The sequence below is a fragment of the Flavobacterium sp. ASV13 genome (genome assembly GCF_000745775.1).
Classification (GTDB): domain Bacteria; phylum Bacteroidota; class Bacteroidia; order Flavobacteriales; family Flavobacteriaceae; genus Flavobacterium.
Map to the genome: position 1 here is coordinate 1 of NZ_JQJY01000008.1, position 115,343 is coordinate 115,343.

The following is a 115,343-nucleotide window of genomic DNA, read 5'->3' on the forward strand; positions in this document are numbered from 1 at the left end:
GAGTCAGTCACAGTCACGATGTAAGTTCCCTCAACAAGATTTGATGCAGTAGCTCCAGTCTGAACAGGAATGGTATTCCAAGAATAAGAGTATCCCGCTGTTCCGCCTGTAGCCGAAGCCGTTGCAGAACCAGTCGCGTCGCCTTTGCAGCTTACATCTGTTTTAGAATCTATTGCGGCAACCAAAGTATTAGAAGGCTCGCCGATTGTTACTGTTTCAGTATCGGTACATCCTTTTGAATCGGTCACTGTCACGATATAAGTTCCGGCAACAAGATTTGTTGCAGTAGCTCCAGTCTGTACAGGAACAGTATTCCAAGAATAAGAATATCCTGCTGTTCCGCCAGTAGCCGAAGCTGTTGCAGAACCAGTAGCATCGCCTTTACAGCTTACATCTGTTTTAGAATCTATTGCAGCAAGTAAAGTATTTGAAGGCTCTCCGATTGTAACTGTTTCGGTATCGGTACATCCATTTTGGTCTGTTACTGTTACAATGTATGTTCCAACTTTAAGTCCGTTTGCAGTTGCTCCAGTTTGCACAGGAACCGTATTCCAAGAGTAAGAGTAGCTTGCTGTTCCACCAGTAGCCGAAGCTGTTGCAGAACCAGTAGAGTCACCTTTACAGCTTACATCAGTTTTGGAATCGATTGCGGCATCCAAAGTATTTGATGGCTCGCCGATTGTAACTGTTTCGGTATCGGTACATCCATTTTGATCGGTTACTGTTACGATGTATGTTCCAGCTTTAAGTCCGCTTGCAGTAGCTCCAGTTTGAACAGGGACAGTATTCCAAGAATAGGAATAAGTTCCTGTTCCTCCGGTTGCAGATGCAGTAGCCGAACCGGTAGAATCTCCTTTGCATTTTACATCTACTTTGGTATTTACAGCAGCAACTAAAACAGCGTTTGGCTGTCCAATTGTTACAGTATCAGTTTTACTCGAACAGGAATCCGTTACAGTCACGGTATAAGTTCCGGCTGGCAAATTAGATACTGATGGAGTTGTTCCAACTACATTGTTAGCGGCATTTTTCCAAGAATAAGTAACAGTTCCAACGGAGTTTGTTACGGTTCCAGCTGTAACGCTTCCTGTACTTGCGCCATAACAAAGAACATCTGTTTTAGACGATGCGGCAATTGCTAAAGCTCCAGCAGGTTGCGTTATTTGAATAGTTAAAATGCCTGTAGCACAATTATTGCTATCTGTTGCGCTAACTTTGTATGTTCCAGCACTTAAACCAGAAATATCTCTTGTTGTAGCAAAATCAACATCATTTTTTGTCCATTTGTAAGTGTATGGACCTTGTCCTCCTGTTGGAGTATTAAGAGTGATAGCTCCATTGTTTCCTCCATAACATGTTACATTTGTTTGTGAAGCAATTGTAATAATTGGACAAGGAACATCTGTCATAGGTGAAACTATGTCTTGCGTTGCATTAGCACAAAGGGCGTTTTGAAAGAAAAGTTTCGACGAACTCACTTGCTGGCTTCCACATGTATTTGGTTTTGGAGTCAATCGATATTTTAAAGTGATTGTCTCAACATTTAAGAAATCAATATTCCAGGCAATTTCTTGTCCGGTAATTGTTGTAGTTCCTTTGGTTACTGTAACTGATCCAATTGTAAAATTAGCACCTACAGTCTCTTTTTCAAAAGGAGTTCCTGTTATTCCTTTAGCAACCCAAGATAACTGAGTAAAAATTTGATTGTAAATTCCAGTTAAGTTGGCTGCGTTTTCTGTAAAAAATGAACCTCCAGACTGAACTGTATTCAGTACATTTTCAGCGTTTGTTTGGTCACTTCCACTAATGGCACCAAATAATCCAACAGAAAAGATTTGATTGTTATAAGTAGTGCTTGAAACAGTAACAGTTTTTATATTATTTGCAGCAGTTGTAATGGCTGGCAGACAAGATCCGCTACAGCCATTTCCGCTAGTTCCTGTTACGTTTGGAACTCCATCGGTCAATAAAACCACACTCCTTGCAGTAGCACAGTCATAAGTTGCACCATCTAACACTGTTTTGGCTTTTACAAGCCCGTCCTGAATATTGGTGTTTCCATTTGCGGTAAGCCCGTTTATTATAGTTATTAATCCGTTTTTACCGCTTGCAAGTGTTAATCCCTGTCTAATAGTGGCAGTAGTGCTATAAGTTACAATAGCAACTCTATTTTTGCCTAATGGGTCGTTAACCGGATCAAACATTTTATTGATGAAATCAATAGCAGCATCCTGAGCATATGCTAAAGGTTTTGGATTGTTTCCATCACCCATACTTCCGGATACGTCAATAACTAAAACAACTTCTAAAGGTCTTACAACCGGATTTGAACCCTGAATTTTTAATTCAACATCCAGCGCTCCACAAACTCCAGGCGCAACAGTAACAGTTTTCGTTGGTGTTATTGTTTGTGCAAAACCTATGGCAGATGATAATAAGAAAAACAGCATACAAAACGTTATGCGAGCTTTTTTTATTAAATGGATAAAGTGTAATGTTTTTTTCATTTTATAGGAATTTAAATTGAAAAACAACTAAATATTTTGCTGTGAATATTTAATTTTCAGAAGGATTATTTACGATCGTATGTACAACAGTGTTTACTGTGTAATTAGCGCAGTTTGTTGATGTAGCATTGATTTGCATGCAGTTCCATTTGTTGTAGGCCGTGCCCTGTGGCACTGTTAAATGAACTGAAAAAGTAGCTGTTTGATTGGCTGAAAGCGAGATAGAAGTGATTGGAATATTGCTATTATCCAAAAAACTTCCAGTCAAATTTACGTTTTGAGACGAACTGCTTCCATCATTATTCGAGCAGCTGGAGTTTATGTTTAAAACGCTTAAGTTATAAACATCATCTGAATTTCCTGTATTGGATAAAACCAGTGTAAAATAAGCACCGTCCTTGCCTGCATTACTGTAGATCCTGTCTTTTTCAACTCCCAGAGTTGCTCTACACGAACCAGATTGCGCAAATGAAACGGTTGTAATCAAACAAAGCAGTAATGAAAAAATACTTTTATCGAAGATGTTTTTTCTGAACGAAAAAATAGACTTACAATTTGCTACAAATTTCACTGCTTTTTCAAGAGTAGATTTACTTTTCATAACTTAAGATTTAGTTTTGTGGTATTTATGAAATTTTAACAGAATCAAAATTATATTAGAGTTTTTGTAATTAAATTTTTTTGTCTGTAACTAACCTAAAAACTCGTTTAACTACCTTTTTTTGCCAAAAAATCGATCAAAAAAAATCATTTTTTGACCGATATTAACAAATTTAAATTGTTCTTTTTCTTCCTTTTTTAATCAAAAAACCAACTTTTGAATCTTTGTAAATGGTTAATAATCAATTATTTAGTTAAAATTTTACAAATTTGTAAAATATCGATGAAGTGATAGTTTTAATAGATGAAGTACACTTTTTTGTTAAAACAAATCCCTCGGTTTTTTGGATTGTTAAAGTTTTAAAGATTTCGCATTCTTGTTAAAATTTTCTTAGAATGTTAACAGAAATAAAAAATAGAGGAGGATTAAAAATTCTTTTGTAAATTAGAACTTAGAAAGTAGTTTTCTGAATCAATGCATTTATTATTAAATACTCTTTTTATGAAAAACTTAATTTTAATACGACATGCAAAATCTAGCTGGGAAGCACCTTTAAAAGATTTTGACAGACCTTTAATGAAAAGAGGGATTTTAGATGCTCACGAAGTATCTTCTAATATTTCAAAATATCTCCCGAAAACCTATATAATATGGAGCAGTACTGCTGCACGTGCTTCAGAAACTGCTCTTATTTTTGCTCAAAATATTTCTTACCCCATAGAAAGTATCGTTTTCAAAGATGAACTTTATACTTTTGATGATAAACAGCTCGAAAAAGTTATCAAATCGTGTGATAATAGTTTAGAAAGCGTTATTCTTTTTGGACATAACGAGGCTATTACAAATTTTGTTAATAAATTTGGGGATGTTTTTATCGAAAACGTTCCGACTTCAGGTTTTGTATCCCTGCAATTCGATTCTGATAGCTGGGATGCTCTCAATAAAGGCAAGACACATAAAACAATTTTCCCCAAAGATTTAAAATAAATAAAGTGTACGAACAGAAATATATCGATCGAGAAAAAAGTTGGTTAGCGTTTAATGCAAGGGTGCTTCAGGAAGCTGCAGATAATACAGTTCCTCTTTTAGACAGACTGCGTTTTGTTGGAATTTTTTCAAACAATTTAGATGAATTTTTCAGAGTTCGATATGCTGCAATTCGGAGATTGAGCCTTTCAGGTATTTCTGGCGAAAAATATTTAGGCGGAATTTCTGCCCATCAATTAATTAAGGATATTACCGAAATCGTAATTCAGCAACAATCTGAAAGTTTGCGTATTCTTGGAAATATTGAAGCAGAGCTGGAAGCCGAAAATATCTTTATCATTAACGAAACTCAGATTACCCAAAAACAGGAATGTTTCTTAAAAGACTTTTTTACACAAAAATTAAGTCCGGAGTTGGTAACTATTATTTTGAATGATCTGGCAGTTTTTCCAGTTTTAAAAGATACTTTAGGATACTTGGCAGTTCGATTGGAATTGAAAAATGATGAAGTTCGATATGCTTTAATTGAAATTCCAAAAAATATAAACCGATTCGTTGTACTTCCTTCAGAAGACGATAAACAATATGTAATTTTAATTGATGATGTAATTCGTTACAAACTAAAAAGCATCTTCAATATTTTTGATTATAAAAGTGTTTCGGCACATATGATCAAAATCACGCGTGATGCACAGTTAGATATAGACAGCGACTTAAGTAAAAGTATGTTGGAAAAAATATCGACTTCTGTAAAAGACCGCCGAATTGGTGAGCCTGTTCGTTTTATTTATGACAATTTAATTGAAGAAGATACGCTGCAATTCTTTTTAGAAAAAATGAAAATTGTAGAAACTGACAGTATAATTCCTGGTGGAAGATATCACAACCGTCGTGATTATATGGGATTTCCAAATCTGGGACGTTATGATTTATTGTACAAACCAAATGAACCTTTACCGGTTCCAGGTCTAAGCCTCGATGGAAGTATTCTGGAAAAAATCAACAAAAAAGATTATTTGGTACACGCTCCTTATCAATCTTTTTCTTATTTGACTAAATTTTTACGCGAAGCAGCTTTAGATCCAAAGGTTACAAGTATTAAAATTACGTTATATCGTTTAGCAAAGAATTCACAGATTATCAGTTCTTTAATTAATGCGGCGAAAAATGGTAAAAAAGTAACGGTACAAATTGAGCTTCAGGCCCGTTTTGACGAAGCAAGTAATATTTCGTACGCAGAACAAATGCAAACGGAAGGAATTGATCTTATTTTTGGAATTAAAGGCTTGAAAGTGCACAGTAAAATATGTGTAATTGAAAGAATTGAAGATGGGAAAACACGCCGTTACGGATTTATTTCAACTGGAAACTTTAATGAATCAACAGCAAAAATTTATACTGATGTTACACTTTTTACCTGTCATCAGGGAATTTTAAAAGACACATCAAAAATATTTGAATTCTTCGATATCAATTATAGAGTTCACAGATACAAACATTTAATTGTATCTCCTCATTATACAAGAAGCAAGTTCATTAAATTAATCGATCGTGAAATTTTGCACGCTCTTGCTGGTAGAAAAACACATATTAAATTAAAAATGAACAGTTTGTCTGATTTTAAAATGATCGATAAACTTTACGAAGCAAGTAATGCGGGCGTAAAAATTCAGCTTCAGGTAAGAGGAATTTGTTCTCTTATTCCCGGAATTCCAGGAATGAGCGAAAATATAGAAGCAATAAGTATTGTAGATAACTACTTAGAGCATTCGCGAGTTTATATTTTTGGAAACGCAGGTTTAACTGAAGTTTATATTTCATCTGCCGATTTTATGACTAGAAATCTTGATGGAAGAGTAGAAGTAACCTGTCCAATTTATGATCTTGAAATTAAAAAAGAACTGATTGATAATTTTAATATTGCATGGAAAGGAAATGTTAAAGTAAGATATCATTCATATAAATTAGATAACAAATACAAGCCTCGAAATCATCATGCCCCATTTAGAGCGCAATTTGAAACCTATAAATATTACCAAAACAAAATTGAGATAGCTGAAACAGTTCCTCAAAAAATAGATTAATTAAAACCAATTTTTCAAATCATAAGTGAGCATGATTAATATTAGAAAATTTGCAGCAATAGATATCGGTTCAAACGCCATGAGGCTTCTGATATCGAATGTTGTAGAACAAGAAGGCAAAGAACCACAATTTAATAAAAGTTCGCTTGTTCGTGTGCCAATTCGTTTGGGACAAGATGCCTTTACTGTTGGAGAAATATCACAAGAAAATACAGATCGAATGGTGGATGCCATGAAAGCATTCAATCTTTTGATGAAAGTTCATAAAGTAGAGCGCTATATGGCGTTTGCTACTTCGGCAATGCGTGAGGCGTACAATGCCAAAGAAGTTGTGGCCTTGATTAAAAAGAAAGCCGATATTAAAATAGAAATTATTGACGGTAAAAAAGAAGCTGCCATAATTGCTTCGACAGATTTGCATCATTTATTAAAAACAGATGAAACCTATTTATTTGTAGATGTTGGAGGTGGAAGTACCGAGTTTACATTGTTTTCTGACGGAAAAATGATTAATTCAAGATCATTTAAAGCCGGAACAGTACGTTTATTAAATAATATGGTATGCGATGTAGTTTGGGATGAAATTGAAAAATGGATTAAAACCAATACTGCCGATTATGATGAAGTTACTTTAATCGGATCAGGAGGAAACATCAATAAATTGTTTAAAATGTCTGGAAAGCAACAGGAAAAGCCGCTTTCATACATTTATATTAATTCGCAATATGCTTTCTTGAATTCATTAACGTATGAACAAAGAATTGCCGAATTAGGTTTGAATTCCGACCGTGCCGATGTTATCATACATGCAACGCGTATTTATTTGAACGCAATGAAATGGAGCGGAGCACGCCAGATTTATGTGCCAAAAATTGGACTTTCAGACGGAATTGTAAAAGCAATGTATTACGGCAAAATTTAATTTTATATTTTCAATAAATGAACAAAACCAGACTTGAAGCCTTTAGTGATGGCGTTTTAGCTATTATCATAACTATCATGATTTTAGAAATCAAAGTTCCGGCGGGACATGAATTTGCCGATTTAAAACCGCTTATTCCCAAGTTTTTAAGTTATGTTTTGAGTTTTATTTATGTTGGAATTTATTGGAATAATCACCATTATTTACTTCATGGTTTATCAAAAGTAAACGGAAAAGTACTTTGGAGTAATCTGCATTTATTGTTTTGGCTTTCATTGATTCCGGTTTCAACGGGCTGGATGGGTGAACATAATTTTGCAAAAGCATCAATGGCTTTGTATGGTATTATTTTATTGCTATGTGCAATTGCTTATGTTATTTTGCAATATGTAATTATGTGCAATGAAGGCGAAGATTCTCCTTTGCGAAAAGCGCTTGGTAAAGATTTAAAAGGAAAAGCTTCAGCAGTTTTATACATCGTCGGAATTATTTCTTCGTTTTACAATGTATGGATTTCTGGCGCTGCATATTTTATTGTAGCTATGTCATGGCTTATTCCGGATAAAAGAATCGAAAGAGTTTTTGATTCTAATGATTAATATATGAGATCCGTTTTTCAGTCCATTCAAAACTTTTCTCCAGAAGAATTAAATCTTTTAGATGATTTAATAACTTTTCGAACTTTGAAGAAAGGTGAACTTTTGTTGACTGAGAATCAGGTTTGTAATGAGATTGTTTTTATCAAAAAAGGTATTCTGAGATCTTTTTTTGTAAATCATAAAGGTGACGAAATCACAAATTGTTTTGCTTTCGAAAATGAATTTATGGCTTCTTTTGCCAGTTTCATTACCGAAGAAAAAGCCGAAGAAAACATTCAGGCTCTTGCCGAAACCGAATTGCAGATTTTAGATAGAAAAGCTTTAGAAAAACTGTATATGTCAGGTTTTAATTGGCAGGAAACGGGAAGAAAGTTAACCGAAATTGAATTTGTAAATCTTCATAAAAGAATGGTTTCTTTTCAGAAATTATCTGGAGCACAACGTTACGAAGAACTATATCAGAATCATCAAAAATATTTGCAGCTAATTCCATTGCAATATTTAGCTTCTTATTTAGGAATTACTCCAAGACATTTAAGCCGAATCAGAAAAGCGATTTTGAGTCTTTAATTTTAGAGGGAAAGTTCTCTCGCTGATCTCGCAGATTTTGGAGATTTATTTTTGAAAATCTGTAAAATAATTTTAAGATTTTCAAAATCCCCTTAATCTGCCAAATCTGCGAGAGAATAATTAAGCAGTTTTCAGGACATTTGTCTATTGAAAGAAAATCTGTAAAAAGTATTTTTGAGAAAACTTTGATATGAAAAAAATACTAATTATAAACGGACATCCTAATTCAGCAAGTTTCAACTTCGGAATTGCTGAATCTTATAAAAACGGCGCAATTGCTTCTGGAACTCAAGTTGAAACAATTACAATTGCCGATTTAAAATTTAATCCGAATTTGCAGTTTGGTTATCAAAAACGAACTGAATTAGAACCAGATTTAATTGAATCCTGGGAGAAAATCCAAAGAGCCGATCATTTAGTTTGGATTCACCCTGTTTGGTGGGGCGGGCTTCCGGCAATCACAAAAGGTTTTATTGATCGTTTATTTTTACCTGGGATGGCTTTTCAATACAGAGAGAATTCGGTTTGGTGGGATAAACTTCTTAAAGGAAAAACAGCTCATATCATAACAACTTTAGATCAGCCAGGCTGGTATTATCGATTGTTTTTTGGAAGACCAAGTGTGAATCAATTAAAAAAATCAACTTTGGAATTTTGCGGAATAAAACCAGTAAAAGTGAGTTATATCGGAATTATAAAAACGGCCGATGAAATTCAAAGAAAAAAATGGCTTGAGAAAGTGTATAATTTCGGATTTCAGAATAAATAAATTCTCGGAACCAAAAATTAATCCTTTAAATCCAGTCCAAATGTTGAGCGTAAAAGTTCAAGATTTGGATTGATTTCTAAAAGGCGATTATATCGATCCTGATTATTATAAGTTCTTTTGGTTTCGGCTTGTTCATTTACAATTACCTCAATTGTAATATCATGATTGTGCAAATGTCCTTTTAAATGTCCAAGTAATCCATTCATCTGACTTTCAAATTCCAGTTTAGAACCTTCATTTGGTAATTCATAAGTGATTCTTGTTCCGTTTAAAACAGGATCGCTGATCAATAAGATAGATTCCATGATTTTTAGACCTTTCTGACCTAAACGCTCCGCATATTTATTCCAATGCAAAAGCATATCCGTTTCGTTAAATTCCTCGGTAGGCAATACAGAAGAAGGTTTAACATAAGATTTACTGCTTTGTTCCAATTCTTTTTTCTTGCGGATACTGGCAAGAGAAAAAGCGGAAACTTTTGGAGTATTGCTGGATTCTGTTTCTGGAGTTTGAGAAGTCTGAACTTTCGGAGTTTCAGAAATAGTTGTGTTTTTTGGACTTTCAACTTCAGTTGGAGCAGTTGTATTTTCTGATTTTATATTTTCGGAAACAGTCTGACTTTCAGCTTTCGATTTTGAGGTTTGAACTTCAACAATCGAAAAGCTTCCATTTTTATAATAAGTAGGCGGAATTATGAATTGCTCAGCTTTTTTTTTTCTCCATCAAAATTGATAGAGGCTAATTGCATTAAGCATAATTCAACTAAAAGTCGCTGATTCTGACTCAATTTATATTTTAAATCGCAGTCATTTGCAATGTCGATTCCTTTTAATAAAAAGTCCTGAGAGCATTTCTGCGCTTGAACGCCATACATTTGTTGTGCCTGTTCTCCAACTTCTAATAACGCAATAGTTGCAGGAGTTTTGCTTACTAATAAATCTCTAAAATGAGATGCTAAACCAGCAATAAAATGATGTCCGTCAAAACCTTTTGAAAGAATGTCGTTGTAGGCAATCAACAAATCTGGAATTTTGTTTTCCAGAATCAAGTCTGTGATTGAAATATAGGTTTCGTAATCTAAAACGTTTAGGTTTTCAGTTACAGCCTGACGCGTTAAATTAGTTCCGCAATACGAAACTACACGGTCAAAAATAGACAAAGCATCACGCATTGCACCATCTGCTTTTTGAGCAATAATGTGCAGTGCATCATCTTCAAAATTGATTCCCTGACTTGCAGCAACATCAGCCAAATGTTCTTTAGCATCTTTTACTGTAATTCTTTTGAAATCAAATATCTGGCAACGAGATAAAATCGTCGGGATGATTTTGTGTTTTTCTGTTGTTGCTAAAATAAAAATAGCGTGTTTTGGCGGTTCTTCCAATGTTTTCAGAAAAGCATTAAAAGCAGCCGAAGACAACATATGAACCTCGTCAATAATATACACTTTGTATTGTCCGGTTTGTGGCGGGATTCGAACTTGATCAATCAGGTTACGAATATCATCAACGGAGTTGTTTGAAGCAGCATCTAACTCAAAAACATTAAATGCAAAATCTTCATTTGGATCGTCATATCCAGGCTGATTTATCTTTCTGGCCAAAATACGTGCACAAGTAGTTTTTCCAACTCCACGTGGTCCGGTGAACAAAAGGGCAGAAGCAAGGTGATTGCTGTCAATCGCATTCAACAACGTGTTTGTAATGGCTTTTTGCCCCACAACATCCTTAAAGGTCTGTGGGCGATATTTACGTGCCGATACTACAAATTGTTCCATATTCTTTTTTATTCGATAGCAAATATAGTCTGAAAATTACCAAATCACAAATCTGAAATTAATAAATCTTTGAGTCATTTGTGAGTGGTTTGAATTTGAGAAAGTAAGATGTTTTAATTTAATTTTATAAATAGGATTTTCATATTTTTACTACAAGTTTAACCTTAATAAGACCTAAAATGAAACTATTTTTATTGACTTTATTATTCGTTACAACATTTATTTCAAAAGCGCAGAATGTAGCACAAGTAAATCCTGTTTATCAGTTGCGTATTTATGAAATTTTTGAAAACAACAAAAATCATTTTCATGAGCGTTTTCGAGATCACGCGATGCGAATCATGAAAAAATACAATTTTAAAATTACTTCTATTTACGAATCAAAATCAGACAAGAAGACCGAGTTTGTTTATTTTCTGGAATGGCCAGACGAAAAAACAATGAAACAAGCATGGGAAGGTTTTAAAGCTGATAAAGAATGGATCGAAATTAAAAAAGAATTTACTAAAAAATACGGTGATGTTGTGGGGAATATTGAAGATCGGGTTTTGACTAAACTTGATTATTCTCCGAATTAAAACGAAGCTGACAATATCAATATGATGAATTCTAAACTCATTTACATGAAAAAATATCTAACACTAATTACAATACTATTTTATTCTTTTAAAATTCACGCACAAACTAAACAAGATACTTTAGATATTAAACGCGTTGCTTTAGCTTATATCGAAGCGCAACATAATCCGAATCCTAAACTTATGGAAAGCGCACTGCATCCAAGAATGGTGAAAAGATCTGTTTTCAGAAATAAAGTCGCTCAAAAAGATTATATCTCAGAATTCTTCGCTGAAAATATGGTTATTCTGGCAGAAACTTATAATGTGAAAGGCGATAAATTCCCGAAGAACCCAAGAAAAGAAATCAAGTTATTAGATGTTTCTGCTAAAACAGCATCGGTTAAATTATTTGCTGATGCATGGATTGATTATATGCACATTGTGAAGGAAAATGGCGAATGGAAAATTATTAATGTGCTTTGGCAATATAATGACGTGACACAGCATGAATAGATAATTTTTATCTTTTATAGAGAAAAGCAAAAAGAGAAAATTAATAAAAAAAGAAATGAAAAATCCAATAATAACTGTCGACGAAACCCAAGGACATAAATTAAAAATTGCCGGAGGAAGTTACCGTATTGTCATTTCAGGAAAAGAAACGAATGGCGAATATGCTGTAATCGAAATGTCGGTTCCGCTTGGCGCTGGACCAAACCCGCACGCACATGCTGATTTTACAGAAACTTTTTTTGTGTTGGAAGGCGAGGTTACTTTTAAATCGGAATTAGGGATTTATGTTGCGAAGAAAAATGCTTTTGTTAATATTCCGAAAGGTGGAATTGTACATGGTTTTAAAAATATGGGAAACGAACCGGCTAAATTATTATGTACAGTTACTCCCGCTGGTTTAGATGATTTGTTTGAAGAAATTGCCAGTTATATGGAAACCAATTCTTCGGATTCTGAAATTGAAAAGAAAGAAAAAATAAACTCCATTTTTGTGAAATACGGACAAGAAATGTTTCCGCCGGATTATTTGGATTAATGTTTTTTAGTTTTCAGTCTCAGATTAAAAAACTGAGACTGAAAACTAAATTAAAAATTACCTTCCCCTAATGCTTAAATCAAATAAAAACTTTGCTGTTTCCTGATCTGAATCGGCTGAAAAGCCAGCAACATACACTCCTTTTTTGCCTGTAGTCGATTTAATTCCGTATACAACTGCCTCATCGCCCGGGTCTGATTCACCCTCGTATCGATACACATGAACAATTTCAAATTTCTCAGGATTCTTTTTAATCATGTCAGCATTTCGATTAAAATCGCACGTAAATCCTTTCTCATTCAATTGATCTAAAGCCTTTGAAACAGTTGCGTAATGATACATTCTTTTCATGATAACTGAATTTAAAAATTATGGAATTTTAAAGATAACTATTTTAAAATTAAAAAGTTATGATATAATTCATAAAATGGAAAATTTAAAATCATTATTCTTCACTTATAAAGTGTTACTTTTGCACCGCAGACCGCCTTATCGTCGTTCCGTCCCGATAGCTATCGGGATCGGGAGGGAGGAAAGTCCGGACACCATAGAGAAGCATAGCGGGTAACACCCGTCGGTCCCGATAGCTATCGGGATTAGGACAAGTGCAGCAGAAAGTATGTACAGGTAATGCTGTAGTGAAACCAGGTAAACTCTATGCGGTGAAATACCAAGTATATCAGCATTTAAGGGCTTCTCGTCCGTTGTTGAAGGGTAGGTAGCTTGAGTCGCGCAGTAATGTTCGATCTAGATAAATGATAAGGTATTGTTTCGTTGTAAAGCGAGACAAGAACAGAATCCGGCTTATAGGTCTGCTTTTTTTATATATTTGTGAAACTATCTAACTAATTTTCATGAATATTTCTACCCCAAATACTTCTTCAAAAAATAAAAAAAGTCTTTTTAAGACTATAATAACCAACCTTACTTTCTGGGTTTTGATTGCGATTATTGCAGGAATTTTGCTCGGACATTTTTCGCCTGAAAATGGAATTAAAATGGAAAAAGTTGGAAAAGGATTTATTGATCTTATCAAACTTTTTATTGGACCAATTATTTTCCTGACGATTGTTTTAGGAATTTCCGGAATGGGAAATTTAAAGAAAGTCGGCCGAATTGGCGTAAAAGCTTTAGGCTATTTTGAAGTCGTTTCGACTGTTGCTTTAGCAATTGGAGTTGCAGTGGCATATTTGTTTAAGCCGGGAAAAATTGATAAATCGGGATTGCAAATTGGCGATGCAAGTCAATATACAAATAGTTCAGCAGAACATTTTTCATGGTTGCAGTTTTTCTTTTCCAATTTCACTTTACAGGTTTTAGTCGCTGCAATTGTCTGCGGAATCGCCTTAAAATTTTATAAAAAAAGAGAACAAACAGTTTTAGTTTTAGAACGAATTTCGAATGTTGTTTTTACAGGTTTGAAATATGTGATGTATCTGGCTCCAATTGGTGCTTTTGGAGGAATGGCTTATACGATTGGGAAATTTGGTTTGGCAACTTTGATTCCGCTTGGAAAATTGATGCTTTGCGTTTATCTGACAATGGCCCTGTTTGTCTTTTTGGTTTTAGGAAGTATTCTCAGATATTATAAAATAAGTATTCTTTCCATTTTAAAATATATAAAAGAAGAGCTTTTATTGGTTCTCGGAACTTCATCTTCTGAAGCAGCTTTGCCGAGTATTATGGTAAAATTGGAAAAAATGGGCTGTAGTAAATCGGTTGTGGGATTGGTGATTCCAACAGGTTATTCTTTTAATCTTGACGGAACTTCAATTTACCTTTCGATGTCGGTGATATTTTTGGCGCAGCTGTATGATGTACATTTGAGTTTTTTCGAAATCTTGACCGTAATAGGAATTTTGATGATTACATCAAAAGGCGCTGCCGGTGTAACCGGAAGCGGATTTATAGTTCTAGCGTCGACATTGACTGCACTTCATAAAATTCCTGTTGAAGGTTTGGCTTTTTTATTAGGCGTAGATAAATTTATGAGTGAAGCCAGAGCTATTACAAACTTAATTGGAAATACAGTTGCAACAATCATCATTTCAAAAACAGAAAGAGATTTTACAGAACTAAATTTGAGTACTGTTTCTGAGGAATAATTTTTTGATAAAGTTACAAAGAGACAAAGTTGCAAAGTCGCAAAGGTTTAAATTCTTTGCCGCTAAGTCACTTTATCCCTTTGCACCTTAAACTTACGATTCGTCTTTTGTAGTTCGAACCAAGCTGATTCCAGACATAAAAAATACGATTCCTAAAATTCCATAAATAATTAAAGATTTTACATCTCTGGTTTCTCCGCTAGTGCCGGCAAAAATTACGGCAGTATAAATAAGTCCTATAATTCCGAGAACAGTAAGTAGTCCACCGAATAATCTTTTTAGGTTCATGATTATTAGTTTTAAAGTTATATAACAAATTTATCCTTGTATTTGTTAAATGTTGTTATACAATTACTTACATAAATTATATGATTTCAAGGATGAAAATTGTAAGAAATATTTTTAATTTTAATAGCTTCATATTGATTAAATAGTATTTTTACGCCCACTAATCGATAAACCAAAATATGAAGAAAATTTACTTTTTGATGTTGCTTTTTGCTGCATCTTACGTTCATGCGCAAGATGATACACCCGTTTCAGTTGCGAAAAATCAATTTAAAATCAATGTAATACTATTGCCGGGTTTTGTATATGAGCATGGCTTTTCTGAAAAAACCACTTTATATTCTGAAGCAAGTTTAGTAACGGGTTATCGCCATAATGGCTGGTACGATGAATCTACTTGGTATTTTACACCAAGAATTACAGAACAATTACGTCATTATTATAATTTAGAAAAAAGAGCAACCAAAGGAAAAAGAACCGCATATAATTCGGGAAATTTTATTGCTTTGAATGCTCATTATGATTTTCAGTCAATTTCAACAAATAAATGGTTTGATGAAGAAGTTCCTTCTTTTACAATTGGCCCAGTTTGGGGAATCCAGCGTACTTATAAAGGAAAATTTAATATTGATTTACATATTGGAGCTGGAGTAAATATCGACCAATATGATACTGAATTTACACCAATTGCAAACTTTAGTTTAGGCTGGGTAATCGGAAAATAATTTTAAGCATAAAACAGAAAAACCTTGACGAATCAAGGTTTTTCTATTTTAAATTCCAATCCAATATTTCGAACACTTTCAATTTTGATTTTTGGATCAGAATTAAAATATTTTCTTAGTCGGCTGATGAAAACATCCATGCTTCGTCCCGAAAAATAGTCGTCTTTTTTCCAGACCGACATTAAAATTTGGTCTCTTTTTAATAACTGATTATGGTTTAGATATAGGTATTCTATAAGAGAAGCTTCTTTCTCTGTGAGCTGTTGAACGTGATTTTTATTATTGAGTGTTAAACGTTCGTTATCAAAAATATAAGAACCGATTTCAATGATATTATTTCCTTCCAGGCTTCTTTTTTGCTCAATTCTCTTTAATATATTCTGCAAACGTAAAACTAGTTCGTCGACCTCAAAAGGTTTTGCGATATAATCATCAGCTCCAAGTTTTAATCCAATGATTTTGTCTTCTTTTAATTTTCTCGCAGTTAGAAAAATAAACGGAATTTCAGGATTGATAGCCACTATTTTTTCAGCCAATGAAAATCCGTCCAGCTTGGGCATCATTACATCAAGAACGCAAATATCAAAAGTTTGGTTTTTAAAATAGTCTAAAGCTATTTCGCCATTTTCTGCCCAGATTACTTCAAACTGATGCAATTCTAAATATTGTTTTAAAATCGCAGCAAAATCAAAATCGTCTTCGGCCAAAAGTAATCTTTTCAAAATAAGGTAATTAAACTTTTAATAAAATAGTAAACTGAGCTCCTTTTCCTAAATCGCTAATCACACTAACAGTTCCCTGATGCGCTTTTACGATTTGATCGACATAATAAAGTCCTAAACCTAAACCTTTTGTGTTGTGAAGGTTTCCTTGTTCTACACGATAAAATTTCTCAAAAAGCAGTGATTGTTTGTTTTTGGAAATGCCAATTCCGTCATCTTCAAAAATAATGGATAATTGTTTTTCAACTATTCTCGTTTTAACGGTAATGGTTTTAGAACCATATTTTACAGCGTTTTCCAGAACATTTAGAAATGCAGTTGTTAAATGAAATTTATCTAAAATTAAAACGGTTTTCTGTGTTTGAAAATCTGTTTTAAGATTGATTTTCGGAAATGCAATTTTAAAATCGTTTACAATCGAAAGCAGAAAATCTTCAGTTTCAATTTTTTCTTTTTTCAGTTCAATCTCATTTTCTGCCAATGAATTTGCCATAACCTGATCAATCAGATTCTGAAGTCGATTGTTTTGACGCGAAATTGTATTGACAATCGAATTGAAATTTTCGTCGTTATCACGAATGCTTTTTTGTTCTAAAATCTTTGTAGAAATTCCTAAAGTTGCCAATGGCGTTTTGAGTTCATGCGTAATATTATTGATAAAATCAGTTTTGACATCGCTGACTTTTTTCTGCTTAATCAAAGCTTTAATCGCAATCACAAAAAGGGTGATAATCGTAGCAATCGAAAACAAAGACAAAATCAAAACAAAAGTCATTCGTCTTAAAATAATCATTTCCCAATCAATTACAGAAACGTACATCGAATCTTCAGTCAGCAATTGATAATTCTGATTTTCAAAGCTTCCGTTTGTGGTTCCAACATAACTTCGAACCAAAAAAGCATGATTCAGTGAAGCCAGATTTCCGTATAATTTATTTTCAATAAAAGGTTTTTCAGAGAAAATTGTATCGGCTTTTTTGGTGTTTTTGTAGAGAATAAATTTGTTGAGAACAATCGCAAAATCAATTTTAAAATTGGGCAAATCCCGTTCAAACTTTCGCTGAATTTTTTGGGTTAAAGCATCTTTATATTCATTTTCTAAAATTCCGGTTTTAACAGTTGATTTGCTGTTTTTTCCAAGAATATAATTTTCAGATAAACTTTTGTAAAGCGCTTCTTTTTTAGAAACCAATACCGAATCAATATCACTGTAATTATTAGTGATTTGAGCAATTTCATTCTTAATCTGAGTATGAAATTGCGCCACTTTGTAGTCGTAAGTGGTTTTTACCAAATAACATTGCACCGTCGTCAAAACAATAAATGCTACGACAGAAAACGCTATTAATAAATTGATTCTTTGTTTCATTTTTTATTTGAAATTATGGGCCACTGATTTTACGGATTGAACTGGTTTGCACAGATTAAATTTTAATGGACTCTTTAAAAAAAATAAATTCGCATGAACCAGTTCAATCCGTGTCATCTGTGTGCCAATTTTCTCCGCTCAAAAATAATGCTTTTATAAAACAAAAAAGCCATTAACCGCGCATTAACCTACAATTAACCTTCAGAACATTTTTTTAGAACCACTTTTGCACTTTCTCAAATCAAAATAATCTAAAAATTATCTTTATATGCCTCTAAAAATTCTCCTCCTAATTTTACTTTTTTTGTTTTCATTTTTAGCTAATGCCCAAAATGAATCTCCAAAAGACTCAATTTCAAATTATTTGAAAGAAGTCGTCATCAGTAGAAACAAAAAAACGTTTACCAATTCAAACGGAAATATAAAAGTTGATGTTGCGAATTCAATTTACAATTCAATTCCAAATCCGGTTGATTTGCTTACAAAATTGCCAGCGGTACAAGTGAGTTCAGATCGCGAAAAAATTACGGTTGTCGGTAAAGGAAGTCCGCTGATTTATATTGACAATCAAAAAGTGACAATGAATGATTTGAATGTTTTGGCTGTCGCCGATATCAAAACAATTGAAATCATTCAAAATCCATCTTCAAAATATGAAGCCGAAGGCCGCGCCGTAATTTTAATTACCAGAAAATTTAGCAAAAAAGATAGTTTTAGAACTGAAGTTTCTGAAACGGCTTCTTTTAAAAAGAACTTCAATAACTACTTAGGATTTAATTCCAGCTTCAAAAAAAACAAAATAGAATGGAAAACTAATTTTAATTACAACCGATTGAATCCGTGGGAGAATCACAGTATTGATTATCAGATTCCAGCTGCCGAAATTGCTTCTATATATGATGTAACTGCGAGTACAAAAAGGAAACAATTTGTTTTTGGAGGCGGTTTCTTTTTCAAGATAAACGATGAAGATTATTTTTCGTTTAATATAAGCAGCAAACTGCAAAGTGATTCTTTTCCGATTAATACAATCACGAATAATAAAAATAAAGATGAAGTAAATAATGTTGTAACGTATAGTGATAATGACGGACAAAAGAATTTTGTAAACTCATTTTTGAATTATTCTAAGAAGATAAAATCTATTGATACGCAAGTTTTTACGGGATTACAGTTTTCTAATTTCGATCAGAAATCCTGGAGCCAGGTTCAGGATAATTTTAATGATACACAATTTGATTTGACACAAATTCGCGATCAGAAATTTAAAGTAAATGTTTTTTCAGGAAGAATTGATTTGGAGAAAAAAATCAAAAACGAAATGAAATTAGAAGCTGGCGGGTTATTTTCGTCGGCAAACTCAAAGTCAGATATTGCTATTTTTTATAATCAAACAAATACAAATGAAATCAGTAATTATGATTTTGAAGAACAAAATCTGGCTGGCTATACACAGCTTTCCGGAAAAATAAAAAAAGTCAATTTCTCAATTGGAATCAGAGTAGAAAATACAAATGTAAACGGCAAATTTAAAACCGATTTGTTGCCTTTGATTGATAAAAACTACACCAACTTTTTTCCGAAAGCACAGTTTACTTATGCAATTGATAGTACAAAAAGCATTAACGTAAATTACGCAAAAAGCATTTCGAGACCTAATTATTCTTCGTTAAGCCAAGGCGCAACATACATTAATCCGTATTTTTTGTATTCAAGGAATGTTTTTCTGGATCCAACTATTATTGATGAAATTTCGACGTCTTTTCAATATCATGATAAATCGGTAAAACTGAGTTATTATCAAAATAAAAATCCGGTTTACAATAGTTTCTTTTTTGATAATGAACAAAATATCATGACTTTTAAAGATGTAAATTTTGATAAAGAATGGGGATTAAACCTTGATTTTGAAGTGCCTTTTACATATAAATTTTGGACAATGAATAACTCCGTGATTTTTATTCTGGAGAAAATTGAAGATGCATCGGCGGTATTTTTATCTTCAAAACCTTATTTGTATTTCTATTCTAATAATGAATTCAAACTTCCAAAAGATTATAATATAATGATAGGTTGGTGGGGCGCTACAACGCAATACAAAGGTGTTTTTGAACGAAATCCTCGATTTGTTTTTGATATGGCGCTGTCAAAAAAGTTTTTTAAAAACTGGAATTGTACTTTGAGTTGGAATAATGTTTTTAAAAATGTAATTGAAAAAGAAGAATTTACGATTAACAATATTAGTTCAAAAGCAAGATATGTAGTTGATGCTCATGAAGTTTCGATTGCAATTAAATATTCCTTCGGAAAAATAAAAGAAAGCCAATTCAAAGAAAAAAATATTGATGAAAACGAAAATAGAGTCCGATAAAAACTAAAAATATTTTTAAGCTTATTCTTACTGATTTTGAAAAAAAGTGACGTTCTTTAGATCGTAATTAAAAGAATGGAAATCTAATAAAGAATATGAAAAAAAGAATATTGACTGTTTTGTTTTTATTGAGTTTTGTTTTTGCTAACGCTCAGATTGTTAAGCCTTTTGTTGGTGCTGGAATTTATCTACATTCTGATTTTGAAAATTCAGGTTTTTTAAGTTTAAGATCTGGAGCTGAATTTAATGTGAGTAAATACATAAAACCTGAAATTGAAATTAGCGGTTTGCTAGGAAGTCTGGAATCTAGCAGTAAGCTTGATGCTAATAATGTTATGATTGCTGAAATTACAAGGTCGGTATCTGCGGTTAATTTTAGTTTTTGTCCAAAGATTATTTTAGGAAATGAATTGGTTTCTTATTTTGAAATTCTTCCAAAATATTCCATTTCGACTATTGAAGCGCATAAAAATTCTTATAATTATACGAATGGCAATTTTACCTCCAGCAAAATGGAAATTGCAAAAGAATGGAGTCAGTCTTTTGGAATTGGAATTGGCTATACTTTTAGTTTTTCTGATGAATATTCAGATTCAATGAGTCTTATTTTAGATCTGCAGAATGTCGATCTCGGAAAACCATTAAATAAATTAAGTCCGAATGCTAGTCGGGTAGATACAAAATGGACGATTGGTTTTGGTATTAACTATTATATTAATTTGAAGAAGAAGAAGAAAGTTTAAAAGCTGAAATAAAACAAAAATCCCTTGAAATTTCAAGGGATTTTTTATGATTTAAAAAGAAGAAAATTATCCTTCGTCTTCTTCTGTAATTTTTATTGGAGAATCTCCCGGAAGTTCTTCATCATCGTCAGTTGAGTTTAATTCGAAGAAACTGAAAAAAGAACCGCCATAACTTTTCTGAAAAGAAAAATTACTCAAATGATCAAGCTTTGTATATTTTGAATGCTCAATAATCATCATTCCGTCCTCATGAAGCAAATCTCTTTCAAAAACAGTTAGTACAATTTTTTCAAAAGTCGCCTGATCGAGTCCGTAAGGAGGATCGGCAAAAACAATATCATAAGAAGTTTTGCAGCTTTCCAAAAATTTGAAAACATCGCTTTTTGTTGCCGCAATATCAAAATCATATTCTGACGAAACCTGTTTGATGAATTTTACACATCCAAAATCACCATCTACAGAGGTAATTGGTGCGCTTCCGCGTGAAGCGAATTCATAACTGATATTTCCAGTTCCTGAAAATAGATCTAAAACCTTTAAGCTGTCAAAACTGAAATGATTGTTCAAAACATTGAATAATGCTTCTTTGCTCATATCAGTTGTTGGTCTTACAGGAAGGTTTTTTGGTGGAGAAATTCGACGCCCTTTGTGTTTTCCTGAAATAATTCTCATGATTGGAATAAGATATAATGTTTTTGATTTTCTTTTAAAGAGAAGCTGTTTTTTTGCTGTAACGTGCTTACATCCAGAAAGGATATATTACGAATGTATTTATACGCAATGGCATAAAACGGATCGTTTTGGTCTATCGTGCCTAATAATTCGAGAGGAAAAATCTCGGGATTTAAATTCGATTGTTCGGCAGTAAATAGTAGGTAATATAGAAAATCTTCAGGGGTTTGATATTCAAATGAATTGAAAAAAAGAAGTTTCTGGTTTTGAACCACTATAACTTCAAAATGGCCAGGATTAAAATTGACCACCATTTTCTTTTCGTCGTTGTTTCTTGAATTGTCCAGAATTTTTTCGACCAAAATACTATTGGCATGTTTGTAATCAAATGATCCAACATTATCAATCAAAAAATTATTGATATTCACATACGGAATATACACCGAATTCATGTGATAATTTGAAATTTGATCAAACGTAAAAAAATCGGTTTCAAAAACTTTTGTAGTGTATTGCAGATAACTTCCAAGATATTCCTCATCAAACAAAGGTTCTGGAACAAAAGTCGAAAGATTATTGTTGTGAATCACCATTACTTCGTCGTAAATGTCTTTTAATTCAGAATTATTTTTGAAAGCCTCGCTAAACAGATCTTCAATTTTACCGGTTTTGCCTGACGTATCAAACTTTATTTCTTTATAGGTTGTAATGACATTATTTAAAGTGTCAAAACAACAAAATGAAAATCCAGTCAGAGAAACCTGAATAGAAAGTTTTTTGTAATTTTTGGAAGTAATGTTAATATTTTGTAATGACATATCTGATTTACAAATCGTTACTTGTTTTTGAATCAAGAAAGAATTTAAGCGACCACAAACTTACAAATAAAATAAATAACAATGTCAATTTCAATTTTAATGAAAATGACTAAATAAAATGCAATTTCAAAAATTAATGTTACAATAAAGTTAGCAAAGTATTATTATTGTGTTTATTATGAGGTATTTAGTGATGTCAGTGGATTCTAAGTTTCAGACCTTGTTTTTACATTTTGATATTGATATTGAATTTTTCGATTTGCTATTTAGATTGTAATTGCCATTAAAAAAGACGAACTTTGTATTCCAATTTTACCCTATGAATTCAACATTGTTTTACAGCGTTTTACAAAAAAGATTCCCTTTTGCACCCACATACAAACAAGATGTTTTTTTTCAGAAAATCGCAATTTTTTTAACTGAACCTAAAAACGATACGATTTTTGTACTGAAAGGATATGCCGGAACCGGAAAAACAACGGTGATTTCAACGATTGTAAACAATCTTGGAGAAATCAATAAAAAATTTGTTTTGCTTGCGCCAACAGGACGTGCAGCAAAAGTGATTTCGAATTACTCCAATACAGCAGCATTTACGATTCATAAAAAAATATATTTTCCTAAAAAATCATCGGGCGGCGGAGTAGCTTTTACAAAACAAGTCAATAAACATAAAAACACCATTTTTATAGTTGATGAGGCTTCGATGATTTCAGACAGCACGCTTGACAGTGGATCGCTTCTGGATGATTTAATCAATTATGTATATTCCGGAAGCAATTGCAAAATGATTCTTTTGGGAGATACAGCGCAGCTTCCTCCGGTGAATTTAGATATTTCTCCGGCGCTTGATATTCAGACATTAGGCGTTCATTATGATAAAGAAATTGAACATATTGAGTTAGACGAAGTTATGCGTCAGGAAGAAAATTCGGGGATTTTATTTAATGCGACAGAACTGCGTGAATTGCTGAAAGAAAGCTTTATTACAGAGTTTAAATTCAATGTAAAAAAGTTCAAAGATATTGTTCGATTGACAGATGGATACGACATTCAGGATGCTATAAATTCGGCTTACAGCAATTATAGTATTGAAGACACGGCTTTTATTGTTCGGTCAAATAAAAGAGCAAATCAGTATAATGAACAAATCAGAAGCCGAATTTTATTTAAGGAAAGTGAACTTTCGGTTGGCGATTTTTTAATGGTTGTCAAAAACAATTATTTCTGGCTGAAAGAAACCGATGAAGCAGGATTTATTGCCAATGGTGATATTATTGAAGTTTTGGAAATGTTCGGAATCAGAGAATTATACGGATTTACTTTTGCCAAAGTAAAAATCAGAATGGTCGATTATCCGGACCAAAAGCCTTTTGAAACAGTTTTGATTTTAGATACCATAAAAAGCGAATCTCCGTCGTTAACATATGAAGAATCAAATCGTTTGTACGAAGAAGTAATGAAAGATTACGAAGACGAACCAACGAAATACAAGAGATTTCAAAAAGTAAAAGAAAATGAATATTTCAATGGTCTTCAGGTAAAATTCTCCTACGCAATCACGTGTCACAAATCGCAGGGAGGGCAATGGAATACGGTTTTTATCGAACAGCCATACTTGCCGGATGGTATTGATAGAGATTACATTAGATGGCTTTATACGGCTATGACGCGTGCTAAAAATAAATTATATTTGATAGGATTTAAAGACGAGAGTTTTGAGGAATAGTTTTTTTGATAGCCACGAATTCACGAATTAATTCAAATACTTTGCGTATAGATTTTAAAAAAATAAATTCGTGAATTCGTGGCGGAAAATTTTACTGTTTTAAATACGAAAAAATGACAACACTAAACGACTTACATTCGATTTCTTCAACGTTTTCGAATACAGATAAAATGCCGGTTCTGTTTTTAGGACATGGAAGCCCAATGAATGCTATTGAAGAAAATCAGTTTGTTACTGGTTTTCGTGAATTGGCTAAAACTTTGCCACAGCCAAATGCTATTTTATGTGTTTCGGCGCACTGGTTTACAAAAGGGACAAAAGTAACTTCTATGGAAATGCCAAGAACGATTCATGATTTTGGAGGTTTTCCGCAGGCACTTTTTGATGTACAATATCCTGCAAAAGGAAGTCCGGAGTTAGCAGTTGAAACCAAAAAAATCTTAGATCCAGTTCAGGTCGAATTAGACGAACATTGGGGCTTGGATCATGGTGCGTGGAGCGTAATTAAACATTTATATCCAAATGCAGATGTTCCGGTGATTCAGTTGAGTATTGATTACACGAAATCGGGTCAATATCATTTTGAATTGGCGCAGAAATTACAAGCCTTGCGTTACAAAGGCGTTTTGATAATTGGAAGCGGGAATATTGTGCATAATCTACGTTTGGTCGATTTCAGAAATTTCGACAAAGACAATTACGGTTACGATTGGGCAATTGAAGCCAGAGAAACTGTAAATAATTATTTATTAGATGGGAATTTTCAGCCTTTGATTGATTTCGAAAAAATGAATAAAGCCGTTCAATTGGCGATTCCGACTCCAGATCATTATTTACCGTTATTATATACTTTAGGTTTAAAAGATAAAACTGATGAACTGGAACTTTTCAATGATAAACTTTTGGCAGGTTCGTTGAGTATGACTTCGGTAAAAATGATTTGATTTTTGTTGGAATAATAATAAAATTATTTTTATGAGTGAAACAAGCCAATATATTTATGCCCCTAAAATTGACATAAAGACTTTATGGGAAATGAGTGCTCATGATTTTAATTCATGGAGAAAAATTCATGACTATCCTAGAATTATTAATTTTTTTAAATTGAGGTTACCAAAATTTGAAGAATGGATGAAAGAGCAATCTGTTTCTGACGAAATGTTGGTTGAATTTTCTCCTTCCAAATTAATGCAAGACATTGATAAAGTATATATTTATACAGTATGTAAGAATGATTTTTGCAAAAATGTAATAGTAGAAAATAATTTTTTTATTGGAGATTTATGGCATCATCAATTCATAATAAAAGATAAAAATGAAATTATACCATACCAGACTTGGTATTTTTCTCAACCAGATAGTCATGCTATTTTGCCTTTTCAAAATTGTACTCGTTATGGAGATAAAATATTTTTAATGAATGAATTAGAGCTTTTAGACTTGGGGAAGATATGTTTAGATAGTAATATAAAGCAAAACTTTACAATTAATGACGGAGTGAAAAGCCGTACTTTAAATTTAGATTTTGTGAATTTATGCGGTTTGAAAATAGATAATTTTAATCATGCTCATAATTTTAGAATTTGGTTCTCTTATGCTGAAAATATTTCTATAAATGGAGATCTACATTTTATTGACGCTTATAAAAGCTCTTTTTATAATATGGTAAGTCCCAAAAAATCTAATTTAAAACTTTCAAATGGATCATTTCAAAGATGGTCAATGCGAAACTGTGGTTTTGATTTTACTGCAACTAATTCAAACATTATCGCTTGGAGATATGAAGGAATTGACTTGTATGGAACTTTGAGTAATTCAGATATGTCGGATTGTGAATTTACTGTTTCTAAAATTAAATTTAAGCATTATTATGTTGAGGCGAAAGAATTACATGCAACTGTAAAAAGACTTTACTCGCAAATTGGTAAAAGGAAGGACGCTAGTAAGCACTTCTATTTAGAAAAACAATATGAAAGAAAATCATTTTTTTTTGCTAAAGATAATTTTAGGGAAGAATATAATCGATATAAAAAGAATATCTTTTTAGTTTTAGTATTTTATAAAAAATATTTTATTAAGTATACGAAATCTATTTTTTTAAATTTTTTATGGGGATACGGAGAGAGGCCTATTAGGGTATTTAGAATTTCTCTTTTGTCAATGCTAATATGTGCCTTGTTATATTATTTTCTACCAATTTCTGCGATTAAAACCAAAGGTAATTTGGTTAATTCTATTTATTATAGTATTGTTACTTTTACGACCTTGGGTTATGGTGATATTAATCAAACGCATTGGTTTTTAAAAATAGTATCAGCATTAGAGGCTTTATTAGGCATGTCCTTTTGGGGTATTTTAATAGCAGGATTTACTAATAATTCAAAAGATTATTAAAATAGAAAATTGATGGAATATACTTTGTGAGTCTCTATATGATTTTTTGCGCGAAGAATTACGCGGAGATTTGCTAAGATTATTTTTGCTTTTTCAAATTATAAGCATAAAGATAGCAATCTGCACTTCCGTAAAAAATAACATTATTGCTGATGAATGGAGAAGAAAGAATTGAGCCTAATTGATAAAATTCATCCATTACTTTTAGGTTTTCGGCATAAACAGATAAATCAGCTTGTTTGGAAGTGTATGTAAAATCAAGATGATTGTTATTGAGAATTTCTGAAGCATATTTTTTTCTGTTTTCAGTACTTACAAAAGCAGATTCTTTTCCGTTAGAAAGTAAGTTTAAAGCGAAAAAATTACCACTAAAATCACCAAAGTAAATTGTGTTTCCTGATATTGCAGGCGAAGAATAAATATATCCGTTTCCTTTAAAACGGCATTTTTCCTGACCTGTTTTTGAATCAAGTGCTAATAAAGCATAGGTGTCAGAAGTTCCAACGTAAAGTGTGTTATCCTGAACAACAGCCGAACTCAAAATCCAGGAATTCTCGGCATTGTATTTCCAAACTAATTTTCCGGTTTCTGCATCAAGCGCAAACAAAAAAGGATCTCTGGCGCCAAAATAAACCAATCCATTTGCAACAACAGCGGAAGCCTGAATGCCTTTAAATCCAGTTTTGACTTCAGTTGAAAAATGCCATTTCTCTTTTCCGGTTTTGCAATCTAAAGCATAGAAATTTCCATCCCAACCTCCAAAATACAAATTCTCTTTTTCAATAACAGGAGTACTGTGAATAGGTTCATTTGTTTTGAAAGTCCATTTTAAAGTGCCTTTTTTTGAGTCCACAGCGTACATATTTCCATCACTGCTTCCAAAAATGACTAAAGCTGTATTTTTATCATTGTAAATAACAGGCGATGACAAATAAAAATCCCATAAATCGTTCATCAACATGTCGCTTGGTTTCATTCCCCACATTCCGATTTCTTGGTACCAATGTTCGCCTTTAGTTTGAAATTTCCATATTTCTTTTCCGGTTGTTGCATTTACGGCATAATAATACCCGTCAAAACTTCCAAAATAAACAATATCATTATCGATGCTAGCCGAACTGTGAACTGCGCCATTGGTTTTGAATTTCCATTTGATGTTTCCTGATTTTTCATTGATGCAGTATAGAAAACCGTCTTCACTTCCTATATAAACTGCTCCGTTTTTAACAATTGGAGAGGAAAAGATTTTCCCTTCTGTTTTAAATTTCCATTTTAAATCAGCCAATGGTCGATAACCTTTTCCATCAAAAATTCGATTTGTAAATGCATTGATGGTTTTATTCTGAGAAAAAGCATTGGAAGTAAAAATTAAAAAGAAATAGAGCAGGATAGAAGTAAAGGTTTTTTTCATGTTTTTTACATAAAAATAAAAATATTCTAATGAATTAAATAGCAATGCTTTAATGAAAATGTTATAAAAATATTTTAGGAAGGTCTTTGTGAATAGCATATTTGTTTTTATATGGAAATAGCGAAAGAACACCTCAAAGTTTTCTAATCATTTTCCATTGATGTAATAATGGTCTAAAAGTTATAATCTGTACAATTTGTTTAAAAAATAAATTTGGTGAGATAGTAAAATGTTTTATCTAAATTTGTTTATTTTTACATAAGTAATTGTTTGTCAGTTGATTATTTAGTTTGTGTCTTCTTTTTAAGTAGTTTTTTAAATGCCTTTTGTGATTAACTGGTGATAATTTAAAAAAGGATAGAAGGTGTTTACAAATTAAGTAAAAGTGCGGCATCAGCACTATAATCACTGATAAAATTAAGATGAATCCAAACAAAGCATTATGGGAAAAAGGCGATTTTACGCGCATTGCAGAATCTATGAGAGAAAGCGGTGCGGAATTGGTTGCCAAAATTGGAATTAAAGAAAATAGTAACGTTTTAGATCTCGGCTGTGGCGATGGTACTACCGCAATACCTTCGGCAAAATTAGGAGCCAATGTTTTAGGTGTTGATATAGCAAGAAATTTAGTTGAAGCTGGCAATCTTCGGGCAAAAAAGGAAGGATTGGATAATATTGTATTTAAAGAAGGTGACGCAACCGATTTGAATGAATTGAAAAATCAATCTTACGATGTTACGATGAGCATTTTTGGAGCAATGTTCGCTCCAAAACCTTTTGATGTTGCTAAAGAAATGGTTCGTGTCACAAAACCTGGTGGTAAAATTATTATGGGTAATTGGATACCGGGAGATCCAACGTTGGTTGCACAAATCTTGAAGATTAGTTCTGAATTTACACCACCGCCTCCTGAAGGTTTTGTAAGCCCTATGCTTTGGGGTATTGAGGATAACGTAGTTGAAAGATTTACGAATGCGGGTGTTCCTAAAGAAAATATTTCTTTTGAGAGAGATACCTTTACATTTAAAGCAGCATTTCCACCTTCGGAGTGGCTAGATCGATTGAAAAATTACTATGGTCCAACTATGAATGCTTTTGAAGCTGCAGAACAAAATGGGAAAACTTCGGATTTGTATGCTAAACTTGAAGGATTAGTTAATAGCCAAAACCAAAGTAATGACGAAAATTCTACATTAATTCCCGCAACTTATCTTCATGTTACAGTTTTGGTTTAATATTCTTGAGCATGATTTTCATCCTTCGCAGAAATAGAAAAACAGAAAATTTAAAAGTAATTTTTGCATATTTGCAAACACTTAAAACCAGTGAAAATTAAATTACTAAATTTTGAGTTTTTTAAACTCAGTAAAATATAAGAATGAAAATAATAGCGGTAATTCCAGCCAGATATGCATCAACACGATTTCCAGCAAAACTAATGCAGGATTTGGGAGGCAAAACAGTAATTCTAAGAACCTACGAAGCTTCAGTAGCAACTAATTTATTTGATGATGTTTTTGTTGTTACCGATTCAGATTTAATCTTTGATGAAATTGTTTCCAATGACGGAAAAGCAATTATGAGCATTAAAGAACATGAATCCGGAAGCGACAGAATTGCTGAAGCAATTGCAGATCTTGATGTCGATATTGTGGTAAATGTGCAGGGAGATGAACCTTTTACAGAAGCAGAACCTTTAGCGCAAGTTTTATCAGTTTTTAAAAATGATCCTGATAAAAAGGTTGATTTAGCTTCCTTGATGCGTGAAATTACAAATGAAGACGAAATCAATAATCCTAATAATGTGAAAGTGGTCGTAGATCAATCACAGTTTGCGCTTTATTTTTCAAGATCTGTAATTCCATATCCTAGAGAGAAAAATGTTGGTGTAAGATATTTTCAGCACATCGGAATTTATGCTTTTAGAAAACAGGCTTTATTAGATTTTTATAGACTTCCGATGAAATCTTTAGAAGCTTCTGAGAAATTGGAACAACTTCGTTATTTAGAATTCGGAAAACGTATTAAAATGGTTGAGACAACTCATGTAGGAATTGGGATTGATACGGCTGAGGATTTAGAGAAGGCTAGAATGATGTTGAGGGATATTTAATTAATGTGAATAAAATTATCCATAATCTTGTCATTCCGAGGAACGAGGAATCTCCACGAGTAGCTCGACAAAGATTGGTGATTAACTGTACGGAGTTTCTTGTGGAGATTCCTCGTTCCTCGGAATGACAAACGTTAGGGTTACTTGGTTTATAAAACAAAAAAAGCTCCAAAATTATTGGAGCTTTTTTATTTATCTAAAACATTCTAAAATCTTAGTACAAACTAGGAAATTTAGAAGGATTAACTTCATTCATCATGCTATATACTTTCTCGAAAATATCTTCTGCAGAAGGTTTAGAGAAATAATCGCCGTCAGTTCCGTATGCTGGTCTGTGGGCTTTTGCAGCAAGAGTTTGTGGTTTGCTGTCAAGATATTTGTAAGCATCTTGTTCTTCTAAAATTTGTTGTAAAATGAATGCTGAAGCTCCTCCAGGAACATCTTCATCAATTACTAAAAGACGATTTGTTTTTGCAATACTTTTTACAATATCCTTATTGACATCAAAAGGAAGTAAAGATTGGATATCAATAACTTCACAATCAATTCCTAGATCTAATAATTCGTTTGCAGCTTGCTGAACCAGTCTTAAAGTTGAGCCATAAGAAACCAAAGTAATATCTGAACCTTCTTTCATGGTTTCAATTACTCCAATTGGCGTTTTGAATTCACCAAAATTCAAAGGCGCTTTTTCTTTTAAACGGTAACCGTTTAGACATTCAATTACTAAAGCCGGTTCGTCGCACTCTAAAAGTGTGTTGTAAAAACCTGCAGCTTGTGTCATGTCTCTCGGAACCAAAACATGAATACCGCGAATCGCATTGATAATCATTCCCATAGGAGAACCTGAATGCCAGATACCTTCTAAACGGTGTCCGCGCGTTCTGATGATTAATGGTGCTTTTTGTTTTCCGACAGTTCTGTATTGTAATGTAGCCAAATCATCACTCATGATTTGGATAGCATATAATAAATAATCTAAATATTGAATTTCAGCAATTGGACGTAAACCTCTCAAAGCCATTCCGATTCCTTGTCCAATAATCGTAGCTTCACGAATTCCGACATCGGCAACACGAAGTTCGCCGTATTTTTCCTGCATGCCTTCTAAACCTTGGTTTACGTCGCCAATGTTTCCAACATCCTCACCAAAAATTAAAGTTTCTGGATATTTGGCAAACAAAGCGTCAAAGTTGTCACGCAATAACATTCTTCCGTCAATATCAGCTTTCGTATTTTCACCATATTCAGGAAGTACTTTCTGAACAGAAAAAACATTTTTATCTGATTCAGAATGTAAATTACTGCTGAATTTTTCCTGAGTTTCATTCAAAAATCTAGTAATCCATTCTCTTAGAATTACTTTGCTATTTGGAACTTCAATAAAACGAAGAATCTTTCTCGCATAAACCAGCAATTCTTTTTTTAGAGGTGCTTTAATCGCACTTAATTCCGAAATATATTTTCTGATTCTGTCTTTGTGGTTGATACTTGCTTCAGCAATTTGTTCTAACAAAGCCAAAAGATTCTTTTGTTCCTCAATAATTGGATTAATGAAGGAATTCCAAGCTTCTTTTTTAGCTTCAAGAACTTCTTTTTTCAATTGAAAATCAATCACCTCAAGCTCTTCTGGAGATGCTATATTAATCGCAATCATCCATAAACGCATTTGGCGAATACAGTCAAAATCTCTTTCCCAAGCCAGTCTTTCTCCATTTTTATAACGTTCGTGTGAACCAGAAGTAGAGTGACCTTGAGGTTGTGTCAATTCATTTACGTGAATTAAAACAGGAATATGTTCTTCGCGAGCAATTTGTCCAGCTCTTTCATATGTTGAAACCAGTTCAGCATAATCCCAACCTTTCACTCTAAAAATATCATAACCTTTAGAATCTTCGTCACGCTGATATCCTTTAAGAATTTCAGAGATATTTTCTTTTGTAGTTTGATGTCTGGCGTGAACCGAAATTCCGTATTCATCATCCCAAACACTCATTACCATCGGGACTTGTAAAACTCCGGCAGCATTTATAGTTTCAAAAAATAATCCTTCAGATGTACTTGCGTTACCAATAGTTCCCCATGCAACTTCATTTCCGTTTACAGTAAATTTATCTTTGATGGTGATTCCGTCAACATTTCTGTAAATTTTTGAAGCTTGTGCTAATCCCAATAATCTTGGCATTTGTCCGGCTGTTGGCGATATATCTGAACTTGAATTTTTTTGTTTTGTTAAGTCTTTCCACGAACCGTCTTCGTTTAAACTGTGCGTTACAAAGTGTCCGCCCATTTGTCTTCCGGCAGACATTGGATCAAAATCCAAATCGGTGTGACCGTATAAACCAGCGAAAAATTGTTTTGGAGTCAATTCGCCAATCGCCATCATAAAAGTCTGATCGCGGTAGTATCCTGAACGAAAATCACCGTTTTTGAAAGCTTTTGCCATTGCAAGCTGCGGTACTTCTTTTCCGTCTCCAAATATTCCAAATTTGGCTTTTCCTGTTAATACTTCTTTACGACCTAAAAGACTACATTCACGGCTAGTTACGGCAATTCTGTAGTCGTTCAATACCTCAGTTTTGAAATCTTCAAATGTCAAAGTAGTATTGCTTTTTTCTTTTATCATAATCTTTAATGGTCATGTTTAGACTGCGAAATTACTTAAAAACAATCAATAATCATAATTCTTTAAAATAAATATAATTTAATTATTTGTATTTAAAATCAAAAAACTACGTATTTTATTTATGTAATTTTTAGTAAAAATTCAATTTATGTAATAATAATTCAACTTTTTGTTTAAAATTTATTCGATTAGAACCATTTTCTAGTGAAAAGATTGAGTAATGTTTTTGGAGAAAAAGTGATGACAAATCGTATTTTTTCGTTGTAATTGCTTTGTGCAATTTCCCATCCATTATTTGAATAAACCGGAAAATAGAGTTCAAAATAATCTGGAACCAAATTTAAACGAATACCACTGTCGTAGGCAAAGAACGCTGTTTGATGTTTATTTTTCAGGAAACCAACATCTCCATAAACTTCGACCCAGTTCCAAATAGCATAACTGGCATTCATAGTTGTCATCCACTGATTTGCATATGCTGGCTCTAACTGCGACTTAAATCCACCTTCTGCAATTACATATTGCTGACTGAAAAATCCCGTAGATTCTGATCTTCCAAAAAGATTGTAATCAAATAAATAATCCGTTGGTCTGTCTAAACCAAAACTGAAATAATCTGAATTTGTTGTGTTATAAAGGAACATTCCAGCGTATAATCGCAAATTTAATTTATGATTGTTTTCAAATAAGCGTCGGTATTCGACTTCGCCTGAAAGTTTACCAAAATCGCCAGAAAACTGAATATCATTCATATAACTGAAATGATTAACCAATTCTGTTTTTATGTTCGAATATCTCGCATTAAAAATAGAATAGTTTGGTTTTGAATTATCAGTAATATATTGACTTGCTTCGCGATTCACAATTACCTGGCGAAACATAATCAGCTGTTTTCTATTGTCTCTAAAGTTTTCTTCACGAATGCGCAACTGCACCATTGGGTTTAATCTAAAATAAGCTGCATCTGGCGCATAATGAAAGTAATTTTGGCTGATAGAATATCTAACATTAAAAAGTGTACTGTTTCTGTAATATTGATTCCACGAAAATGCAGAAGAACCTGATATTGTCCCGGCTTTGATAGAATAGGCAGGATTTATGTCGAAATTAAATGGTTTGTCTAGTATTGTTTTATTGTGAAAACGAATTCCCGGCGTAATTCCATCATAATAATTATAGGTTAAAGTTGGGATGTATAAAATTTGATTGTAATATGGATCTTCTAAATCTTTAGCAAAATTAAATTTGATAGGACGATTGGTAATCGCAATGCTTTTTAAGGATTTCCAGTTATTGCGCTGATTGTATTCTGGAACTTCGTTGTCGTAATTTATTACTAATTTGTCGGCATTTTTTCGATCAAAATGATAAACAGAATCATTGTTTGTTGGTTCAATCCATTCCTTGAAAGCTACTTCGTTTCTCTTCATTCCATAAACCGGAATTGGTGCATAAACTCCTGTAACGCTTTTTATTGAAAACTGAACGCTGTCTTTTGTTCTCGAAACATCCGTAAATTTATAGTCAATTATATCACGTGATTCTATAATAGTTCTAAAAAACCACTCAATATTTTTATTGCTTTTTTTGTTTAGTATTGCTTCTAAATCATATCGATTCGTTTGTTGTGATTTATTCAGCGTATAAAATTCCTGAACACTTTCAGGAACAATATTATGGTTTAGATAATCATCTAAATAACTCAAACTTAAACCAGCGCGATATTTACTTGCAATTTGCTCGTTGAATTTAATAAGAGTATTTTTTGGATCACCAAGAGGCTGATCTAAATTTTTTCGAGCCATCAGCATATAATAATAACTGTATTGCTCGTTGAAAGTCAGATTGGTAATGTTATAACTTTTAAAGAGTTTCATGTCCGAAAGCCTTCCCAGCATTTTCTGATCTAAATGGTTTTCTTCCATATATTTCATCATCGCATAAATCTGAATTCCGTCATAAACCCAATTATCTTGCCTTGGATCCAAGCGAAGACTGTTTTTGAGATAATTGTTCAGATAGGTTTTCAGAAACGTAATTTCAAATATAAATTCATCTGAAAACGGACTAATAAAGGAAGGAAGCTGATTCAATCCATAAAACGGATTTCGATCATAATCTGCCTGTGAAACAGTGATTTTTGAATGTGGATATTTTCCAATAAACGCATTTGCAAAAGAAGCCACTCTGTTAATGACTATCGCTCTTTGAATTTCGTTCAGTTTTTTTGTTTTTAAATCCGAAACTACTTCTAAACCGCCAGTTGTATAACTTCTGAAGCTATTTTGTTTTTCAATAATAACATTAAAATCGGTTCTGTTAGTACCTGAAAAAAAATAATTCGTGAACGATGGATTTGATTGGTCTTTTGAAACCGAATCCAAATCGGTGCTAATAAAATAATTAGTAGGAAGTTTTATTTCAAGCTGATAATCCACAACAGAATTGGCAATATCATCAAGATTGAAATTGTTGTTTTTTGTAAAACGATGATTTTCAAATCGGGCAGGAGTTAAAAACCAGTTCTTTAAGTTCATGCTGCCATCTTGATCAAAACCATAATGGGTGAATTTTGCACTCGGTATTTTTGCAATGTAAGTCAAATGCAAATCCATTTTTTCACCCGGACGCAGCTTTCGGTTTAGTTTTATAACAATAAAATCAGGATTTTTATCTGTTCTTTCCCATTCGAGCGCCATATTATCAGAATCAGTAAGATTCAAAATAGTTGTATTTCCTCTTTCTTCAGGTTTTGCCACATGAAAACCCCTGTAAAATTCATCTGAAAATCGTCTCGCAAGCGGTGTATTTTTATCCGAAAACGCATTGTTCCAATCATTCAGAACAATCGAAATCAATGAATCGTTTGAAGTATTGTAATACGTAATATCCTGTCTGACATTAAGCGTTTTAAGGTCGAGATTAACCGCCACTTCCATCTTAGATTGATGTTGTGCATATTGTTTTATCGAACTCAATAAAACAAAAAACAGGATTATAATTTTATAAAATGATTTCAAATAGTGGCGTAAAAAATTATTGATATATCTTAAGTTACGAGTATAAAGATGTTTCGGTTTTTTGTAAAAATAGCATAAAAAAAGCTGTTTTAAAAAACAGCTCTTAAAATTTAATCATATTATAAGTAAATGAAGTTTAGATTACTAAAAATCAACTAAATAGCTTGTATGACTTATGTCGTGAAAAATTAGAAATTCGGACTCAAATCGTATTTCTTGTAGAATTTATCTAAAACATCAACAACTTCATCTTCAGTGTCAACAATCTTAAATAAGTTCAAATCTTCAGGGCTTACGGTGTGCATTTTTTCAACCAAAACCGTTTTTACCCAATCAATTAATCCTGACCAAAATTCAACTCCAACAAGTATAATTGGGAACTTTCCAATTTTCTTTGTCTGAATCAAAGTAATAGCTTCAAACATTTCATCCAAAGTTCCAAAACCTCCAGGCATAACCACAAATCCTTGTGAATATTTAACGAACATAACTTTTCTCACAAAGAAATAATCGAAATTCAAGTTTTTATCGTGGTCAATATAAGGATTGAAATGCTGTTCAAAAGGCAGTTCGATGTTTAAACCAACTGATGTTCCTCCTCCTAAATGCGCACCTTTATTTCCGGCTTCCATAATTCCCGGGCCTCCTCCCGTAATTACACCGTAACCAGCTTTACTGATTTTAAAAGCAATTTTTTCAGCCAATTGATAGTATTTTTCATCCGGTTTTGTTCTCGCCGATCCAAAAATCGAAACACAAGGACCAATACGTCCCATGCTTTCATAACCATTCACAAATTCGGACATGATTTTAAAAATCGCCCAGCTGTCATTGGTTCTTATTTCATTCCAAGTTTTTTGTTTTAAACTATCTTGGATTACTTTATCTTCATCATTATCAAAATCTTCTAATCTCATTTTAGGTATTTTATAATTTATATTTTTATTTATGCCGATTCTTTTAGCTGTAATCCCAAGCGCAGTTGAAGGAGAAGGAGCTGATCCTGCTGTCCGCTATATCTTTTCCTGGCTAAAGAAGCCAGAAAAAGGATGTCGCTTCCATCAGGGCTAGGGCAATCGGTTTCAATTGAACAATTGGTTTAATCGAAACATTTTTATTTAAAGCTCAAATTTTTGAAAAAAGGCGGATGCTAAATTAACACTTTTTATTAGAATTGTTACAAAAAGAGAAGTTTAAAATCTGAATGCCGTCTTGTAAAATAAGGATTTTTTATTTTTTGATTCATTATCAGATAATTAAAAATACATTAATTTTAAAAGTGGCAGCACTTAAAAGTTAAAGTTAAGAGAATTTGCTAATTGTTGTTTTCAATTCAAATTCTCAATTGTTAGCGTTCTGTAAGCGTCGCAATACGTATTTTTTGGAACATTATTTCTGGTTCCCGGAACAAGAACTTGGTCAAATGATGCAATCAAGCGATCAATTTCGTTTTTAATAACACTGTTTGGAGCGATCGAATTTACATGAACAATTTTTCCTTTTGAATCAATTGTGAAACGAGGCCTAAAAATAATTTCTCCGCGAAGTTCTTGCTTGTTGATTGTCTTTAGAGAAATATTCCGCAAAATATACTCGTATAATCTTTCATAAAGACAGTTGTTTATTTGCCAGTTTGTTTGAAGATTTTCACAATCTTTTACAGTTGGAAGCTGGTCGACTACAGCATATGTGCTGGCTTTTATTATGGTGTTTTTGTTTTCCTTTGCAAACAGTTGAACGCTTATTTTTCCATGTTTATCGGCTTCTGTGAGAGCAAGTTTTTCCAGCGGATATTTCTTGAAAATCTCAACAACTTTTCGGTCTAAATCTTTGTCTCCTGTATAAATTTTAAAGCCTGAGGCTTTGCCAGTTTTGCTTATTTCAAAAGTCAACCGAATAGTGTAATTGTATTCACTGCGTGAAATATCTTTATACAAATAGGACCATTTAACTTCGGAGAAGTCAATTTTTTTAAGAAGTTTTTTTTCAAGATATATTTTAAAAAAGTTTGCCAGATCACTATTTTCACTTGGTTTCGCTAAAGTCTGAAAAGTGTCGTTTTCGTTTTGATATTCCGCATCACTTTCTTCTCTAGTAAAATAAGGATTGTCAGATTGTGATTCTAAAACATTTTTAACCCGTTCACGAACAGCTTTATTTAGGCTGTCTTTCTTTGTCTGTGAGTAATTGCTAAATGAAAATGTTACTATTGCAACGAATAATAAAGCTGACTTCATTGTTTGATTTTTAATACTAAAATATAAAATTATTAGTATTAAAATTTAACAATGAAAAGAATCTTTGTCAAAGTTTTAAACTTTGACAAAGATGTATTTATGCTAACTCTTTCTTCAAAAACTTAGCTGTATAACTCTTTTTATTATTCGCCACTTCTTCCGGAGTTCCTTTGGCAACTAATTGTCCGCCACCTTTTCCGCCTTCAGGGCCAATATCAATAATATAATCAGCAAGTTTGATAACATCCATATTATGTTCGATAACAAGAATTGTATTTCCTTTATCAACCAATTTATTGATAACGTCCATTAAAACGCGAATATCCTCAAAATGTAATCCCGTTGTTGGTTCATCAAGAATGTAAAATGTGTTTCCGGTATCTTTTTTGGATAATTCTCCTGCCAATTTAATACGTTGAGCTTCACCCCCAGAAAGTGTTGTACTTTGCTGACCAAGCGTGATGTATCCTAAACCAACATCCTGAATTGTTTTTACTTTTCTGTAAATCTTAGGAATGTTTTCAAAGAAAGGAACTGCTTCATCCACTGTCATGTCCAAAACATCCGAAATAGATTTTCCTTTGTATCTGATTTCCAAAGTTTCTCTGTTGAAACGTTTACCCTGACAGGTTTCGCATTCTACATAAACATCTGGCAAAAAGTTCATCTCAATAGTTCTTACACCAGAACCTTCACAAGTTTCGCAACGTCCGCCTTTTACGTTGAAACTGAAACGCCCTGCTTTGTAACCTCGAATCATACTTTCAGAAGTCATGGTAAACAGATTTCTGATTTCAGTGAAAACTTCTGTATAAGTCGCTGGGTTTGAACGAGGAGTTCTTCCAATCGGACTTTGGTCGATATCAATTACTTTGTCAATATGTTCTAAACCTTCAATTTTTTTATAAGGCTGTGGTTTTTTTACGCCATTAAAATAATACGCATTCAGAATCGGATACAGCGTTTCATTAATCAATGTAGATTTTCCGCTTCCCGAAACTCCTGTTACACAAGTTAATTGTCCCAAAGGTATTTCGATCGAAATATTTTTTAGATTATTTCCTGTAGCTCCGGTTAGTTTTAAAAATTTTCCGTTTCCTTCGCGACGCTTTTTCGGAATTTCGAGTTTCATTTTACCATTCAAATATTGAGCGGTAATAGTGTTTGATTTTAAAGTTTCTGCCGGAGTTCCAATGCTAATAATTTCACCACCATATTTTCCTGCTTTTGGTCCAATATCAATTACATAATCGGCAGTTTCGATCATGTCTTTATCGTGTTCAACAACAATTACAGAGTTTCCAATATCGCGTAATTGTTCTAAAGACTTAATCAATTTTTCGTTATCTCTTTGGTGCAAACCAATACTTGGTTCATCCAAAATATATAAAACCCCAACCAATTGAGAACCAATTTGTGTTGCCAGACGAATACGTTGCGCTTCTCCACCAGAAAGTGATTTTGAACTTCGGCTTAAAGCCAAATAATTCAAACCTACATTCATCAGGAAGTTCAAACGGTCTTTGATTTCTTTTACAACTTCAGAAGCAATTAAAAGTTGTTTATCAGTTAAATGACTATTTAGATCCAAAAACCAGGCTGTTAAATCTGAAATATCCATATCACACAATTCGGTGATATTTTTTTCATTAACTCTAAAAAATAAAGCTTCTTTTTTAAGACGAGAACCTTCACAAACCGGACAATCAATTTCGTCCATGAAATCTTTTGCCCAACGTTTTATACTGGTTGTAGCGCTTTCATCGTATTGATTTTTGATGAAATTAGAAATTCCTTCAAAATCAATTTTATATTCTCTGGTTACTCCAAGATCTTTTGAATTGATAGCAAATTTGTCTTTTCCGCCATATAAAATCATGGTCATGGCTTCTTCTGGAATTTTCTCAATCGGATCCGTAATTTTAAATCCGAATTTTTCTCCAATGGTTTCTAATTGCTTGAAAATCCAGGAAGATTTATATTCGCCAAGAGGAGCAAAACCGCCACTTTTTATAGATAATTTAGGATTCGGAATGATCTTTTTTACGTTGATTTCGTGTACAGTTCCCAATCCGTTACAATGCGGACATGCACCTTTTGGTGAGTTGAAAGAAAATAAATTCGGTTCCGGATTTTGATATGAAATACCTGTTGTAGGGCACATTAAATTCCTACTGAAATAACGCACTTCATTCGAATCCTGATCTAAAATCATTAAAACATTTTCACCATGATGCATCGCTGTATTGATGCTTTCCGATAATCTTTTTTGATTATCTGGATTGTCTTCAATAACCATTCTGTCTACAACAATTTCGATATCATGTGTTTTGTAACGGTCTAATTTCATTCCTGATATCAAATCCTGAACTTCTCCGTTTACACGAACTTTTAGAAATCCTTGTTTGGTGATTTGTTGGAATAATTCAGCATAATGCCCTTTTCTGGCTTTAATAACTGGAGCCAGAATATTAATTCGTTTCCCGTTATAATCCTGAATAATCAAATCTTTAATTTGTTCATCAGAATAAGAAACCATTTTTTCGCCGGTGTTGTAGCTATAAGCGTCAGCACCACGTGCAAATAAAAGTCTAAGGAAATCGTAAATCTCAGTAATTGTTCCAACCGTAGAACGCGGACTCTTACTTGTCGTTTTTTGTTCAATTGCAATTACAGGAGAAAGCCCGTCGATTTTATCTACATCCGGACGCTCTAAACCTCCAAGGAATTGTCTGGCGTATGCCGAAAAAGTTTCAACATAACGGCGTTGCCCTTCAGCATAAATCGTATCAAATGCCAAAGAAGATTTCCCCGAACCAGATAAACCAGTAATTACAACCAGTTTTTCACGCGGAATAGATATATCGATATTTTTAAGATTATGAACTCTTGCACCAAGAACTTCAATAGTATTGTCTTTATCTAGCATAATTTTGAGCAAAACGCAAAGTTACCACTTTGATTTGTTCTTTTTGTGCTCGATAGCAAAAGTTTATGTTACAAATAGTAACAAAATAAGTATCTCGATTAAAGTCTTTTGATCATTTATTCAATCGTCATCGATCGCAGTTTCATTCTGTAAGCTTCAAGTGCAATTGATTTTGAAATGATACCATAATACTTTTCATTTCGAAGCACAGGCAGAAAAGCCGATTTTGAATTTTCGAACTTTGTCATTACGATTTCCATGCTGTCATAAGATGAGATAGTTGCAGCAGGAGTTTTCATAACATCTTTAATCATCGTATATTTTACGCGATAAGCATTAAAAATGATTTCTCGGATGTCATTAAAATGTACAATTCCGACCAAATCTTTTTCGTTGTTGACAACCGGAAATACGACTTGATTCGAATGTGAAATTAGATCAACAAGTTTGCTTAAATTTTCGTCAGGATGAACGGTAAGATAGTCACATTGAATAATAGTGTCAATATCTAAAGTTGATAAAATATTCGAATCTTTGTTGCTGGTAAAAGCATGGCCTTTTTTTGCCAGATTTTTTACGTCAAGCGAATATTTCTCAAAACGTTTAGAAATCGCAAAACTGATTGATGAAACAATCATAAGCGGAATCATAAGTCCGTAACCTCCTGTAATTTCTGCAATAAGGAATATTGCTGTCAGAGGTGCGTGAAATAATCCGCTCAAAATTCCAGCCATTCCAACCATAGTAAAATTACTGATTGGCAAATGCGATAAACCGGTTAAGCTTATCAGTTTTGAGAAAAAATAACCCAAATAAGAACCAAGAAAAAGAGAAGGAGCAAAATTTCCTCCGTTACCACCGCTTCCAATTGTAAGCCCGGAAGCAAATACTTTTACCATCATGGTACATCCCACAAACAATAGTAAAACCCATTGATTGTTTCTAAATTCAGCAAACAAAGTGTTGTCTAACAATTGTCCAGGATCACTTTCAGATAAGGTTTTAATGCTTTCATATCCTTCACCAAATAAAGTTGGAAAAACGAAAATCAGCAAAGCTAAAAGCGATGAGCCTATCAAAGCTTTTTTATAAGGATCAATCTGCATTTTACTAAAATAATGCTCGACGCGCTGAAAATTTCTTGAATAATATATAGCAACCAAACCAGTTAAAATTCCCAATATCACATAAAAAGGAATGTTATGATAATTAAAAGTTTCTTGTTTTTTGAATGATAATAAAATAGTTTCATCTAAAACAATTGCAGAAACCAAAGCGCCTGTTGCCGCAGAAATCATAATTGGGGTAAAGGCAGAAATACTCACATCGACTAATAAAACTTCGATTGCGAAAAGAACTCCCGCAATTGGAGCGTTAAAAGCAGCAGCAATTCCGGCAGCAACACCGCATCCAATTAATAAAGTCCGGTCTTTGTAAGCTAATTTATAATTTTGGGCATAATTTGATCCAAAAGCCGCTCCTGTAATTACAATTGGACTTTCTAATCCAGCAGAACCTCCTAAACCAACAGTCAAAGAGCTTGTAACAATCTGCGCATACATTTGTTTTTTCGGAATTATACTCGCTTTTTTGGCAACTGCATATAAAATCTGTGAAGTTCCTTTTTGGATTGTTCCGTTTAAAACCTTTTTAATAACAAGAACAGTCAATAAAATTCCAATTATGGGAAGAATACTATTGATGAAGCTTAATTTTAAAGTCCCGTTAATATAAGTTGCAAACGAAAAAACGCTATGCGCAAAAGTTTTCAAAACAATTACAGCAAAAGCGCATGAAATACCGACTAACACACTCGATAAAAAAATAAATTGCTTTGGCGTCAACAAGGATTGAGCTAATGCAATAATGCTTTCTAGTTTTCGAAAAAGTCGTTTTATCATAATTTTATTACAAAGTTACCAGGGGATACAAATTTAGCTCTAAACATTCAATTTTGTATAATTTTTTGATGTAAATCTTTTTGTTTAAAATCCTGCGGCTTTGTCATCACCACGAAAATCGGCACCTCCTTCAAGAGTGTTGTCTGGCAAAACCAAAATCGCATCCACTTTACCAATTACAGGCGTCGTTTTTTCGTTGATCAGATATCCTTTTGCTTTTAAACTTTCTAATGTTTTGTCACTAAAAGTATTAGGCTCGAAAGTAATTAAATCAGGAAGCCATTGATGATGAAAGCGTGGTGCATTTACAGCTTCCTGCATGCTCAAATTATATTCGTAAACATTTAAAATCGTTTGCAATACAGAGGTAATAATGGTTGATCCGCCTGGTGAACCTACAACCATATAAAGTTTTCCATTTTTTTCTACAATGGTTGGTGTCATGGAACTCAGCATTCTTTTTTGTGGCGCAATACTGTTGGCTTCGTTTCCAACTAATCCAAACATATTTGGAGATCCTGGTTTTGCACTAAAATCGTCCATTTCATTATTTAGGAAAAAGCCCAGTTCATCACAATAATATTTTGAACCAAATCCGTCGTTGATTGTGGTTGTGGCTGCAACAGCATTCCCAAATTGATCTACAATCGAGTAATGCGTTGTTTCTGTGCTTTCGCTATACGTGATTTTTCCTTCTTTAATATCCGATGATAAAGTGGCTTTTTCGGAATTGAAATTTGACATTCGTTCTTTCAGATAACTGTCTGATAAAAGTCCGTTTATTGGAATTTTTACAAAATCAGGATCGCCTAAAAATTGGCTTCTGTCAGCATATGCTCTTCTTTCAGCTTCTACAATAACTTGTATAGACTTCTCAGAATTATGCCCCATTTTTGAAAGATAAAACGGTGAAACCATTTTAAGGATTTGTGCCAGACAGATTCCGCCGCTGCTTGGTGGAGCCATCGAAGTTATTTTTAAATCTTTATAGTCAAACTGAAGTGGTTTTCTCCACTTTGCTTCATAAAGCGCCAAATCTTTCATTGTGATTATACCGCCTTTTTTCTTCAAATAATCAACTAAAATTTGTGCTGTTTTGCCTTTATAAAATTCATCTTTTCCATTTTTTAGAATTCGTTTTAAGGTATTGGCAAGTGCAGGGTACTTTATGGTGTCTTTTTCTTTGAAATTTCCAGCCATAAGTGTATTTGGTCCATTGGCTTTTACAATGGCGTCATGGTAGGATTCAAGTTGTTTTTGTTGTTTTAATGTTACAACAACTCCTTTTTCGGCAAGGGCAATTACAGGTTTCAAAATTTCCGACATCGGCAACGAACCTAATTTTTTATGAACGGCAAAAACGCCTGCGATTGTTCCCGGAACTCCAATTGCCAAAGCTGTTTCGGTACTTTTTCCTTTTATAACATTTCCATCTTTATCCAAAAACATATTTTTTGAGGCAGCGAGCGGTGCTTTTTCGCGGTAATCAAGACTTCCAACTTCGCCGTTTGCTTTTCTGTAAACCATAAATCCGCCTCCGCCAAGATTTCCTGCATAGGGATACGCAACAGCCAATGCTAATTCTGTAGCAGCCATTGCATCAAACGCATTGCCGCCTTTTTTCATTATTTCAACACCAATTTTTGAGGCTTCTTCGCGAGCCGAAACAACCATTGCTTTTGAAGCTGTTAAACCTGTTGGATGAACAGCTTCCTGTGCAAAACTGTATAACGATATAAAAAAGAATAAAAACGAAATTTTTTTCATAACTGAAACTATAATCTATCGGTTTGAATTTATAAGGAGATTAATTTTTGATTGGCATGCAAACGAAGATCTTCAAAAAACAGCGTGAATTCCTCTTCAAATTCGGCATAAAACTCTTTTAGTTCTTCGCTGGCATATTGCATTTTTGACATGTTTTTCGATCGTCGGTCCATTTGTGTTAGAATTTGATGAATTCCTTCCACTGTTCTATAACTTAGGAGCCAGTTTCTTTCGATCATATAAGGCATTAAACCTTGTGTTTTTTCAGTTAAAATTGAATAATTTTCGTCTAATGATTTATAAAAACGATTTATAAAGCTTTCCAGATTTTCATCTGAATATTTTGTCCAGTTTTTGGCTAAAAAATGATCATATACAATATCCACAATTACTCCTGCGTAATGATGGTATTTTTCATGTAAACGCTTGGTGCTTTGTCTAAAAATATCGTGAGAATCCGTATAAGTGTCAATAAATCTATGCAAAAGAATTCCTTTTTGAACATCTTTTGGGAAATGTTCAAATTGTTTTCCGCGAATGCCATCGGCCATAAAATTACCAATTTTGATCAAATCATTATCGCCTGAAAGATAGATGTGGGCAAGGAAATTCATTTTTTTAAGATACTAAGGTTCTAAGATACTAAGATACTAAGTTTTTTAGCAAATGTGTTTTTTAAGATGCTAAGTTTCGAAGATACTAAGGAACTATGTTATTTTAGTAAATGTATGAAAAGTTTTTAATATCGATTTATTGAAGTGTTTTGCAATTTCTAAACTTGATAATTATTTAAAATCACGGCAACTTAGCAACTTAGTATCTTAGAACCTTAGCATCTTTTTTTAAAATCTTAGCAGCTTAGTATCTTAGAACCTTAGTAACTTTTTTATATTTGTAATAAAATAACCTTAACTCAAAAAAATGACTTTAATAAAATCGATATCCGGAATTCGTGGAACGATAGGAGGAAAAGTTGGTGACAACCTGACTCCTGTTGATGCGGTGAAATTTGCATCGGCGTACGGAACATTTCTAAAAAATAATACTTCAAAAGAAAAATTAACCGTTGTAATTGGTCGCGATGCCAGAATTTCAGGGCCAATGATTCACAATCTTGTTGTGAATACTTTAATAGGTTTAGGAATTGACGTTATTGATCTTGGACTTTCGACAACACCAACTGTAGAGGTTGCTGTTCCTTTAGAAAAAGCTGATGGCGGAATTATTTTGACAGCATCTCATAATCCAAAACAATGGAATGCCTTAAAATTATTGAATGAAAAAGGGGAGTTTTTAAGCGGTGCTGATGGCGCAAAAATTCTTGAAATTGCCGAAGCTGAAGCTTTTGATTTTTCTGACGTTGACAGTTTGGGAGAAATTACAGTTAACGACGCTTATATGGATATTCATATTGATGAAGTTCTAAATCTTCCATTAGTTGATGCTGAAGCTGTAAAAGCAGCTAAATTTAAAGTGGTAGTTGACGGTGTAAATTCATCAGGAGGAATTGTTATTCCGAAACTTTTGGAACAAATGGGTGTTGAAGTTGTAAAATTATATTGCGAACCAAACGGACATTTTCCACACAATCCTGAGCCATTAAAAGAACATTTGACTGATATTTCAGAATTGGTAGTTAAAGAAAAAGCGCATCTTGGAATTGTAGTTGATCCAGATGTTGATCGTTTGGCTTTCATCAGCGAAGACGGTGAAATGTTTGGTGAAGAATATACGCTTGTTGCTTGCGCAGATTATGTTTTGAGCAAAACTCCAGGAAATACAGTTTCGAATATGTCATCTTCACGTGCTTTAAGAGATGTTACTAAATCTTATAATGGAGGTTATGAAGCAAGTGCAGTAGGAGAGGTGAATGTTGTGGAATTGATGAAAAAAAATAATGCAATTATTGGCGGAGAAGGAAACGGCGGTATTATTTATCCTGAATTGCATTACGGAAGAGACAGTTTAGTTGGAGTTGCTTTGTTTTTAACGCATTTAGCAAACAAAAAAATATCAGTTTCTGCATTGAGAGCTTCTTATCCTGAATATTATATGAGCAAAAATAAAATTGAATTGACACCACAAATTGATGTTGACGCAATTTTAGCTGCAATGACAGACAAATACAAAAACGAAGATATTTCGACAATTGATGGTGTAAAAATTGATTTTGCTGTAGAATGGGTTCATTTAAGAAAATCGAACACAGAACCGATCATTCGTATTTATACAGAATCGTCTTCACAAGAAGAAGCTGATAAATTAGCACTTAGAATTATTGATGAAATTAAAGTAATCGCAGGATTATAAATTTTTCATTTAAATACAAAAGCCTCTTTTGAAATTTCAAAAGAGGCTTTTCTTTTTGGTTAGATATATTTAGTTTTTGATAATTTTAATTGATTTTTGGATTTTTCCGTAAGAAGCATTTACGATATAAACTCCAGCAGCAAGTTTTTCGCCAATTTTAATATCTTGATTCGTGAAATAATCTTTAGATTCGAAACAAACTTTTCCACTCATATCAACGATTTTCAAAATTATAGATTCAGTTTCAGAAGATTTAATATGAAGTGTGGATTGATTTTTAACCGGATTTGGATAAATCGTAAAAGAGTCTTTTTCAGCAATTGGATCATTTACTCCTAGATTTCCGGCAGTAACATCAATATAATTAAAATTCATGTCGTTTGATTTGAATTTAATTTTCAGATAAACTTCTCCTTTAGGAAGTGTAACACCACTCACGATTTTATCTGTATAAGTTTGATAACCTCCAGTTGCAGGAAAGGTTTCATCTGTTTTTACAACTACATTGTTTACCAGAATATCGAATTTTCCGTTTATAGCGGGTGCGGCTACTCTAAAATTTAGATTGTACGTTCCAGCATCAGCTACATTCAATAAAAATTCATTCCAGTCTCCTTCATTTATAAAACATACATTTTGTCCTGTATCAGAATCTGTTGTGGCTTGTAAACCAGTTCCTTTTCTGCGGTAATGTTTGTTTGCGGTAATTTTTCCCGGAATATTCATTTTTTTAGAAGTATAACTTTCGTTTATGTAAGCTGTTCCAATTGGTTTTAAAACGCCACTTGTTGGGCTTAACAATTGCCCTTCTTGCATATCAGTCCAATCCGCCGGAACTCGACCTGTAAACCAAGAATATCTGTAAATGTCCGGGTCATTTTCAAAACTACTTACAATAGTTTTCATGAAACTGATTTTATCGGCTTCACTTTGAATAACTCGGTTTGCAAATTCAGTTACCCAAACTGGGCGATTGTATTTTTTAAGGTTTCCGGTAACTCCAATAACCGAACCTGCTGTATTATCATAAGTATGAAAAGCAATATAATCGACTTTGCAAGTTGGACATAAAAGAAAAAATTGGTCGTGCCATGCAACCGGATCACTGAATCCTCCATAATTGTTTGGTCCATTGTATGCAGGAGATGCGCTGACGATTTCTAAGTTTTTTGCGGCAGCCACTTTTTCTACATTTGCCCACGCATTAACAGCTTCTTGTGGTGTTAATCTCGCGCCGTCGTTAAAATTAGGTTCATTAAAAGCCAATAAATATTTTGCTCCGGGTTTAATATTGTCAATAAAAGTCTGTACTTCGTTATCATTTAATTTTCCCCAGGCCATAGGAACATACTCAACACCAATAGAAGCGTAATTAGCATTGGTATCATTTTCAGGGATTCTTCCCCAGTTGTACCACCATGAAACTCCGGGTTTTAGAGCCATTAAATCGGCAACGCTGTTTTGTCCGTAGGCAATACCTCGTTTTGGACTTTGAGCAAAAACGGGTTTCGAAAAACAAATTATTAAAAATGTGAAAAGTAATTTTTTGATCATGGGTATTAATTTTGCAATGGTTTTTGGATAGTTTTTAGTCAGCTTCAAATTTATATTGTTTGTCTAAATTTGCTTCTGTTTTAATTCAACAAAAATCATTACAAAAACACATCAAAAATTTATTTGAGGGCTTTAAAACATCGTTTTTTATTGTTGTGTACTTTCATAAATAAAAAAGTCCAAAAAGTATTTCTTCTTTTTGGACTCTGTTTTTTATAAAATTAGGAATCAACACGATGTTTCCATCTTTTGTGTGTCCATAAATAATATTCTGGTTTTGCAAGAATTTGTTTTTCTACCTCTTTCAAATACATTTCTGTAATTTCAAAATCGGGAAAATCTTTTGGATTATCAGCAATAGGAATAAATGTAGCTTCATAATAACCTCTTCCTGTTTTTTTTACGTTGGCAAAAATAACGCTTAGATTGTATTTTTTTGCCAGCATTTCTGCTCCTGTATGTACAGGAACTTCTACTCCCATAAATTCCATCGAGTGGAAAATTCGATCTAATTTAGGAGATTGATCACTTGCTAAACCGTACATGCTCAAAGTTCCGTCACGCTGATTTTGTGCCATTGTTGGGATTGCTTTTCGGGTTTCGATCATTTCGGTTTTGTATTTAGAGCGAATTTTTCGAACTAATTTATCAAAATAGGGATTAGCTAGTTTTTTATAAACAGCAACACCCTGAAAACCAATTTTTGGATTGATTGTCATAAGCCATTCGTAACTTGCATAATGAGAAGCAACCAGAATCACGCTTTTTCCTTTTTTAGCATAATCCAATACCAAGTCAAGATTCGTTACTTTGAATCTTCTTTCCATTTCTTCTGGAGAAATACTCATGGTTTTGATCATTTCTAAAAACATATCACACATATGGCTGTAGAATTTTTTCTCAATAACTTTTCTTTCAGCATCACTTAAATGTGGCAAAGCCAAAGCCAAATTCTCACGAACTACTTTTCGGCGATAGCCAATAACATGATAAACCAGAAAATAAACGAAATCTGAAAACCTGTAAAATAACCAAAATGGAAGTATAGAGATAAGCCAAAGTAAAGGATAGGCTAAAATATAGACTAGAAATTGCATGTAATTTTTTTTTACAAATATAAAGTAAAAATGAATAGATGCCGATATTTTGGTTAGTGGCGGACTTATGTTTAAGAATGACTATATTTACCATTCACAATAAATATTTTTTATGAATGCTATTTTGATTGGAATTATAGTTGCCAATGTTCTTTTTAGTTATAAAGGTTTTAACGATTATGCTTTTTTCAGAAAATATGAATTTCATGTTGGAAGTATTCGTTCAGGAGAGCAGATAAGAATGCTTTCTTCGGGATTTTTACATGTTGATTTTATGCACTTGGCTTTTAATATGTTTACACTTTGGTGTTTTGCGCCTGTTGTTTCAAACTTGCTGAGTGATTTTTCTTTTGTTTTGATTTATTTTGGAAGTTTGATTTTTGGAAATCTGCTTACCATGCTTTTTCATAAAAACGATTATAGTTATCGTGCAGTTGGTGCTTCTGGCGCTGTGACAGGAGTTTTGTATTCGGCTATTTTATTGCAGCCCGATATGACATTAGGAATTTATGGCATAATTCCGATTCCGGCATATTTGTTCGGAATTTTATATTTATTGTATTCAATTTATGGAATGAAAGCCAAAAATGACAATATTGGGCATACAGCACACTTTGGAGGTGCTATAGGCGGGTATTTAATTACTTTGATCAAAGATCCTTCTTTAATTGTTGATCATACTTTAATGACAATTCTATTGGCAATTCCGATTATTATACTTTTTGGGATGGCTAAATTAGGAAAATTGTAAGGCTGGCATAACTTTTGAAATGTCCTTATCAATAATTTAAAATATAACAAAAATGAAAAAACTAGTATTATTTTTAACAATCATGTTTATGACTATGTCTTACGGCCAAGAAACCAAACAAATACCTCTTATTAACGTTAATGGGGAAGGAAAAGTAAAAGTAGCACCTGATCAGGTTTGTATTTCGGCTACGGTTGAAACAAAAGGGAATAATGCTAAAGACGTCAAAAAGCAAAATGACGAAAAAATGGACGCTGTTTTAAAATTCATTAAAAAGATGAATATCCCAACAGCTGATTTCAAAACAAAGCAAGTTGCTTTGAACCCGCAGTATGATTACGAAAAGAAAAAAACGAGTTATAATGCGACACAAACTGTTGAAATCATCGTAAAAGATTTATCTAAATATGATGAATTGATGGAAGGTTTGGTTCAGCAGGGAATTAACCGAATTGACAGAGTAACTTTTGAATCTTCTAAAGAAGCTCAATTACAAGCTGAAGCTAGAAAATTGGCAATGAAAGATGCTAAAGCAAAAGCAGACGATTATGTTTCTGTTTTAGGTCAAAAAGTTGGAAAAGCTTTTGTTATTTCTGATAATTCTCAAGTTTATCATCCACAGCCAATGTATGCTGCTATGAGAATGAAAGAATCAGCAGATTCTATGGGAGCTTCTAATGAAACTTTAGCAATCGGTGAAATTGAAATTACAGCGAATGTAAGCGTAAGTTTTATTTTGGACTAAAAAAATAGAATTCCAAATATTTAAAAATCCAAATTCCAATTCAAATTGGGATTTGGATTTTTTTTGTTTAAAACTATAATAGGAACTTTAAACAAATAAGGTTTGTGTAAAAACGTGATAGGAATTCCCAAAAATGCTTAAACACTTTTGATGAAAAATTAATCGGGTTGAATACTAATTTGAATCGATTAAAAAGAAAGCAGCAATATCATATTGCTGCTTTTTTATTTAGATGGAGTTCTGGATTTGGATTTCATAATGGATTCTTAATTATTTATGTGTTCTGTAATTTTTCCAGATATTTTTTATAAGAACGTCATTTTTTAGCTACAAAACATGGGTAAAATGTATACGTGAGACATTATTATACCCAAAAACGGATTTTATTGCTCCCTCTGAAAACCATTAATTAATCAAATTTGTCCCAGTAAAATCATTAATCGGTTTTGACCGAAGCTCAGAAGATTTTAGAAAACTAACTAATTAATTAACCAACAAATTACAAACCAAAAATGACAAATTTTACTAGGATTAAAAAAAGTCCTAATGGTGGATCAGGATTTAATTTGAAAAAGAAGATGATGATGTTTTGCGTCTTATTTTCTTTGTCACAAGTTCATGGCTACGCTATTAGTTCTAAAAGTACAATGGAGTCTCACGATGTTGTTCCACAAAAAAGCATTAAGGGACTAGTAGTAGATGAAAGCGGCATGCCGATGCCGGGAGTTTCAGTTTTAGAAAAAGGAAGTAAAAATAGTACTTCAACCGATTTTGATGGAAAATTTACTTTAAAGGTAGATAACGACAATGCAGTAATCGTTGTGTCTTATTTAGGCTATGTAACTGCAGAGGTTAGCGTAAAAGGCGAAGCTTCAATTACTGTAAAATTGAAAAAAGCGACTACCTCATTAGAGGAGGTTGTTGTAGTAGGTTACGGTAAAATGAAGAAAAAGGATTTAACTGGAGCAATTGTTCAGGTAACGCCTGATAAATTGGCGAACCAAAATCCACAAACAGTTCAGGATATCTTAAGAGGTACTCCGGGTGTACGAGTAGGTTATGATCCTTCAGCAAAAGGAGGAGGAAGCATACAAGTTCGTGGTCAGACTTCAGTTTATACAGGAGGTAGTCATAATTCACCGCTTATTATTTTAGACGGAATGCAGTTTTATGGTGAGTTATCAGAAATAAATCCTGATGATATTCAGCAACTTGATATTTTAAAAGATGCTTCGGCAGCATCAGTATATGGATCGAGAGCAGCAGCAGGGGTTATTCTTATTTCAACTAAAAAAGGAAAAACAGGTAAGCCTATTGTTAGTTTTACTACAAACACAACAATTAGCAATAAAAGCGCCTATCGTGGTGTGTATTCTCCAGAAGGATACTTAAAATATCGTGAAGACTGGGAAACTGCCCAAACTTACGGTGTTAATCCAACAACTAAGCAATACGAAGCGTGGATTGCGGGAACAGTTGCTAACGGTAAACCGGGATATTTTTCGAATCCAAATGATTTAGCGAAATGGGGTATTACTGAAGCGCAATGGTTAGCGTATCAACCGGCTACTCAAACAGCAGGAAAAAGCAGTAAAGAAGTATGGGGAACACGTTTAGGATTGAATTTTGATCCTTCGTTAATGGCTAATTTCTTAGCTGATAAAACGCATGACTGGAGCGACAGCTCTTTTAGAACAGGGATTAATCATGATAATAATTTGAGTATTTCGGGAGCAGGAGATAAGGTTAACTATTACATGTCGTTTGGTTATTTAACTTCAGAAGGAGCTATTGTTGGAAATGATTATAAATCAGCTCGTTCTAATATGAAAGTTGATGCTAAAATTACAGATTGGCTTGACTTTGGAGCAAATATTAATTTTCAGGATCGATCAGATGGAGACATAACTCCTTCGTTAGGTACAAATGCTGGAGATAACAATATGATGAGAACCAGCCCATTCGGAACTTTTATAGATGCAAATGGAAACTATGAGAGACAGCCAATGGGGAAAAATGTTTCTGGACAGAATTATAACTATTACTACGAACGTCAATATATTGACAAGGAAACAGGATTTACAACATTGAATGCTATTTTCAATACAAAAGTAACGTTGCCGTTAGGAATTACTTACTCATTTAATATTGCTCCTCGTTATCAGTTTTATCATGATCGTTATTTCAGATCAACACAAAATCCAAACTGGCCGGCAGCTACGACTGGTGTAAATAGAAATAATTCTACAAGATTTGAGTATAACTTGAATAATACAATCACGTGGGATTATACAATTGCTGAAAAACATCACTTCATTGCAACTTTTGTCCAGGAAGCTGAAGAACGCCGCTTATGGTCAGACGGAATGGATGCTTATAATATTCAACCATCAGATGCATTAGGTTTTCACAATGTTAGTACAGCAACTATGGCAAATAGTGCACTTAGATCAAACGATACACATGAAACAGCAGATGGTTTGATGGCAAGACTTTTCTATTCATTCGATAATCGTTATATGTTGACAGCGACTGTTCGTCGTGATGGATATTCAGCATTTGGAGCTTCAAATCCTTATGCAGTTTTCCCTTCTTTTGGAGTGGCTTGGAATTTTAAAAATGAAAACTGGTTCAAATGGGATGCGATGAGCACAGGTAAATTACGTTTGTCTTGGGGTAAAAACGGAAACAGATCGCTTGCAGATCCTTACATTTCTCTTGCAAACTTAGTAAATACTGGAACAATGGGATATTTAGATCCTTCAGGAAAAGCGCTTGAGTTGAAATATTTAGCACTTGACCGTATGGCCAATCCAAATTTGGAGTGGGAAAAAACAACATCAACAAATATTGGTCTTGACTTAGGTTTCTTACACGATCGTATTACGGCTACTTTAGATCTTTACAAAGCATCTACTCATGACATGATTATGAGTCAATCATTACCTGGTTTCACTGGATTCTCATCAATTGCAACTAATCTTGGAGAGGTTCAAAATAAAGGTTTTGAGTTTAGTATTAATACACTTAATATGAAAACACCAAACTTTGAATGGCGTACTACATTTGGTATCTCATATAACGAAAATAAAATTATCTCATTGTATGGCAATATGGTAGATATTAAAGATGCCAGTGGTAATGTTATTGGAAAAAAAGAGGGTGATGATTCAGCTAATGGATGGTTTATAGGAAGACCTATTTCTCAAATCTGGGATTATAAAGTAACTGGAATTTGGCAAAAAGATGAGTGGAAAGAAGCTCAAAGATACGGACAGCGTCCTGGAGATCCAAAAGTTGAAAACAGCAATACATCAGATGACGTAGATGCAGTAGATGCAGATGGTGTTGCTTACAAAAAAGCGGTTTATAATGAAAAAGATAAACAGTTTCTAGGGAATTCAAATCCTCCAGTACAGTGGACGTTGCGTAATGATTTTAAAATTTACAAAAACTGGGATTTAGGAATCAGCATGTATTCATATAATGGTGGGAAATCACTTAGTTCAATTTATATGAACACTTTCAACGATGCCAGTTTGTATAAATTCAATTTTAATCCATATGTAAACCCTTATTGGACACTTGATAACCCAACTAATGAATGGGCTCGTCTTGACGCTAAAGGACCTGCTGGAACTCCAGTTGCACCAGGAAAATTATATGACCGTAGTTTTATTCGTCTAGACAACATTTCTATAGCTTATACGCTTCCTAGAGATCTTTTAGATCGCGCGCATATTAAAAATATAAAAATTTACGCTTCAGTTCAAAACGTAGCAACATGGTCTGCTTCTAAAGAATGGAAATATTTTGGAGATCCAGAAACAGGAGGATTGGCTACAAGACAATTTAATTTAGGTTTTAATTTCCAACTTTAAAAATTATTCAACAATGAAAAAATATATAAAAAATAAAATAACAAGACTAGTGCCTTTTGCTTTATTGGCAGTATTGGCCAGTTCTTGTTCGAAAGATTTTTTGGAATCTGACCCGCTTTCGTTTTACGAACCAGAAACTACATTTTCTACAGAAGCTGGTTTGCAGGCAACTTTAGCACTATGTGATAAACAGTTGCGCAATAATTATATTCATTACGGTTTTTCTGGTGTGAGTGTGCCTATTGGTACAGAATATCTTTTCTCAGACATGGCGCAATATGGTAAAACAGATACAGGAAGTAACATTGCTGATTATGCTGCTACGATCGTTCCAACTGGAGATTTTAGAAGAGACCCAAGTGGTGAATCACTTTATCTTGGATTCCTTTGGACTGAAGCTTATACAGGTATCAAAAATGCTAACACAGTATTAACTTATATTGGTAATGTAAAAAGTTTATCGGAAGAGGTTAAAAATAAATATATCGGTCAGGCATATTTTCACAGAGCATACCGTTATCTTAATTTAGTGTATGAATTTGGTGACATACCATTGATTACTAAAATCTTGTCGGTTCCTAAACAGAGTTATTATTCTACAAAAAAAGAAGCGATCATTGAAATGATTACGGCTGATATGGAGAAAGCTGTACAATGGGTACCAGAGCAATCAAAAATAGGATATGTAGGTATGGTTAGTAAAGGTGCTTGTCGTCAATTGCTAATTAAGTGTTATTTGGCATCTGGAAGATTTGCTGATGCTGAAGCACAAGCTAATCTTTTGATTAATGGATCAGGTTATTCTTTGGTACAAAATTCTTTAGGTATTTTTGATCCGGGAGGAAATCCCACTGCATGGCCTATTACAAGGAATGTAATTTGGGATTTACACAGACCAGAGAACAAAGTGATTTCTGCTAATACTGAAGCGATATTAGTTGCACCAAACGGAGGAGCACAGTCATTTTTAGCATTTGCTTCAATGAGAATTTTTGGACCAAACTGGAATGATGCTAACTTAATTACTCCTGATGGTAAAACTGCAGCACCTCGTTTTCCTTTAACTGATAAAACGAATTACAATGCAAAATACGATTACCAAAGAGCAATAGGGCGTGGTATCGGGACTATAAGTGGATCTTATTATTCGCAGCATCCTATGTGGGTTGTAAATGGTGTTGAGGATAAGGTGGATCTTAGACATAACAGTACTGTTGGTAACTGGGTAAACATGGAAGACCTTAAATACGCTCCAGGAGCGGGGGGAAGTGCTACATGGGCTGGACAAAATTTCAGAATGAAAGATGCAGCTGGTAAATTGCTAGCAACAGATTCCATTCGCGATTGGTTTGATTTTCCTCATTATAAAATCTTTTATCATGATGTTGTAGCCGAGGCTAATCCAGCAGCAAATGATTTTCAAGGAGCTACTGCAGGAGCAAGTGCACATATGTACATTTATCGTTTAGCTGAAACTTATTTGTTACGTGCTGAAGCTCGTTTTTATCAAGGCAATGCGACTGGAGCAGCTCAGGATGTTAATGTTGTAAGAGCGAGAGCAAAAGCAACACAAATGTATACTACTGTAACTATTGGTGATATTTGTGCAGAAAGAGGAAGAGAGCTTTACATGGAAGAATGGAGAAATGTGGAGTTAAAACGTATTTCGCACTGTTTAGCTATGAGTGGAAAACCTGATGAGTGGGGTAATACCTATAATAAAGCAACTTGGGATAAACAATCTGGTAAAGATGCATCTGGAGGAAGCTACTGGTGGCAACGTATTGTTCATTACACACTTTACAATAAATATCCAAATGGTATTTCGCTTAAGCCAGGTGTAAAGTTTTATACTATGGATAAACGTAATAATTACTGGCCAATTCCTTATAGACTTGCTATAGAGCCTAACATCAAAGGTCAGCTAAGTCAAAATTATGGTTATGATGGCTACAATGAAGCTGTTAAAGTATGGGATAAATGGCAGGATGCTGTTGATGACGAAAGTAAAATTTAATTTTTTTTTCTCAAAGTAAAATTTGAGATATAAAATGAAAAAATAGCTTGAAGCCCCCAAATAAAGCTAAAACAAGAAACGAGTTAATTTATATAGTTAACTCGTTTTTTTGTCTTTATTTTAGAATGTATTGTCCCGCTTTAACTCAAAGAACAATTTTAAAAAGTCAGTTATGAGGCCGACATATATCTAATAAATTTTGATAAATGAAATAATAGATTTTGTCACTTTGAACGTAATTCAAAACTTAAAGATTAAACTAAAACTATTAAAATATATATATAACCGCCAATAAACCAATTTAAACAATGCTCAAAAATCTTCATTTTATCTCCTTTTTTTTCATGTTTTTAGCCATAAACTCGGCAAAAGCACATACAAATTCTTGTCAGCAAGACAATGAAATTGTTTTTATATTCAAAAAAAATGATCACGTTCCAACCACAAAGTATCGTACTATCAGCGGAACTATTAACCCAATTTATATTTCAGAACAAGGGGATTTTAAACGTTCGGAATTGATTATTAATAATAAATCAAAAACCGATACAATCAGTAGATCAGTCAAAGGAGATTTAATTTGTATGACTTATATTTATGATTCTCCCAAAACGTATTATTACTTGTTTCAAAAAGGAGATACTATAATTTTTGATTATGAAAATGGTGTGCCGAAAGCAACGATATTTGGTCGTAAAACTAAAGAGTTTGACTGCAATTTTGAAGTTTCTTTCAAAATTCAAAAACCACTGGATGATTTTGAGTTTTTTGATCAAAACAAAAGAATGCGGAATGAATTGGAAAGCAAAAAACATAAGACAGAAATACATGATTATACAGTAAAAATACATGCTACTCTCGACTCTTTGTTTGCTAAAGATTTAATTTCTAAAAATGTCATGAAATTGTATAAAGAGCATACAAAATATTACGAGATTAATGTAAACAAAGAACTGCTTTCTAAAATTTCTGCCGATGATTTAAAACAGGATGATTTATTGTATATGAGAGGTTATCAGTTTTTTTTAGACAATTATATTACCAAAAAAATAAAAGAAACAAATACAAAATCACAACCAGATAATCCTAAAATAGCATTTGATTATGTTTTGAAGAGCAAAGTTTTTTCTGTCATAGTAAAAGATTATTTATTGTACACAACTTTGTGTCGAATTATAGAATCATCATCAAATGTAGATTCAGAAATGTATTTTGAAAAATTCAAGCAAGAAGTGCATAATAAAGAAATGTGCAATGAAATTTTTGAGAAATATGCTTTCGATCTTTCTAAAATGAAAGAAGAAAAGAAGATTACTTATTTCCTCAATTCAGCTAAACAAAAATTCACACTGGATGAAATTCTTTCAAAAAATAAAAACAAAGTAATTTATGTTGATTTTTGGGCAAGTTGGTGCGGACCCTGCAGAGTTTCTATTCCGGCATTCAATAATTTAAAAAAAATGTATAAGGATAAAGAAGTTGTTTTTGTCAATATTTCCATCGACAAAGATTTATCAGCTTGGAAAATGGCTTCTGATAAAGAAAAATTATTTTCAAGCAGCAGTAATCTATTTGCTGTCAATTATCCGAATGCGGAGTTTTATCAAGATCTGCAGTTGAAAACAATTCCTAGATATTTACTTTACAATAAAAAAGGAGAATTAATTAACAACACAGCACCACATCCTGAAAGTAAAGAAATTGAAATAGAATTAGATAAATTATTACAAGAATAAAGATATGTAAAGTATTATAAAGGATCGTTTTATCCAGCTCAATATGCTATTAAATAATTAAAAACTCTTAAAAATACCAAAGCCTTACTAATTCAACAGTAAGGCTTTGGTAATTAACAAAAATTAAGAAAGGAGAAGTTAGTAGCCACCACCACCACCACCTCCACCAGCAGGGCTTCCAGCTGGATTAGCAGTAACGAGCTGTCCTCTTATTTCGCCTCCTGAAAAAGCTTCAGAATGTAGATTGACATAATAATTATTAGCCATAAGATCGGTTTCTTGAGCTGCAGTCAAAGCAGTACTAGTATAACTAATAGGTGATGCCAAACTAGAGAACGGAAATATTACAGGGCCATTAGTACCTGCGGCGCCCATATGTATATGCCCCATAGTTGGCGTTAAACCGGAATACGTCACAGTAACCGTAAAGATTTTTGTGGTTTTATTATAACTCAAAGTTGCTGTTCCTGTTGCTGTTGAAGCGTTTGCAGGAACTTCACTTGCACCACTCAAAATCGCATTGAATGTTACAATAATAGGCGACGGATTAGAATTGTCATCATTACTAGAGCAAGATACTCCAATAAATAGCAACAATAAGAGCGCCGAAAAATTAAATAGAGATTTCATAATTTTATAATTTTAGAGTTTAAAAAAGATTATTTTCCATCGAGAATAAGGTTCAGGGCAATATTTACATCTTCCGAAACTTTGCTTTTTACAACACTTGGTATTTTAATATTATAATCTTGGGCTTTTACTGTAAAATTGTTGGAGAGATATAATTTTCCATCTTTCAAGGCCAAACTAACTTTAGTTTTAATCTTCTTTGTAACGCCATGTATAGTCAGATCACCTTCGGCATCATATTTTTTTGAAGTGCTTAATTTAGAAGCATCAAAATCTATGATTTTTCCTTTAAATGTGGCTTTTGGATAAACGGAAGATTCCATATAATTTTCATTAAAATGTTCTTCCATAAGCGGAATTTCAAATTTGAAAGCTTTTACCAGAGCCAGTACAGCAAATTCACCAGTAGATTTATCAAGAATTGCTGAAACCGAATTGTTTACCGCTGCAACAGGCTCAAAAGAAGGTGCAGAAGCTTCAAATTTTATTTGTCCGGTTCGGGTTATTGTTTTTTGGGAGAAAATGGTGTTTCCCACAAAAAATAATAGAATTAAAAATGCTGTTTTTTTCATCGTTTTAATTTATTCTTTTACAAATCCGTTTGCAGCCCAAAGTTTTATCATGTCAATATCTGTTTGAGGTAAACTTCCTCCTAATGGCATTCGTGCTCCGCAGGATTGAGATTCTATTCTGCAGATTAAATTGGCATTGGTACAGGCATTTTTGACTCCATCATATGTTTCCAGATTTGGATATTGCGATGTTCCGGAATGACAGCTGATACAGTTATGTTCCATAATATGCTCTATGTTTGCTGTATAAGTTGGATTGCCGGTAGGCGGAGCTAATTCGCTATAGGTGTTAGATTCACAGGAGACAATGAAAACGCTGGATAATAGGGTCAGGCAAATTTTTATTTTTTTCATAGAATTTCGTATTAATTTTTAAAAAACCCTGTAGAGATTAAATCCGAAGTAAATACCTCCGCCATTCCATTTTCCTGTAGCATTAGAAAATGCATAAACGTCGTTCATAGTCTGGCAATTTGAGAATACCATTTGAAAAATGTGCCCACCGGTATCGATATCTAATCCTACTGAAAGCAAGTTGTGATATACCTCGCTTTCGGGAGCATTAATTCGCGGTGCATATTCAAGATTCATGCTTAATCTTTTTGTGAATTTATATCTTCCGCCAAGTCCAACCGCAAATTGATCTTTTCTTTCCGTAGTTTCATCGTACAGATTTTTATGAATATAAATCGGGTTTATTTCAAGTGAAATCTTATCTGAAAATTGTCTTGAAACCAACAATTGTGTAGTATAGGCCAAACGATTATTAAATTGTAAATTCGGATATTGATCTGTACTTAAATTAGTATTGATATCCATCGTATTATAGCCCACAATAGTCACCGGAAATCCATCAACTTCCTGAGTTTTCAGTCTGTATTTTAATGTCAGTTCATAAATTTTATTATTAGTTTGTCTTGAAGCTCCAACAGAAAACCAGTTTGTTACACCGTAAATTGCTCCCAATTTGGTATACGCATCATCTAATCCAAAGAAATTCTCAAACCCTTCAGTCAAATCACCAAAACGATGAGAAATCAATACATACCATTCTCCTTTGGCGGTTAATTTTGTCGATTGCATGTTACAAATCTGCAGTCCTTTGAAACCTAAAGTTTCTGTCTGTTTTTCTTTTGATTTTATAGTATCCAATTCCTTTAACAAATCATCTTGTGCCGATACGTGGCAAATGATTGAAAGAAAAAATGCTACGGATAAAAATAATTTTACCTTCATTTAATTAGTTTTTGATTATAAAACATTGATCTAGTTTTACTTCGCCCATCAAATCATCATATCCGACAATTCTCCCTTTTACAGTCACTATTTGGTCTTTTTTAATGGATAAATCCTGATCTTTAAAACTGCAGATAATAGTGCCGTCCAGAATTACTTCTTTTCCATTCAGAGCTGTTATTTTTCCTTTTATGGCAACGGCATTTTCAAGATATTTTTTGTTTGCAGCTTCTAAATCTGAAATAAATTCGGCTGTAATGGCAGCGGAACTAACTGTGAAATCTGTTTTTTCAGTTGCTAAATTTCGAGCTCCGCTATGCATTAAATAGTTATAAGAGAAAAAAATGATTAGGACAATTGCGAATAGTATTGAAATAATTATTTTGGTTTTTTTATTCATTTCTTTTTTCAATTTGTTGATATTCAGAAAACATTATTATGGACTTATTTTGATTTCATCCTTAATAATGTTTTCTTCTATTTTATCAGTTTAAATAGCAAGCGGTATATCTTTTACCGGAACTGGCCAAATTCCAGGACTTGGAAAACTAATTCCTTTGTTAGCGCCTCTTACCCCAGCATCTTGTCCGAAGTAATACAAAGGCCATCCATTATAAGTCAATTGCACTTTTCCAAAAACGGTTATCGAACTGAATTTAGATTTATCAAGAACAGACGGAACAACAATTTTATCTGTTTCATAAATTGGCCATACCGCATTATTTGAAAAATCTTCTTTTGTGAAATTGTTTTTCTTGAAATTGTCATTTTTGAATGTGTACAATGTCAATCCTTTAGCATCAGTAAAATAGGTAGTTGTACCAACTCCAACAGTATAATCTGATTTGTAATTTTTGGTATCATGTCCTACAAGTTGACTTCTCACAATCATGATAGAATAATCTGGTTTTGCAATAAACCAAGTACCATCAACTCCGTCTCCTGAAGTTTTTCCAGCAGCTTCGGGAGTATTGACACCTGCGCCACCATATCCATCTCCGGCAGACATTGGTGCATAATAATACAAAGGCCAGCCTTTATAAGTCAATTGTTTTTTGCCAGAAGTAGTAGTAATCGAAGCAAAATCAGCTAATGTTAATCCGGTTCCTAATTTGTCGGCAGTTAAATTATCAACATTAAAAACAGGCCAAAAAGCTTCACATCCACCAGTACATGAAGATTGTCCGTTTGCATCTGTTGCGAAAAAATATAAAGATCTTCCACTTTTATCTGTAAGGTAAGAGCCTAAAGTAGCGCTTGTAGCAAGGTTTACTTCTGTTTTTGTAACAGGAACTTCAGGAGGAGTGGGAGTAGTGTCACCACCATTGTCGCTGCTGCAGCTTATAAAAATTGATGTGATTGCAAGGGTTATTGCGGCGAATTTAAATAGTCTTAATTTCATAATACTTTGGATTTAAGTTATGTTAAATTGAAATGGACTTTACAGACTAGTAAAGTATTTTGGTTTAATGATTTTGTATCAAGATTTTCACTTGATTTTAATGGACATTCTATTCGATAATTTTAGTATTACGAACTGTCCAGAGGAAATAATTTCAGATTTTTTAAGGGGTTCATTTTTTACTATTTTGATAAAATTCAATAGTAAAACAGTCTTGCGATAGAATACCCTACCTTAAGAATTGATATTTTGAAAAAAAAAGTAAAAAAAGTCTAAGATTTTTTTAAAACCTTGTAGGATTAAGATTAAAATGAAACTCTAAAACTCACATTTGGAGTTCGTTGCAGTGAAAATGTCTCCACTTCTTCAATAGAATTTGTTAGTGAACTTATTCTGTAATATTCGCTGATTTCATTTTTTCGATTAAGGATATTTAAAATAGAAACGCCTAATTTGTACTGAATCCCATTTACAGTTTCCCACTTGTAAGTCGAAGAAAAATTGACTTGTGCAAAAGTGTGCAAATTGGTATTATTAGGTTTATTGTATACCAATGTAGGGTTTGAAAGATCAATTTGAGAATTGTCTGGAGAAGTTTTTGGTCGGCCCGAAGTCCATTTTGTTCCTAAAGCAATTTTGAAATTGTTTTTCTCATAAATTCCCGCCCAGCTTGCAGTATGCATTACTTCAAAGTTGTTAGGAAAAACGGGATATTCATAATTAATAAAATGATAATTATTGTGGTTGTAGGTATAACTCAGCCAAGTCAAAAAATGATTCATTTTTTTCTGAACAAGCATTTCTGTTCCCCAGATTTCATAATCTCCGGTTGTTTTTACAAATTCCAATTGATTCTGAAAACCTTGACTTGAGGTTGTAATTCCGGTTACTTTTTTATAAAAATTTTCGATATCAAGCAACCAGCCTTTTTTTTCATAAGATAAGTTTAATGACAGTTGTCTGCTTTTCTGAATAGGAATTGTGGAATCGTTTGAGATAATCCATCGTCTTTTTTCAATTCCGAAATAATCTTTCTGCAAATCAATAATTTGTTGGGAATTTTGACTTTTCATTTCGCCCAGCAATTCTAAGTTCAGACTTTTATTGATTCCATAACCAAACTGAATTCTAGGTTCGGCGATAAATTTTTTAAATTTTTCGATATAATTGATTCGGGTTCCGGCCTTAAAATAAACTCTCGAAATGGTGTCATTGTATTTTCCTTCCAAAATTAAAGCATGTGTTCTCAAAACATCTTTAACCTTACGATAGAAATCAGGATTGGTAACATCCTCTAAATTCGTGACACCTATTTCGTTAAACTGATAACCATCATTTAAACTAAATTTAGAGCTAAGAATATGATTGTTTTCTAAGTTAACTCCGTTATTATTAACCGTATTCTCCTGAATCGCAATTTGATTTCCAAAAGTTGAGGTCTGATTGGCTAAAAGTTCGTAAGCCGAATTATAGACATTGATTTTAGTGGTATTAAAGTTGTTCCAATTTCTTTTCCAGGCTAAATTCCCACCATAATTCTGTTGACGCAATATGTTGTTTTCTGATCTGAAAATATCATATACCGTCGCACTTTGAAAAACTTCCAGATTATCTTTAATCGTAATTAAATCAAGTACGATTTGATCTTTGTTTCCTATTTTCTGAACATATTTTAGCGTCGCATCATAAAAGCCGAATTTCTTGTCACTTTGATAATCAACGTTTTGATTGTTTGAAAAATCAGTGATTGTGGTATTCTGAAATACTTTATTAAAATACTCTTTGTAAGTGGGCGTTTCAACAAAATCAGTAATCGATTTACGAGCTGAAATTTCAATATAACTTTTTTTCGAAAGATTATATTTCGCATAAATATCAGCATTAATCATATTGATTCCTGCGCTAAAAGAATTTTTTTCAGCTGTTTCAGGCGTCGAAGACATGGCTACAACACTGGATACACTTTCTCCGTAAAAAGCAGAACTTCCGTTTTTATAAATTGAAATCGTATGCGCTAAATTGGGATTGAAAACCGATATTAAACCAAAAAAATGTCCCGTTTGGTACATTCGAATTCCATTCCATAAAAACAAATTTTGATCGTGCGTACCACCGCGCACGTTGATGCTCGATACACTTTCGTCGATACTATTAACACCCGGAATCTGTTGCATGGTTTGTAAAGCATCAGGTTCAATAAGTCCGGGCAAAATTCCAAATTTCTTGGGTTTAATCTCAAACGATCCATCGACATTTTTAGAAATTCCCGAAGCCAAAATCGCATTGGTTTTAATTTCGTGAAGTTCCGTGATTTCAGGCTCCAAAAATAGTTGAAGACAATTTTCAGAATCGGAATTTCCAATTGCACTTTTTTTGGCTACAAATCCAATATGCGTGATCAGAAATGTATTTTGATTTTCCTTTTTAAATTCAAAATAACCTTTTGAATCTGTTCTGGTTTGCGTTTTATCGGCTAAATTAATATTGGCGTTTTCTATAGGTTTCTTATCGGCATTAGAAAAAACATATCCGCAAATGATTTGAGGTTCATCACTTTTTTTATAAATATTAATGAATTGGTTTCCAATATTTTCAAATGATAAATTGGTTTTTTTAGAAAGATATTCTAGTTTTTGCGCAAGCGAAAGTGTTTTTTTGGGCGGAATTAATTCAAGTCCAGCGATATTGTCTTCGGTGTAATTGAAGCTAACCTGATGCTGCTTTTCAATTTCAGATATGATCTTTTTAAAAGGCATGACTTGCCCTTGGCCCTGAGCAAAAAGATTGAGGGCCAGAAAAAAAAGGAAAAACAAAAAATGAAATTGTTTGGGGAGCAACATTTATTTTTCGTCAAAAATTATTTTATTTTCTGAGACTTTTTTGGCCTCTAAATGATAAGTTGTACTAATAATATGCAAAGCTACATTTAAGTCTTTGGCTGGTAATTTTCCTGTAAATAAAGAGGTTGTATCTTTAGAATTTAATTCGACTGTAATGTTATATTGTCTTTCAACTTCATCTAGAAGGCTTCGAATATCTTCTTTATAAAAACTTATTTGATTATCCATCCATTCAGGTTTCGATACATTTACAATTGTGTTTGTTTGGTTTTTATTTTCGAAACTAACGCTTTGTCCGTGAGTCAATACAATTTGGGTATTTGCATAATTTACTTTTACGCGTCCTTCATAACACACAACATCAAATCTGTTTTTTCTGGCTTTAACATTGAATTGTGTTCCGAGAACAGTAACTTTTCCCAAATTGGTATGTACTTCAAATCTTCGTCCTTTTGCAACTCTAAAATAAGCTTCTCCTTTTAGATCAAGAGTTCTATGGCTATCCCAATTTAATTTTTTGTAATTTATTTCAGAACCTGAATTTAGAACTACCGTAGAGTTGTCAGGCAATGAAAAAGTAGTTCGCTCGCCAAAACCTGCTGTTTGTGTTTGAGGTGTCAAAAAATTAAATGCAAGCGTAACGCCAAGTGCCAAAACAAATATAGCCGCCGCTCGAAAAGCCCATTTTTTGTACAACGGAACCACTTTTGGAGTTGCTTTTTTCTGTTTCAGAATATTCGACAACATAGCGTTTTCATCCAAATCATCCATTGCTAGATGATCTGTATACTGTTTAATTTTCTGGTATTTTTCAAAATCGGGACTTGCTTCAAATGCAGCTAATTCGTCCTGAGACAAATCATTGTTGAGCCATTTTGCTAATAAGCGATTTTTTTTCATTTTCTTGTATTGTATAATTAAAACAATTGGAACTAAATTTACCCTACTTTTATAAATCAATTTCTTTACGCAAACTTACTAACGCGAGATGAATTCGTTTTTCGACAGCCTTTACGCTAATGTTTAATTCAAGTGCGATTTCACTGTATTTTTTTCCATCAATTCGATGCATCAAAAAAGCAACACGTTGTTTTTCGTTTAAGTTTTCAATTGCTTTCAGAAGTTTTGACTGAAATTGTTTTTCTTCCAAAATATATTCTGGATTTTCATTGGTTTTATCTAAACCAGTGAAGTTTTTTTCATATTTTAAAACCACTTTCTGATGCGCAATTTCATTGAGACTGCTATTATTTGCAATCGTATAAATGTATGATTTTGCTTTTTCGAGCGGTACCGATGCACAGTTTTGCCAAAGCTTTACAAAAGCTTCCTGCGCGACATCTTCTGCCTGATTTAGATTGCCAAATTTGTAAAAAAGAAAATTTCTAAGCGCTTTAATGTGGCTTTTAAAAAAAGACGAAAAAATAATTTCGTCGCAAGTATTTGATTCGTTTTTAGTTGGCATTTAAATTTTCGATTTGATACCGTACAAAAGTATTTATTTTTGGTTTAAGTAGGGTAAAAGTAAAGCTGATTGTTTTATAGAGACATAAAATGTTATTTTCGTGTAATGGTTACACTTTTTAAAAGAAAAATTAAAAGCTTTAATGCCGAATTTATTGAAAAACAGTTTTTTAAATTTTATTACCTTTGTAAAAATATAAGTATGTTTCCGCTAAAAAAATATTTATCTCTAGTTGTTTTTTTGTTCTTATTGTCTTGCCAAAGTGAAATGGATGAACAGGGTAATAATACACAGGGAACAATGACAAATTCTTCGCCTCTGACTTCCTATCTGCAAAGAGTTGCAATGGTGCAAACCGTTCAGGATAATGTAATTGACGGATCGACTTACTGTACTATAAAACCTCCATACACAGTTACTGTCAATAACACACAAATTGCGATAAACAGCGCTGCAGATTATAAAAAAGTAACCGATAATATTAATGCAAGCAATGCTGATGATGATATCGTAAAAATAAATTTTCCGGTAACGATGGTATATTATAATTACATCGAAAAAAATATTCCAAATGAGGCCGATTTTAATTCCTTAATCGATTATTGGAACCAATATCCGGATCTTTTATCAAAAATAAATGGATTAAATATTAATTATCCCATCACAATTAATATTTATAACAGCGCGAATCAAGCTGCAAGTTCGACAACGATTATAAGCGATCAGGCGTTTTTTAATTTTATCAAAAATTTGAACGCCAGCCAGTATATTTCGTTAAAATATCCAATTTCTATAGTGGATTACAATAATCAGACAAAATCGCTTTCAAATAATTCAGATTTCGAAAATGCCATAAAATATGCAATCGATTATTGTCCTGAAAATAATATTGTAACGCTTGATTTTGTTGGTGCGATAACAAAAGGTTCATGGGGAATTCCTTATTATTTCAGTGATTCGGAAAAAACTTCTTCGTATAGCGGTTATTCGTTTGTTTTCAAAGGTGATAAATCGGTAGTGGCGACAAAAGGCTCAACTTCAGAAACAGGACAGTGGGATAGTAGTGTTCAAAATAATGTTAGAGAATTAAAACTAACTTTTAGCTCCGATTTATTAAGTAAACTAAACAACAATTGGAAATTGTTTGAGTTTAATAATTCTCAGGTAAGATTGCGGGATGTCAGCAATACTACTAATTATCTGTATTTTGAGAAAAAATAAAGTGTTATCTCAGTTTTATTCGGTTTAGATATTCAATATTTTTTTTGAGTTCGTGAAATAAAAAAGACAGTATTAATTTACATATTGATTGATTTCTTAAATTTGTAAGAACCAACATAAAAACTTTTTTAATCATGCCAATAATTGAACAATCAGAATATGATTCTCCCGCTATTATTCATCGCAACAGGCATGTCTCTACTATTTATGCCGCTTTGTTCAAAAAATTTGAAGTTCCTGGCTATACCAGAGAAAAACTTGAACTAAATGACGGCGATTTTATAAATATTGATTTTATTATAAATGATTCAAAGAAGGCAGTTATTTTATGTCATGGTTTAGAAGGTGATTCACGAAGAACTTACAATAATAGCTGTGCCTCTTATTTTGAAGAAAAAGGTTTTTCAGTTTTTGCCTGGAATAATCGCACTTGTGGAGGAGAAATGAATCGTTTGCCGAGGCTTTATCATCACGGCGCTGTTGACGATCTTGACGAGGTAGTACAGTTTGTTTTGAGAAAAGGATTCCAAGAGGTTTATATGATTGGTTACTCGATGGGAGGTGTTCAGTTGCTGAATTATTTTGGCTGGACAAAAATCGATGAACGTATAAAAGCTGCAGTTTCGATTTCTGTTCCAACACATATTGCAACAAGCGCTGAAGTACTTAAACAAGGTTTCAACAGAGTCTACTTAAAGAATTTTACAATTGATATTAAGAAAAAGCTGAAATACAAAGCAGCGCAGTTTCCTGATTTTATAAACAGCGATCAGATTGATAAAATCTCTTCTTTTGATGAAGTTGATCAGTATTTTACAGCACCTTTGCATGGTTTTAAGAGCAAAGATGATTATTATCAACGCGTATCTCCTGAATTTTCTCTTCAAAATATTACAACTCCGGTTTTAATAATTAATTCGCTTGATGATCCTTTTTTAGGAGAAAGATGTTACCCGAGAGCTATTGCAAAAAACAGCCGATATGTTTATCTGGAAACTCCAAAATATGGAGGACATTGCGCTTTTCCGCTTCGTGATTCAATGTATTCTTATGCCGAGAAAAGAGCTTTTGATTTTTTTGAATCGTTGTAAACTCTGGAGTAATACCTGTTTTTTATAATAAACTTTGTTGCATATTATAAGATGCAACCTATTTCAGATGCTAGTCTAATTGAAAATTGTTTTGCGGTAATAACTTTGATATTGTTTTAAAGTTTAACCCAAAAAGCATTTTCCATGAAAAAATTAGTTAGTATCTTTTTTCTGCTTTTGATAGTAACAAGTTGTAAAAAAGAAACCGAAAGTACCAAAGAAACCGCTGTTTCAAATGAGTCAGAGTCAGTTTCAGATTATGAATTTGTGGGAGGCTATCCTACAGATGCGGCAATAAAAAAAGCCTATGATGATGCCGATTTAACAAGAGCTATTCAAGCGTATAAATTTTTCTATCCAACGGTTTCTGGTGAAGGATTAGTTAAAGGAAATGACAGTATCAAGATTATTCCAAATAAATCATTTGGAACTTTAGATACCAAACCAGGACAAATTGGTTTTACCCTGAATTCAGACACACCTTACGGACCAATCCCAATTGATCTGACTGGCGGGCCTATGATTATAGATATTCCGAAAGGCCCCCTTATTGTGGTGGCAATGGATGTCAACCAACGATGGGTAGCAGATATGGGAATTCCTGGGCCTGATGCCGGAAATGGAGGAAAGCATTTACTTTTGCCACCTGGGTATAAAGGAGCAGTACCAGCTTCAGGTTATCATGTCTGGAAATCTTCTTCAAATAATTTAACTGTAGGTATTCGTTCGCTTCCTGTTGGAGGAGATGTTCAGGCTGCCATAGCCAGAATCAAAACAGTAAAAGTATATCCTCTGAATAAACCTGCAGACTGGAAAGAGCCAGTATGGCTTGACCTGACAGATAAACCTCAAAATACTACGCCTGTTGCTTGGGAAAATAATATCAAATATTGGGAAAATTTAAATGATGTTATACAGCGCGAACCTGTTTATGAAGGCTACAGAAATTATTATGGCGAACTGGCAGTTTTAGGGATTAAAAAAGGACAGCCTTTTAAACCTGATGACAGGTTAAAAGCAATTCTTGAAAAAGCAGCAAAAATAGCTAATGCACAAATGCGTGTACAATCGTTTGCTGATCGCCGTTCTGACCGTATCGTTTGGAAAGATCGTCAATGGGAATGGGTGGCACTCCGATTTGAAGATGGTGATTTTAATACACAAAATTACGTTGATCTTGATGGACGCGAAACATGGTTTTATCAGGCTATTGGAGCTTCTCCGTCTATGTTTAGAAGAAAAGAGGGCGGTGGTTCCTTGTATTGGTTAGGGCTTAAAGATGCTGAAGGAAAATATGTTGACGGTGGCAAAACGTATAAATTAACGATACCAACTCCGGTTCCGGCAAAATTATTCTGGTCGGTCACTATTTATGACGCTATAACGAGAAGTCAGGTCGCTACAGATCAAAACAAGGCTGCACTTCGTTCTTTGTTTGAGCTGAAAGACAAAATAGGCGGTAAAAGTATTGATTTATACTTTGGACCAAAAGCCCCGGCAGGTAAAGAAGGACAATGGATAAAAACGTTGCCAAACAGAGGTTGGTTTGCCTACATCCGTATTTATGGGCCTGAAACTGGTGCTTTTAACGGTACATGGAAGCCGGGAGACTTTGAAGAAGTGAAGTAAATTTATATCTAAATAGTAAAAATTCAATCAGAAAAAAAATCCCTATAATATATTTTTATAGGGATTTTTTCTATGTACTTATTAAAAAATTCAAGACCTCTCTGATCGTTTTTGTTTTTAAATAATTATTTCACAATTTCAGGTACAGGCATTTTCCAAACGTTGTTTATAACATCAGGCTCAGGGCCGTAAATTCTTGTAACAAACATGAATTTTTCATTTTTCGGAGTAGGAAGCCAGTTGCTTTCTTTATCTTTTCCAGGCGATGTACTTTGAAGATAAATAATCAGATCTCCATTAGATTCATATTTCAAACCTTTAGTTTTATTTCCAATCGAATATCTTTTAATCGGATTTGGAACCAGAAAACGTTTCGGAAGATTATACATGGTTATACTCCAGAAGTATTTTGCTTTGGGAAGTTCATTTTTGCTAAATTTTAGAATATAATTATTGTTTCCAGTAAGTGGCTGATTGTTTTTATCATTACTTCCTCCGGTATAAACTGCCTCTTCTTTTGTATTTCCATAAATTCCGGCTGCTGCAGCGACTGCACGATTTAAGTAGTTGTTTTTTAGTTCTGCTCTTGTGCCAAAAAGGTTTCCAAATTCTTTAAGATTATTTAAAGTAGTTTCTAGTTCCTGTTTACCTTCTGCAATTCCTTTTTCTATTGCTTTAATAGTTTCCGGCGAATATTTAGAACTATCAAAAGAAGTTCCCGGTACAATTCCGATTTTCGTAAAACGAGCCCTAAGTTCTTTTTCGCTACTGTCTTCGCTTGCGTATTGTAATAATGAATTTAATACATTGATAAATTCCAAAGAACCATAATCGCTTTCTTTCCATGAAGGAAGTGGAAGATTGTATTTTTTAAGCTGAGGAGCAGGCTGTTTCGTGTATTCGTGTAATGGAATTAGTTGGTATTGACCTTGAATTCTTTTCAGATTAGAAACATCGGACGGATCATGAAGCTGAGTTCTGCCGACTATAAATATTAAATTGGTTTCTGAATGTAATACTTTGTCAATTCCTTTTGGCGTTTCGCCCTTCCAATCCGGTCCTGCAATTAGATATTTTCCCGGATTATTTCCAGTTACACGGGTTCCGATATATTCGTAATTGAATGTATACAAATCTACGAGCTGCATTACGTAATATCGATCTTTTTCAATTTTTGGAACCTCGAGAACTACAGGCTCATTAGAAACATCAAGGGCAGCCATAGAATATGGAGTGTCATTATTTATTGTTATTACTAAAGTATCTGCAGGAGTAGCACTCGTTGCAAAGCTTTTAAATTTATTAAAACCAACATATGCTCTGTCTTCTTTGTTTAATGCGCTGGCGTAAATGGCTTTGTAATTATAAAATATTGGATATCCGTAGATCCACGCCTCTTTTGCTATGGCGGTTATAGAATCAGAAGATGCTGATGAGTCAGCAATGTTTTGATTGTCTTTTGGTTGATCTTTTTTGCAAGCTGTAACTGCTAAAAGCATGACGATTAAAAAAGCGGTTAGATTTTTCATAATTCAGAAGTTTGTTTCACATGAGATTCTTTTTCCAGTTTTAAAATTATAGGATAAAAGAAAATTTTACTTTTTTAAACCTTAAAAAATGGTTGCAGATTATAAATTGAAACAAGTTTATCTATTTGGATTATAACAGATTTGTAAAACTAAGGTGCAATTAAATTGTAATAATACTTCTTAATGTTATTTCAGATTCAACAGTGTAGAAGCATATAGAAAGCGCTATAAAAGTGAAAATATCCATTTAACTGATTGTTTGAAGGATGATTTGATTGGAATTATATTGTTTTAGATATTAAAAAAGTAAGAAAAAAGCTTTTGGATTAGGGGATATGTTTGTTTTTATACACTTATGTATTAGTATGAAAAATAATACATCCAGCTATTGAAATATTTCTAAACAAGTCTATTTGAATTTTAGAACAAAGAACTAAACATTTTAATAATCATGAAACACAGTAAACACCAGATTTCGTTATTGGCAAGGCAATTTTTTGCCATACTTTTTTCTCTTACCATTTCTTTTTCAGCTTTTGCACAGAAGGCTACAATTAAAGGGATATTTGAAAGGGTGCCGGATGGAGCCTATATATCTTTACCAAACAAATATTTTGATAGCAAAGAGGAGACTCACTTTCAAATTCCTATAGAGTCAACAGGAAATTTTAGTGTTGAAATTAACATTTCACATCCTCAAATAGCAAATCTGGTCTATTACATTGAGAGTATAAGAACTATCATATCATGTGATTTATTTGTTTCACCTGGAGATGATTTTCGCATTACAATTGATTCATCACTAAAAGCGGAAAATGTAAAAGTTAAGGGAACACATCAAGAGAATAATCAGTTACTAAATTCTTTGTCACGTTTTGACGAGGAAAAATTTACTGGAGATACTCTTCCAGATAGGGCTTATAAAGAGATCAAAGATATTTCATTACATAATAAAAATGTTCTGGATAAATATATCAAAACCTACAAGCCTTCAAAGGAATTTATAAAAACATGGCAATTTAATCTAGAATATTTCGCGCCTCAAGCTTTCTACTCCTTTGAACAAAACAACAAATTTAGTAATCAAAAGGCTTATGTTCGTAATTTGAATAAATGGAAACAATGTAGGGAGGAATTATTTTCGAAAATTAAAATAAACAACGACGAAGCAATGAATGCTCCATTTTATCTACATTTTGTTTATGATATTTTGGGACGTAAGAAGGAAGAACTATGGCATGAGGCTTCTGGGGCTAATCAGGCTATCTTTTTTAAGGAATGGTATAATGCTTCTGTTGAAGAAGGTGGTAAGCTCTTTTTTGATGATATGACAAATATATTGACCGAGAAAATTATTCAAAAATATTATACAGGAAGATCAGCCGAATATGCTTATGCTGTCTTTTTTACAGAATCTCTTGAAGCTGAAAATAATAAAAATTTGCCACAAATTTTCGAAAATTTCAAGAATCAGTTTCCTAATAGCAACTATATAAATCAATTTGAACCTGCGATTAATAAAATCATTGAAAACAATAAAAAAGCTTTGAATGATAAAATGATTTTTGTAGACAAAGGGGATCAGTTGAAAAATTTTGATGAACTTATCAGCCAGTTTAAAGGAAAAACTGTTTTGATTGATATGTGGGGAACCTGGTGTGCACCTTGTCGACAAGAAATCAATAAAAATAGTCAGGCTTTGCATGATTATTTTAAAGATAAGGACGTTCAATTCTTATATGTAGCGAATCACGATAGCCATAATCCTGAAAACTGGAAAAAGCTTATCTCGTATGAAAGTTTAGAAGGATTCCACATTCTTGCTAATGAAGCACTGACACAAGATATTATGACTAAAACCAAAGGGCAGGGGTATCCAACCTATATTGTGTTAAGTAAAGATGGTAGTTACGAGCTTTCGAAAGCAGGATATCCTATGGAAAGGGAAGTGTTGATAAAGCAACTGGAATCGGCAATTGCCAAGTAAAAAAAAATAAAAAGGTGTATAAAACAAAAAACCTGCAAATCCTAAGATTTGCAGGTTTTACTTTTTTGTGGGGAGAGCAGGATTGAATCTTAAGCTTGAAATCTGCATATTACCTGCATTTATTCTTTTTTAAATCTGTATTGCCACAATATTGCATGAAAATCAAATTTCTAAAAAACGTCTTAACTTTTTGTGGCAAAAAAGGCATCCACTCCGCTTGTTAAATATCTTTTAAAATCGCCTTAGCCATTTACTGCAAAATTAGAGGAATCTGAAATTTCAAAAGTGCAAGTAGACTTACTTACAGCTAACCTTTGACTTCAAATGTTAATAATATGTTTCATTTTACTATGGTTTTATTAATGTAAACGTAACCTAATCGACCTACCCCAAGTTTTAATTTTGGAGACATATAAGAAGAACCCAATACTTTGTATATGTCATTTTTTAAAGAACACGAACATTATCAGAACCCAATCAGAAAAAGTGTTTCTGCCAGCGCTTTTCTTTTGATTATTCATACCAAAATAATGTATCATGTATAAGAAGTTTACAGACGAAGAACTTGTCGAATTATTAAAATCGGGCAAGGATAAAGCTTTTGATGAACTTTATTTTAGATATCGCGATGTACTTGTTCGATTTGTTTATTTGAGAATGAAATCAATCGCAATCTCAGAAGAAATTGTGCAGGAAGTTTTTACCTCTATTTGGGAACGACGCAAAACAATTGTAATCCAGAAAAGTTTTGCGGCTTACATCTATACTTCTGTTCGTTACATGACTTTAGATTATATAAAATCTCACGAAGTTACGGGTCAGTATATTCAGGAAGTTTTGGATAAAAACGTGGTGGCTTATACAAGTCAAAACGCAACAGAAGATGCTATTTATTATGATGAATTGCGAAAAGCTGTTGATGAAGCGGCAATGTTGCTTCCTAAAAAATCAAAAGAAGTTTTTATTCTAAGCCGTGTAAAACATTATACCAATAAAGAAATTGCCGAAGAACTTAATGTTTCTATCGAAACGGTAAAATACCATATTACGTATGCGCTAAAATTCATGCGTACCTATTTAGGCGAATTCAACTAAAAGTAAAATTCAGATTAAGAATCCAATTTTTTCTTAACAGAAGCGTAACCTTCTGCGCCTACCTCAAAATTCAATTTCCAAGACATACTATTAAAGACATAAAGAAATTATAATGCCTGAAAATTCAAATAGCGAAAACAACGAAATAAAAAACTTCTTAGACGGAAAGTATTCCCCGAAAGGGCAAGAAATGTGGAATAAATGGTACGACCGTACAGATGATTTTTTTGATAATATGGAAGTAATTCAGTCCGATCGTTCACAGTTAAAAAAAGAATTAAGACAAATCAAGAATACGGGTAAAGTTATTTCCTTTCAATATAAAAACTGGGCTGTTGCCGCATCTTTAATTTTCTTAATGGGATTATCGGTGTTTTTTTATCAAACATCAAATTCTGTTGAAAGCAAACAATTTGCAGTAAAATTAGGCGAACATGCTCAAATAAAATTAAGCGATGGAACACAAATCTGGCTAAATGCAGGAAGTGTGCTAAAATATCCTACAGTATTTAAAGGAAGTACTAGAGAAGTGTACTTAAGCGGAGAAGCTTTTTTTGATGTAGCCAAAGATAAAAAGCATCCTTTTATAATTCATACCAATAAAATGGATACAAAAGTGCTCGGAACCAGTTTTAATGTTCAGGCTTATCCAGACCAAAGAACGCAAGAAGTTTCGGTGATGACGGGAAGAGTAAACGTGAAATCGACTGTTACTGAGGAAAATGTATATGTAACACCAGGACAAAAAGTGGTTTTTAAATCACACGATAATAAACTTCAGGCTTTTAAGGATATTCCGGTAAACACGATTTCGTTGTGGCGAAAAAATATTATGGTTTTTGAAGAAACACCGCTGACAGAAGTTGTTGCCACGATAAATCGCAATTATAATGTTGCCATTGAAATCAAAAACAAAAATTTAACCCCTTTAAAAATAAGTGGATATTTTAAAGAAATGCCTGCCGATCAGGTAATTGGACTGGTATGTAATATCATCAATGCCAATTATAAAATGGATTCAGGAATTTATAAAATAGAATAATTCAAAAATAAACTACGTAGAAACTCAATAAACAAAACAATTAAACTAAATCTAAAAATTATGAATGAAAAACAAATGCGGTCTGCCGTAAAGTGCCAGAGCATAATGACAATAGGGATGAAATTATTCCTGTTTATGGCTTTGTTTTTTGCGGCGGTGACAGTAAACGCCGAGAATGTTGACATTAATCAAAGAGTAACTTTGAAAGTTGAAAATGAAAGTATAAAAAATATATTTCAAAAAATTGAAAATCAGGTTGATGTGCATTTTATGTACGAAAGCAGCCAAGTCAATACCAATCAGAAATTAAGTTTAAAACTCAATAATGTAACGCTAGAACAAGCGTTAGATAAAATCTGTGGCGCTGCGCTTCGATATGAAATTGTGAACAATAATATCGTAATTAAGAAAAATCTAAAAGTAGCAGATCAGAACAAACTTATTATTTCTGGAACTGTTTATGGCGGAGACGATAATATGCCTTTGCCAGGTGTTGGAATTAAAGATAAAGGTTCTAACGCAACAGCTACAACAGATTTTGATGGAACATTCAAAATGGAAATCAATGCTTCAGAAGCGACGCTTGTTTTTTCTTATGTTGGATATGTAAATCAAGAAGTAAAAGTGACTAGTTCGCAAAACATTACTGTAAAATTAGCAGCCGATGTAAAACAACTTCAAGAAGTAGTTGTGATGGGTTACGGAAGTGTGAAAAAAAATGAAGTTTTAGGAGCTGTAGGTTCGGTTTCGATGAAAGAAACAGCGAGCAGAACGTACAACAATGCTGCCGAATTATTACAAGGAACTGTTGCTGGAGTTACGGTTATTAATGATGGTGGTGATCCAACTTCTTCGCCAACAATCAATATTCGTGGTATCGGATCTTTAAATGCTGAAACGCCTTTAATTGTTTTAGACGGAATTATTTACAGCGGATCTTTAAATACTTTAAATCCAAATGATATTGCTTCGATCAACGTTTTGAAAGATGCGGCTTCTGCAGCAATTTATGGTGCGAGAGCTTCTGGAGGTGTAATTTTAATTACATCTAAAAAAGGAATTTCGGATAAAATTAATGTAAATGTAAATTATCAAGGTGGTTTTCAAAATGTAGCAAAAAAACTAGAGGTTTTAAACGCTGCAGAATATGCTGATGCTATGAATCTAGCAAGAGATAATGCAGGTTTGCCAAGAATTCCAGCATTTGATCCTGCTTTTGAACCAACAGCAAGAACAACAAAAACAAACTGGATGGACGAAATTTTCCATACAGGAGAAATTCAGGATTTATCTCTTTCTGTAAACGGAAAAACAGAAAAAACAAATTTCTTTCTTTCTGGAAGTTATAGAAAAAATGAAGGTATTTTGCTGAATACTTACGGAGAACGTTATACAGTTAGAGCAAATTCATCTTTTAAACTGGCTGATAATTTTACTATTGGAGAAAATTTATCATACTCTTTAACAAATGGTCAAACGGCTAATACTTCAAGTTCGTACACAGGAGCAATTCAAGCGGCAATTTTGTATCCGCCAAATGCAACGATTTACAGAGAAGATGGTTCTGGACAATTTGGTGGTGTTCCTGAGAAATATATTGGTTCTTATGGAGACGTAATCAATCCGGTGGCGTATTTGAAAAGATTAGATAATAAAAATCCAATTTCTACCATTTTGATCAATCCGTATGCAGAGTGGGAAATTGTTCAAGGACTGAAAATTAAATCAAACTGGGGTTATACCAGAATTCAGGATAACGCAACAGATTTTACTGTAAAAGTTACAGAACCTGGAAAAATATTCGATTTCAATAGATTGACATTGAAGAATATGACAATTACCGATTTATTGAGCGAACAGACTATTTCTTACGAAAAATCATTTGGAAAACATAATTTGAAAGCTTTAGCTGGATATACTTTCCAAGAAACTAAAAGAGATTTTTATACAATTGAAGGAACTGGTTTTGACAACGAAGATCCATCACAACGCTATTTATTGAATGCCAAATTAATTCAGCAAACAGGAGCAGGAAAATCAGATGAGATTATTTCTTCTTATGTGGGAAGAATTAACTACGATTTCAATCAAAAATATTTATTATCAGGAATCGTACGTCGCGATGGAACTTCAAAATTATTAGAAGAAAATCGTTGGAAAGTATATCCTTCTTTTTCTGCAGGTTGGTTAATTTCTGAAGAAAGTTTTATGAAAGGTTTGGAGCCAATTGTAAGCAGTCTAAAATTACGTGCAAGCTGGGGGGAAATTGGAAATTTAGGAAACCTTGGACCATATCAATTTAGTGTGCCTTTATCACAAACTCAGGCTTTAATTGGAGCTACACCATCAATCAATTACGGATATGCTGAAAGCGAATTATCAAACCCTAACTTAAAATGGGAAAGCTCTGAGCAGACCAATATTGGTTTAGATTTTACAATGTTGAATAACAGTTTAATCGGATCTGTTGATGCTTATGTTAAAAAGAACAAAGACATGTTGGTTCGTGATCAATTGCCAGGAGTTTCTGGAACTCCACAAGGAAGAATTGTAAACTCTGGAGATGTTGAAAATAAAGGTATTGAGGTTAGTTTAACGTACCAAAAAACACGTGGAGATTTTAAATTTGATGTTACAGGAAACGCTGGATTCTTAAGCAATAGAATTGTTTCTATTAAAGACGATTTAAGTTCTCTAGAACCGCTAGGTTTAAGTCGAGTTCGTAGTTTGCCTTTAGCAAATATTTATCAGGTTGGAAGTCCAGTTGGTGCTTTCTATGGATATGCAACTGACGGATTATTTCAGAGTAATGCTGAAGCAAAAGCGTATGTAAACTCAAATGGTGTTGCGTATCAGCCAAATGCAGTTGCTGGAGATATTAAATTTAAAGATGAAAATGGAGACGGCGTAATCAACAACAGTGATAGAGTAGTATTGGGAAGTCCGTTTCCAAAAACAACTTACAGCTTAAATGCTAATTTCAGATACAAAGGATTTGATATGAATATCTTCTTTACGGGAGCTGCAGGAAATAGTGTTTTCAATGCAGTGAAATATACAGGTTTAAATGCTTCTTTTCCAGGTTATAATTTACTTGCTGAATCTAAAGATGCATGGTCGCCAACAAATACGAATACAAACGTGCCAGTTCTTTCTTCAACAGACAATAACAATAACTTCGGACGTATTTCTGATTTGTATATTGAAGATGCTTCTTTCTTAAGATTGAAAAACGTTTCGATTGGTTATACAGTAAATGAAAGCTGGTTGAACGGAAAAGCGAAATTGAGATTCTTTATTTCGGGACAAAACCTTTTTACAATCACAAAATATTCTGGAATGGATCCTGAAGTTGGTCTTAGAAGTTTTGGAATGGATTTAGGAAAATATCCGCTTTCTCGTATTTACATGACAGGTGTTAACGCAACTTTTTAAAAAATAAAAAACAATTGAAATGAAAAAAATAAGTCTTTTATTAATGAGTTTGGTGCTTTTAGCTGGCGTTTCGTCTTGCGAAAGTGAACTTGATGTGGTTCCACAAGGAGCTCCGTCAAGCGGAAATTTCTGGAAAACACCAGCAGATGCAAAAGCCGGAGTAAACGCAATTTACGCTCTGTATTCTGATGATAATATGTATGGTCGTGGTTTCTTTTGGTTAAATAATGCCAGCGACGATATTGGAACAAAACCGAGACAAAATGCAGAACGTATTAAGAATTTTATTGTAGACGGAGCTGAATCAGATACAAAAGATATCTGGAGAATTCACTACGAAATCATGAAACGTTGTAATGATGTTATTCGCAATATTCCAAATATGCCTTTAGAAGAAAGCACAAAAAATGGAATGTTGGGTGAAGCTTATTTTAATCATGCTGTAATGCATTTAGAATTGGCTTATCGTTATGGTGATGATCGTGCCGGAATTCCTATTCAGGACAGAGCAAACCCAACAAATGTTTATGTTCCTCGTGCTAAAAATGTTGCCGAAAATTATGCATATATCGCTGCCGATTTAATTAAAGCTGCCGATTTATTGCCATACTTTAATCAGCTTACACCAGACAATTACGGACGCGCGCACAAAACTGCTGCGTGGGCTTATTTGGTTCGTACATATTTGTATGCAAAAGATTGGGACAATGCGATTAAATATGCTAACATGATTGTAGCAAGTGGAAAACATAAATTGCTTGACAATTTTGAAGATGTGTTTAAAATTAGTAATAACTGGTCTACAGAATACATTTGGTCGGTAACTTCAAGTGCACAAAATACTTCTTTAGGATCTATTTTCCCTGGAGTTTGTTTAGAAGATAAAGGCTGGGGAGTTTACAACGGCTGGGGAAATTTCTATCCAACAAAAGAATTGTTTGATACTTACGCAGTGAACGATAAGAGAAGAAGCGCTACAATTTTACAAAAAGGAGACAAGTTTGTTTATTTTGGAGAAACAGTAACTTTTAATGAAGGAAAATATGTTGTAAGTTCAAGTAACAGAACAGGTTATCAGTTTAAAAAATATATGGAGCCATTCAGTTATCCAAAAACAACATCTGGTGGAGTCGATATTCGTTATGTAAATGCTAACGGAGATAAACCTTCAACAGCTTTAAACGTTCCGCTTTTGCGTTATGCAGATGTGATTTTGATGTTAGCGGAAGCGAAATTAATGAAAGGTCAAAATGCAGATACAGAAATCAATATGATCCGTCGTCGCGCAGGTCTTACCGATCTTTCTGGAGCAACATTAACTGATTTAAAAAGAGAAAGAAGATGCGAATTAGCAGGAGAATGGACAGATCGTCATTTCGATTTAGTGCGTTGGGGAGATGCAAAAGATACTTATGCAAAACCATTGCACCATTATGATGGAAGCGTAATTTATCCTGCTCGTAATTTTAATCCTGCGATACACCATGTTTGGCCAATACCACCAGACGAAATTGCAGTGAGCAAAGGTGCCTTGACTCAAAACCAAGGTTGGTAATCAATAATTTCATTGTGTTTTTTTAGTTTTTTACGCTGCAGTCTTTGTCAGGAGGCTGCAGTTGTAAAAAAATAGTAAAACCTTTTTTTGTTTCAAAACATATCAAGAAGTTACCTACAGCTTTTTGCTATTTAATTTATTTTCGATGAAAAAAATAATCACCCTTTTTTGCCTTCAGTTTTTGCTTTTCGCGCAAGCACAGGAATACAGTTCTTCCAACATTCATTCTCACAACGATTACGAAAGTAAATTGCCTTTTTATGGTGCTTATTCAAATGAAACAGGCGTTATTGAAGCCGATGTTTTTTTAGTAAATAACGAATTGTTTGTTGCGCATACTTCTAAAGAAATCAGTTCTCAGAATACATTAAAAAGTATGTATTTGGAACCGCTTTCTTCTAAATTAAAAACCTTGCAGGGAAAAGCTTATCCAAGTAATAAGCCATTAATTTTAATGATTGATATAAAGTCAGATGCCGATTCGACTTTAAAAACAATCACACAGCAGTTAAAAACGTATCCCGATATTATTTCGAACAAAAACATAAAAGTGGTGATTTCTGGAAACAGACCTTTGCCGTCTCTTTGGGCAGCATATCCAGATTTTATTTATTTTGATGGAAGGCTGAATGAAAATTATACCGTAGATCAATTGGCAAAAGTTGAAATGATCAGCGAAGATTTAAAAGAGATTACAGTTTGGAATGGAAAAGGCGTTCTGACGCAACCAGATGCTGAAAAAATTCAAGCGATCATTAAGAAAGTTCACGATCAAAATAAAAAAATAAGATTCTGGGCGACACAAGATAATGTGAATACGTATATGACTTTGATGAACTTGAAAGTCGATTTTATCGGAACAGATAAAGTGACTGAGTTGACTCAATTCATTAATAATATTAAAACGACATTTTACCAGAATACAGAATTTCATCAAGCTTACGTTCCAAAAAATGCATTCAAAAATAAGCGTCCAAAAAACGTAATTCTCTTAATTGGTGACGGAATGGGATTAACACAAATCTATTCTGGATATACAGCTAATAAAGGTCAGTTGAGTCTTTTTAATATTCCAACTCAAGGATTTTCTATTACAAAAGCTTCGGACAGTTATATTACCGATTCGGCTGCGGGAGCGACTGCAATGGCAACTGGACACAAAACCAAAAATCGTTTTATCAGCGTAAATGAAAATGGAAAACCTTTGGAATTGATCACAAAACAGTTGGCTGCTAAAAATTATAAAACCGCTATTATTTCTGCGGGAAATATTACAGATGCTACTCCAGCCGCATTTTATGCACATCAGCCAGAAAGAAGTTTAAGCGAACCTATTGCAAATGATTTCCTGACAAATCCTTCTGATATTTTAATTGGAGGTGGGCAAAAAGAATTTATCTCTAGAAAAGATGGTAAAGATTTGTCTAAAGCATTGAAGGAAAAAGGATATACATTTTCAGATAAATTCTCCAGTTTAGATACCATCAAAAATAACCGATTTGTTGTTTTGGAAGATGCAGCAGTGGTTTCTATAAAAAATGGAAGAGGAGATTTCTTGACTAAGTCTTTAGCGAAAGCGACCAACACTTTTTCGAAAACAAAAAATCCGTTTTTCATCATGGCCGAAGGAGCGCAGATTGATTACGGCGGACATCAGAATAATGTAGAATATGTGGTTCGTGAAATGCTGGATTTTGATAAGCTGGTTGGACAGGCAATGGAATTTGTAGACAAAAATCCAGAAACACTTTTAATTGTAACTGCCGATCACGAAACCGGCGGATTATCTCTTATTGATGGAAGCATAGAGAAAGGATATGTACATGGAAGTTTCAGTACAAACGATCATACGGCTATTCCTGTTCCTGTTTTTGCTTACGGACCAGGTTCAGATAAATTTATGGGAGTTTACCAAAACACAACAATTTATGATAAGATAATGGAACTGCTTGCAACAAAATAATTCACGCTTTTTAAAAAAGACATTTTGAGACGAATGGGTACTACCATAAAATAATAAAACCTGCAAATTCTAGGATTTGCAGGTTTTACTATTTTAATTTTATTTGAAAAGAATTCTAAGCATTAAACTTTGTCAAAAAAAAAATCCTAATCAAATGATTAGGATTTTTGTGGGGAGAGCAGGATTCGAACCTGCGAAGTTCACACAGCAGATTTACAGTCTGCCCTCGTTGGCCGCTTGAGTATCTCCCCGATCTCAGCTTGTTGTGCTTTGTTGTTCTAAGCGGTGGCAAAGATAGGAACTCTTTCTACATTTCCAAACAAAAAAATGACTTAATTTTCAGTTATTTTAAAGTTGCTTTTTAATTCGTTGGAATTGAAATAAATAAAAAAGGAATCTTATTGAATATTTTTTTATTTATTTTAAAAAGTAAGATTATTCTTTGTGTAATTTTATGATTTATATAGTTGATTCAGGATATGTAAAAGTTGTCAGCTATTATTCTTACTGGTAATTTTAAATAAAAATGGAGAAAATAGTATCCAATTTAGGATCGTTTAACAATCGGTTTATCATAAAAATTTTAAGCCATCTTTAAAATATTCCCTTGGCTTCAATTTTTTTAATATACTTTTTAAGAATATTTTTTTCTAAAAACAATTAGATAAAAAAAAATCTCCACGAGGGAGATTTTTTTATTCTGGATATTTGATATTATTTAGCTAAAAGCTCTATAATTTTTGCTTTCAATTCTGGACCTCTCAAATCCTGAGCTACCACTTTTCCTGATGCATCAAGAATAAAAGTTGCTGGAATTGATTCAACATGATATTGTGCAGCAATTGGTTCATCCCAAAATTTTAGGTTCGAAACATGTGTCCAAGTTAAACCATCTTTTGCGATAGCTTCAGTCCACTTGCTTTTTTCTTTATCTAAAGAAACGCCAATAATGTTTAATCCTTTTGAATGTAGCTCTTTATAAATAGCAACTACGTTCGGGTTTTCTTTTCGGCAAGGACCGCACCATGATGCCCAAAAATCTACAATAGTTACTTTGCCTAAACTTTCTTTAAGCGAAACCATTTTTCCTTCCGGATTTGGTGCAGAAAAATCTGCTCTTCATTTAGCGCTGCCTACAGGAGGAGCTGATGCACCAACTGATGGCAATTTTGCTTGACCGATTTTTGTTTTAGCTTCTTTAGCAGGAGTTGTGTTTTTAACTTCCTCATCTAAAGAATTGTAAATGCTTTCTACTTTTTTAGCATCAGCAGTTGGATCCTCAGACATTCCTTTTACGATTAAAGCAGAAATGAAAGATTTTGGGTGAGATTCAGCATAAGTAACATACTTCTTTTTAGTATCATTCTGAACTTCTGTTTGGATTTCCATGTATTGTTTCATCAAACCGTTGATAGTTGCTGTATCTTGAGCTTGTTGAGCTTGTTGCATTTTAGCAGTATTGTTTTTTTGAAAATCTACTAATTTCTTAGAAGTTTTGTTAAGTTCGTCTTGGAATTTTACAAACTCTTCGTTGTTGTAAGTTCCAGTAATTTTAGATTTGTGGATGCTGTCTTTGTCAATAGCGATTGCAATTTCTCCAGTTTCTAAGATAAATGGAATTGGTGCATTTGCATCTTGAAGAATTAAAGTATGAAAAGCTGGTTCAGTTACTTTTCCTTTTATTTCGAATTTTCCGTTTTCAACTTTTACAGTATCAAGGGCAACTGTCATGTGCGTTACTGGATCTTGACCTTGAAGGATGATAGTTTTTCCGTTTGCAATTCCTGTTGCAGTTCCTGTAATTAGATACTCTCCGTCTTTAACTTTGCTGCATGAAATAATTGCTACAGAAGCTGTAAGTAAAAAAAATATTTTTTTCATTATAAATATTAATTAGTTAATTGATTTGTGCAACAAAAGTATTTAAAAATATAGAACATCAAGAATTTTGTAACCTAAAATTTTGTTATAGTTTTTTATGCTCTAAAGTCCCTAAAATCAAGCGATTTGCTTGTTTTATATGTTTTGAAACTATTAATTGTGTATTTATTTTGAATGAAAATAAACAATTTAGCATTTTTAAGGCATAAAAAAAGCACTCTGTAATGAGAGTGCTTCTAGGTATATTTTTGATCAAAAACTATTCTTGATTTGTTTTCTTTCTCCAAGTAAAAGAGTTCAGAATATGTCTTTTTGCAAATCTTCCTGGTGAATCAGCATTTACCATTTTCACGTAAGTTGCTTTAGGAACACTGATGTATTCGTAAACACTTCCGTTAGAGAAATCAATAATCAAACGACCTTCTACAAATTTGTAATCTGTAATAGTACAAGTTGAAATTGTCTCAGTATATTCAGGTAAATTAAGTTTAATAGTATCAGGGTGAATACTTACTAAAAAGTGGTAAGCTTCGATGATCGTTTTACTTTTTTCTTCTGCTTCTTTTAAACCAGCTTCATTTCCAACAAATTTATCAGGATGAGATTCTTTCATCGCATTACGATAGATTGTTTTTAAATCTTTTAACTCTGCAGTTTTCTCTACGTTTAGTAACTTACGGTATTCAACTATTTTTTTCATAAATAAAAGGTAACTACTTGTCTATTAGTTTGAAATCGATATTAATTAGTTCAAATCGACAAATTTTTTGCAAAGGTACACTTTTTTTTAACTTTTTAGTTTTCATCCAAAAAATATTCTAGAATGCTGAAAAAATTTAACCGCAAAGAACGCAAGATTTTTATATAAATGGTTTTTATAAAGCGCAAAGTTCGCAAAGCTTTGTATTGATAAAGCTTTGCGAACTTTGCGAACTTTGCGAATTTTTAAGCGTAATCTTTAATAAAAAACTTAGCGTGCTTTGCGGTTAATTAAAGCATTTCAACTTGAAACCTGAAACCTGAAACAAAAAAAACTTATTCCGGCTTATGATTAGCCTTATCAAAGTTTCTGGATTTCTTTGGATATTTATCATAGCTCATATCGCTTGGGTTTTCAATAACCGATTTTATTGTAATCCAATCACCTTCTTTAAATTTTGCCTGAACCATTTTATAGTCTAAAAGATAAGCGCCGCAGAAATAATTATTGTTTTCATCTTTTTCGATAATACCGGTAAAAACTCCCTTTTGCGGCATTTTTTGTTCTAAATCTTTAGACATCTTTTTTTTATTTAAAATTGAAGATGCAAAGTTAATCAATTTAGGTTTGTTTTAGGGAGTTCGTGACAATCTCAGTATATTTGCATATGCAGAAAAATTTCAAGCCTCATCCAAATTCGTTTAAAAATACATTTTGTGCTTTTCATGAAGTGCTTCCAGATCGAATTGAAGGTTTGAAAAAACAATTTGAAAGCAAAGCCGGAAGTACTTATTATTATACTGAGGAAGGAATGTATCGCGTTTCCAATCATTGGGGAAGATTAGCCAACAGTAAATGGCGTTTGATCGCGCGTGAACCGGAAACCGAATCAAAAACGAAAATTGGTTTTGCCAAATGGAACGAATTTTATCCCGATAATGCTGAAGATAAACTATATTATATAGAAGCCGATTTCGATAAAAACCTTGCCAATTATCAGCATAAAAATAATCCGGAATATGACGGAAAAGCCATTTTGAGAACTAGTTTTGAAACCACAAAAAGATTAAAACAAGTCCGAAATTTACAACAGCTGACTTCTTGGGCAAAATATTTTGATTACGATGATATTGATGATTTAAGAAAACAGATTATCAACGAACTGATTTTTACAGAAAAAAGTTTAGAAGAAATTAAAAGAGAAATATAATGGGACGCAATAACGAAAGGAATATCAAAAAGCACAATGACAAATTGCACAAAGCCCAGGCAAAAGCAAAGCAAGCTGAAATTTCACGTAAAGAAAAGCTGAAAGAAATTGTGAAAAAATTCAACGAAAATAAAGAGTAATAAATATTGTTTCAAGTTTCAGGTTGCACGTTTCAAGTTGTTGGAACGAAAACCTGAAACTTGAAACCTGAAACAAAACATATGAATATTAAATTTGAAACATTAAAAGCAGACGTTCAGGAAATCATTGATTTGATAGCTGCAAAAAACGACAGAGAAGCAAATAATAAATTGCTTGAAGTAAGCGAAACATTAGACGAAATGATTGATTTTGCTGAAGAAGATGAGGAAGTAAGAGAAATTAGTCGTTACCAGGTTTTGCTGAATCAGCTTCATGTAAAAATTAACGGCGAAGAAGAAGTTGATGGCGACGCATAAATGTTATTGCGATACAGAATTATTGTTTGAAGATTGCTGTGGATTGTATCTTCAACAAAATCAAAAAGCACCAACCGCTTTGACTTTAATGCGTTCAAGATATTCCGCATACGCAACACACAACGCCGATTATCTTTTAGAAACCACTTATATTTCTGAAAGAAAATATTATTCAAAAGCTGAAATTCTGAAATGGGCAACGACAAACAAATGGCAAAAATTAGAAATTCTGAGTTTTACTGAAAACACTGTAGAATTTAAGGCTTACTTTTTAGATGCCAATCAAAAACCGCAGGTTCATTATGAATTCTCGACTTTTAAATTCGAAAATGATGCATGGTATTATGTTGACGGAAAGTTTGAATAATTAATATATCTAACACTGTTAGTCCTTAATTTTGGTTAGATATTTTAACTAAAAATTAATAAACGTTTCGTTTTTCATAATTCTAAAAAGATGTAATTTTAAAATTATGAAAAACGAATTTAAAAAAGGTTTTTATTTTAAGTCGTACGAAGCCCCATTTCAGTCTCCGTTTGAGAAACTTTTTGGCATTTTCAAAGAGCTGATCACCCATACTTCGGGGGATTTTGATGAAGCAATCAACTGGCTTCGGGAGCTAGACAAGGAATATAAACTAACCGACGAGAACTACACAATCGATGATTTTATCGAAGATTTAAAAAAGAAAGGTTACATAAAAGACGAGGTCAAACAAGACGGTTCGAATGGTTTTGGAATCACGGCTAAAACAGAAAGAGCAATTCGTCAGCAAGCTTTAGATCAAATTTTCGGGAATTTGAAACGTTCCGGAAATGGAAATCATAAAACAAAACATGCCGGAAATGGAGATGAACATACGGGAGAATTCCGTGAATTTAATTTTGGCGATGGTTTAGAGCGAATTTCGTTGACCGAAAGTCTTCGAAATGCTCAAATCAACAACGGCGTAGAAAGTTTCATGTTGACAGAAAATGATTTGGTCGTTGAAGAAACGCAGTATAAAGCACAAATGAGCACGGTTTTAATGATAGACATTAGCCACAGTATGATTTTATACGGCGAAGACCGAATCACTCCGGCCAAAAAAGTAGCGATGGCTTTGGCTGAATTAATTACAACACGTTATCCAAAAGATACACTTGATATTTTGGTTTTCGGAAATGATGCCTGGACAATTCCAATTAAAGATTTGCCGTATTTGCAAGTCGGGCCTTATCATACTAATACAGTTGCTGGTCTTCAATTAGCAATGGATATTTTACGCAGAAAACGAAATACCAACAAACAGATTTTCATGATTACTGATGGAAAGCCAAGCTGTGTTCGTGAGCGCGATGGTTCCTATTATATGAACAGCAACGGTCTCGACGAATATATCGTTGATAAATGCTACACGCAGGCACAACAAGCCAGAAAATTACACATTCCGATTACGACTTTCATGATTGCAAACGATCCTTATTTGCAGCGATTTGTGAATCATTTCACTGAAGCAAATCAGGGAAAAGCATTTTACACTGGGATAAAAGGTCTTGGTGAAATGATTTTTGAAGATTATGAAACGAATAGGAAAAAGAGAATTAAATAAAGGTTCTAAGTTGCTAAGATTCTAAGAGGCTAAGGTTTCTTTTGGCACGTACCAAATGTAGAGATGCACAGTAGTGCATCTACGTAAAACGGTGAGACACATATTTGTTCATTAAAATCATAAACAAAAACAATTCAATATACATTTCAATAAAATGGAAATAAACAATATAAAGACATTAGGCCAATTAAAAGCCTCTGGATATAAAAGTACAAGCATTAAGGATGAATTGCGAAATAATCTTCGCGAAAAAATAAAATCAGGAAAACCTGTTTTTGAAGGCGTTCACGGTTTTGAAAACACGGTAATTCCCGAATTAGAGCGTGCCATTCTTTCTCGTCATAATATCAATTTATTAGGACTTCGCGGGCAGGCAAAAACGCGTCTGGCGCGCAAAATGGTCGAATTATTAGATGAATATATTCCGTTTGTGGCTGGTTCGGAAATTAATGATGATCCGTTAAATCCGATTTCACGCTTTGCTAAAGATTTAATTGAAGAAAAAGGCAATGAAACTCCAATTTCGTGGTTGCATAGAAATGAGCGTTTCTTCGAAAAATTGGCAACACCTGATGTAACTGTTGCCGATTTGATTGGAGATGTTGATCCAATAAAAGCTGCAAATTTAAAATTATCGTATGCAGATGATCGCGTGATTCATTTCGGAATGATTCCGAGAGCAAATCGCAGTATTTTTGTAATTAATGAATTGCCTGATTTACAAGCCAGAATTCAAGTAGCATTGTTTAATATTCTGCAAGAAGGCGATATTCAAATTCGCGGATTCAAATTAAGAATGCCTCTTGATATGCAGTTTGTATTTACTGCAAATCCAGAAGATTATACCAACCGAGGAAGTATTGTAACGCCTTTGAAAGATAGAATTGGTTCACAAATTTTGACACATTATCCAGAAACTGTCAAGATTGCCAGAACCATTACAGAACAGGAAGCTAAATTAGATGAAAGCCAAAGTGAAGTGGTTTATGTTCCAGGTTTAGCAAAAGATATTTTAGAACAAATTAGTTTTGAAGCGCGCGAAAGCGAATACATCGATAACAAAAGCGGTGTAAGTGCCCGAATGAGCATTACAGCTTTTGAAAATTTAATTAGTACAGCAGAACGCCGTGCATTGAAATCAGGAGCCGATAAAACGGTTTTACGCTTATCTGATTTTATGGGAATCATTCCGGCTATTACTGGAAAAGTTGAATTGGTTTATGAAGGAGAGCAGGAGGGAGCGGCTGTTGTAGCACAGTATTTAATTGGTTCCGCTATCCGAACTTTATTTCCTGAATATTTCCCTAAAATTGAAAAATTAGAAAAGCCAGGCGAAAAAACACCTTATTCTGATTTAATCGAATGGTTTTTTGCAGAAAGTGGTTTTGAATTATTGGACGATGCTTCAGATGCAGAATATAAAGCAATTTTAGACGAAGTAAGTCCGTTAGATGTTTTATTAAAAAAATATCAGCCCGAATTGGACAAAAAAGACCAATACTTTGTAAAAGAATTTGTTTTATGGGCATTGGTAGAATATAAAAAATTGAGCAAAGATCGTTTTGCAACTGGACATCAGTTTAAAGATATGTACGGAAGTTATATCAGTAAATTATAAATTATTAATTGATTATCACAGCCATTAAACCCGACAGGTTTTTAAAACCTGTCGGGTTTATTATTTTTAAAAACAGGATTACCAATTTTAATTAGTCTACCTTGCTGCGTTGACTGTATTTGCAGTTTTTCCCAAAAAAGAAATGGATGATAGTTTCGAAGACTTAATAGCAAGTTATATAGAGAATAAAATTGGAATATCAGAACGTTTTATGAGTGATGCTTTAGCAGATAATCTCAAACAAAATTTAATCAATTTAAATAATGAAAGTCTGCTATTGACAGCAGGAATAGGGAATTCTGAGAAGTTTGCTCTAGACGGAACCATTAGAAAAGATGTAATTTATTGGCTTGATAAAAAGCATAATAATGTTTTCGAAAATGAGTTTTTTGACATAATTGATGCTTTCGTACTCTATTTAAACGAAAGTTGTTTTGCCGGAATTACGGGTTACGAGTTTCATTATTCTTTATACGAAAAAGGCGATTTTTATTTAAAACATCTCGATCAATTCAAAAATAATTCGAGTCGTAAATACTCAATGATCAGCTATCTGAATAGTAATTGGAAAGAAAGTGATGGCGGAGAATTAATGATTCACCAAAACAAAAGTCAGCAGAAAATTTCGCCAGTTCAGGGCAAAACCGTTTTCTTTAAAAGTAATGAATTGGTTCATGAAGTGTTAGTTACTCAAAATACCCGAATGAGTATTACAGGCTGGCTAAAAAGCGATTAATATTTTTTTTTTGAAAGTATAAAACAGATAAACACTATTTTTGTTCTCAAAAATTAATTCTATGTTATTTCTTATTTTAAGTATTCTATGCAGTGTTACAGTTGGTGTAATTTTTAAAATAACCCGAAAATATAACGCTAATCCTGTTCAGATTATTACTTTCAATTATGTGATGGCATTAACACTTTGCTATTTTACTTTTAGTCCAAATATTACTGAAGTTCATGCAGATGCACCCTGGAATATTTATGCTGCAGTTGGTGTTTTGCTGCCAATTGTTTTTCTGTTTTTGTTTTCTTCGATAAAACATATGGGAATCGTAAAAACGGATGTCGCACAACGATTGTCGCTTTTTATTCCAATAATTGCTGCTTGGCTAATCTTTAAAGAAGAGTTTAATTCCTATAAAGTAATAGGATTGATAATTGGGTTTGTGGCGCTTTTATTCATCTTAAAAAAGCAATCTGGAAACAACGAAAATAAGTGGATTTATCCAGCTGTAGTGTTTCTGGGTTTTGGGATAATCGATATCCTTTTTAAACAAATAGCACTTTACACAGCTTTGCCATATACAACATCATTATTTATGGTTTTTGATATTGCATTGGCAGTATCCTTATTGATTGTGGTATATGATGTGGTGCTGAAAAAGGAAAAACTTCAAGCAAAAAATATTCTTTTTGGCGCTTTGGTCGGGATGTTTAATTTCGGGAATATATTATTTTATTTAAAAGCGCATAAAGCTTTCGCAGAAAATCCTTCAACAGTTTTTGCCGGAATGAATATGGGCGTGATTGTTCTGGGAAGTCTTGTCGGCTTGCTTTTTTTCAAAGAAAAATTATCCAAAATAAACTTCATTGGAATCTTTTTAGCCTTAATAGCTATAATTTTTATTGTTTTTTCGCAATTAAGCTGATTTTTTTTAAGGTTGTAAAGCCTTAGTTTACAGTTGATTTTGAATTTATTTTAAAAGTTTTTAAAATTAACTCTACTAATTCGATAGAATTTATAAAATATATTTATAAATTTGTCTCAACAATGAAAAACTATAGTCTAAATATCATCCCGTTTATGTGCAGCTTGACGATGTGCTGCATGTCAAACGATGCGATGAAATGGCGTTAATAGAGAAAGTACTTGTTAGTTATTTTTTTTTAGCCTTTCATGCACCAATGAAAGGCTTTTTTTAGAACTATTAATAACCATATATATGAGATCAAATAGAAATACAAATAGTATGATGCATTGCTGCTTGATGAAAATTCCGTGTTGCACTTGCAGTTACTGCCGATTTTATTTCATGAGTTTATAATATGATGCCCCAAATCAATAACTAAAATTTTAAAACTTAAAAAGATGAGTTCAGAAATTATAAAACAGAATCCGTTTCAATCGATGATTGATCGTTTTAATATAGCAGCCGACATTCTTAATCTGGAAGAGTCAATAAGGCTGAAACTACAACGTCCTGAAAAACAAATTGTGGTGAATTTTTCTATCACTTTAGACAATGGAAAACAACAAAATTTTGAAGGATACCGCGTCATTCACAATACGGCATTAGGTCCTTCAAAAGGAGGAATTCGATACGATACCGCCGTGAATCTTGACGAAGTGAAAGCTCTTGCGGCATGGATGACTTGGAAATCGGCCGTGACGGGAATTCCTTTTGGAGGAGCAAAAGGCGGTATTATTTGTGATCCAAGAAAACTTTCTAAAACCGAATTAGAAAGAATTACAAGAGCGTATACAAAAGCCTTAGCAGATATTTTTGGCCCTGAAAAAGATGTTCCGGCACCCGATATGGGAACTGGACCAGACGAAATGGGCTGGCTAATGGATGAATTTTCAATAGTACATGGCAAAACAATTCACGCTGTGGTTACAGGAAAACATTTGCATTCGGGTGGTTCTTTGGGTAGAGTAGAAGCAACAGGAAGAGGTGTAAGTATTATTACATTATTGGCGCTTCAAAAATTAAAATTAAGACCGGCAAGATCAACGGTTGCGATTCAAGGTTTTGGAAATGTTGGATTACATTCGGCTTTATTTTTATTCGAAAAAGGATTGAAAATTATCGCTGTAAGTGATGTTTCAGAAGCATTTTATAATCCCGAAGGAATCAATATTCCGGAATTGATTTTGTATTATAATCTAAATAACAAAAGCATAAAAGGATATCCAAATTCGGTTGCAATTAAACACGAAGAATTATTGCTTTTAGATGTTGATGTTTTGATTCCGGCAGCAAAAGAAGATGTAATTACGCAGAAAAATGCGGCAGCTATTCGTGCCAAAATTATTGTGGAAGGCGCAAACGGACCCGTTTCATCTGATGCTGATAAAATTTTGCATGAAAACAACGTTTTGGTTGTTCCAGATATTTTGGCAAATGCTGGTGGTGTTACAGTTTCTTATTTTGAGTGGCTTCAGAATTCGCTTTTAGAATCCTGGAGAATTCATCAAATTAATACACGCCTTGAAGATATTTTAGAAAAAGGTTTTGAAACGGTTTTCAGAACGGCATTAAAACATAATGTTACACCAAGAATTGCGGCTTACATTCTTGCTTTGCAAAAAGTAGCAGACACGCAGTCTGTTAAAGAAGTAGCTTTGGAAGCTCCAAAATTCAAACAAAATTAGAAATTGGTTCTAAAAGATAAAGATCATTTTTGATAGTTGATATCATTTTGAAAAGTAAAAAATGAGATGACTTTTGAAGAGATCTTTATCTTTAGTTTTATAACGAATTGTATTTTAGTTTTATAAGAATAAAAAGAAATTAAAAAAAATGGAACACATTAATTTTCTTGCTTTTGCAATGCCCGCTTTTTTTCTGTTTTTGTTTTTAGAATATAAGTTGGCTCAACACAAAAAAAGACCAGAAATTTTTAACTACGAAAGTTCGGTTTCAAATATTAGTATTGGTATTGCAGAGCGTTTAATTAATTTATTTATTGCAGCAAGTTTTTATCAGCTGTATTATTTTATTTATAATAATTACAGACTTTTTGATATTCCGAGCAATGTATTTGTTTGGTTTGCACTTATTCTCGCGACTGATTTTGTTTGGTATTGGTATCATAGATTAGGACACGAAGTCAACTTTTTCTGGGCAGCACATATTGTTCATCATCATAGTGAAGAATTTAATTTTACGGCCGCAGCCAGAATTACTACTTTTCAGGCTATCGTGAGAACTGGTTTTTGGTGTGTGCTTCCTTTTATAGGTTTTCATCCGGCAATGGTAATTACTATGCTGATTGTTCACGGAGCTTATTCATTTTTTACGCATACACAGGTAATTGGCAGAATAAAATGGCTGGAATATGTTTTTGTAACGCCTTCTGTTCATGGCGTGCATCATGCTTCAGACGAAAAATATCTGGATAAAAATTACGGGGATATGTTTACCTTTTGGGATCGTCTTTTTGGAACTTTTCAGGAAGAAGAAGAAAAACCAAAATACGGTTTGACACATCCATTAAAAAGCTATAGTTTTCTGTGGCAACATTTCCATTATTATTTTGAAATTTATGAATTATGGAAACGTTCAAGTGGATTTAAAGCAAGATGGAAAGCTGTTTTTGGAAGTCCCGCACATATGGATCAGGATATTCGTCCGATATTGGAAAAGCGTTTTTTGCAGGATAAAAGTAATCCGCATCAGCGTTTGAGATTTCGAAATTACCTTTATATTCAACTCGGAATCTGTACTTTAATTTTAACTGCTTTTACTTATTATTTTGATTTAATAACTACGCTCGATAAAGTTTTTGTTTTGTCGGTTATCATCATTACATTAATTAATTGTGGTGCGTTGTTGGAGCAGCGAAAATGGATTTATTATCTGGAATACGCCCGAATTTTCATGATTACAACTTTCTTTTTGTATGAAGAAAATTTGACTGTGTTTTTCTTTATTCCGCTTGCGATAATGATTTTTGCTGAACAATTATTTTCGCTCAGCAGATATTATCAAAATATGATTTTGCAGTTAGAAACTGTGGAATAATTTTTTAGCCACGAATTCACGAATTATAAATGTGTTGAATTGAATTGTGGTCTTTTAATAATTACACAAATTTTTACAAATTGTTTTATTAGTGAAATTAAAAAGAATAACCACGAATTCATGAATTTGTATTTAAAATAATTCGTGAATTCGTGGCTATTTTTTTCGGCTTTTAGATCGTTTTTATCGCCATAATTTTCTCTTCAAAAGTATCTTTAAAGTCAGATTTGCTTTTAATTCTGGTTTTGTAAGTATAAATGGTAGCTACAGAAAGTTCCAGGAATTCTGCCATTTGATTGCTGTCCTGAATTCCTAATCGGTATAAAGCAAAAATCCTCAATTCAGTATTTAAAAGCTCGCCTTTTTTGACAATGCATTTGTGGTCATTTGGAAACAAATGATTAAAATCAGTCACAAAAGTCGGGAACAGTTTAAGGAAGATTTCATCGAATTGATGAAACAGATTTTCGCGTTCTTCCTTGACATTATAGCGTTTTAAACTCGCAATAACTTCATCGGTTTTTTTGGTAATAATTTTATGAAGCGTGCTTTTTTGAATATGATCAATTTTGTTGATGAAAGCCGAAGTTGCTTTAATAAAATACGTAATATATTCTTCCTTAATAGCATTTGCCTCGCTTAAACTAATATTCATTTCCTGAAGCTGTGCGTAAGACGAAGCCATTATTTTTCGGGCTTTATTTCTTTCTTTTAATTGTTTGAAGATAATAATCGAAAACAAAACAATAATAAAAGTCAATATCGTCAGTAGAATAATGATTCGTTCCAGTTTATCATTTTTCTCTTTTACATTATTCAATTGCGCTTTTTCGATAATTGGTAAAATTGATGAAATCTCAATTTTGCGATGTCTGGCATTGTAGAAAGTCGCATCGTCCATTGCAATATTGATATATTCATTGGCTTTGTCCAAATAACCCATTTTAAAAAGTTCATTGGCAAGATTTCGAAGCGCAACTGTTTCTTTTGTAGCATTTTTGACATCGGCGATTGCAGCAAGCGCCAGATATTGAATCGCTTTTTTAGTATAACCTCTTTCGGAATAAATATAACCAAGACTTGAAGTCGCAATGCCATAATAATCGGGTGGAAGATTGTAATTGTTGATCCAATAACTGAAAGCAAATTCGGCACCACGCCAATCTTGTTGTTTTAGTCTTTTTAAGCTTTCTGCGGCCCAATATTCGTTGGTATTAGTTCCAATCAATTCCAAAGCTTTTTTCAGGAAATGATTTCCTTGCTGGACATAATGAATATTAAAACGCTGATCTTTATTGTAATCGGCTAAATCGTAATACGCTCGGGCTTTAATATTGTAGTATTCGAATTTGTTTCTTGAATCCAGTTTTTGGTCGTCAACGACATTCAAAGTATCAATTGCTTCTTTGAATAATCCGGAGGACAAGAGCACAAAACCTTCCTTAATTCGGCTTTTGGCCAAAAATTTAGGGTCTTTTAAAACAATCGCTTTGATTTTGGCTTCTTCTAAATAATAATAAGCCGAATCATATTTAAACGATTTATATTCATCAAACAATGACATATAAGTATTGTAAAGCTGTTCATTGTTCTGACTTACCGTAAATTTTGATACATTTCTTTTTAATGCTTCAATTTTTCGATATTTCTGTTTTAAGTAAACATCTTTTTTAAGAAGTACTTTATCTAATTCTTCTAAAACAGGATTTGTCTCTTTCGCAGTTAGAGAAAAACCTGCAATAAAAAAACATAGAATGAAAATTCTCTGCATGGTTTTGTGTTGGTTTAGGGTAAAAAAAATCTTTTTTGGTTTGTTCGAGTTAATTCGTTTTTTAATTCGGGATAAGCTTGAGCGGGCTTATTAAACAACTTTTAGCTTTTTTAAAACTTCCTTGTTTCAGAGTTTTAAAATGTGGTTAAGCATTCAAAAATAAGACATTAATGTTAAAAGTAGTCTAATTATTTGCAATTATACAATAAAAACCGATTATATATATGCATAGTGAAAAAAATATCGCTTTTAATTTTCATATTGTCATATTTACCATTAAAAAGGAGCTTATTTTCATCTAAACACCATCTTGATTTTTTGAAATATAAAAATAGTGTAAAATATTGATTTTTAGTTATTTATGTTTAAAAATCTTTCGATTATATCTTGATTTTTCTCAGACATTTTTTTTTAGATTTATTTAACATCTAGTTTCGTTCTGTCTTTTATAAGGCAGAAAAACTAACAAACAAACCACAAAATTTATGAGATGTAAAAGTATTTATTGGTTAGCTGTTGTTATGGGTTTAATGGCCACTGGCTGTGATAACACCGACGACGGAAGCTCAGTTGATCCAATTACCCTTTACGAGAAAGTACAAGGGAATTGGGGATTGACAAATTTGAAAATGGTTGATGAAGTTGCGAAAGCAAACAAAGTCGAACCAAACGAAGAAAACTTGAGTACGTACTTTAATTACGAAGATTTTAAAATCAAATTCAACGTAGATGAAAAGAACCAGCCAACAAGTTATGAAGTAACAGGAAATGTTCCTCCATTATTCGCTCCAAAAGGCTACTGGGCATTAAGTTCAGATTTCCAGCCAACTAATTTGGGCGTAACAAAAATCTATTTGTACAGTGATGCTCAGAAAACGCTAAAAACAGATGAGCTTAAATTATCATCAGTTCCGGGAAGCAATGAAGAAATGGAATTCCAATTAATTCATTCTTCTGGAGGTTCTCCGTTTGTGTCTTACGTGTTTAAATTAAATGCTATTAATTAAAAAGTAATATGAAAAAATTTATATATACAATTTTACTTGCCCTTTTGATGGCTCCTAATTTTACGCAGGCACAAGAAGCCGCTGGAGCTGTAGGCAGTATGTCATCATTTCCTGTAGTTTACAAGTATGATGAAAAAGTGACTTGGTACTTTGATCTTTCAGGAACCACTTTTGCAGAGACTGAAGATCTTTATATCTGGATTTGGTCACCATCTGAACCAGATGCTGGACATTGGGAAAACTCTTCAGATTTTGCTAAACTTAAATATGAAGGAAATAAAATCTGGAGTTTTACTTTGACTCCAACGCTTTATTTCTCTAAAACTCCTGATGAAATTGCAGCAAGCGCCGGATTTTGGTTTCGTCTGAAAAACAAAAACGGATCAAAACAAAGTGATGTAGCAAATATGCCTTATACTGATTTTTCTTCTTTCTATACGGCAAATGAATTAATCAGATCTTATCCGACAAAACCTTTGATTGATAAACCAGTAAGTATTTTATTCAATTCGAATTTAAAAGATGGTTTTGCAGGTGTTCCTAGTGTTCATTTTCATTCAGGATTAAACAATTGGGCTGTTTTGCAAGAATACCAAGCGTGGATTCCAGAAGTATCTGAAAAAACAAAATTGAAAGATTTAGGTAATGGTTTTTATAGAATGGATTTGATTCCGCAGCAGTATTACAATCCGCCAGCAGGTTTTGTTATGGAAAATATTACTTTCCTAATGGTAGCAAAAGACTGGACGACTAATTCTGGTGACCAAATTATTTATGCAGGAGAATTTATTCCGCCACCGCCGCCAAGTTTCAGTTTTTTTCCATCGGTTATCAGCCAAAAAGATTTTCTTGGAATGTCAAGAAAAAATAATGAAGTGGGTGTAAACAAACTTATTTATACCATCACGGCAGGAAGCAAAACAATATCTGGTGAGTTTACAGGAGGTACAGCTGAAATAAAAGGATTTGTCAATTTAGTTTCAGAATTAAATGGTGTTCAGGGTTTAAGTGAGATTCATGTTTTGGTAAAAGATAACAAAGACAAAACCATCTCTGATACTTCAATACCTCTTAAAACTTTAGACAAATAATTCACTATCAAATTAAAACATCAATTCTAATGAAATGAGCATAATCCCAAATTAGTCATTAAACCAATAATGGCTATGCGAATTACATATGACTGATAAAAAAACAATAAATAACGACATATGAATAGTAAAAATAAAAAAATAGTCCTGCATCAAATGTGGACTACTAAAACTGCAGTATTCATGATTTTCATGCTTTTTCTTTCGGCAGGAATGTTTGCTCAGGAAAAAAAGCAGGTATCAGGAATTGTGTATGACAATACAGGCACTGTATTGCCGGGCGCTTCGGTAATTGAAGTGGGAACAAAAAATGCCACCACAACAGATTTTGACGGAAAATTTACTTTGACGGTAGCCGTAGGAGGTTCGATTGAAGTTTCTTTTATTGGATCAACGAATCAGAAAATCCAAATTACTTCTGCAACTAAAAATCTTGATGTTCGTTTACAAAATGACGGTTATCAATTAGCTGAAGTTCAGGTTGTAGCTGTTGGTTACGGAACGCAAAAGAAATCGGATTTAACGGGAGCAATTTCAACTGTAAAAGCTGATGATTTGGTAAAAGGAACAATCTCTTCTACAGAACAAGTTTTACAAGGAAAAGTAGCAGGTTTGAATGTTATTCGTCCTTCAGGTGATCCTGCAGCGGGTTCAACTTTACGTCTTCGTGGAGGAACTTCTTTAACTGCGAGTAACAATCCATTAATTGTAGTGGACGGAATTGCAGGTGTTGATATCAACATAGTTCAGCCTTCAGATATTAAAACTGTTGACGTTTTGAAAGATGCTTCAGCAACTGCTATTTATGGTTCAAGAGGAGCAAACGGAGTTATTATTATTACAACAAAATCAGGAACAAAAGGAGTTTCTGTTACGTATAGCGGATTATCAAGTATTGGTTATGTAACGGATAATTTAGATTTATTATCAGCAAATCAATGGAGAAATTATGTTCGTAATACAGGAAATAAAGATGCAGTTGATTATGGCGCAAATACAAATTGGCAAAAAGCAATCGAGCAGACAGCCATTTCACAATCACACACTTTAACAATCAATTCTGGTAAAGCTGACAGCGGTTTCAGAACTTCTCTTTCATACTTAAATAATGAAGGAGTTATTAAGAATTCTGGATTAGAAAGATTGAGCGGAAATATTAGCGCGTATCAATATCTTGGAGACAACAAAGATGTAAAATTTGACACGGGATTATTTGCTAATATCGATAAATGGCACCCAGTTGATTACAGAATTTTTGAATATGCTTATAACCTGAATCCAACAATTCCGGTTTATACACCAACTGGAGAATTTTCATCTGTAGCAGGAAATCAGTATTATAATCCGGTTGAGCTTTTGACAAACAGAACAGTTGATAATGAAAGACACAGACTTTTAGGTTATTTTAAAACTGAAGTTAAATTTTTGAATGATTTCCTGGCTGTTGCTAATATTTCTTTAGAGCATAATGCCGTTAAAGGAGGTACTTATAAACCAAGTTATGCCGTTTTAGAAGGAGCAACAGAAGGCGGTTACGCTCAAAGAACATACGCTGAATATACAAATGCACAAGGCGAACTTTATGTAAATTATAATAAAGTAATCGACAAACATACTATCAGCGCACTTGCAGGATATTCTTATTTAGAAAATATCTACCAAGGTTTTGGAGCACAAAGAAGCGGTTTTGTAACGGATGCTTTTAGCTACAATAATTTAGGTGCAGGTTACAAATATCGTTTAGGTGATGTGTATTCGTATAAAGGAAAATCAAATTTGGTTTCATTTTATGCTCGTGCAAATTATTCTTATGACGGAAAATATTTGTTGACTGCAACAGTAAGAAGAGACGGTTCAAGCCGTTTTGGAGAAAACAACAAATGGGGAACTTTTCCATCAGCATCTGTGGCTTGGAAAATTTCAAATGAAGGATTTATGGATTCTACAAAAGGTTGGCTTGACAATTTGAAATTAAGAGTTGGTTATGGAGTAACGGGTAATCAAGACGGAATTGGAGAGTACAAATCGCTTTCTATTTTAGGAGTTGGAAACGACAGTTATTACGATCCTGTTACAGGAACTTGGAGTTTGGCTTATTCGCCACAGCAAAATCCAAATCCGGATTTGAAATGGGAATCGACTGAGCAGTTAAACATAGGTTTTGATTTTACACTTTTCAATAGAATTACAGGTTCATTTGAGTGGTATTCTAAACAAACAAAAGATTTATTATACACTTACGAAGTGCCTCAGCCTCCTTATTTAGTTGGAACTATGTTGGCAAACGTTGGTGAAATGTCAAACAAAGGAGTTGAGCTTACTTTGAATGCTGATATTATCAAAGGATCAAAATTCAATTGGAATGCTAATTTGACACTTGGACATAACGTTCAAAAAATCGAAAAACTTTCAAATCCAACATATAAAACAGATGTTATTTACAGCGGTTCTTTACACGGTTTAGCAGGTATGTCTGGACAATATTCTCAAATTATTGCTGAAGGTTATCCTGTTGGAACTTTCTGGGGATTCAGAAATGCTGGGCTTGATTCAACTGGAAAAATTCAGTACTATAACAAAGCAGGAGATATTGTTGCAGAAAGCGCTTTAGTAGATGATGATAAAACAGATTTAGGAAATATTCAGCCAGATTTGACATTAGGAATCGGGATGAACTTTACTTACGGAAATTTTGATCTTGGAATCAGCGGTTACGGAATGTTTGGGCAAAAAGCTTTAAACGCAACAAACATGATGCTTAATGATCCAACAAGATTGCCAGCTTACAATGTTCCAGATGATTTCTTAGGAAGCGGTATTACATCAGCTCCTAAATATTCTGACTATTGGATTGAAGATGCTTCTTTCTTTAGACTTCAAACACTTTCTTTTGGTTATACAATGCCCCTTGGTTTGCAAAAAAAATCAAAACTTAGATTTTATTTAATGGGAGAAAATCTTTTTGTAATTACAGGTTACAAAGGTGTTGATCCAGAAATTGGCTTAAATGCGCAAAACGGCGTAAACGGTGTTATTGATCAAACAGGTTTAGCATCTCCAGGTATCGACAGATATAATAATTATCCTAGACCAACAATAATTTCTGTTGGATTAAATTTCTCGCTGAATAACTAAGCGAATTAACTCAAAAATAGAACAAATGAAAATCAAAATAACAGCAGCAATATTAATGAGCATGCTTTTTACGATATCATGTACAGATTTAAGTGAAGACTTATATGATAAAGTAGAGGATGGAAATTTTGGAAATACTTCCAAAGAAGTTGATGCATTAGTTGGAGGGGCTTATTCTTCTCTAAGAGGATTCGCTGACGGAATATCAAACAATTACCCAACTTGTGAATATGTATTCTTTTTAACTGAAACCGTTTCTGATGAAGCAACAATTCCTACCAGAGGAACAAACTGGTACGATGGCGGACAATATCAGGATGCACAAAAGCATACTTGGAAAGCGGATAACCGAATGATTCTTTCGGCTTGGCGCTACAATTATACTGGAATTGCAAAGATCAACTCCATCATTTATCAAATCGATAAATCATCTTTGACTGATACTGCAAAAGCGCCAATTTATGCTGAATTAAAAGCTTTAAGAGCTTACTATTATTATAATCTTTTAGATTTATTTGGAAATGTGCCAATTGTAACAAATTTTGAAGACACATCCCTTCCATCAAATTCTACTAGAAAACAAGTGTATGATTTTGTTGAAAAAGAATTGACTGATGCTCTTCCGCATTTAAATTCAAATGTGGTCTATTCTAAAATGACTAAAAATGTGGCGTATTCTTTATTGGCAAGATTATATCTAAATTCTGAAGCTTTTATTGGAACAGCGCGTTGGCAGGATTGTTTGAATATGTGCCAGAAAATTTCTGGTTATTCATTAACGCCAGATTTCTTTGCCAATTTCGCGACAGAAAATCAAAAATCACCTGAAATCATTTTTGCAATTCCTTACGATTCAAAAGCGGGAACTCTTGGAAATTACATGAATTCAATGTCGTGCCACTACTTGCATAAATTGACTGTTTCTGCAACTGGCGATTATCCTTGGAGCGCAAACGGAATGTGTGCACAGCCTGGTGTATTTTCTGCTTTCGCCGATACAGACAAAAGAAAAAAATGTATGGTTGCCGGAGATCAAATTAATAAAGCGACAGGACAAGTTATCGTTATGGATAACGGTGAAAAGTTGACTTATACTGAAGAAGTTACAAGTGTTGCTGATGCTAAAGAAAATCAAGGTGTTCGTTTAGGCAAATATGAAATGAAAGAAGGTGAACAGTGGGAACGTGATCACGATTTAGTGGTGATTCGTTATGCTGAAATTTTAATGATGCAGGCAGAATGTTACGTTCGTTTAGGATCTCCTGATTTAGCAAAACCATTCTTGCAGCAAGTAACAGCACGTGCGGGTGAAGAAATGCCAGCAACAATTGATCTTCATTTTATTGATCAGGAATTGCTTAAGGAATTTACGTTTGAAGGAAGAAGAAGAACGGACAACATTCGTTTTGGAACATTCTTCTTGCCTTGGTGGGAAAAAGGAACTACTGAAAAATACAGAGCGATTTTCCCAATTCCAAGTACCGTTTTAACAACAAATAAAAACCTAAAACAGAATCCTGGGTATTAGGTTATTGAATGTCAGTCTTCCATGTTGGTTAGTCGTGGAAGGCTGACATATTTTTAAGTCAGTTGGCTTCTATAAAAAATATTTTAGCCACAGATTAAATGATTTTACAGATTATTATACGATAAGAAATCCTTTTTAATCGTTTATCCCGATAGCTATCGGGAGTGGCAAAAAATATAAAAAACAAATTACATCAATATGAAAAGATATATCACCCTATTGTTTTTTGGAGTCGTGAATATTTTAATCGCCGCCGGATGTAGCAGCAGTGATGACAAAGGTCCAGATAAATCAACTGAGCCCGAAACACTTGCACCAGTAGCGATTGAAAAAACAAACAGTACCAAAATTTACGTTCATTATATGCCTTGGTTTGAAACCAATGAAAGCAGTGCCGATAAAAAATGGGGATATCACTGGACAATGGCAAACAAAAATCCAAATACTATTGGAGCAAACAACCGCAGGGAAATTGCATCATACTATTATCCGCTGATTGGGCCTTATCATTCGGGCGACAAAAATGTGATTGAGAATCATTTATTATTGATGAAATATTCAGGAATTGATGGTGTTTTGATCGATTGGTACGGCACTTATGATGTGAACGATTACCGAATGGTAAAAGAAAACACAGAGCAATTAATCGCCATGTTAAGTAAAGTCGGACTTGAATATGCAATTGTTTACGAAGACCGAGTGACAAAAAATGTTGTCGATGCAGGAAAAGCAATTTCGGTAACGAGCGCTGCAAAAACCGATTTAGCTTACATGCAGACGAATTATTTTTCTAACGCCAATTACATCAAAATAAACGGAAAACCTTTATTACTGAATTTCGGACCAATTGTATTGCAGACACCAGCCGAATGGACAAACGTTTTTAGCACATTAACTGCAAAACCTACTTTCCTGACACTTTGGGATCAATCTGTTGAAGCGGGAGATAATGCTTCCGGAGAATATTCGTGGGTTTATAAAAACAGCACTTATTTAACGAATTGGTACACTAATACAAAACCAAAACTTTCAGTTGCAATGGGAAGTGCTTATCCTGGTTTTAAAGATTTTTATGCCGAAGGTGGAGGCGGAGCAGCAATTGGCTGGACAATTGAGCACAACAACGGCGCAACGCTTGATGAAACACTTAATCTGGCAAAAAATGCAAACTTGAGCTACTTGCAATTGATTACCTGGAATGACTTTGGTGAAGGAACCATGTTTGAACCAACAGTTGAATTTGATTACAATTATATCGAAAAAGTAAAAACTTTTGCTGGAGTAAAAAACACCGAATCCTATTTTGCAGATATCAGCAAATTATACAACCTAAGAGTTGAAAAGAAAAGCAGTGCCGATGCTCAGAAAAAATTAGATCAGGCTTTTAATTATTTTGTTTCGATGCAACCTGCAAAAGCAAAACAAGTAATAAGCGAAATAAAATAAGAGCTGTAATTAATACAATTAAATAATGAAAAACATAAGATATAGATACTGCCTGATCGCATTAGCCTCAATGCTGATTTGCGCCTGTGGTACTAAAAAAACGACATATAAAATCAGCTCTCCTGGAAAAAACACCGAATTAGTTTTTGAATTGACTGCTTCAGGACAACCTCAATATAGTTTTACATCTGGCGGAAAATCGGTTATTGAACCTTCTTTGTTGGGTTTTGAGTTTCAGGGAATTCAAAAAATGACAGATGGTTTTGAAGTGGTTTCTACCGAAGAAAAAACTTCTGATGAAACTTGGGAACAACCTTGGGGAGAATTCAAAAAAGTGCGAGATCATCACAATGAATTGATTGTTCATTTGAAAGAAGCAAAAGGTGAGGAGCGCCTGGTTGATATTATTTTCAGAGTTTTTGATGATGGTGTCGGATTTCGCTATTCTTTTCCCAAACAACCTAATTTAGGCAAAGTGAAGATTTCGAATGAAGTTACGCAGTTTACGTTTAAATCAAATAATGATGTTTGGTGGATTCCGGTACACCGCGAAAACAGTTATTATGAAAGTGAATACCGCAAAACGCCAATAAGCAAAACTGATACCATTAATACCCCGGCAACTTTCGAAACAAAAGAGAAATTATATGTAGCGATTCACGAAGCTAACTTGACTGATTTTGCTTCAATGACACTTTTAAAAACAAGCGACAAACAATACAAAAGTGATTTAGTGCCTTGGGCTGATGGTGTAAAAGTGTATGCTGAAGCTCCTTTTGTAACGCCTTGGAGAACTATTGTTGTCGGAAAAACACCTGGCGATGTTGCGACTTCGACGATTATGCTGAATTTAAATGAACCTTCAAAAATTGAAGATCTTTCTTGGATTACGCCATCAAAATATATTGGAATTTGGTGGGGAATGCATTTAGAAAAATTCACTTGGGGACAAGGTCCAAAACATGGTGCTACAACAAAAAACACCAAAGAATATATTGATTTTGCTGCGAAAAACAATTTTGACGGCGTTCTGGTTGAAGGCTGGAACGAGGGCTGGGACGGCGATTGGACTGCCGATGGATCTGCATTTAGTTTTGTAAAAGCCTATCCCGATTTTAATTTGGAAGAAATTACAAAATATGCTGCCATTAAAAATGTCCGATTAATTGGTCACCATGAAACTGCGGGCGCTTCTAAACATTATGAAAATCAGCTTGAAGATGCTTTTAAATTGTATCAAAAAATGGGCGTAAACTCGGTTAAAACGGGTTATGTAAACAAATATTTGGATAAAAAAGAATGGCACGATAGCCAGTATGGAGCGCGTCATTACAGAAAAGTAATCGAAACAGCGGCGAAATATCATATTATGATTGATAATCACGAGCCAATGAAAGGAACGGGAATTCAGCGTACGTATCCAAATTTTATGTCGCAAGAAGGCGGAAGAGGGCAGGAATACAATGCATGGTCTGTTGATGGCGGAAACACTCCTCAACATTTAACAACTTTGCCATTTACAAGAATGCTTTCTGGGCCGTTTGATTATACTCCAGGAAATTTCAATTTTGATTATAAAACGCCTTCTGGAGCACGAGTGCAAACGACTTTAGCGAATCAATTGGCTTTGTATGTGATTATTTTCAGTCCGTTGCAAATGGCTTCTGATTTGCCTGAGAATTATGTTGGAAAACCTGAATTTCAATTCATAAAAGATGTTCCATGTACTTGGTCTTACACAAAAGTTTTGGATTCTAAAATTGGAGAATACACTACAATTGTCCGTAAAGATTGGGACGAGAAAAACTGGTATTTAGGTTCAATTACAAACAAAGATGCCAGAGATTTAAAAGTGGAATTGTCATTTTTAGATACCGGAAAAGAATATGAAGCAACAATTTATGCAGATGGAGAAGGAGCAAATTATAAAACAAATCCGTATCCGGTTACGATTTCAAAACAAAAAGTAAATAATAAAAGCGTAATAAATATCAAATTGGCAGCTGGAGGAGGAACGGCTATAAAATTCACTCCGTTAAATTAATTGAATTAGTTTTCGTTTATTTTAGTTAAGTTTAAGTTTGAGCAAATGAGCCCGATTTCTTTTTAAAGATTTCGGGCTTGTTTATTTTTTGTTTCAAGTTTCAGGTTTCAAGTTTGTCGTTGACATTTTAACCGCAATCCCGATAGCTATCGGGAGCAAGGTTTTTATTATCTGTATGACTTAATATAAACGCAAAGTTCGCAAAGCTTTATCTAGAAAACTTTGCGAACTTTGCGTAATCCTTAGCTCCCGATAGCTATCGGGATTGCGGTTAAAAAAACTTAGAGCCTTAGAATCTTAGAACCTTAGCAATTTTATTTATGAAGTTTAACATGACTTCCAAAAGTATAAACAGCAGCTATAGTTGGTCCATTATAACCCCATTTAAAGAAACCATTTAGTCTTTCTTTTTCAGCGTCAACTCTAATATTTAAGCCTGTAAATCCTGCTGTTAAACTAAAGTTTTTATAAACGTTATATAATACAGAAAGGTTGTAGCTCAAAATACGACCATCGATATCATTTACTTTTAAAGCGAAGTAATTGAAATTAGCATAAAGCCCCACTTTTTTGCCTAATACAAATTCTCCCCAAATACCAATGTCTGGTAATGGCGCAGTCACACCAAAATCATCACTAAAAGAAACTTGCTGTGTTTGCCCTTCCAAACTCAGACCAACATCTATTAACATTACGTGAGCACCTATTAAGGCACCTATTTCATAAGTTGGTTTTGACACAAACGCGTAGCCATAATATATTCTAATAATCTGATTGTCAAAAAATGCTGAAACACGCCCATCAACTGGATAAGTATGATCACCAAATTCGATATCTTTTTGAAGGGTTTTTGTTGATGTTCTGTCTAAATAATAATATTCAGAACCTAGTCTTGATCTTCTTGAAATGCGCCACTCAAAAGAAGCAGCAAATGATTGGGTGTTTTTTTTAAAACCGAGATCTTTTTCAAAATCAATCATGTTTCCAAAATCACCGTTATTGCTTCCGACTTCCACTTGGGTATTATTTACAGGAAAAAATGCTCCGGCTGTAAACTTAAAACGTCTTGCATGCCAAGGTAAATCTTCGGGATCATAATTTTGAAAATCTTCGTCTGAATTATTGTGTACGGAAGGCAAAGTATCAGATGGAATTTCGGCAGTAATTTGTGCATTGGCTGAAAGACAAGAGAAGCAAACTATCATAAAACAAATTAATTTTTTCATCGGATTTAATTTTAGAGTTTTTGATAAATTTTTAACACTTAAAGTTAACAAAAAAAATCATTCATTTAATTTTTTGCCGTTTATTATTTAGATAATTCCGTTGATTATCAGTTTAATAGTGTTTTGGAATTCAAAAATTCATAAAATATCTCTTGAAAATGAGTGTCGCGTGAGGGATAGAAGTAGTCCGCCGCGGCGGAGCGGATAGCCCGACAGCTTTTAAAAAAAGGCCTCAATACGCACAAAGCATATTAAGGCCTTTTTTTAAAAGGTGGCACGTCCTTATTGTATAAGTTATGAATTATGAGTTATGAGTTTTGAAATGTAAAATGATGACATATAGTGTGAATTCATAATTCATAACTCATAATTCATAATTCATAACTCATAACTAAAATTAAACCCTATCATAATCCGCTTTCCAGTGTATGATGGCTTTTTTGATGGCATCTCCGGTAAGGTTGTTTTTTAAGGCATCTTCAAGCAAGGGCAAAAATTCATTGTCTGGTGCAAAACGAAGCGCGAAAATTTGATCATCAGTTAATTTGTATTCGAATTCTTCAAGTCTTTTTCCAGTCAATGTGAAGTAACGGTAACGAAGTTCTAAACGTACGATTCGGTTTTGTAAAATCAAGGCGTAATGCTGACGAAGCATGAAAGCCAGGAAAAAAAGAAATATAAAACAAACGCTTATAAATGACCAGATTAGTGTGTCGTTTGTAGTACAGGCAAAATAAATGCTGCATAGTAAAAAAACAGTTAAAATGGGATAATATACAAAATGATGAGGTGTGTAAAATCGTATGTGGTTGTAATAAGTTTGTACTTTCATAATTATTGTTTTTGGTATTAATTAAAAAAACAAAGCTACCCTAAAAATTAGAATAGCTTTCTTTCTCAAAATAAACTAACATAACCAATGTTTCCTTTATACTCTAAACTTTTTAAAGTTTGTAATTCTATTTATTTGAAAAAAGCCTTCATTTCTGTCTTAAATCTTTTGCTGTTATGGCTTTAATTTCTTGATAGTAAAATTAGTACGTGTGGGATTTTTTTTGTTATACTTTAAGTTCAAATTGTTATAAAATTTCAACTATTGTTTTGTAAGTCGGCAATAATTTTCCATTCGGATAATTTTGAATCGAAAGTTTTTCCAGCATTGGCGGGACTTGTCGACGGAAGTGTGTAAAGTTGGTAAGGATTTTTCAGATGTACGTATTTTTTGAAAAAGGCATGCGCTTTCTGGCCATTGAAAAGTATAGTTTTAATGTTTGGATGCTGTTTTAAAAAGCTTTCAAAATCGTTGGCAATTTCATTTTTAATGGCAGTGTCCAAACTTCCTATTCGTTCACAATATTGTAAAACATCCCAAACTGCAATTTTATTTTTTTTAAGTATTTCTTTTCGGACTTCATAATCAAAGGAGAAATCTTCGTTTAGAATTATAAAAATGAATTTCCAGAAATTATTCTGCTTGTGCCCGTAATATTGATTTAACTCTAATGATTTTGTACCAGGCATTGTTCCTAGAATTAGAATTTCAGAATCATTTGTCGAGATTGGAGCGAATGAAAAGCTTTTCATTTTTTTTGAATTAAGAAAATTTTTGTTTGAGTTAAATTTTTAATTCCGAAGTAATTATAAAACAAAACGCCAAAATTATATAACATTTTTGATCGATGCTTGACCGAACTTTGGAATATTGATTTATAAAACAAAAGAATTTGTTTTTTGCCTGAAATATGAAATAAAAATACCGAATCTAAATATAAGCAAAATGAAAATAGTTACCATACATACAGAGCAAATCCAAACAGTGTTTGAGGAATTAAATAATAATTTAGACGGAACAATAACTTTTGATTTCGATGAATATGCTTTAGAAATCAATAATAGTTTTGCTAAAGGAACTATCACGGGAGCTTCTTTCAACGATAATATTTCGTATGTTCAATTTGATATGACGTTTTCGACAGCGGTACGAATGGATTTTTTGAATGTAGTATCAACGCCTGTTTATTTTGCGTATTGTTCAAAAGGCGGTTTGTCGCACAGTTTTGGAATTAATGGCGAAGAACGTAAGTTTCAGACTTTTCAGACTGCTATTTTGGCTTCAAATCAAAATCAGGATAATGTTTTGTTTTTTGAAAAAGATGTGAATACTAAACTGACTCTGATTATTGTAGGAACTGAGGTAGAATCTCATTTAATACCTTCTTTAAACCAAAAAGTAAAAGAAACTTTTTTTGAAAATAATGCACTTCAGAACTTTTTTTATATGGGTTCATACAATTTAAAAATTGCTGAAAAAATCGAACAACTAAACGCTGTAACTCAAACCGGAATAGTTAGAAATTTGTTGAAAGAAGGAATTCTGAAAATCATTCTCGCAATGGAAATCCAACAACACAGCGACGATTTAAATGCTTTTCCAAAAGATGCAAATTGTCTGACTTTAAAAGAAATGGAAGAAATAAAAGAACTTTCAGAATTTATAAAATCAAGTCCGGAAGAACCATTTACGATAAAATCACTGAGTAAAAAATCGGGTTTATCGCCAAATAAACTTCAGGAAGGATTTAAAATGATTCACGACAGAACGGTAAATGATTACATCACGCACATGAGGGTTTTGAAAGCCGAAATTTTAATGCGTACATCCGATTTAAATATTTCTGAAATCGTGTATTGCATTGGTTTTACAAGCAGAAGTTATTTCTCCAAAATTTTCAAACAAAAATTCAATTGTAGTCCGAAAGAATATAAGTTTAATCTAAGTTGCTAAGGTTCTAAGCTATATTGAAGCTGAACTTAGTATCTTAGCAACTTAGTACCTTAGTACCTTTTTTCTCAACGCCCAAAGCGATAATATTCTAAATCCATATTGCTTTTATTGTTTATGGAATCCAAAATTGAATTCATCCCGATGATACTGAATGTAATTCCGTTTCCGCCAAAACCTAAAACGTAATGTTCATTTTTTTTAGGATCTGGTTTTCCAAAGTAAGGTAGGCCATCTTTTGTTTCGCCAAATGTTCCTGCCCAAGAATAATCTAGTTTAAAATTGATGTTTGGAAATTTTCTTTTGAAGGAACGCATCAAAAATTGTTCTTTTTTCGGAATTAATTTATCACGTTTTTTTGCGTCTACAAAATCTTCATCGCCTCCGCCTATAATCAATCTATTGTCAGTAGTAGCTCTAAAATATAAATAAGGATTTGAGGTATCCCATAAAATCGAGTTTTTGAAGACTGCAGGCAAATCAGGTAAACTTTCAGATGCAATGACATAAGTGCTTTTTAGATCGACCACTTTTTCTTTTAGGGTTTCAGTGCTTTCATAACCGGAACAATGTATTATGTGCTCTGCCGTAATAAGATTTCCACTTTCTGTTTTAGCGATAGATTTGCCGCCATGATTACTTATCGATTCAATATTTGTGCGGTCAAAAATTTCCATTCCTTTATCACGGCAATAAATAAGTAAATCCTGTGCCAAATGATAAGGATCTACAACAGCGGCTGTTTTGGATTCTATACCCGCAATTGCTTTTAATCCCATTGTTTCTAATTCGGCTTTTCCAAGCCAGTTGACATCAAATCCGTGTTGTTTTCTAACCTTAAATTCATTTTTTAGAAAAGAAATATCTTTTTTAAGCGTACAGAAATAAATACTTTTTTTAAACTCAAATCCGCAGTCGCTTTGTATGTTGTCAATAATAGTTCGTAAATCAAAAATCGCTTTTTTCCCGTTTCTGTAGCTGTTTATGGCACAGTCAGCGCCACGCATTTTGATGAGTTCATGCAACGAAACATCAATTTCATACTGAAGCAACGCGGTGCTTGCGGCGGTGCTGCCATTACAAATATCGCGTCGGTCAACAAGAACAACTTTTTTTCCGTCATTAATTAGTTTATAAGCAATCAATGCGCCTGTAATTCCTCCGCCAATAATCAGAATCGGGGTTTCGATATCTGAATTTAAGGAAGGATAACTTGCTTTCATTTCGTTTTTTAAAGGCCAAAAAGTTTCGGTTGAGCGTAGTTTCATTTTTTAGCGGTTTTTGAGGTAGTTGTCGAATTTGGTTTTTTTGCTGTTTTGCTTTTAGGCTTATTCTCCGTTTTATTTTCAGTTCTATTTTTATTTTTTCGTGAATGTTGCTCTTGTGCTTCAGCAATAGAATGCGATGTTCTTATGGTTTCGTCTTTTTTGGCGAGCTCGCTTAACCTGCGATAATATTTTTGAACGATTTCCATTTCTTCTTCCGTCATGCTTTCAATATCAACCAAACTGTTGCTGGAAAATTCGCTTGACGCAACCAATTCATTAAGTTTTAACTGAATCGCCAGCGAATCTTTGTTTTGTGCTTTCTGAATTAGAAAAACCATCAAAAAAGTGATGATTGTGGTTCCGGTATTGATAACCAATTGCCAGGTTTCGGAATAATCGAAAAATGGACCGGAAACCGCCCAGACTACAACAATTAAAAAAGCGATAATAAAGGCCGGAGTACTTCCGGTGGCTTTGCAAACAGCACTTGCGAACTTTTCGAAAGCACTATTTTTATTTTGAGTTTTTGTTTTCATTAGAAATTTACTTTTTGGTTTTGCTTACTTTTTCTTCCCTGATTACTTTATTATGTTTTTCATCATAAACAGCTTCATCGATTTTTTGTCCTGTTTTGCTGAAAATCTTAATTTTTGGATCTTCATGTGTTCCGGTGATGACAATTGGAAATCCAATTATTCCAAATGGCGGAAGTCCCAATCGCATTCTTAAATCCAATAAACCATCAAAACTAGTAGTTCCTTTAATCGTTGGTCTAAAACTGGCAACGGAAAAAGTAAAAGGTTCAACGCGAATTAAATTATTGTCAATTGTAGAATTGATTTCGATTCCTTTCATATCTGGATTGTCCAGCCCTTTTTGTCCCGTTTTTGAGCTGATTCCGTCAAATAATTTCAATCCTTTAACCTGAACATCACGTAAGTTTATGGTTCCGCCACCTTCGAGCGATTCATAAATTGGACCCATATTTCCATTTAAATCACCTTTCACTTTATAATCGACAGAAATAATTCCCTGCGCTTTTTCGGCAACTGTTACCATATCATGAAACATCGGAATTTCTTTGTAGGCGCGTTGTACATTAAAATCTTTAGCGGTAAAATGCGAATCAAAATGGGCAGTTGTCGGCGATTCGTCTTTATAAGAAGCATCGACTCCTAATAAACAATCGATGATATTAAAAGTGGTATTTTGCAAATAAAAATTTCCTTTGTCAATTCTGGTTTTACCCGAAAGTTTGTTTAATATCAAACCGTTGTATTCTACTTTATCAGCATTTGCAATTAGCGACACATTCAGGTTTTTCGGAATCATCACAACACCACTCATTTTCGGATGATCTTCTTTGGCATAATCGACTTCAAGATTTCGATCAGTATTTTCACCTTTTTTGAGCGCCATAAATTCATCAACATTAATCAGTTTTGATTTCATGTTGAAATTCCCGCTCAAAGTTCCGTGTGATTCAAGGAAATAGTTGATGGTGTTTAAAAGATATCCGTTAATATCAAAATCTGATTTTCCATACGAAGCATTGAATTTTTCAAACCACATTTTTTCATTTTGAAAACGGAAATTTCCTTGTTTGATATAGAACGCTTTCGGAAAAAGTTCAGATGTCGCTTTAATATTTTTTAGCAAAAGAGTTCCTCGATTATCCAATTTATCATATTGACCATTAGCAGCGTAACTTTGTTTACCCTTAAAAGATAAATCAGCTTTTGCATAACCTGTTACATCAACTCCTTTTTGAGAGAAAACCTGATAAATTCGGCCAACATTCAGTTCACCTTTGATTTTTGCATTATAAGCCAAATCACTAAAATCAGAAAGTGTTGCGTTTACATACATCGGATTTCCTTCAAAAACAAAGGATGCCGGCGCCACAGCCACAATTAAATCCTGATACGTTCCAGCTTTATTGAGCACATTGGCCACAAAAGTGATATCGGTAATTGGGTTAGGATAGGAGTCCGTTTTGAGCCAGCCGTTATGTAGTGCGATACCGCCAATTGTTTTTGGAAATAATTTTTTTGAAGTGCTAAAAAGTCCTTTAGCCTGAATATTTGTTTTTAAAATTCCTTTTAATTCAAGAGTATTCAAACCCAATGCCGCGTCAACAACAGCCAAATCCAATGCACCTTTTACGCTCGCATCAATCATCATTTCGTGCAAACCTTTACTGTGTAAATAAGCATTGAAATAATCTTTTTCGCCTACCTTAAATTTAAAAGTTCGAAGATTGACCAATAATTGCTCTCTGTCTAATTCAGGCAAAATCGCATTCAAATTCATTTGAAAATCAGTCAAGGGAACCGGGGCATTTTTATAATTTACAGCACCATTATTGATTTTTAAATTAAAAGCTAAATTTGGCTTTTGTTTTTTGGCGACATTGTAATTTCCCTTAAAAGTGAAAAGAAGATCACTTCGACCTAAAATATCTGTTTTTTCCAACCACGTTAAATATTCTGGAGGCATTACAGATAATAAATCTTTTACCGTAGTATTTTCTGAAGCAGCTTTAATATTGATTTTATAGCCGTCTCTTAAAATAGTCAAAAGCCCTGTAAATTTTAAGGGCAGTTTATTGATTTGAAGTTCATTTTTTTGAAGAATAAACGAAAGGGCATGCGTATTGATTCGCGTTATCAAATCGGCACTTACATG

At 33.4% G+C, this 115,343-nt stretch carries 91 protein-coding genes, 1 tRNA gene, 1 other RNA gene and 1 pseudogene (1 of these 94 running past the window's edge); 51 read left to right on the top strand and 43 right to left on the bottom strand.

Going from position 1 to position 115,343, the window contains the following annotated elements:
• Together GQ47_RS22930 and GQ47_RS16585 are read right to left on the bottom strand one after the other, a co-directional pair.
• Positions 1 to 2,507 (bottom strand): VWA domain-containing protein (locus tag GQ47_RS22930; protein ID WP_152561051.1); only part of this gene is annotated, 2,507 nt, incomplete at its 3' end.
• A gap of 49 nt (positions 2,508 to 2,556) precedes the next feature.
• The gene (locus tag GQ47_RS16585) at positions 2,557 to 3,108 is read right to left on the bottom strand and encodes an Fn3-like domain-containing protein (protein ID WP_035650757.1); all 552 of its coding nucleotides are present in this window, start codon (positions 3,106 to 3,108) and stop codon (positions 2,557 to 2,559) included.
• Between the two features lie 501 nt (positions 3,109 to 3,609).
• Here GQ47_RS16585 and GQ47_RS16590 point away from each other — a divergent pair.
• The 6 genes from GQ47_RS16590 (at position 3,610) to GQ47_RS16615 (ending at position 9,039) form a co-directional block, all read left to right on the top strand.
• Positions 3,610 to 4,095, top strand: a complete 486-nt coding sequence (locus tag GQ47_RS16590) for a SixA phosphatase family protein (protein WP_035651362.1) — start codon at positions 3,610 to 3,612, stop codon at positions 4,093 to 4,095.
• 5 nt (positions 4,096 to 4,100) lie between these two features.
• Entirely contained in the window at positions 4,101 to 6,179 is a 2,079-nt protein-coding gene (gene ppk1 / locus GQ47_RS16595) for a polyphosphate kinase 1 (protein WP_035650759.1), read from the top strand.
• A gap of 31 nt (positions 6,180 to 6,210) precedes the next feature.
• Complete coding sequence (locus GQ47_RS16600; RefSeq protein WP_035650761.1) at positions 6,211 to 7,101, top strand: Ppx/GppA phosphatase family protein; 891 nt, start codon at positions 6,211 to 6,213, stop codon at positions 7,099 to 7,101.
• 17 nt (positions 7,102 to 7,118) lie between these two features.
• Complete coding sequence (locus GQ47_RS16605; protein WP_035650763.1) at positions 7,119 to 7,700, top strand: TMEM175 family protein; 582 nt, start codon at positions 7,119 to 7,121, stop codon at positions 7,698 to 7,700.
• A 3-nt stretch (positions 7,701 to 7,703) separates the two neighbouring features.
• Positions 7,704 to 8,270 carry a Crp/Fnr family transcriptional regulator gene (locus tag GQ47_RS16610; RefSeq protein ID WP_035650766.1) on the top strand — a complete coding sequence of 189 codons (567 nt, stop codon included), beginning with the start codon at positions 7,704 to 7,706 and terminating at the stop codon, positions 8,268 to 8,270.
• 190 nt (positions 8,271 to 8,460) lie between these two features.
• On the top strand, positions 8,461 to 9,039 hold the full coding sequence (locus GQ47_RS16615) for an NAD(P)H-dependent oxidoreductase (RefSeq protein WP_035650769.1): 579 nt from the start codon (positions 8,461 to 8,463) through the stop codon (positions 9,037 to 9,039).
• A gap of 17 nt (positions 9,040 to 9,056) precedes the next feature.
• Here GQ47_RS16615 and GQ47_RS16620 read toward each other — a convergent pair whose 3' ends face one another.
• Complete coding sequence (locus GQ47_RS16620; protein ID WP_035650772.1) at positions 9,057 to 9,473, bottom strand: hypothetical protein; 417 nt, start codon at positions 9,471 to 9,473, stop codon at positions 9,057 to 9,059.
• A gap of 257 nt (positions 9,474 to 9,730) precedes the next feature.
• Positions 9,731 to 10,816 carry a DNA polymerase III subunit gamma/tau gene (gene dnaX / locus GQ47_RS16625; RefSeq protein WP_035650775.1) on the bottom strand — a complete coding sequence of 362 codons (1,086 nt, stop codon included), beginning with the start codon at positions 10,814 to 10,816 and terminating at the stop codon, positions 9,731 to 9,733.
• A gap of 179 nt (positions 10,817 to 10,995) precedes the next feature.
• Here dnaX and GQ47_RS16630 point away from each other — a divergent pair, with 179 nt between their 5' ends.
• From GQ47_RS16630 to GQ47_RS16640, 3 genes are read left to right on the top strand one after another with little or no spacing between them, the layout of a single operon-like run.
• Entirely contained in the window at positions 10,996 to 11,394 is a 399-nt protein-coding gene (locus tag GQ47_RS16630) for an NIPSNAP family protein (RefSeq protein ID WP_035650778.1), read from the top strand.
• A 45-nt stretch (positions 11,395 to 11,439) separates the two neighbouring features.
• Positions 11,440 to 11,889 (top strand): nuclear transport factor 2 family protein, encoded by a 450-nt coding sequence (locus tag GQ47_RS16635; protein WP_035650781.1) that lies wholly within the window; start codon positions 11,440 to 11,442, stop codon positions 11,887 to 11,889.
• 55 nt (positions 11,890 to 11,944) lie between these two features.
• Positions 11,945 to 12,424, top strand: coding sequence for a cupin domain-containing protein (locus GQ47_RS16640; RefSeq protein ID WP_035650784.1), 480 nt, complete (start codon positions 11,945 to 11,947; stop codon positions 12,422 to 12,424).
• 57 nt (positions 12,425 to 12,481) lie between these two features.
• Here the strand turns inward: GQ47_RS16640 and GQ47_RS16645 are convergent, their stop codons facing one another.
• Positions 12,482 to 12,775, bottom strand: coding sequence for an SH3 domain-containing protein (locus tag GQ47_RS16645; protein WP_035650787.1), 294 nt, complete (start codon positions 12,773 to 12,775; stop codon positions 12,482 to 12,484).
• Between the two features lie 125 nt (positions 12,776 to 12,900).
• Here GQ47_RS16645 and rnpB point away from each other — a divergent pair.
• Together rnpB and GQ47_RS16655 are read left to right on the top strand one after the other, a co-directional pair.
• Positions 12,901 to 13,247, top strand: an RNA gene (gene rnpB / locus GQ47_RS22970) — RNase P RNA component class A.
• 31 nt (positions 13,248 to 13,278) lie between these two features.
• Positions 13,279 to 14,529, top strand: a complete 1,251-nt coding sequence (locus GQ47_RS16655; protein WP_035650794.1) for a cation:dicarboxylate symporter family transporter — start codon at positions 13,279 to 13,281, stop codon at positions 14,527 to 14,529.
• 93 nt (positions 14,530 to 14,622) lie between these two features.
• On the opposite strand, the gene GQ47_RS16660 is transcribed toward GQ47_RS16655, so the two are convergent.
• Complete coding sequence (locus GQ47_RS16660) at positions 14,623 to 14,817, bottom strand: hypothetical protein (RefSeq protein WP_035650797.1); 195 nt, start codon at positions 14,815 to 14,817, stop codon at positions 14,623 to 14,625.
• 179 nt (positions 14,818 to 14,996) lie between these two features.
• Here GQ47_RS16660 and GQ47_RS16665 point away from each other — a divergent pair, with 179 nt between their 5' ends.
• A complete protein-coding gene (locus GQ47_RS16665; RefSeq protein WP_035650800.1) occupies positions 14,997 to 15,542 on the top strand; it encodes a hypothetical protein in 546 nt (181 codons plus the stop codon).
• Positions 15,543 to 15,574: 32 nt separating this feature from the next.
• On the opposite strand, the gene GQ47_RS16670 is transcribed toward GQ47_RS16665, so the two are convergent.
• A complete protein-coding gene (locus GQ47_RS16670; protein ID WP_035650802.1) occupies positions 15,575 to 16,264 on the bottom strand; it encodes a response regulator transcription factor in 690 nt (229 codons plus the stop codon).
• Positions 16,265 to 16,274: 10 nt separating this feature from the next.
• Positions 16,275 to 17,633 (bottom strand): sensor histidine kinase, encoded by a 1,359-nt coding sequence (locus GQ47_RS16675; RefSeq protein WP_035650805.1) that lies wholly within the window; start codon positions 17,631 to 17,633, stop codon positions 16,275 to 16,277.
• A 268-nt stretch (positions 17,634 to 17,901) separates the two neighbouring features.
• Between GQ47_RS16675 and GQ47_RS16680 the strand changes: the two genes are divergently transcribed.
• Positions 17,902 to 20,004: an outer membrane beta-barrel family protein gene (locus GQ47_RS16680; RefSeq protein WP_035650808.1), complete on the top strand. Its 2,103-nt coding sequence runs from the start codon at positions 17,902 to 17,904 to the stop codon at positions 20,002 to 20,004.
• Between the two features lie 95 nt (positions 20,005 to 20,099).
• Positions 20,100 to 20,747, top strand: a complete 648-nt coding sequence (locus GQ47_RS16685; protein ID WP_035650810.1) for a hypothetical protein — start codon at positions 20,100 to 20,102, stop codon at positions 20,745 to 20,747.
• Positions 20,748 to 20,813: 66 nt separating this feature from the next.
• Here GQ47_RS16685 and GQ47_RS16690 read toward each other — a convergent pair whose 3' ends face one another.
• The gene (locus GQ47_RS16690; protein ID WP_035650813.1) at positions 20,814 to 21,419 is read right to left on the bottom strand and encodes an RsmD family RNA methyltransferase; all 606 of its coding nucleotides are present in this window, start codon (positions 21,417 to 21,419) and stop codon (positions 20,814 to 20,816) included.
• Positions 21,416 to 22,237 (bottom strand): DUF3822 family protein, encoded by an 822-nt coding sequence (locus GQ47_RS16695; protein WP_035650816.1) that lies wholly within the window; start codon positions 22,235 to 22,237, stop codon positions 21,416 to 21,418. The genes GQ47_RS16690 and GQ47_RS16695 overlap by 4 nt, the downstream gene beginning before the upstream one ends.
• A 319-nt stretch (positions 22,238 to 22,556) precedes the next feature.
• On the opposite strand from GQ47_RS16695, the gene GQ47_RS16700 reads away from it, so the two are divergent.
• The 3 genes from GQ47_RS16700 (at position 22,557) to GQ47_RS16710 (ending at position 26,360) form a co-directional block, all read left to right on the top strand.
• Positions 22,557 to 23,966: an ATP-dependent DNA helicase gene (locus GQ47_RS16700; RefSeq protein WP_035650819.1), complete on the top strand. Its 1,410-nt coding sequence runs from the start codon at positions 22,557 to 22,559 to the stop codon at positions 23,964 to 23,966.
• Positions 23,967 to 24,079: 113 nt separating this feature from the next.
• On the top strand, positions 24,080 to 24,910 hold the full coding sequence (gene ygiD, locus GQ47_RS16705) for a 4,5-DOPA-extradiol-dioxygenase (protein WP_035650821.1): 831 nt from the start codon (positions 24,080 to 24,082) through the stop codon (positions 24,908 to 24,910).
• A gap of 31 nt (positions 24,911 to 24,941) precedes the next feature.
• The gene (locus tag GQ47_RS16710; protein WP_035650822.1) at positions 24,942 to 26,360 is read left to right on the top strand and encodes a potassium channel family protein; all 1,419 of its coding nucleotides are present in this window, start codon (positions 24,942 to 24,944) and stop codon (positions 26,358 to 26,360) included.
• A gap of 79 nt (positions 26,361 to 26,439) precedes the next feature.
• Here the strand turns inward: GQ47_RS16710 and GQ47_RS16715 are convergent, their stop codons facing one another.
• Entirely contained in the window at positions 26,440 to 27,771 is a 1,332-nt protein-coding gene (locus tag GQ47_RS16715; protein WP_035650824.1) for an outer membrane protein assembly factor BamB family protein, read from the bottom strand.
• A 422-nt stretch (positions 27,772 to 28,193) separates the two neighbouring features.
• On the opposite strand from GQ47_RS16715, the gene GQ47_RS16720 reads away from it, so the two are divergent.
• Together GQ47_RS16720 and kdsB are read left to right on the top strand one after the other, a co-directional pair.
• Positions 28,194 to 29,006: a class I SAM-dependent methyltransferase gene (locus GQ47_RS16720; protein WP_035650825.1), complete on the top strand. Its 813-nt coding sequence runs from the start codon at positions 28,194 to 28,196 to the stop codon at positions 29,004 to 29,006.
• A gap of 143 nt (positions 29,007 to 29,149) precedes the next feature.
• On the top strand, positions 29,150 to 29,884 hold the full coding sequence (gene kdsB, locus GQ47_RS16725; RefSeq protein ID WP_035650827.1) for a 3-deoxy-manno-octulosonate cytidylyltransferase: 735 nt from the start codon (positions 29,150 to 29,152) through the stop codon (positions 29,882 to 29,884).
• Between the two features lie 214 nt (positions 29,885 to 30,098).
• Here the strand turns inward: kdsB and GQ47_RS16730 are convergent, their stop codons facing one another.
• The 8 genes from GQ47_RS16730 to GQ47_RS16765 all read right to left on the bottom strand — a co-directional run bounded on the left by GQ47_RS16730 (position 30,099) and on the right by GQ47_RS16765 (position 44,978).
• Positions 30,099 to 32,510 carry an alpha-ketoacid dehydrogenase subunit alpha/beta gene (locus tag GQ47_RS16730; RefSeq protein WP_035650829.1) on the bottom strand — a complete coding sequence of 804 codons (2,412 nt, stop codon included), beginning with the start codon at positions 32,508 to 32,510 and terminating at the stop codon, positions 30,099 to 30,101.
• A gap of 188 nt (positions 32,511 to 32,698) precedes the next feature.
• Positions 32,699 to 35,449: a gluzincin family metallopeptidase gene (locus GQ47_RS16735; protein WP_035650832.1), complete on the bottom strand. Its 2,751-nt coding sequence runs from the start codon at positions 35,447 to 35,449 to the stop codon at positions 32,699 to 32,701.
• A 269-nt stretch (positions 35,450 to 35,718) separates the two neighbouring features.
• A complete protein-coding gene (locus tag GQ47_RS16740) occupies positions 35,719 to 36,447 on the bottom strand; it encodes an LOG family protein (RefSeq protein WP_035650835.1) in 729 nt (242 codons plus the stop codon).
• A 411-nt stretch (positions 36,448 to 36,858) separates the two neighbouring features.
• Positions 36,859 to 37,767, bottom strand: a complete 909-nt coding sequence (locus GQ47_RS16745) for a hypothetical protein (protein ID WP_035650837.1) — start codon at positions 37,765 to 37,767, stop codon at positions 36,859 to 36,861.
• Positions 37,768 to 37,864: 97 nt separating this feature from the next.
• A complete protein-coding gene (uvrA, locus tag GQ47_RS16750; RefSeq protein WP_035650839.1) occupies positions 37,865 to 40,696 on the bottom strand; it encodes an excinuclease ABC subunit UvrA in 2,832 nt (943 codons plus the stop codon).
• Positions 40,697 to 40,812: 116 nt separating this feature from the next.
• On the bottom strand, positions 40,813 to 42,597 hold the full coding sequence (locus tag GQ47_RS16755) for a chloride channel protein (RefSeq protein ID WP_035650840.1): 1,785 nt from the start codon (positions 42,595 to 42,597) through the stop codon (positions 40,813 to 40,815).
• Between the two features lie 84 nt (positions 42,598 to 42,681).
• Positions 42,682 to 44,364: a gamma-glutamyltransferase gene (gene ggt / locus GQ47_RS16760; protein WP_035650843.1), complete on the bottom strand. Its 1,683-nt coding sequence runs from the start codon at positions 44,362 to 44,364 to the stop codon at positions 42,682 to 42,684.
• Positions 44,365 to 44,393: 29 nt separating this feature from the next.
• Positions 44,394 to 44,978: an acyl carrier protein phosphodiesterase gene (locus GQ47_RS16765; RefSeq protein ID WP_035650845.1), complete on the bottom strand. Its 585-nt coding sequence runs from the start codon at positions 44,976 to 44,978 to the stop codon at positions 44,394 to 44,396.
• Between the two features lie 307 nt (positions 44,979 to 45,285).
• Here GQ47_RS16765 and glmM point away from each other — a divergent pair, with 307 nt between their 5' ends.
• Complete coding sequence (gene glmM / locus GQ47_RS16770) at positions 45,286 to 46,674, top strand: phosphoglucosamine mutase (RefSeq protein ID WP_035650847.1); 1,389 nt, start codon at positions 45,286 to 45,288, stop codon at positions 46,672 to 46,674.
• 69 nt (positions 46,675 to 46,743) lie between these two features.
• On the opposite strand, the gene GQ47_RS22935 is transcribed toward glmM, so the two are convergent.
• Positions 46,744 to 48,228: a glycosyl hydrolase gene (locus tag GQ47_RS22935; RefSeq protein ID WP_051951602.1), complete on the bottom strand. Its 1,485-nt coding sequence runs from the start codon at positions 48,226 to 48,228 to the stop codon at positions 46,744 to 46,746.
• 221 nt (positions 48,229 to 48,449) lie between these two features.
• Complete coding sequence (locus GQ47_RS16780; protein WP_035650850.1) at positions 48,450 to 49,325, bottom strand: lysophospholipid acyltransferase family protein; 876 nt, start codon at positions 49,323 to 49,325, stop codon at positions 48,450 to 48,452.
• A gap of 112 nt (positions 49,326 to 49,437) precedes the next feature.
• On the opposite strand from GQ47_RS16780, the gene GQ47_RS16785 reads away from it, so the two are divergent.
• From GQ47_RS16785 to GQ47_RS22940, 5 genes are all read left to right on the top strand, one after another.
• Complete coding sequence (locus GQ47_RS16785) at positions 49,438 to 50,076, top strand: rhomboid family intramembrane serine protease (protein WP_035650852.1); 639 nt, start codon at positions 49,438 to 49,440, stop codon at positions 50,074 to 50,076.
• 52 nt (positions 50,077 to 50,128) lie between these two features.
• On the top strand, positions 50,129 to 50,821 hold the full coding sequence (locus tag GQ47_RS16790) for an SIMPL domain-containing protein (protein ID WP_035650855.1): 693 nt from the start codon (positions 50,129 to 50,131) through the stop codon (positions 50,819 to 50,821).
• 512 nt (positions 50,822 to 51,333) lie between these two features.
• Positions 51,334 to 54,702 carry a SusC/RagA family TonB-linked outer membrane protein gene (locus GQ47_RS16795; protein ID WP_035650857.1) on the top strand — a complete coding sequence of 1,123 codons (3,369 nt, stop codon included), beginning with the start codon at positions 51,334 to 51,336 and terminating at the stop codon, positions 54,700 to 54,702.
• Positions 54,703 to 54,715: 13 nt separating this feature from the next.
• Positions 54,716 to 56,719 carry a RagB/SusD family nutrient uptake outer membrane protein gene (locus GQ47_RS16800; RefSeq protein ID WP_035650859.1) on the top strand — a complete coding sequence of 668 codons (2,004 nt, stop codon included), beginning with the start codon at positions 54,716 to 54,718 and terminating at the stop codon, positions 56,717 to 56,719.
• 308 nt (positions 56,720 to 57,027) lie between these two features.
• On the top strand, positions 57,028 to 58,455 hold the full coding sequence (locus tag GQ47_RS22940) for a TlpA family protein disulfide reductase (protein ID WP_081909370.1): 1,428 nt from the start codon (positions 57,028 to 57,030) through the stop codon (positions 58,453 to 58,455).
• A 138-nt stretch (positions 58,456 to 58,593) separates the two neighbouring features.
• On the opposite strand, the gene GQ47_RS22945 is transcribed toward GQ47_RS22940, so the two are convergent.
• The 9 genes from GQ47_RS22945 to GQ47_RS16850 form a co-directional block, all read right to left on the bottom strand.
• Positions 58,594 to 59,085, bottom strand: coding sequence for a CHRD domain-containing protein (locus GQ47_RS22945; RefSeq protein ID WP_051951605.1), 492 nt, complete (start codon positions 59,083 to 59,085; stop codon positions 58,594 to 58,596).
• Positions 59,086 to 59,114: 29 nt separating this feature from the next.
• The gene (locus GQ47_RS16815; RefSeq protein WP_035650862.1) at positions 59,115 to 59,657 is read right to left on the bottom strand and encodes a YceI family protein; all 543 of its coding nucleotides are present in this window, start codon (positions 59,655 to 59,657) and stop codon (positions 59,115 to 59,117) included.
• Positions 59,658 to 59,666: 9 nt separating this feature from the next.
• Positions 59,667 to 60,011 carry a hypothetical protein gene (locus GQ47_RS16820; RefSeq protein WP_035650865.1) on the bottom strand — a complete coding sequence of 115 codons (345 nt, stop codon included), beginning with the start codon at positions 60,009 to 60,011 and terminating at the stop codon, positions 59,667 to 59,669.
• 18 nt (positions 60,012 to 60,029) lie between these two features.
• Positions 60,030 to 60,893, bottom strand: a complete 864-nt coding sequence (locus GQ47_RS16825) for a DUF5777 family beta-barrel protein (RefSeq protein ID WP_035650867.1) — start codon at positions 60,891 to 60,893, stop codon at positions 60,030 to 60,032.
• A 4-nt stretch (positions 60,894 to 60,897) separates the two neighbouring features.
• Entirely contained in the window at positions 60,898 to 61,293 is a 396-nt protein-coding gene (locus GQ47_RS16830; protein ID WP_152561052.1) for an OB-fold protein, read from the bottom strand.
• A gap of 90 nt (positions 61,294 to 61,383) precedes the next feature.
• Positions 61,384 to 62,295, bottom strand: coding sequence for a COG4315 family predicted lipoprotein (locus GQ47_RS16835; RefSeq protein WP_035650872.1), 912 nt, complete (start codon positions 62,293 to 62,295; stop codon positions 61,384 to 61,386).
• Positions 62,296 to 62,600: 305 nt separating this feature from the next.
• Complete coding sequence (locus tag GQ47_RS16840; RefSeq protein ID WP_238568001.1) at positions 62,601 to 65,051, bottom strand: TonB-dependent receptor; 2,451 nt, start codon at positions 65,049 to 65,051, stop codon at positions 62,601 to 62,603.
• 84 nt (positions 65,052 to 65,135) lie between these two features.
• The gene (locus GQ47_RS16845) at positions 65,136 to 66,035 is read right to left on the bottom strand and encodes a FecR family protein (RefSeq protein ID WP_035651372.1); all 900 of its coding nucleotides are present in this window, start codon (positions 66,033 to 66,035) and stop codon (positions 65,136 to 65,138) included.
• A gap of 49 nt (positions 66,036 to 66,084) precedes the next feature.
• A complete protein-coding gene (locus GQ47_RS16850) occupies positions 66,085 to 66,600 on the bottom strand; it encodes an RNA polymerase sigma factor (protein WP_035650877.1) in 516 nt (171 codons plus the stop codon).
• Between the two features lie 267 nt (positions 66,601 to 66,867).
• Here GQ47_RS16850 and GQ47_RS16855 point away from each other — a divergent pair, with 267 nt between their 5' ends.
• From GQ47_RS16855 to GQ47_RS16865, 3 genes are all read left to right on the top strand, one after another.
• Positions 66,868 to 67,821: a hypothetical protein gene (locus GQ47_RS16855; RefSeq protein ID WP_238568002.1), complete on the top strand. Its 954-nt coding sequence runs from the start codon at positions 66,868 to 66,870 to the stop codon at positions 67,819 to 67,821.
• Positions 67,822 to 67,955: 134 nt separating this feature from the next.
• Complete coding sequence (locus tag GQ47_RS16860; protein WP_035650880.1) at positions 67,956 to 68,912, top strand: YheT family hydrolase; 957 nt, start codon at positions 67,956 to 67,958, stop codon at positions 68,910 to 68,912.
• Positions 68,913 to 69,056: 144 nt separating this feature from the next.
• Complete coding sequence (locus GQ47_RS16865) at positions 69,057 to 70,541, top strand: DUF1254 domain-containing protein (RefSeq protein WP_035650883.1); 1,485 nt, start codon at positions 69,057 to 69,059, stop codon at positions 70,539 to 70,541.
• Positions 70,542 to 70,666: 125 nt separating this feature from the next.
• Here the strand turns inward: GQ47_RS16865 and GQ47_RS16870 are convergent, their stop codons facing one another.
• Positions 70,667 to 72,070: a DUF1254 domain-containing protein gene (locus tag GQ47_RS16870; RefSeq protein ID WP_035650886.1), complete on the bottom strand. Its 1,404-nt coding sequence runs from the start codon at positions 72,068 to 72,070 to the stop codon at positions 70,667 to 70,669.
• Positions 72,071 to 72,521: 451 nt separating this feature from the next.
• On the opposite strand from GQ47_RS16870, the gene GQ47_RS16875 reads away from it, so the two are divergent.
• The 6 genes from GQ47_RS16875 to GQ47_RS16900 all read left to right on the top strand — a co-directional run bounded on the left by GQ47_RS16875 (position 72,522) and on the right by GQ47_RS16900 (position 83,147).
• The gene (locus tag GQ47_RS16875) at positions 72,522 to 74,057 is read left to right on the top strand and encodes a TlpA family protein disulfide reductase (RefSeq protein ID WP_051951609.1); all 1,536 of its coding nucleotides are present in this window, start codon (positions 72,522 to 72,524) and stop codon (positions 74,055 to 74,057) included.
• Positions 74,058 to 74,594: 537 nt separating this feature from the next.
• Positions 74,595 to 75,152 carry an RNA polymerase sigma-70 factor gene (locus GQ47_RS16880; RefSeq protein WP_035650890.1) on the top strand — a complete coding sequence of 186 codons (558 nt, stop codon included), beginning with the start codon at positions 74,595 to 74,597 and terminating at the stop codon, positions 75,150 to 75,152.
• A 112-nt stretch (positions 75,153 to 75,264) separates the two neighbouring features.
• Entirely contained in the window at positions 75,265 to 76,194 is a 930-nt protein-coding gene (locus GQ47_RS16885) for a FecR family protein (RefSeq protein WP_035650893.1), read from the top strand.
• 60 nt (positions 76,195 to 76,254) lie between these two features.
• Complete coding sequence (locus GQ47_RS16890) at positions 76,255 to 79,629, top strand: SusC/RagA family TonB-linked outer membrane protein (protein ID WP_051951611.1); 3,375 nt, start codon at positions 76,255 to 76,257, stop codon at positions 79,627 to 79,629.
• A gap of 19 nt (positions 79,630 to 79,648) precedes the next feature.
• Entirely contained in the window at positions 79,649 to 81,184 is a 1,536-nt protein-coding gene (locus GQ47_RS16895; protein ID WP_035650895.1) for a RagB/SusD family nutrient uptake outer membrane protein, read from the top strand.
• 145 nt (positions 81,185 to 81,329) lie between these two features.
• Positions 81,330 to 83,147: an alkaline phosphatase gene (locus GQ47_RS16900; RefSeq protein ID WP_035650898.1), complete on the top strand. Its 1,818-nt coding sequence runs from the start codon at positions 81,330 to 81,332 to the stop codon at positions 83,145 to 83,147.
• A 170-nt stretch (positions 83,148 to 83,317) separates the two neighbouring features.
• Here the strand turns inward: GQ47_RS16900 and GQ47_RS16905 are convergent.
• The 5 genes and pseudogenes from GQ47_RS16905 to GQ47_RS16925 all read right to left on the bottom strand — a co-directional run bounded on the left by GQ47_RS16905 (position 83,318) and on the right by GQ47_RS16925 (position 86,309).
• Positions 83,318 to 83,398 (bottom strand) — tRNA-Tyr (locus GQ47_RS16905).
• Positions 83,399 to 83,861: 463 nt separating this feature from the next.
• Positions 83,862 to 84,248, bottom strand: a pseudogene (locus GQ47_RS16910) (peroxiredoxin family protein); the annotation flags it as partial.
• Positions 84,249 to 84,266: 18 nt separating this feature from the next.
• Positions 84,267 to 85,028, bottom strand: a complete 762-nt coding sequence (locus GQ47_RS16915) for a DUF4369 domain-containing protein (protein WP_035650901.1) — start codon at positions 85,026 to 85,028, stop codon at positions 84,267 to 84,269.
• Between the two features lie 259 nt (positions 85,029 to 85,287).
• On the bottom strand, positions 85,288 to 85,728 hold the full coding sequence (locus tag GQ47_RS16920) for a KTSC domain-containing protein (RefSeq protein WP_035650904.1): 441 nt from the start codon (positions 85,726 to 85,728) through the stop codon (positions 85,288 to 85,290).
• Positions 85,729 to 86,063: 335 nt separating this feature from the next.
• A complete protein-coding gene (locus GQ47_RS16925) occupies positions 86,064 to 86,309 on the bottom strand; it encodes a hypothetical protein (RefSeq protein ID WP_035650906.1) in 246 nt (81 codons plus the stop codon).
• An 86-nt stretch (positions 86,310 to 86,395) separates the two neighbouring features.
• On the opposite strand from GQ47_RS16925, the gene GQ47_RS16930 reads away from it, so the two are divergent.
• From GQ47_RS16930 to GQ47_RS16970, 10 genes are all read left to right on the top strand, one after another.
• Positions 86,396 to 86,938 carry a hypothetical protein gene (locus GQ47_RS16930; protein WP_035650907.1) on the top strand — a complete coding sequence of 181 codons (543 nt, stop codon included), beginning with the start codon at positions 86,396 to 86,398 and terminating at the stop codon, positions 86,936 to 86,938.
• Complete coding sequence (locus GQ47_RS23660; RefSeq protein ID WP_167498100.1) at positions 86,938 to 87,078, top strand: hypothetical protein; 141 nt, start codon at positions 86,938 to 86,940, stop codon at positions 87,076 to 87,078. Before GQ47_RS16930 ends, GQ47_RS23660 begins: the two co-directional genes overlap by 1 nt.
• A gap of 81 nt (positions 87,079 to 87,159) precedes the next feature.
• On the top strand, positions 87,160 to 87,396 hold the full coding sequence (locus tag GQ47_RS16935) for a hypothetical protein (protein WP_035651380.1): 237 nt from the start codon (positions 87,160 to 87,162) through the stop codon (positions 87,394 to 87,396).
• Positions 87,383 to 87,763: a YchJ family protein gene (locus GQ47_RS16940; RefSeq protein ID WP_035650909.1), complete on the top strand. Its 381-nt coding sequence runs from the start codon at positions 87,383 to 87,385 to the stop codon at positions 87,761 to 87,763. Before GQ47_RS16935 ends, GQ47_RS16940 begins: the two co-directional genes overlap by 14 nt.
• 106 nt (positions 87,764 to 87,869) lie before the next feature.
• Positions 87,870 to 88,988: a vWA domain-containing protein gene (locus tag GQ47_RS16945; protein WP_035650911.1), complete on the top strand. Its 1,119-nt coding sequence runs from the start codon at positions 87,870 to 87,872 to the stop codon at positions 88,986 to 88,988.
• A gap of 154 nt (positions 88,989 to 89,142) precedes the next feature.
• Positions 89,143 to 90,606, top strand: coding sequence for an AAA family ATPase (locus tag GQ47_RS16950; protein WP_035650913.1), 1,464 nt, complete (start codon positions 89,143 to 89,145; stop codon positions 90,604 to 90,606).
• Positions 90,607 to 90,748: 142 nt separating this feature from the next.
• Positions 90,749 to 91,342 carry a 2OG-Fe(II) oxygenase gene (locus GQ47_RS16955; RefSeq protein WP_035650916.1) on the top strand — a complete coding sequence of 198 codons (594 nt, stop codon included), beginning with the start codon at positions 90,749 to 90,751 and terminating at the stop codon, positions 91,340 to 91,342.
• A 61-nt stretch (positions 91,343 to 91,403) separates the two neighbouring features.
• Complete coding sequence (locus GQ47_RS16960) at positions 91,404 to 92,258, top strand: DMT family transporter (protein ID WP_035650919.1); 855 nt, start codon at positions 91,404 to 91,406, stop codon at positions 92,256 to 92,258.
• Positions 92,259 to 92,698: 440 nt separating this feature from the next.
• Entirely contained in the window at positions 92,699 to 93,985 is a 1,287-nt protein-coding gene (locus GQ47_RS16965) for a Glu/Leu/Phe/Val family dehydrogenase (protein ID WP_193745231.1), read from the top strand.
• Positions 93,986 to 94,133: 148 nt separating this feature from the next.
• The gene (locus GQ47_RS16970; RefSeq protein WP_035650920.1) at positions 94,134 to 95,357 is read left to right on the top strand and encodes a sterol desaturase family protein; all 1,224 of its coding nucleotides are present in this window, start codon (positions 94,134 to 94,136) and stop codon (positions 95,355 to 95,357) included.
• A gap of 172 nt (positions 95,358 to 95,529) precedes the next feature.
• Here the strand turns inward: GQ47_RS16970 and GQ47_RS16975 are convergent, their stop codons facing one another.
• Positions 95,530 to 97,128: a DUF6377 domain-containing protein gene (locus GQ47_RS16975; protein WP_035650923.1), complete on the bottom strand. Its 1,599-nt coding sequence runs from the start codon at positions 97,126 to 97,128 to the stop codon at positions 95,530 to 95,532.
• Between the two features lie 485 nt (positions 97,129 to 97,613).
• Here GQ47_RS16975 and GQ47_RS16980 point away from each other — a divergent pair, with 485 nt between their 5' ends.
• From GQ47_RS16980 to GQ47_RS17005, 6 genes are all read left to right on the top strand, one after another.
• The gene (locus tag GQ47_RS16980) at positions 97,614 to 98,135 is read left to right on the top strand and encodes a DUF5004 domain-containing protein (RefSeq protein WP_035650926.1); all 522 of its coding nucleotides are present in this window, start codon (positions 97,614 to 97,616) and stop codon (positions 98,133 to 98,135) included.
• An 8-nt stretch (positions 98,136 to 98,143) separates the two neighbouring features.
• The gene (locus GQ47_RS16985; RefSeq protein WP_035650931.1) at positions 98,144 to 99,226 is read left to right on the top strand and encodes a hypothetical protein; all 1,083 of its coding nucleotides are present in this window, start codon (positions 98,144 to 98,146) and stop codon (positions 99,224 to 99,226) included.
• Positions 99,227 to 99,346: 120 nt separating this feature from the next.
• Entirely contained in the window at positions 99,347 to 102,361 is a 3,015-nt protein-coding gene (locus GQ47_RS16990; protein WP_193745232.1) for a SusC/RagA family TonB-linked outer membrane protein, read from the top strand.
• Positions 102,362 to 102,386: 25 nt separating this feature from the next.
• The gene (locus GQ47_RS16995) at positions 102,387 to 103,889 is read left to right on the top strand and encodes a RagB/SusD family nutrient uptake outer membrane protein (RefSeq protein ID WP_051951613.1); all 1,503 of its coding nucleotides are present in this window, start codon (positions 102,387 to 102,389) and stop codon (positions 103,887 to 103,889) included.
• 198 nt (positions 103,890 to 104,087) lie between these two features.
• Complete coding sequence (locus tag GQ47_RS17000) at positions 104,088 to 105,335, top strand: glycoside hydrolase family 99 protein (protein ID WP_035650937.1); 1,248 nt, start codon at positions 104,088 to 104,090, stop codon at positions 105,333 to 105,335.
• Positions 105,336 to 105,360: 25 nt separating this feature from the next.
• Positions 105,361 to 107,379: a glycoside hydrolase family 97 protein gene (locus GQ47_RS17005; RefSeq protein WP_035650940.1), complete on the top strand. Its 2,019-nt coding sequence runs from the start codon at positions 105,361 to 105,363 to the stop codon at positions 107,377 to 107,379.
• A gap of 314 nt (positions 107,380 to 107,693) precedes the next feature.
• Here GQ47_RS17005 and GQ47_RS17010 read toward each other — a convergent pair whose 3' ends face one another.
• The 3 genes from GQ47_RS17010 to GQ47_RS17020 form a co-directional block, all read right to left on the bottom strand.
• A complete protein-coding gene (locus GQ47_RS17010) occupies positions 107,694 to 108,605 on the bottom strand; it encodes a hypothetical protein (protein WP_035651385.1) in 912 nt (303 codons plus the stop codon).
• A 397-nt stretch (positions 108,606 to 109,002) separates the two neighbouring features.
• Positions 109,003 to 109,437, bottom strand: coding sequence for a DUF6526 family protein (locus GQ47_RS17015; RefSeq protein WP_035650942.1), 435 nt, complete (start codon positions 109,435 to 109,437; stop codon positions 109,003 to 109,005).
• A 257-nt stretch (positions 109,438 to 109,694) separates the two neighbouring features.
• Entirely contained in the window at positions 109,695 to 110,189 is a 495-nt protein-coding gene (locus GQ47_RS17020; protein ID WP_035650945.1) for a DNA-deoxyinosine glycosylase, read from the bottom strand.
• A gap of 193 nt (positions 110,190 to 110,382) precedes the next feature.
• On the opposite strand from GQ47_RS17020, the gene GQ47_RS17025 reads away from it, so the two are divergent.
• Entirely contained in the window at positions 110,383 to 111,390 is a 1,008-nt protein-coding gene (locus GQ47_RS17025) for a helix-turn-helix domain-containing protein (protein ID WP_035651390.1), read from the top strand.
• A gap of 65 nt (positions 111,391 to 111,455) precedes the next feature.
• Here GQ47_RS17025 and GQ47_RS17030 read toward each other — a convergent pair whose 3' ends face one another.
• The 3 genes in view from GQ47_RS17030 to GQ47_RS17040 are tightly spaced (at most 7 nt apart) and all read right to left on the bottom strand, a layout consistent with a single transcriptional unit that may run on beyond the window.
• Positions 111,456 to 112,655 carry an NAD(P)/FAD-dependent oxidoreductase gene (locus GQ47_RS17030; protein WP_035650947.1) on the bottom strand — a complete coding sequence of 400 codons (1,200 nt, stop codon included), beginning with the start codon at positions 112,653 to 112,655 and terminating at the stop codon, positions 111,456 to 111,458.
• Complete coding sequence (locus GQ47_RS17035) at positions 112,652 to 113,191, bottom strand: low affinity iron permease family protein (protein WP_035650949.1); 540 nt, start codon at positions 113,189 to 113,191, stop codon at positions 112,652 to 112,654. Before GQ47_RS17035 ends, GQ47_RS17030 begins: the two co-directional genes overlap by 4 nt.
• Before the next feature lie 7 nt (positions 113,192 to 113,198).
• Positions 113,199 to 115,343 carry the 3' portion of an AsmA family protein gene (locus GQ47_RS17040; RefSeq protein ID WP_035650951.1) on the bottom strand. 675 nt of this gene lie beyond the right edge of the window, so the window shows 2,145 of its 2,820 coding nt (coding positions 676–2,820); the start codon falls outside the window, past its right edge — the gene reads right to left on this strand; the stop codon is at positions 113,199 to 113,201.

Bases quoted from the DNA above. Each gene is read 5' to 3' on its own strand.
- GQ47_RS16585 (WP_035650757.1), bottom strand. From the start codon at position 3,108: ATGAAAAGTAAATCTACTCTTGAAAAAGCAGTGAAATTTGTAGCAAAT.
- GQ47_RS16590 (WP_035651362.1), top strand. From the start codon at position 3,610: ATGAAAAACTTAATTTTAATACGACATGCAAAATCTAGCTGGGAAGCA.
- GQ47_RS16600 (WP_035650761.1), top strand. From the start codon at position 6,211: ATGATTAATATTAGAAAATTTGCAGCAATAGATATCGGTTCAAACGCC.
- GQ47_RS16605 (WP_035650763.1), top strand. From the start codon at position 7,119: ATGAACAAAACCAGACTTGAAGCCTTTAGTGATGGCGTTTTAGCTATT.
- GQ47_RS16610 (WP_035650766.1), top strand. From the start codon at position 7,704: ATGAGATCCGTTTTTCAGTCCATTCAAAACTTTTCTCCAGAAGAATTA.
- GQ47_RS16615 (WP_035650769.1), top strand. From the start codon at position 8,461: ATGAAAAAAATACTAATTATAAACGGACATCCTAATTCAGCAAGTTTC.
- dnaX (WP_035650775.1), bottom strand. From the start codon at position 10,816: ATGGAACAATTTGTAGTATCGGCACGTAAATATCGCCCACAGACCTTT.
- GQ47_RS16630 (WP_035650778.1), top strand. From the start codon at position 10,996: ATGAAACTATTTTTATTGACTTTATTATTCGTTACAACATTTATTTCA.
- GQ47_RS16635 (WP_035650781.1), top strand. From the start codon at position 11,440: ATGAAAAAATATCTAACACTAATTACAATACTATTTTATTCTTTTAAA.
- GQ47_RS16640 (WP_035650784.1), top strand. From the start codon at position 11,945: ATGAAAAATCCAATAATAACTGTCGACGAAACCCAAGGACATAAATTA.
- GQ47_RS16645 (WP_035650787.1), bottom strand. From the start codon at position 12,775: ATGAAAAGAATGTATCATTACGCAACTGTTTCAAAGGCTTTAGATCAA.
- GQ47_RS16655 (WP_035650794.1), top strand. From the start codon at position 13,279: ATGAATATTTCTACCCCAAATACTTCTTCAAAAAATAAAAAAAGTCTT.
- GQ47_RS16660 (WP_035650797.1), bottom strand. From the start codon at position 14,817: ATGAACCTAAAAAGATTATTCGGTGGACTACTTACTGTTCTCGGAATT.
- GQ47_RS16665 (WP_035650800.1), top strand. From the start codon at position 14,997: ATGAAGAAAATTTACTTTTTGATGTTGCTTTTTGCTGCATCTTACGTT.
- GQ47_RS16675 (WP_035650805.1), bottom strand. From the start codon at position 17,633: ATGAAACAAAGAATCAATTTATTAATAGCGTTTTCTGTCGTAGCATTT.
- GQ47_RS16680 (WP_035650808.1), top strand. From the start codon at position 17,902: ATGCCTCTAAAAATTCTCCTCCTAATTTTACTTTTTTTGTTTTCATTT.
- GQ47_RS16685 (WP_035650810.1), top strand. From the start codon at position 20,100: ATGAAAAAAAGAATATTGACTGTTTTGTTTTTATTGAGTTTTGTTTTT.
- GQ47_RS16690 (WP_035650813.1), bottom strand. From the start codon at position 21,419: ATGAGAATTATTTCAGGAAAACACAAAGGGCGTCGAATTTCTCCACCA.
- GQ47_RS16695 (WP_035650816.1), bottom strand. From the start codon at position 22,237: ATGTCATTACAAAATATTAACATTACTTCCAAAAATTACAAAAAACTT.
- GQ47_RS16700 (WP_035650819.1), top strand. From the start codon at position 22,557: ATGAATTCAACATTGTTTTACAGCGTTTTACAAAAAAGATTCCCTTTT.
- ygiD (WP_035650821.1), top strand. From the start codon at position 24,080: ATGACAACACTAAACGACTTACATTCGATTTCTTCAACGTTTTCGAAT.
- GQ47_RS16710 (WP_035650822.1), top strand. From the start codon at position 24,942: ATGAGTGAAACAAGCCAATATATTTATGCCCCTAAAATTGACATAAAG.
- GQ47_RS16715 (WP_035650824.1), bottom strand. From the start codon at position 27,771: ATGAAAAAAACCTTTACTTCTATCCTGCTCTATTTCTTTTTAATTTTT.
- GQ47_RS16720 (WP_035650825.1), top strand. From the start codon at position 28,194: ATGAATCCAAACAAAGCATTATGGGAAAAAGGCGATTTTACGCGCATT.
- kdsB (WP_035650827.1), top strand. From the start codon at position 29,150: ATGAAAATAATAGCGGTAATTCCAGCCAGATATGCATCAACACGATTT.
- GQ47_RS16730 (WP_035650829.1), bottom strand. From the start codon at position 32,510: ATGATAAAAGAAAAAAGCAATACTACTTTGACATTTGAAGATTTCAAA.
- GQ47_RS16735 (WP_035650832.1), bottom strand. From the start codon at position 35,449: ATGGAAGTGGCGGTTAATCTCGACCTTAAAACGCTTAATGTCAGACAG.
- GQ47_RS16740 (WP_035650835.1), bottom strand. From the start codon at position 36,447: ATGAGATTAGAAGATTTTGATAATGATGAAGATAAAGTAATCCAAGAT.
- GQ47_RS16745 (WP_035650837.1), bottom strand. From the start codon at position 37,767: ATGAAGTCAGCTTTATTATTCGTTGCAATAGTAACATTTTCATTTAGC.
- uvrA (WP_035650839.1), bottom strand. From the start codon at position 40,696: ATGCTAGATAAAGACAATACTATTGAAGTTCTTGGTGCAAGAGTTCAT.
- GQ47_RS16755 (WP_035650840.1), bottom strand. From the start codon at position 42,597: ATGATAAAACGACTTTTTCGAAAACTAGAAAGCATTATTGCATTAGCT.
- ggt (WP_035650843.1), bottom strand. From the start codon at position 44,364: ATGAAAAAAATTTCGTTTTTATTCTTTTTTATATCGTTATACAGTTTT.
- GQ47_RS16765 (WP_035650845.1), bottom strand. From the start codon at position 44,978: ATGAATTTCCTTGCCCACATCTATCTTTCAGGCGATAATGATTTGATC.
- glmM (WP_035650847.1), top strand. From the start codon at position 45,286: ATGACTTTAATAAAATCGATATCCGGAATTCGTGGAACGATAGGAGGA.
- GQ47_RS22935 (WP_051951602.1), bottom strand. From the start codon at position 48,228: ATGATCAAAAAATTACTTTTCACATTTTTAATAATTTGTTTTTCGAAA.
- GQ47_RS16780 (WP_035650850.1), bottom strand. From the start codon at position 49,325: ATGCAATTTCTAGTCTATATTTTAGCCTATCCTTTACTTTGGCTTATC.
- GQ47_RS16785 (WP_035650852.1), top strand. From the start codon at position 49,438: ATGAATGCTATTTTGATTGGAATTATAGTTGCCAATGTTCTTTTTAGT.
- GQ47_RS16790 (WP_035650855.1), top strand. From the start codon at position 50,129: ATGAAAAAACTAGTATTATTTTTAACAATCATGTTTATGACTATGTCT.
- GQ47_RS16795 (WP_035650857.1), top strand. From the start codon at position 51,334: ATGACAAATTTTACTAGGATTAAAAAAAGTCCTAATGGTGGATCAGGA.
- GQ47_RS16800 (WP_035650859.1), top strand. From the start codon at position 54,716: ATGAAAAAATATATAAAAAATAAAATAACAAGACTAGTGCCTTTTGCT.
- GQ47_RS22940 (WP_081909370.1), top strand. From the start codon at position 57,028: ATGCTCAAAAATCTTCATTTTATCTCCTTTTTTTTCATGTTTTTAGCC.
- GQ47_RS22945 (WP_051951605.1), bottom strand. From the start codon at position 59,085: ATGAAATCTCTATTTAATTTTTCGGCGCTCTTATTGTTGCTATTTATT.
- GQ47_RS16815 (WP_035650862.1), bottom strand. From the start codon at position 59,657: ATGAAAAAAACAGCATTTTTAATTCTATTATTTTTTGTGGGAAACACC.
- GQ47_RS16820 (WP_035650865.1), bottom strand. From the start codon at position 60,011: ATGAAAAAAATAAAAATTTGCCTGACCCTATTATCCAGCGTTTTCATT.
- GQ47_RS16825 (WP_035650867.1), bottom strand. From the start codon at position 60,893: ATGAAGGTAAAATTATTTTTATCCGTAGCATTTTTTCTTTCAATCATT.
- GQ47_RS16830 (WP_152561052.1), bottom strand. From the start codon at position 61,293: ATGAATAAAAAAACCAAAATAATTATTTCAATACTATTCGCAATTGTC.
- GQ47_RS16835 (WP_035650872.1), bottom strand. From the start codon at position 62,295: ATGAAATTAAGACTATTTAAATTCGCCGCAATAACCCTTGCAATCACA.
- GQ47_RS16840 (WP_238568001.1), bottom strand. From the start codon at position 65,051: ATGCCTTTTAAAAAGATCATATCTGAAATTGAAAAGCAGCATCAGGTT.
- GQ47_RS16845 (WP_035651372.1), bottom strand. From the start codon at position 66,035: ATGAAAAAAAATCGCTTATTAGCAAAATGGCTCAACAATGATTTGTCT.
- GQ47_RS16850 (WP_035650877.1), bottom strand. From the start codon at position 66,600: ATGCCAACTAAAAACGAATCAAATACTTGCGACGAAATTATTTTTTCG.
- GQ47_RS16855 (WP_238568002.1), top strand. From the start codon at position 66,868: ATGGATGAACAGGGTAATAATACACAGGGAACAATGACAAATTCTTCG.
- GQ47_RS16860 (WP_035650880.1), top strand. From the start codon at position 67,956: ATGCCAATAATTGAACAATCAGAATATGATTCTCCCGCTATTATTCAT.
- GQ47_RS16865 (WP_035650883.1), top strand. From the start codon at position 69,057: ATGAAAAAATTAGTTAGTATCTTTTTTCTGCTTTTGATAGTAACAAGT.
- GQ47_RS16870 (WP_035650886.1), bottom strand. From the start codon at position 72,070: ATGAAAAATCTAACCGCTTTTTTAATCGTCATGCTTTTAGCAGTTACA.
- GQ47_RS16875 (WP_051951609.1), top strand. From the start codon at position 72,522: ATGAAACACAGTAAACACCAGATTTCGTTATTGGCAAGGCAATTTTTT.
- GQ47_RS16880 (WP_035650890.1), top strand. From the start codon at position 74,595: ATGTATAAGAAGTTTACAGACGAAGAACTTGTCGAATTATTAAAATCG.
- GQ47_RS16885 (WP_035650893.1), top strand. From the start codon at position 75,265: ATGCCTGAAAATTCAAATAGCGAAAACAACGAAATAAAAAACTTCTTA.
- GQ47_RS16890 (WP_051951611.1), top strand. From the start codon at position 76,255: ATGAATGAAAAACAAATGCGGTCTGCCGTAAAGTGCCAGAGCATAATG.
- GQ47_RS16895 (WP_035650895.1), top strand. From the start codon at position 79,649: ATGAAAAAAATAAGTCTTTTATTAATGAGTTTGGTGCTTTTAGCTGGC.
- GQ47_RS16900 (WP_035650898.1), top strand. From the start codon at position 81,330: ATGAAAAAAATAATCACCCTTTTTTGCCTTCAGTTTTTGCTTTTCGCG.
- GQ47_RS16915 (WP_035650901.1), bottom strand. From the start codon at position 85,028: ATGAAAAAAATATTTTTTTTACTTACAGCTTCTGTAGCAATTATTTCA.
- GQ47_RS16920 (WP_035650904.1), bottom strand. From the start codon at position 85,728: ATGAAAAAAATAGTTGAATACCGTAAGTTACTAAACGTAGAGAAAACT.
- GQ47_RS16925 (WP_035650906.1), bottom strand. From the start codon at position 86,309: ATGTCTAAAGATTTAGAACAAAAAATGCCGCAAAAGGGAGTTTTTACC.
- GQ47_RS16930 (WP_035650907.1), top strand. From the start codon at position 86,396: ATGCAGAAAAATTTCAAGCCTCATCCAAATTCGTTTAAAAATACATTT.
- GQ47_RS23660 (WP_167498100.1), top strand. From the start codon at position 86,938: ATGGGACGCAATAACGAAAGGAATATCAAAAAGCACAATGACAAATTG.
- GQ47_RS16935 (WP_035651380.1), top strand. From the start codon at position 87,160: ATGAATATTAAATTTGAAACATTAAAAGCAGACGTTCAGGAAATCATT.
- GQ47_RS16940 (WP_035650909.1), top strand. From the start codon at position 87,383: ATGGCGACGCATAAATGTTATTGCGATACAGAATTATTGTTTGAAGAT.
- GQ47_RS16945 (WP_035650911.1), top strand. From the start codon at position 87,870: ATGAAAAACGAATTTAAAAAAGGTTTTTATTTTAAGTCGTACGAAGCC.
- GQ47_RS16950 (WP_035650913.1), top strand. From the start codon at position 89,143: ATGGAAATAAACAATATAAAGACATTAGGCCAATTAAAAGCCTCTGGA.
- GQ47_RS16955 (WP_035650916.1), top strand. From the start codon at position 90,749: ATGGATGATAGTTTCGAAGACTTAATAGCAAGTTATATAGAGAATAAA.
- GQ47_RS16960 (WP_035650919.1), top strand. From the start codon at position 91,404: ATGTTATTTCTTATTTTAAGTATTCTATGCAGTGTTACAGTTGGTGTA.
- GQ47_RS16965 (WP_193745231.1), top strand. From the start codon at position 92,699: ATGAGTTCAGAAATTATAAAACAGAATCCGTTTCAATCGATGATTGAT.
- GQ47_RS16970 (WP_035650920.1), top strand. From the start codon at position 94,134: ATGGAACACATTAATTTTCTTGCTTTTGCAATGCCCGCTTTTTTTCTG.
- GQ47_RS16975 (WP_035650923.1), bottom strand. From the start codon at position 97,128: ATGCAGAGAATTTTCATTCTATGTTTTTTTATTGCAGGTTTTTCTCTA.
- GQ47_RS16980 (WP_035650926.1), top strand. From the start codon at position 97,614: ATGAGATGTAAAAGTATTTATTGGTTAGCTGTTGTTATGGGTTTAATG.
- GQ47_RS16985 (WP_035650931.1), top strand. From the start codon at position 98,144: ATGAAAAAATTTATATATACAATTTTACTTGCCCTTTTGATGGCTCCT.
- GQ47_RS16990 (WP_193745232.1), top strand. From the start codon at position 99,347: ATGAATAGTAAAAATAAAAAAATAGTCCTGCATCAAATGTGGACTACT.
- GQ47_RS16995 (WP_051951613.1), top strand. From the start codon at position 102,387: ATGAAAATCAAAATAACAGCAGCAATATTAATGAGCATGCTTTTTACG.
- GQ47_RS17000 (WP_035650937.1), top strand. From the start codon at position 104,088: ATGAAAAGATATATCACCCTATTGTTTTTTGGAGTCGTGAATATTTTA.
- GQ47_RS17005 (WP_035650940.1), top strand. From the start codon at position 105,361: ATGAAAAACATAAGATATAGATACTGCCTGATCGCATTAGCCTCAATG.
- GQ47_RS17010 (WP_035651385.1), bottom strand. From the start codon at position 108,605: ATGAAAAAATTAATTTGTTTTATGATAGTTTGCTTCTCTTGTCTTTCA.
- GQ47_RS17015 (WP_035650942.1), bottom strand. From the start codon at position 109,437: ATGAAAGTACAAACTTATTACAACCACATACGATTTTACACACCTCAT.
- GQ47_RS17020 (WP_035650945.1), bottom strand. From the start codon at position 110,189: ATGAAAAGCTTTTCATTCGCTCCAATCTCGACAAATGATTCTGAAATT.
- GQ47_RS17025 (WP_035651390.1), top strand. From the start codon at position 110,383: ATGAAAATAGTTACCATACATACAGAGCAAATCCAAACAGTGTTTGAG.
- GQ47_RS17030 (WP_035650947.1), bottom strand. From the start codon at position 112,655: ATGAAACTACGCTCAACCGAAACTTTTTGGCCTTTAAAAAACGAAATG.
- GQ47_RS17035 (WP_035650949.1), bottom strand. From the start codon at position 113,191: ATGAAAACAAAAACTCAAAATAAAAATAGTGCTTTCGAAAAGTTCGCA.